Genomic DNA, 113,838 nt, shown 5'->3' on the forward strand with positions numbered 1-113,838 from the left:
GGCCAGATAATACAGCGGTTGTATGCTGCTGTCGGCAAACAGCAGCAGCGACAGCGCCAGGCCACAGTAAGTGGCAATACCACCAATTAATGGCACCGCGCCCTGATGCTGCTTGCGCCCGCGCGGAATATCGACCAGGCCGACCCGGACAGACAGCGGGTACAGCACTAAGATGGCCAGGGCGGAGGCGATAAAGGCGCTAAGGTAAAGCATAGTATGTTCAGGCATTTAGCTATCCTGTTGCTGGTAGTACAGTCGTGATATTCAGCCGGGCGTCAGCTATTACAGGTTATATCTGTGTGCATTATGTTTGTTGCACACTGGTGCTATAAACTAAGTGTTTTTTTTATTAACAACAAGTATTGTACACAGCCGATGCGGCTGTCAGGATGAAATTTACGCGTGCAAAGCCATAATCTTAATCTTCTTATTGTCAGCAATATGGGACCTAAGCCGTCCAGCCCATTTCAGGGTAAGTTTGTTCACAACCAGGTATGGGCGCTGGCCGCGTTAAACCCTGCTTATCATTATATGCGCTGGCACAGTGACTCCCGGCTGAATAAAGTGCTGAAATACCCGGTGTTTCTGCTGGATTTTATCTGGCGTTTTATCCTGAGCCGGCGCCGCTTTGATATTATCCATGTGCACTTTTTTTATCCGACCATCTATTTGGCGCTGCTGTACAAATGGCTGCGTAACAGCCAGGTAAAAATTGTGGTGACCTGTCATGGCAGTGACATTTATAAATACCAGCCGCCGGGCAAGCTATACCGTTGGTGTGCAGCTAAAGTAGATCAGTGGATTTTTGCCAGCAAAGCCCTGGCGCAGCATTTTAGCCTGCCGGTAGCGAAAAAGCAGGTATTGCCGGCGGGCATCAGCGAGCTGTTTCGCCAGACCGACAGGCTAAGTTATCAGGAAAAGAGCATAGATCTGTTGTATGTCGGCAGTTTAGATCAGAATAAAGGCATGGACCGGCTACTGGCACTGTTGCCAGTACTGCACGATAAAAAAGTGGTGGTGGCCGGCAGCGGCCCCTGGCTGGCGCGCTTACAACATGCGGCGCAGCAGTTTCCTAATGTGCTGGTGGTGGGGCCTAAAGATACCGCAGCGCTTAAGCAGCTGTATTGCCAGGCGCGTGGTTTGATCAGCCTGTCGCGCCATGAAGCCTTTGGCCTGGTGATGGCCGAGGCGATGGCGTGCTATACGCCAGTGATCGCTACCGAGACTGACGGCGCACGGGAGCAGGTGCAACATGGCATCAATGGTTTACTGGTCAGCCAACAGGGGGAGGAAACCGAAGTGATAGCCCGGCTTAGCTCGGCATTACAGCAGTTTTTTAGCTTGTCAGAGCAGCAGTATCAATTACTGCAGCAGCAGGGCCGCGCCAGTGCTGAGCAATACCTGCTGGGGCAGGTGGTAACAGAATTACAGCAAGTTTATCAGAGAGTAATGTTATGAGTGATGCCAAAGCGGCAGCCGTAAGTGGGCAGATTGCGCAAGTGAGCGTAGGGCCGGTACAGGTATCCGCCTTTAACGACATGCAGCAGTTGCTGCAGTTTATCGTTGGTGACGACGGCAAGGTGTTTGCCGGCTCTGCCATTGCGATTAACCCGGAAAAAGTGTTAACCGCCATGCGTGAACCCCGCATCAATGAGGTGATCCGCGCCGCCGATATTCGCTACGCCGATGGTATCGGTGTGGTAAAAGTGATGCGAAAACGGCTGAATAAAAAAGTGCAGCGTATTCCCGGCTGCGAGCTGTGGCAGCAACTGATGCTGCGGGCGGCGAAATATCAGGTGCCGGTATTTATTGTCGGCGCTAAGCCTGAGGTAAACCAGCAAACGGCAGCTAAACTGCGCAGCCAGCAGGTGAACCTGGTTGGTGCGGTTGATGGCTATTTTAGCGATGAAGCCGCGCTGATTGCGCAAATTAAACACAGTGGTACCCGTATTGTCAGTGTGGCCATGGGGTCACCCAAGCAGGAGCTGTTAATCCAGCGTATCCGCGCCCAGCATCCGGATTGTTTTTACATGGGCGTGGGCGGTACCTACGATGTGTTTACCGGTAATGTTAAACGGGCGCCGGCACTTTGGTGTAAGCTGAATTTAGAATGGGCCTACCGCTTGTTGTCGCAGCCCAGTCGTATTGGCCGCCAGCTGGGGTTAGCCCGTTATTTGTGGTGGTATTGGACCGGTAAAATTTAATGGCGCAGGTGTGTTGAGATGGCAACTTCTAACTTTCCGCTGATCAGTGTCTACATGCCCACTTATAACCGGGTGCAGATGGCAATTCGGGCGATTGAATCGGTATTAGCACAGGATTACCCTAACCTGGAATTACTGGTGGTAGACGATGCCTCCAGCGACGATACCTGGCAGGTGCTAACGAATAAATACATTAACGACGAGCGTATCCGTTTTTTTCGCCAGAGTAGCGGCCAGGGCGCCTGTGCTGCCCGCAACCGCGCTATTAGCGAAGCGAAAGGTGAGTTTGTTACCGGCATTGACGATGATGACGAGTTTTTACCCAATCGCTTAAGCAGCCTGTACAGCGCCTATGATGATAAATACAGCTGTGTCTGCTCGGGTTATATCTGGGATTACGGCACCGTGCAAAAGCGGCTGTTCGCCACACGGCAGGTGGTGGGGTTGGCAGAATTATTAGATTTACACACACTGTCGAATCAGGCGCTGGTAAAGCGCGACCGGATGCTGGCACTGGGCGGTTTTGATATTAATCTGGCGGCGTTTCAGGACTACGACATGTGGGTGCGCGTGGTACAGGCCTATGGCCCGGCGCTGCGTATTGCTACGCCAAGCTACAAAGTGAATGTCGGCCATGAGCTGGGCCGTATTACCAACTCGCCAAAGCGGCTGGACGCGCATAAGCAGTTTGTAGCCAAGCACCGGGCACAGATGAGCGAGCGTAACTTGCAAAACCAGATGTTTTACCGGCGCAGCATGGAGCAAATTCCGTTTCGCTTTACCGAGCTTATCAGCAGTTGCCGCTATGGTTTGGTGACACTGAAATGGCGTTATTACCTTAAACATAAACTGGGTGTGCTAAGCCGCTGGCGCATTAAGGTATTTAGTAAAGGCCTGACTGGGTTGTTTAAAAAGTAATGCTGGCTACTACCCCGGCAGCGACATCACAGGCGTTATTACAGCCTGTACTCGACTGGCTGTTATGCCGTCTTATTCCCTGGTTTTTACTGGTTGATTGCCTAAACGGTGCCTTGCTGCAAACCCTGGGCAGCAGTTACGGCCTGGCCGCAGGCTATAAACTGCTGCTGTTATCCTTGATGGCGCTGAGCCTAGCCTGGCAACAGCCCAGATTGCTGCTGGCACTGGCCGTTAGCTGGTTGGCGCTGCTGCCAGGCCCTATGCTGCAGTGGCCGGCGTTGCCAATACGCTGGGTGCTGGCCGATGTGCAGTTAACGCTTAAGCTTGTAAGCCCACTGCTGGCACTGGCCTATTTATGTGCACTTAAGCAGCGCAGCCCAGCGCAGGCGGCCAGGCTGTTAAAACACAGCCTGCTAATCAGTAGCCTGGTGCTGCTGGTTAATGCACTGGCCGGTATCGCCGGTTTAGGCTTTACCGCCTATCAGCCGCTGGACGGCGTGGCACAAGCGTTTTTAGGCATTAAAGGCTTTTTTTACTCAACCAATGAGCTCTCTGCCGTGCTGCTGGTGCTGACGGCGGCAATGTTGTGTTTAAGCTGGCAGCATAAGCTGCTTTACGCTTTTGTCAGTGGCTGTGCGCTGCTGTTGGCGCTGTCGCTACTGACCAAAACCGGGCTATTTGGCGTTATGCTGCTGGTACTGTTGGTGCCACTGTTGTTACAGCAACGCCAGTTCTGGCAGGCAAAGCGCAAGCTATTAGGGCTACTGGCGCTGGCGGTATCGCTGGCGCTGCTACTGGCTATTGCCAATGGTGAGGCCTTGCTTAAACTGCTGGGCATATACGATAAACTCAGCTTTGTTTATCAGCAGCGCGGTATCAGCGGCATTTTACTTTCATCCCGGGATTATTACGCCGGGCGCATCTGGCAGCTGAGTAGTGAGCAATACACTATGCCGGAGCGTCTGTTTGGTGTGGGCCAGGGCGGGGTAGCGCTTTACCTGAAAAAGTATTTTGCTGAACTGGATTGGTTTGATCTGCTGGTGTTTTACGGCCTGGCCGGTGTTAGCCTGTTTGGGCTGGTATTTGCGGTGTTTATCCGCCATAGCTGGCGTTTGCGTTATACGGGCGCCGGGCGGGTGCTGTTGCTGCTTAACCTGCTACTGCTAATGGTCTCCAGCCTGGCCGGGCATATTCTCACCTCTGGTATGCTGTGGCTGCCCTGGGCGCTGTGTAATGCATTACTGCTGCAACTTTATCAGGCTGAACATGATGAAAGATCTGCTTGAACCGCTGTTATTCCCACATAATCTGCTGCTGCTGGGCTTATTGGCGGCCTGCATTGGCTACCGTAAAAAGGGCTTGTGGCTATTGCTGGCGTTTTACTATCTGGCCGGCAATACCTGGCTGGCCAATCAGGTACGGCACTGGTACAGCGGTTATGTGGCAACTTATGCCATCACTGCCGACAGCACTACCTTGTTGCTGGGCTGTGGTGGCTCTGCCAGCACTTTGCCGGCCTGTGCCAAGGCCCGGATCGACACCTTGGCAGGCCTGTTGCCAGAGCGCGCCAGTGTACTGATTAGCACAGCACACTGTCAGCCTTATGTTGAATATTTGCTGTCTCAGCAGCGTCAGCTGGCTGTTGATTGCTTTAACGGTGGCGATAACACCTATCAGGAGTTTAACAGCATCAGCGCCCGCGGCCTGAAGCCTGATTATATTCTGACCAGTGATTTTCATGCCTGGCGTGTTAGCCAACTGGTGAAGCAGCATGGTTTGAGCAGCCGGGTTATTGCCAGCAGCAGCCAGACCCTGCGGCCGGTCAATTGCAGTTACAACTGCTTTATTACGGTGAATTTGTCTAACTTTGATTTTTACAGCAAACTGACCGCCGAGTTTAGCAGCTATGCGGTATACCGTTTAACCACCGGCTGGACTGACTGGTATCAGGCGCCAACAAATTAGTTAGCGCCCCTGGCCAGGTTTGGCAGCTGCCCCCAATGCCATGGCTGAGCCAAGCCATTTTTCAATCTGGCCATAGTTGTCATATACTGCCACGGCGCGGGTCAGGTGCCAGATATATTGACCATCTAAACGGCGAAAACGAAACTCTATGTTGTACGGATCGCCGGTTCGCAGGCAGTGTTGCCAATGTGACATTACCCGTTCACGGTCTTCCGGGTGGACTATATCCAGCCAGTTTAGCAGTAGCTCTTCTGTTGGCATGCCGCTAAATGTGGTCATCAGTTGGCTGACAAAGGTTAGCTGGCCATCGCTGGCGGCTGTCCACACTACTATGGGCATACTGTCGGCCCATTGTTGAAACCGCTGCTGCGCCTGTATCAGGCGCATTTCGCTCTGGTGTACGGCATTGCTGTCCTGTAGCACACCCTGCAACAGGGCGTTGTCGTCGGCACAGCAATGGCCGATAATCCGCAACCAGCAGGGGGGCGACTCGTTTGGCAGGCATGGGCACTCGATGTCAAAGGCGGTGTATTGCTCCTGACACGCGGTTAAGGCTTGCTGCAGTGCTGAGCGATAGTCGGGGTGAAATAACTGGCAAAACTGGCTGACAGTAAGTTGCGTATCTGTATTGCCAGCGAGCAGCTTAGCAGCTTGCGGGCTTAGCGTAATCATTTTGCTGTGCGTATCCAGGTACCAGCAGCCAAACCTGGCCAGCTGGCTGGCCAGTTCTAACTGTTGCTGTTGCTGCGTTAAGTTGTCCCGGGTTGCCGATTCGCGCTGTTGTAATTGCATGGCGGAGCGTGTTTGCAGGTAAATCAGTAATAGGCATATGACCGCACCGGCACGGTTAGCCAGCACATAGACTGATGCAAAACCCGCCGGTGCAGCAGGTGACAACCAGTAACCCAGTACTACTGCCGCCACGGCCAGCACAAAGCTGACATTAAGCACCTGGGGCTGGTTGAGCAAACTTGCCAACAATAGCAGCGGCGCGTATAGCACACCATGAGCAAAACCAAGCTGGGTTTGGCTGTCGGCAATAAGGATTAACAGCAACAGTAAGTAAATCAGGTAAGCGGCGTTACTGTTGTCACGAAAATGTTGGATCCAATGACTCATTGCCTGCATCCTGCAACCTGGTGTGGGCTAATTATGGTACAAAGGTTGTAAAGTTGAAAAAAAATGAGGTGTCAGATGTGGAAATTTCTTCAGCTACTGCTGTTATCGGCAGTGTTGTTCCCCGGTTGTGCCAAAGCCGGCAGCCTGCATTGGCACACGCTGGCGCCAATGCCTGTTGCCGTGCAGGAAATTTACCCGGCAGTACATAACGGCAAAATTTATGTCGCCGGTGGCTTAAGTGATGCATTGCCAGAGACAGAGCAGCAAATGACTGACGCCGTGCAGCTTTATGATCCGGCTATGGATCGCTGGGCCATGGCACCGGCACTGCCAGAGCCGCGCCACCATGCTTATTTAGTCTCGGTGGCCAACCAGCTGTTTTTGTTCGGTGGTTTTGTTATTGCCGACGGCGGGCGCTGGAGCGCCAGTAGCGATGTGTTGCTGCTTGACGAAACCGCACAGCAGTGGCGCAAGGTGGCTAAGCTGCCTAAACCGCTGACGGAAACCGTGGCGGTGGTGCTAAACGGCAAAGTACACCTGGCCAGTGGCCGCTCGCCAGCCGGGGCAGAGAATGCGCAGTGGCGCGATCAGGCCGATGTAAACTTGCACTGGCTGTTTGACCCGCAGAGTTTAAGCGTTACGGACGCCGCGCCCTTGCCGCAGGCGTTTAATAGCGCGACCGGTGTGGTATTAGATGGCCAGTTTTATGTTGTCGGTGGCCGCCAGGTCGGCGGGGCTAACCTGGCACTGCTACTGCGCTTTGATGCCGCCACCAACAGCTGGCAGCAGCTTAGCGCTATGCCACAGGCACAGGGCGGGCTGGCGGCGGCCGTGCTGGGTGGCGATCTGCTGGTGTTTGGCGGTGAGTATTTTGACAATGATGGCGGGGTGTACAGCCAGGTGTGGCGATATCAGGTGGCAAAGGATCGCTGGCAACAAACAGGCACTATGCCGCTGCCACGCCATGGCTTAGGCGCCGTAAACCTGAATAACCGGGTTTATGTACTGGGCGGTGCGTCCGTGGTTGGGTTAAAAGCCACCTCTGCCGTGCTTGACGTTGTGACGCAGCCAAACTGATGAGTGCACCTTATGCGGTAATGCCGTGGCTGCTGGGCTTTTTACTGCCGTACCGTCGCCGGGTAATACTGGCGCTGCTGTGCTTATTGCTTGGCTCGCTAAGCTGGCTGGCGTTGGGGCAGGGCGTGCGTTTATTGGTAGATGAGGGCTTTGTTGCCAACAACAGTGCACGGTTAAACCAAATCACGCTGGCCATTTTGCTGCTGTGTGCGCTGACATCACTGGCGGTGTTCTGCCGCTTTTACTTAATGACCTGGCTGGGCGAGCGGGTAAGTGCCGATATCCGTAACCGGGTGTATCAGCATATGCTTAAGCTGTCGCCCACCTTTTACAGCCAAATGCGTACCGGTGAGGTGATCTCGCGTTTTACCGCTGACACTACCTTACTGCAAAGCGTCGTCGGTTCCAGTTTCTCGATGGCACTGCGCTCAGCCGTTACCGCTGTGGGCGGCTTACTGATGATGGCGCTAACCAGCTTTAAAATGACAGCGCTGGTGCTGCTGGCGGTGCCAATGGTGCTGCTGCCGATTATTATGCTTGGGCGTAAGGTGCGAAAATTATCGCGCGCCAGTCAGGATAAGCTGGCCGATGTTGGCGCCTATGTTGATGAAAGCCTGCATGAAATTCACACTGTGCAGGCCTATGGCCACGAAGCGGTTGATAAACAGCAGTTTGCCAGTCGCATCGAGCAGGTAATGCAGGCAGCACGGCAGCGTATTTTTTACCGCGCCTTGTTAATTGCTGCGGTGATGTTGCTCAGCATCAGCGCTATGGTGCTGATTAGCTGGGTGGGTGCCAAAGATGTGATGGCCGGTAGCGTCAGCGCCGGTGAGTTAACCGCCTTTATGTTTTACGCGGTCATGGTGGCCGGCAGCGCCGCCACCATCAGCGAAGTGATTGGCGATATTCAGCGCGCCGCCGGTGCTACTGAGCGGCTGATTGAGCTGGCCAGTGCACCGGTTGATATTGCCTCGCCGGCCACGCCTGCCGCGCTGCCTGCGGCGGTGGCAGGGGCGCTTAGTATCCGCCGGTTAAGTTTTGCCTACCCGCAAGTGGCCGATAAAACGGTATTGCAGCATCTCAGCATGGAGATTGAGCCAGGCGAGCGTATTGCTTTAGTTGGCCCCAGCGGCGGCGGTAAAACCACCTTGTTTCAGTTGCTGCAGCGCTTTTACCAGCCAACCGCAGGGCAGATCTTGCTCGATGGGGTGGATATCAGTACGCTGGATTTAGCCCAGCTACGTGCCCAGTTTGCCTTAGTGCCGCAAGACGCGGTCATTTTTGCTACGTCAGTGCTGGAAAACGTGCGCTATGGCCGGCCGGATGCCAGTGAGCAGGAAGTGATTGACGCCTGTGTTGCGGCGCGGGCTGATGAATTTATCCGCCAGTTTAGCCAGGGGTATGCCACACAACTTGGTGAGCGTGGCGTGCGTTTATCCGGCGGGCAAAAGCAGCGTATCGCTATTGCCCGTGCCATGCTGGCAAACCGGCCACTGCTGTTGTTAGATGAAGCCACCAGTGCGCTGGACGCCATTAGCGAGCAACAGGTACAGCAAGCGCTGGAGCAGTTAATGCAGGGCAAAACCAGCCTGATCATTGCCCATCGTTTAAGCACGGTAATTAATGCCGACCGTATTATGCTGCTGGATCAGGGTAAGTTACTGGCCGTGGGCACGCATCAACAATTGCTGCAGCAAAGCCCGCTATATCAGCAGTTGGCCGAGCTGCAGCTGTTAAGTTAATGGCAAAAAGGTGTTATGAGCATAACCACTAAGGACAAAGAGCTGGACCCGGCGCAGGCAATGCGCTACAGCCGCCAGTTGATGTTGCCGCAGATGGACTTTCGTGGCCAGGAGGTATTGCTGGCCAGCTCAGTGCTGCTAATTGGTCTGGGCGGTTTAGGCTGCGCGGCGGCACCTTACCTGGTGGCCAGTGGCGTGGGTCATATCACCCTGGTTGATGACGATACCATTGACCGTAGCAATTTACAGCGGCAAATACTGTACCGCGAAGCCGATATTGGCCTAAGCAAAGCAGCGCAGGCCGCGGCAAGCTTAAGCCAGCTGAATTCTGATATTGTTATTGAAGCGCGGTGCCAGCGCTTAACGGCTGATGACTTAGCGCAGCTGGTGCCGCAATATTCGCTGGTGCTGGATTGCACTGATAACTTAGTTAGCCGCAATGCGATTAACGCCGCTTGTGTAAAGGCTAAAGTACCGCTGGTATCCGGCGCCGCTATCCGTTTTGAAGGCCAGCTGGCCAGTTTTAGTATGCAGGGCGACAGTGCCTGTTATCACTGTTTAAGCCAGCTGTTTGGCGAGCAGCAACTTAGCTGTATGGAAGCGGGTATTTTAAGCCCGGTAGTGGGTATCGTCGGCGTAATGCAGGCATTGGAGGCGGTAAAAATCCTTGCTGGTGTTGGTACACCCCTGTATGGCAAATTGCAGCTTTTTGATGGTTTAACCAGCCAGTGGCGCCAGTTTAATCTGGCAAAAGATCCCGCATGCAGTGTCTGTGGTTCAGACAACGAATACGGCTGGCAGTACAGCTAAAGGAGGCTGAATAATGAGCGCACATCAACAGCAAATGCAGGCTTTTGCCAAATATAACCGCGAGTTTAATGCCCGGCTGTATCAGCTGGTGGCAGGGTTAAGCGATAGCGAGCGCAAAAACGATCTCGGCGCTTTTTTCGGCTCCATTCACGGTACGCTCAATCATATTCTGCTGGCTGATCGCATCTGGCTTGGCCGCTTTGCCAGCGCCTTTCCTGCGATGGAGTCGTTGCAGCAGGCGCAACTGGTGCAGCAGTTTAGTTCATTAGGCGATGAGCTGTATGCCGACTTTACTGAACTTAGCGCCCAAAGGCTGGCGACCGACAAGGTGATAACGCAGTTTGCCGATGAGCTAACCGCTGTGCAGCTGGCCGGTACCATGAAGTACCACAATTCTCAGGGTAAGTTACGCCAACACCCCACCTGGGTGGCGGTGGCGCATATGTTTAACCATCAAACCCATCACCGCGGCCAGCTAACCACGCTGTTGCACCAGTTGGGGCATGACGTTGGTGTCACCGATTTTGTTGCTTATGTAACTTAAAAGGCGTTGGTAAATATGACGATACAGCCAAAGGTAGTCAGTGCCATTTGCTGTCTGCTATCCCGCTAAAATAGCGCAGTATATTCTGCCATCACTTTTCAGAAGTTTGTTTAATACACCGTCCGCTAATAATTTTAAACCGGCTTGTCGCCTGCGGCAGATCAAAGTTACCCCGGCGAAATGACGTTATACTGGCGCTTCGCACCCTAAGCTAAGCGTAATTACAGAGGTCAAGATGGCGCCGGATACAAACAAGCTGCAGTGGGACCCTAAGTTAATCAGCAAATATAATATTAACGGCCCGCGTTATACCTCTTACCCCACCGCGCTGGCATTAAGCCCTGATTTTGCTCACACACAGATCCAAACCGCCATCGGCCAAAGCTCAAACGCGCTTAGCCTGTATTTGCATATCCCGTTTTGTCATAAGCTTTGTTATTACTGCGGTTGCAATAAGGTGGTGACACGGCATCAGCATAAGGCCGATATTTACCTTGATGCGTTGGCGCAGGAGATGGCGTTGTATGCGCCGCTACTGGACAGTAAACGTATTAATCAGCTGCATTTAGGTGGTGGGACGCCCACCTTTTTAACTGAAGTACAGTTAAGCCGGTTAATGGCGCTGCTGCAGCAACATTTTGCTGTAAATACTGATGCGGAAATCAGTATTGAAATTGACCCGCGCAGTTGCAGTGACGACAAGCTGCGGCATTTGCGTACGCTGGGCTTTAACCGGGTAAGCTTTGGCGTGCAGGATTTAGACGAAAAAGTGCAAATTGCCATTAACCGGCAACAAGACACCGACCTTATCCGCCATCAGGTCGCGCTTAGCCGCGAGCTCGGCTTTAGCTCGATAAACCTGGATCTTATCTATGGTTTGCCATTTCAGCAGAGCGCCAGTTTTGCTGAAACGGTCGAGGAAATTATCCGCCTTACTCCCGACCGGATCTCGTTATTTAGCTATGCGCATATCCCTGAGCGTTTTGCTGCGCAGCGTAAAATTGCCGATAGCAGCCTGCCGGATGCGCCGTTAAAGCTGGAGCTGATGCAGCTGGCCATTAACCGCTTTGTTGCGACCGGCTATCAGTTTATTGGCATGGACCACTTCGCCCGGCCAGGTGACGCCTTAGCCAAAGCCCGGCAAGCCGGTAAGCTGCAGCGTAATTTTCAGGGCTATACCACCGCAGGGCAAGATGCGTTAATTGGCCTGGGGGTGTCCAGCATTAGCCAGGTAAGTGGCGTATTGTGGCAAAACAGTAAAAATTTGCCTGATTATTACAGTGCGATTAGTGCCGGCACACTGCCGGTAGAGCGCGGTTTTAGCTTAAATAGCGACGACAAACTGCGCGCGGCGCTAATCAGTCAGCTTATCTGTCACTTCGAGTTGGATGTTGAAGCCTTTAGCGAGCGCTGGCACATTAATGGCTTCTGGCAATACTTCGCCGAGGCACTAGAGCGCTTGCAGCCGTTTATGGAAGATGGTTTGGTAGAAGTGTATGCCGGGCGCATTAAGGTAACCGAGGCCGGCCGGTTGTGGGTGCGCAGCATCTGCGCCTGTTTTGATGCCTATTTAACCCAGGGCCAGCAACGGTACTCTAAAGTGGTGTAAGCCGGCTGTTAAACACGCTTACACTTTTTTTCTTTCTGAACCGGCAAATGTACGCCATGCTGATAGTTATTTGCGTAGCGTTGATACATGGATAAGGCATCAGCCGGTAAGGGGAGAACAGCATGGCACTTGATACTACAGGCGTAAAACTTGAAGACAGGCCGATAGCCCAGGTCAGGGAAGAAGTAATAGACCAGCTTATTATGAACTACAGCCACGGCGTGATTTCTGAACAAGCCTTTGAGCGTCGGCTGGATATTGCCACCAATTCTGATGAGCATCTGCTGTTGGCAGAACAAGTGGCCGATTTAACCTTATTGCCGGATGCGAAATACCGCGCCATGTGGGCTCAGAGTTTTGCTAAGCCACAGCCTAAAGCAGAGCGCGGTGCAAATGCGGCCGACAGCGACCGGCTGGTGTCGGTGCTAAGCAGTGATGAGCGCAGCGGGCCTTGGCGGGTGCCGCAGCAACTGACCATTATTAATGCGTTGTCATCGGTAGAGCTGGATTTTTCCGACGCCGTATTTGACCAGCCGCAGGTAACACTGTACACCCGCAACTGGCTTGGCAGTATAGATATTAAGGTGCCGGAGCATGTAGCGGTGCTGAGCGATATTAACAATATCGCTTCGTCCAGCAGCAACAGTGTCAGTTCTGACAGGGCGGGGGTAAATAAAACCCACTTTATCCGCATTGAGGGCTATTCGGTTTTAGGCTCGGTGAGCATCAGTGTAAAACGCAGCCTGACAGAACGCTTCACCGACTTTGCTAACTCGGTACGTTCGGCGTTGGGGTTAAAGTAACGCCGGGATTATCGCGGCGTTGTTGATATAACGCCATTTAGCCAGTGTAACAAAGCCTGTGTTAGCTATGTGCTAAATTGGGGGGTGCACAGGCTAGGGTGCCAGTGCAATTACCTGATTGCGGCCTTGCTGTTTTGCCTGATACAGCGCTTTGTCGGCACGGGCAAATACCTCATCGAAGTATTCTTCCCGCGCTGTGCTAAGACAAGCCACACCGATACTGACACTGGTGTTGATGCCTTCTGGTTGCAGCTGTTGCAAGGCTTGGCACAGTTGCTGGGCTTTGTCGTGTGCTGTACTGAGATTGCAATCTGGTAACAACAGCACAAACTCTTCGCCGCCAAAACGCGCCAGGTATTGCTCTGTTGTGCACTGCGCTTGTAGCGCAGTGGCGACACGTTTTAAGACTTTATCACCGGTTTGATGGCCAAACTGATCATTTATCTGTTTAAAGTGATCAATATCCAGTACCAACACAGCCAGTGCCTGTTGCTGGCGGTTAGCCTCGGCAAAACGGCGCTTGGCCAGCTCAGTGAGAAAGTGGCGGTTATACAAGCCGGTCAGGTGGTCTTTCGTCGCCAGCTCCAGCAGCCGCTGCCGTTCGCGCGTTAATTGTTCGATTAAACGGGTGGCAGAGATCAGGTTATTTATCCGGGCAAACAGCTCTTCGTCCAGCACCGGCTTGGAAATATAGTCATTGGCGCCGGATTGCAGCGCCTGAATACGGCGGTGCACGCTCTCCAGGCTGGTAACGGCCAGGATCGGTGTTTGCGCAAAACGGTTGTCGGCGCGCAGCCGCTGAATAAAATCAATACCGGTTTCGTTATCCTGCAGCACGATGTCGGTCATGATCAGTTCGTACTTATTGTTGTCGAGTAACTGCAGTGCCTGTTGGATGGAAAAAGCATGATCCATCTGCAAGCCCAGCCGTTTTAACTTCGCATCTGTGGCTTTGGCAACCGTCAGGCTGTCTTCCAGGTACAGTGCTTTACCGCTGATGTTGTAACGAAATGGTCCCAGCGGAATAAGCGCATGCAGGCTTTCTTCCAGCCGCGGTAAATCATCTTTACGGATGATATCGCTGGCACCGGCCGTCAGTGCAGATGACAGCAGTTCCGGATCCGTCTCTGAGGTCACAATAAAGATCGGTACCTCGCTGTTACGCTGACGCACGTGCTGGCAAAAGTCGATACCGGTAAGATCTGGCAGGTACATGGCAACGCAAATCATCTGGAATTGATGCTGCGTTAAAGCGCGAAAGCCGGCAGTGGCAGAGTCGACAAAGGTAAGTTGAAAGTCATAACTTTCCAGCATTCGGGATAAAATGCGCTGATAAGTGGGGCTGGGTTCAACAATCAGAGCTTGCATGTGCTACTCGCTAATTGCGGTTGTGAGCTTAAGTCTATCGTAAGATAATAGTGTTGTGAAAAAAATGCTGCAAAAGTACCTGTTTTAGCGTGTTGCTGCAAAGTGCAGCGCATAATTCTGTGTAGTAAAAACAGCCGCTGCTGTTAACATCGCGCACCCTGTGCCTGGCAGCTATAGTTAATGCAGTTGTCAGGCAGTACAAGGGAGGCCAGATGTCGCAGCACGCTGATGCTACGCAGAAAAACAATACGGATGACGATGTTCTGCTATTCGCCGCTGACCGTGATGAACCAGAGCAAGCGCTGGCCAGCTGGAAGGTATTAATTGTCGATGATGACACAGAAATACACCAGATCACCCGGCTGGCGCTGCGTGATTTTAATTTTTTACAGCACAAACTTGAGTTTATCAGTGCTTACAGTGCCGCTGAAGCGCGTGAGATATTGGCGCAACATGCTGATATTGCTTTAATTTTGCTGGATGTGGTGATGGAAACCGATGACGCCGGTTTAACCTTAGTGCGCTATATCCGTGAGCAGCTGCATAACGATGTGGTACGCATTATTCTGCGCACCGGCCAGCCTGGTCAGGCACCGGAGCAGCGCGTGGTGCAGGATTACGATATTAACGATTATCGCGCCAAAACCGAGCTTACTGTGCAGCGCCTTAGCACCACAGTGGTGTCGGCACTGCGCGCCTTTGTCGCGATAGAGCAACTGGCGCAGTTAAATGCCAGCTTAGAGCAGCAGGTAACGGCCAGAACGGCTGAGCTTGAAGCCAGTAATCAGCAGTTGCAGCAAACGCTGGCTGAGCTGGAAGCCGGCGAGCGCGCCGGTAAGCAGGTGCAATTTAAAATGCTGCCACCGCCAGAGGCGAGTTTTGGCGCTTATCAGTTTAGCCATGTGCTGTATCCGTCCGAATTTATGAGTGGCGACTTTGTTGACTACTTTGCTGCCGACGAGCACAAAGTGGTGTTTTATATTGCCGATGTGTCGGGCCACGGCGTGGCGTCGGCCTTTGTTACCGTGTACTTAAAACGTTTTATCAGTGCCAACCTGGAGCGTTACCGCCGCGGCAGCTCTGCAATATTGCTCGATCCCGCACAACTGCTGGCGGCGTTAAACCGTGAATTACTGCAGGAAAAAATCGGCAAATATATTGCGCTGTTTTATGCCGTACTGGATACCGAAAACGGCGGGCTAAGCTATGCCAATGCCGGTGCCTTTCCGTGGCCGTTGCTGCATCAGGGGGCGGATGCCCGTTATCTGCCGCTAAAAAGTACACCGGTCGGCATGTTTGATTTTGCCAGCTACACTAACCACAGCCTGCAACTGCAGCGCGATAGCCGCCTGGTGTTAGTGTCTGACGGTATGCTGGATATGCTGCCGCCGGCAGATAATGAGGAAAAACTGCAGTATTTAGTTGGTATTAGCCAGCAGCATACGGCTATCAGCGGCGTGTTACAGGCACTGGCAATAACGCCGGAGCAGCCGCTGCCGGATGATTTAACGATACTGCAGTTAGCCTGTGGTTTGCCGTAAAGGTTACTGTAACGGCAGCCAGGGTTGGCAAACGGGGGAGGTGATATGACACAGCAACAACAACTGCTGTTTGCCTGTATCGAGAACTGCTGCTACTTCAAGCTAAGTGGTGAGCTGCGCTACACCAATGCCAGCGGTATGGATGACCTGGTCGAGCGCTTATTCACCAGCAAGCTGAACTGTCAGCAACTGGTGGTCGATTTAAACGATGTCAGTTTTATGGACAGTACCTATATTGGTTTACTGGCCAGTCTGGCGCGTTTTTGTCAGCAACAGCAGTTGCCGCGGCCAACACTGTTTTCTACCAACAGTGATGTCAATGAGCTGTTGTACAGCCTGTGTCTGGAGCAGGCGTTTGATATCGTGCAGCAAGCGACCTCAGCGGCGGTTGAGCTGTCTGCTGTCAGCGCTCAGCACTACAGCGAGCAGCAGCACGGCCAGATGATCCTGCGCGCCCACCAGGCATTAATCGCGCTGAACGATAAAAATAAAGCTGCTTTTCAGCCGGTGGTAGATTTACTGAAACAGCAGTTAAAGTGACACCGGCAGGTCGTCGCTTGCCAGCTATAGTAAAACCGCTGTTAAGCTCAGTGTACCTATAGTAAGCAGACAGCTATGGCTAATAGCCAAACGGGCGGCGCAAATATGGGGTTAATGACCGCGTTAGACGGTGTTTAGGCTATTTCGCTGTCGAAGAAGCGGTATCCGCCGCGGCCGGCGTTTTTCATCTGGTACATAGCAGCATCGGCTTTCTCCAACAAGTCGGCAAAAGCGGTGCCATGTTTGGGGTAAAGGCTGATGCCGATACTGGCGCCAAGCTGATAAGTTTTACCTTCAACAATATAAGGCTGTTGCAGACAATGCAGAATTTTCTTTGCAATCTCTGCAGCCTGCTGTTGCTGTTCCAGTTGGGTGGCAATCACAACAAACTCGTCACCACCAATACGGGCACAAATGTCGGTGCTGCGCAGGCAGGCTTGCATCCGCTGCGCCACTTGTTGCAGCACCAAATCGCCCACTTTGTGGCCGGCCTGGTCGTTAACCGGCTTAAACTTATCTAAATCAATATAATACAGTGCCAGAAACTGATGTGGCCGGGTGGCCAGTTGCAGTGCCTTGCCAAACAGCGCATCAACATAACGCTTATTGCTCAGGCCGGTAAGCGGATCTTTATATGCCAGCTCCAGCGCTTTGCTTTCTGAGTCGAGTAAACGTTTTTGAAACAGCGACAACACTGCGGCAATTAACGCTGTGTACTGCATCACCACCAGAGCAGTGCCAATAATAAAGGCCACCGTGCGCCAGTCGTGATAAACCATTCTGGAGATGGGTACAAATAGCAGCCAGTGCAGCATTAACAGAGCACAGGTCAGTATAATGGTGAGCTTAATACCACCGTGTAGCGCTACGGTACCGCGTAAAACAGAGATAATAAACAGCAGCAGGCAGCTGGCGTTAAATAATGCCAGGCCGGAACTGTACACTGCAGAAGAGTACTGATAAAAATGCGCGCTTAGCAGCCATAGCTGCATCAATAGCGTCATCAGTAATAAAATACGGGGGCTGAGCACGGTAGCAAAAAAGCGTGCCGCGCCAATCAGTAGCAACAGTTTTTCAGTAATGCTGAGCAGGGCATACAATAGTTTTGCCAGGGCGGCATCATCTGCCTGTACGCTTAGAAATGCCAACCGGGCGACGAAAGCAACGAAAATGGCGGCAGCCCACCAGCCACAGCCCGGGTTAGTGCGCGGCACCCGGCTGGCAAGTAGCAGCAAAATAGAAAACACAAAATAAATTGCGCTTCCGGCGCTGTGAACTATCTGAAACAGCATAAAAACCTGCACTTCCATTTGCGTCTGCCTGCTGGCAACCTTGCCCGTGTGGCTAACGGTTGGTTTACTGCACTGTCAAGCGGTGCTCCGTTTGCTCTGTTGTTAACAATAGCCAGTAGTGGCACAAGTGCAACTATTTTTACTGTCGGCGCAAGGTTTGCAAACTGCCTGTTTACGCGTTAGTGTTTTAGACCAAAAATGGAAATTTAATATGGTCTGAGCTAACTGTGGCGGCGCCGGGCAGATGAACATCTATGCCGGAGCACGCCGAGCATGATGCCTGGCACGATACCACCACCATCGCCCGGCTGGACTGGATCCACTGGAACACCTCGGCCAAACAGGCGAAAACCCGTGCTGAGCGGGTCAGTGATGCCTGCAATATGCTGGCTGAAGGCAAACGGCGGGTGTGTTGTTTTGACCCGTCCGGTTTTTACAGCAAAGCCTTTAGCGCGCCCAAGGCAGCGGACTAACATTAGGTGCCTGCAGGCAGAGTTTAACTAACGCAGTGCAGTTGCTGCCTGGCGGTGGTGGTAATTTGTTGCCGCAACTGCGCCATTAACGGGCTTTCACTTTGCCAGTAGTGCCAGTACAGCGGGGTATCCAGGTGATAGTGTGGCGTTAAATCAACCAGCTGTTTAGTTTGCAGATAGGGCTGCATTTGCAGCTCTGGCAGCAAACCAAAACCCAGTCCGGCCAGGGCTGCGCGTAAAAAACCTTCTGACGAGGGGCATAAATGGGTTTGTTGCGGTGGCTTACCACAGACATCCTGCAGGTACTGATGCTGCAATTGATCATCCTGATTAAACACCAAACACGGCGCCTGCGGCAGTTGTGTCAGCAGTTGCTGATCTAAGCGGTAACGGCGGATAAAATCCGGGCTGGCCACAGCGCGGTAACGCAGCGCCCCCAGCGCCTGCACTTTAGCGCCGTTTACCGGCTGGCTGCTGGCACAGAGGCAGGCCATTACATCGCCCTGTTTCATTCGTTTTAATCCGACCGACTGATCCTCGACGACAAAGTCAAAGCACAGCTGCGGGTAGTGCGGCATTACCAATGCCTGTGGCAACCAGGTCGCCAGTGAGTCGGCATTTACCGCCAGTCTTAGCGTAGTCACGCTGGTCGCCTCCAGCCCCAGTGTGGCTTCCATTTGCCGTACCTGCTGCAAATGGTTCAGCAGCCGTTGCCCGGTCGGCGTCGCCACCGGCGGCGCAGTGCGCAGTAACACCGGCTGGCCGGCAAGGGCTTCAAGCTGCTTAATGCGGTGGCTAACCGCCGACTGTGTCAGACACAATAGTTTTGCTGCCCGCTCAAAACCACCTTGTTCCACCACGGCAGACAGTGCCTGCAATAAATGATAATCAATCATTAATTTTATTCATCTGTACATAAAATAATTCGTTGGATTAATGATAGTGGCAAAGGGTATGGTCTGCACCAGGTTTTATAGGGTGAGTTAGCAGCATGACGTTTTTATTGGGGTTTGGTGTCGGTTTAAGTTTAATCGTTGCCATCGGCGCGCAAAATATCTGGGTGTTAAGCCAAAGCATGGCCGGGGCCAACCGGCTGGTTATTGCTACCGTGTGTATTGTCTGTGACTGCCTGCTGATTGTGCTCGGCGTATTTGCCGTGCAGCAAATGCAGCTATGGGTGCCGCCGCTGGTACCGCTATTAACCTGGCTGGGGGTGGCCTTACTGTTGTGGCTGGCGTGGCAGGCAGCCAGCCGCGCCTGGGCTGGCGGCAAAGGCTTGCAAACCGATACCGGTACTCAGGTAATGAGCAACAGCAAAACCGCGCTAACGGCACTGGCCATTACCTTATTAAACCCGCATGTGTATTTAGATACAGTATTTTTAATCGGCGGCGTAGCAAATCAGCAAGCCGCACCGCTATGGTTTATGGCCGGCGCCTGTATGGCATCGCTGCTGTGGTTTTCCTCACTAACCGCTTTGGCGCCCAAGCTTAAAATCTGGCTTAACTCGGCTAAACGCTGGCAGCTATTTGATAGCGCCATCGCGGTGTTGCTTGGCGGTATCGCGCTTAATCTGGCGCTGCAGTAGCCCAGTGCAGTTCTGCTGATCGGTTTTACCGGCCTCGTTATCAGCTTTATAAAGTGGTGCATAGCAAGGAAATACATTTATTGCTTTTTGCTTGATAGGAAACTAATATGTTTCTTATTGATGCAAAAGCAATATATATAACTACTAATATGGTCTCTATTCTGCAACAAATAAAACAGCGCCGGCTGACACTGGGTTTAAAGCAGAACGATATGCTGCTGCGTGTCGGGGTATCACGTCAGCAGTACCAGCGCCTTGAAGCCAAGGGTAACCCTAGATTGAACACTCTTGAGCTGATAGCGCAGGGGCTAAACAGCGAACTGCTGCTGATCCCAAGAGAAAAGCTCAGTGCAGTAATGGATGTACTGGAACAAGAGCCCTCATTGCAACAATCTGCTAAATCTGCCATGGAAAATGCGCAGAAAAGTCTGGCCGATGACCCATGGCAGGACTTATTGGGAGACAACCAATGAGCAGTGGCCTCGTGGACGAGATAAGTGTTTTAAAGTTAACCTTGCACAACAGGTTAGTGGGCTACCTTGCCGGATTTCAAACTGGTAAAAATATATTGAGTTTTGCCGGGGAATTTAAGCAGGATCCTAATCGCCCTACCTTTAGCCTGATAACCCACCCAGCGTTTCCCAGAGCTGAAAAATTAATGGCTGAATCCTGGTCAAGAAACCAAAGGTTGCACCCTATACTATCCAATCTGCTGCCGGAAGGTGCGTTAAGGGAGTTAATAGCACAAGGGCTTAAAGTGCATGTCGACAACGAATTCCATATTCTTTCCTATTTGGGCGCGGATTTGCCTGGTGCTCTGGTAGCTGAGCCTATGGAACCAGACGACGTGCCGGACACCGTGCTTAGCGTACACCACAACGTCAGAGCCGTTAAATTTAATAAAACTGTAACAGAGAACAAGTTTTCGCTGGCGGGTGTGCAGATGAAGTTTTCCATGAAGGAAAAGGATGGACGCTACAACCTGGCCAAAGGTGATGTGTTGGGAGACTGGATAATCAAAACACCGTCGACCAAACATAAAAATGTACCGCTGAACGAGTACACTGCAATGAAACTTGCAGCACTAATTGGCATCGACATTCCCGACATCAAGCTGGTTGAACTGAATAAACTGGACAACCTTCCGCCGATAAATCTGCCTGATGAAAAGCTGGCCTTTGCGATAAAACGGTTTGATCGCAACGATAATATCCGTATTCACATGGAAGATTTTGCCCAGGTATTAGTGAAGTATCCGCATGAAAAATACCAATCGGCAAACTATGAGCAAATTGGCAAGATTATCTATGATTTTTCCGGAGATGGCCTGGCTGACGCGCAACAATTTGCCAGACGGCTGTTGGGCAATATCCTGCTAGCCAACGGCGATGCGCACCTGAAAAATTGGAGCTTGCTCTATGCTGATCAAGTCACGCCACGGCTGTCACCGGCTTACGACATCGTCACAACCAGTGTATATATTGACGGCGAACGGCACTTTGCCCTTAATTTAGGCAAAACCAAACAATGGTACGACGTTTCGCTGGCAAACTTTCAGTTGTGGGCTGACCGCGCCGGCATCCCATGGCGAGCCATTAAACCTCATCTGGATGATGCAATAGCAAAAGCCAGAAGCCTTTGGCCGGATGCCATCAACGACCTGCCAATGCATGACGATCACAAACGTAAGCTAAAGCAGCACTGGCGCAATTTGACAGAAGATTTTCAGATCAAATGAAATGGCCAGTTGCTCTGCGTCACGCAATGCCAAACGGGGCGCAAGCCTAACAGTATCAGCTTCAGCAATGCGCTGACTGGCGGTATTGTGCTTAAAGTTAGCCCAATGGTGGCAACGGTTTTTACTGGCAGGTAAGTTGTTGAGCAATATATTGACTTCTTCCGCGCAGAGGCCTGAATCACTCAGTATTTCAATATATAAGCTTGTATGTTAACGCTATGAAAAATATTGAAATAAATGGAAAAATAATGACAAAAAGGAATATTGCCAAGAGCATCGCTGCATTTATCGTTTTTTCAGTGATGACGTCATCTGTTTTTGAGCAGCAGGCGTCAGGTGCCAGTGGTGACTACACACTGCTGACAGAAACACTGCACTCTGCCGTGCTCAACGAGAGCCGAACCATTACAGTACAACTTCCCAAAAGCTATGCTTCCACGCCCAACAAAAAGTATCCGGTTATCTATCGGCTTGATGGTAAAGGCAATATCCCGCTTATTACGGCGGTTTTAGAAAAACTGCAAGACGCAAGCGCTGCGCCTGAGGTGATCATTGTTGCAATTGAAAATACCGACAGGATGCGGGATTTGTTTCCAACCGTTAATCAAGAGCCACAGGGCCCGGTCGGTATCGGCGGCGGAGCGCCAAAGTTCTTAACTTTTATAGAAAAAGAACTTATCCCTTTCGTGGACAAAAAATACCGTACGCATAACTTTAAAGTTATTGCCGGGGCGTCTGCCGCTGGCGTATTCGTACTTTATGCTCTGCAAACCAAGCCTGAGCTTTTTCAGGCGCATTTGGCCTACAGTGCCGCAGTTTGGTGGGATCACGGCGCATCGGTAAAAAGCACAAAAGCCTTTATGGCTAACACAAAAAACCTAGACAACTATTTATACATGAACATTGGTGAAGAAAGCGGCTTTATGCGACATCGCTATGACGATTTGCAACACTTCATGTCGTCTAATACGCCCAAGGGCTTAACCTTTATTAGTGAAGAGTTCGCCACTGTGCCACACGGCTTAACATCAGTTGCCGGTATTTTTAACGCCTATCACCAGCTGTTCTTACCGTTGCGTATGCCGCTGCGCGCCTTTACCAGCGACACCCGCTCTATTGCCGATTATTACAACCGGCTGTCGCAGCAATATGGCGAACAAACTTCGCCGCCGGAATGGCTGGTACGCGAGCTGGGTTACCACTTCGTCAATACCGGCAATCTTGAACAAGCTATTAAGCTGTTTGAATACGGCATAACGCTCTATCCCGACAAACCAGATGCTTACAACGGTCTGGCTTATGGCTACGAGCAGGGCGAGCGGTACGAAGAGTCACTCGCACAGGTCAACAAAGCGCTCGCGTTAGCGGCGCAGGGCTATGATGGCTATGACGTTTACCTGGCCCGAAAAGAGCAGTTACTTAAACTATTGGCGCAGTAAACGCCAGATCAGAGCCTGCTTTAGACGCCCTGTAAACAATGTCGCTAATTCACTTATAGCGGCTAAAGCGATTGCAGGGGCAGGTTTAATTTTGTTCTGACCCCCAATAGCTACTGACCCCCAATAGCTACAGTTTACTGGCCGCCAATGAGCAACAGATACAAAAAGATATACAGGCAGGTTTATTAATAGAGGTCGGTAGTGAAAGATAATAGACTTGAAAGAATTCAGCAGATGGCAGAACATTTTCATCAAACGGGCACCATCGATAAAGTCACAATGCGGCAAATCAATGCGCTGACAGAGCAGGCAAAACCGCCGCAAATGAGTGCGGAAGATATCCGGACTTTACGGATACGCGAAGGCATTAGCCAGGGCGTGTTGGCTACCATTCTGAATATGAGCAGTGAAAGTGTGCAGAAGTGGGAGCAGGGTAAATCCAAACCACAAGGTGCGGCCCTGCGTTTATTGTCCATCATCCAGCGCAACGGTGTAAAAGCCGTTATTTAACTGATTAACCATCAAGGCAAACCAGCGTTATCCAGCCAACTAAGATTATGCTATTTAAATGCTTGACCAAGTGTGTTTTTTCGGTAAATTTAACAGCTGGTTTAAGGTTAAATCAGTTCTTTATTTTGTTGTGGTAGGGAATGGTAAAAGCAATACCAGACCCTGGGTGCTCGATAGTACTAAAATGTGTTTAGTCTATTTTCCGTCAAATGCCGTAAGCTGGCTCAATATTAGTTTGGTTGTATCGAATAGTGATTCTGGTGAAGGTAGAACTTCACCTACAACCATTTTCTTAAAATCACCATGATAGGTGACCTCAAGTTGCCCCCAAATAGATTCAAGATCGTAAAATACAATGGCTTGTGCCAGCGGTTGATCGAACCAAGGCACTGAAGTAAAAGTGCGTCGATCACTTTCAATCACTCTAATTGCCATATCTGTAAAGCCATTTGATAGTAAAAATTTCTTCGTAAATTCATCATTTATCAGAAAATGGATATCGTACAAATGACGAATTTTATTGTTTATGTTATTGATATGATTGTCACCATAGGAGGCTTTAATCATTCCCATGATTTTTTCACAGAGCGTTCTGGAGGTGCATAGAACATTCATTTCAAAAGGTTCAAGTGAGTATTGAGCAATTACCTCTTGGCGACCAGTAGATATAAGAAAATCAGCTACATAACTAGAGATCTGCATCATTCTATGAGGTTCAGGATCAGCGAATGCGTTGACCTCAAGTAACAGACTGTTGGTAATTTGGCCTTGTGGTTCAACTGTCTCATCTAGCCTAGGATACTGGAAACGAATCTTGCGGAAATGTGAGTTTTTCGTTGTATCAGGTGATTCAATTTCTTCAAAACATTCTGGCAATATAGTACAAGCTTTTTTGACTTGTCTTCTAACTTGATTTGTAGATAAAGAGTCAGTAAAAACAGCAATATCAACGTCTTCGGAGAATCGAGAGATCAAGCCATACGCTTTGCTTAACGACGTGCCGCCTTTAAAAACAATATTTTTGCTAATATCAGAGTTGGCCAATGCTTTAAGAGCGAGAGTTACCCAGTAATCCTTTTCCACATACGTCATCGGTAAAGAAAGATGTTGCGCAGTAGCACGGATAGCCTCTTCGAAAATCCCTCTATCGTTATGTAATTCCACTAATTTACCTTTATTCTATTTGCTAAATATAAGATGCCAGTGCTTTTTAGCATTTGGCATTTTATATGAATAGGAAAAGTAATATGTGGACGTCGGGTTTAATGACCTATATAGCTTTTCACTAAAATGATGTAAATAATGCTCTAGAAATGTGCCAAGTAACGCTTTTGTTCTTTCGGAATATGCTTCTGTGGCGATGCCTTCCATCTCTTCTATTGAAGATTGAGAAAATTGTTTCAATTTTAAACTCAACTTACTAGAAACGTCGTCTACATTGGCATCAGGAATTCGTTCGATGTTATTCAACACATCTAAAAATTGCAGTAACTCTATATTGCTACTAGTAACACCCTTGTATCGAGCAGGAATAGTAGTTATACGTAACCCTGAAAGATTTGCTTTTTCCTGTTTTGATGTTGCTGTAGCAACGGTTACTTCCGCAGGAACTTGAGTGGTTAATCCCCAACGATAATAGAGAGCAGGTCCTGTGACATAACCAACAGTACGACTTTCACGCTTGGTGAAATATTGGATGACTTCACTTTCCTTAGGAGCCATTGGCCCAAACCGACCAACTTCAGCCTTATAGAAAAGCCCTTTTTTAACTTTGATTAATCCAAGCTTACTGACATTGCGATTTACAGCTTTAACTACCGCATCGCTATGTTCTGCATACACATCAAGATCCTGATAAGAAAACAACTTACCCGGTTTGATATGTTCGATTTCTTTATAAACGGATTTTGCAATAGTCATAGATATCTCCAGATAATGAGATTCTATTCCGATGCACCGGAAAATGTCCAGTTTTTTGAAAAAAAAAAAGACATTTTTGTTGTAAAAGACAGATGGCGCATCAGCGTCGCCTGTTGTAGCTTAGCTAGAATATGCTCTGCTCGCTCAGCGCTGAAGGATGAGACTTGCCATATACTTCAGCTAACTTCGAGCGAGAGACATAGGTGTAAATTTGTGTAGTCTAAATATAAGCGTGCCTCAACATCTCCCACTTCAGCACCTCAGGGGCAGGTTTTGCTTTTTGCCACTCAAAAAAGCAGCACAGAGACGCTGATAACTTCCGTTTAAATGTACCACTAAGACATTAAACAAACATCGCCGCCGGTATACCAAACCGCTTGGATAAAGCGCGGGTACAGCCGGGCGTTAGCGAGCGCTTGCCGCTGAGTATTTCTGATACCAGCGATTTACCACCTATTTCCTGCTGAAAATCACTTTGCATAAGGCCGTGCAGCGTGGCTATGACTTAGAAAAGAATCTTGTGGTATCGTAATTATTGCTAACGTATAGTTAACGCAAATTATCCATTTCAGCAAAGGAACTGTTATGAACCTGGCTCATCAACATGCCGAGAATAAATACCAATCATTCAGAACACATGCCATTGCGGCGGCTCAAGCTGCACTACCACAACACTTTCAGGATTCCGTGTCACTAAGAAATATCGATACCGAAGCGTTGCAACAGGCCAGGATCTGGGAAGCTCGCAGGCAAATTTTGGGAACTCCAGTGCCGTGGTCTTTTGCCAGAAGTTATCCAGCGTGGAGCTCCCGTCACCCGAACAGACTGGATGTTGCCACCTGGAGTAGAACTACACTTTGCGGGCTGGCAATTGGCATTCCAACAAAAACCGGAAAATCAATGCGGCTAGATGTCATAGAAGCCAATCCCGACCAAACACCCTGTTCAGGCCAGGTTTTCACTATTGCGATGACCGCTTTTGAAGCCTATGCTGACGCTATTGGCGCGACACAAATTAAGATTATGCGCCCGTTAAATCAGCGGCTCATTTCGTTGTACCAACAAAAAGGCTTTATTTATCAGAAAAGCAAAGGTAGCAACCCCGAGCATTTGTGGAGATGGTTATGAGTGAAAAAAACTCTGTGAAACCCAGGCCGGTGCATAGTAAACAGCCTGAACCACGCCCTGAACCTGGTACACCAGAATTTGAAGCCTGGCTACTTAAACGTGCCAAAGAACGGGCGGCTGAATATTTTTCGGGTGACTACGATTTGGGTGATGATGAACGCGGCATACTTGCCGGTGGCTATGAGCGTTTACTGATGTCTGATGAGGAGCTTGCTGAAGAAGAAGAAGCTATGGAGCAAGCCCAAAAGCAAGAGCGGCGTAAACACCTTAAACCTGTTAATAAATAACGGCTCTTGATTCTCAAACCTTGGGAGCAGGTTTTAAATTTTGCATTTTATTGCCTGCCTCTTAAATGTGCTTGGAAGCAATTAAACAAACATAGCCGCTGGTATACCAAACCGCTTGGACAATGCCCGGATATGGCCGAGTGTTAGCGAGCGCTTGCCGCTGAGTATTTGTGATACCAGCGATTTACCGCCTATCTCCTGCTGAAAATCACTTTGCGTCAGGCCGTGCTGATCTATCAGTTGCCGCAACATGGCTATGCCCGGGTCTAAATCTTCTATCCGCTGATTTGCATTGCAGTCTGCAAAATTTGGTGTAAGTCCGTGTCAGCGTGTAGACTATTCAAACAAATAATTTGCTGCTGGGGTATTTATGTTACCTGCCACTAAGCTGATTGAATCTGAGGCGCTTTCTCTTCCTGTGTCAGAACGTGCAGAACTGGTTGTGCATCTGCTGAACAGTCTGGAACCCCGCCCAACGGCTGCTCCTGCTCAGGTTGAAAATATCTGGGTGCACGAGGCCAATCGACGTTACCAGTCCTACCTGCACGGAGAGGAGGAGTCTTATTCTGCTGACGAAGTTTTCTCAGAATTACGGACAGATGACGATTTAAGCCAATTTAGTTAATCCAACGCTACCGCTTTTATCTGCGCATAGACTTGCTGCCCAACCTTTAACCCCAATCGCTCTACCGATTGTTTAGTTAGCAGTGCCTGCAGTGGCTGGCCTGCCAGTGTTAGCTGCACCAGGGTTTCGGCCGGGTGGGGGGCGTTGTTAAAGCCGCTGATGCTGACTTGCAACTGATTGCTGACTGAGCTGTCGTTAAGTGGCGTCAGGCTAAGCGCGACATCGCGCGCCTGAATACGTAAGCGGTAGCAAGTGGGGGAGTAGTTAACGCTATCGCTATGTAGCGGTGCCGGTAGTTGCAACTGCTGTTGGCCAAGGCTGAGTTTAAGCAGGTGGTTAGTGCTGCCGTGGCTTTTGGCATGCAATAGCGACATAGCGCCGATAGCGGCTAGTTGTGGTTGTAGCAATTGCTGTTGCAACGGGCCTTGGCTGTGAATGCGACCATGTTGCGTCAGGCTGTGTTACCCTTAATACAGTACTGCAACCACAGGAGAGCTTATGGAAGCCAATCATGTTGAAGTGCGTCATCTGACCCATGAGGATATGACGGCGCTGCGTAAAGCGTCTGAGCAGGTGTATCAGGATGCACCTTTACTTGCCTGGACTGAGCCGGTGGTTAATACGCTGCTGACCAAGTTTCCGGAAGGCCAGCTGTGTGTTTGTGTCGATGGCAAGGTAGTAGGCTGCGCCTTTTCGCTGATTATTGATTACAGCAAATTTGGTGACGAGCATACTTATGATCAAATCGTCACTGGCTTTTCTTTTAAAAACCATGACCCTAACGGTGATGTGCTGTACGGCATAGAAGTGTTTATTCACCCCGATTACCGCGGCCTGCGCCTGGCGCGGCGCTTGTACGATGCCCGCAAAGAGCTGTGCGAAAATCTGAATTTACGCGCCATTATGGCTGGCGGCCGGATGCCGAACTATAACGAATATGCCGACAAAATGAGTGCCAAGCAATATATTGAAAAAGTGAAGGTGCGGGAAATTCATGATCCGGTACTGAGCTTTCAGCTGGCCAATGGTTTTCATGTGCGTAAGTTACTTAAAGGCTATCTGCGCGGTGATACCCAGTCACAGGAATATGCTACCTTGCTGGAGTGGGCCAATATTTACTATACCAAGTCGGTTAAACTGATTAATGCCCCTAAAGCAGAGGTGCGTTTAGGCCTGGTGCAGTGGCAAATGCGCAATATGAAAGATATAAACCAGTTGTTTGCGCAAATGGAGTTTTTTGTTGATGCGGTATCTGATTACAAAAGCGATTTTATTCTGTTTCCTGAACTGTTTGCCGCGCCTTTAATGGAGCATTACAACCATTTAAGCGTGACCGAAAGCATTCGCCAGCTGGCAAAATACACTGAAACCATCCGTGATAAGTTTGTCGAATTTGCCATTGCCTATAACATTAACATCATCACCGGCAGCATGCCGTATCTGATAGATGGCAAGCTGTATAACAGCGGCTTTTTATGTCGCCGCGATGGCAGCTGGGAGCAGTATGACAAAGTACATGTAACCCCGGCAGAAAAACGTAACTGGGCGATGACCGGCGGCAGTAAGGTTGAAGTGTTTGACACCGATTGCGGCAAAATTGGCATTATGATTTGCTACGACGTCGAGTTTCCGGAATACGCCCGGCTGTTGTCCGATCAGGGCATGAATATTTTGTTTGTACCATTTTTAACCGATACGCAAAACGGTTATACCCGGGTGCGCCACTGCGCTATGGCCCGCGCGATAGAAAACGAATGTTATGTTGCTATTGCCGGGGCGGTGGGGAATTTGGCGCGGGTGAATAATATGGATATTCAGTATGCGCAGTCGGCGCTGTTTACGCCATCGGATTTTGCCTTTCCGACCACCGGCATTAAAGCCGAGGCCACGCCTAACTCTGAGATGCTGCTGATTGTTGATGTCGACCTGGATGCGCTAAAAGAGCTGCACACCCATGGCAGTGTTAATACCATGAAAGACCGGCGCCATGATGTGTATCAGTTGTCTTTGGTTAAGCCACTGAAGAAATAGCAGTGCAGCAAGCAAAAGGGCAGCGCTTGTCGCTCAATTTTCGCTTTCATTTGTGCATTAGGCCTGCTTTGCTACTGCTGTGCACCCTTTGCAAGGGGCGTTGGCACCGTTATTACTGCGCCAGCGCGGCAGGCGAACAACCTTACATGCTGAATAAACGAAAGTTAGGTTTCGTTTATTCTAATTTGGTCGTGTCGTTATCTGTCCTATAGTGCAGGGTACAGCGAACAACTACTTAAGACAAAATCGCTAAACACGGTTTTACTGAGTGGGTTGTTAAACAGAGGCAAGCACAGTGCAGCATAATCAGTATTCTGCGCTGTGTGGGGTGGAAATGTTGATTAGATTCTATGTTGCGTTGCAAAAAATCTGCTTAAGTGTTGCCGGCGTTGTTGTCATGACAGTGACCGCTTCGGCAAGCTCTCCACCAGCTTACGAGCGACTGCGGCAAGATGAAAATTGGTCTGCTTGGTGTCGTGACAACCCCGATAGCGAGTACCCATACAAATGTTTGCGTCCGACAAAGGAGAGTTTGCTCAGTGTCGGGGGGGAAGGCCGCTGGCGATATGCGGTCACAAACGGTGCGAATTGGCAGGATGACACCGATGGTAGCGATGGCGCATTCCTGCAACGCTATGTTGTGTTTGCAGACTGGCGTCTTTCGCCTTCTGTTCGAATTTATACCCAGCTGTACAGTGCGCTGTCGGCAGGATTAGAACAGGGTCCATCTCCTTTAGATGAAAACCGGTTGAGTTTTCAACAGGTATTTGTTCAGTTCTCAGATGATGAACGTTGGCAAGTGAGGCTGGGCCGGCAAGAGCTTGCTTTTGGAACAGGCCGTTTAGTTGACGCACGAGAAGGACCAAACGTGCGGCGCCGCTATGACGCGTTACGGCTGACGTCACAGGTTAAATCCTGGCAGATAGACGCTTTCGTTGGCCGCCCGTGGCAAACTTTCCAAGGTAGCTTTGATGACAGATTAGATCATAAGCAGGCTTTTTGGGGTATTTACGCGGTTAACGATGATGATGAGTGGCACAACCTTGACCTTTACTACCTTGGTTATAGAAATGATGAAGCCAATTATTTGCAAGGGAGTGGTGCAGAGCACAGGCACACTTTAGGCACCCGATTGGCGGGAACAAGCGGGGGGCTAACCCTTAATTGGGAACTGGCGTTCCAGTTTGGCCGGTTTAATGAGCAGGATATCAGGGCCTGGACCATTGCTGCAGATACCCGTTTTGCGTTGAAGCGTTACCCATTGACCAGTGTAGGGGTCTCTGCAAATGTTGCCAGCGGCGATAAAAATCCGGACGATAATACCTTGGGGACTTTTAATCCACTGTTTCCCAGAGGGAATTATTTTTCAGAATTAGCGCTCCTTGGTCCGAGAAATTTCTATAACGTTCAACCGTATCTTACTTTTCAACCGCATTCCGCCGTTGAGGTTACCTCTGCCGTCAATTTTTATTGGCGCTTGTCTACTGAGGATGGCGTCTATGGCCCGGGCGGTAATTTATTAAACGTAGACAGTACGTCAGACAGGCGTTACGTGGCGACAGAGTTTTCTCTCAGTACAAAAGTCAGCTTAACGGACGCAACAACATTGTCACTGGTTTATGGCCGCTCTTTTCCTGCGGCTCTGGTGCAACAAACCGGTAACCGGGGGGAGACGGATTATGTGGAGTTTACCGCTAAAGTGCTGTTTTGATTGCAATTAGACTACGGGCCCGTTGGTCTACTTATCGCAAAATCAAGCAATGATAGCGGTTACCCGTATTTCGATACGCATCTCTGGCAACCCTAAAGATTCCACGCCCAGCTGTGTCCATATCGGCGCATGGTTAGGCATGTAGTGGCGATAGAGTTTAGTCATGGTTACATTCACTATTGGCGGGAAGCCACCGACATGATAGGAGTTAACGTGTACAACGTGCTGCCAACTCGCACCGGCAGTGGCCAGTGTACGCTCCACATTGTGGAATGCCTGAGCGATTTCTTCTTCAACCGAGGCTGGTATCTTTAAATCATCATCCCAGCCGCCCTGGCCTGAGGTTTCTACACGATTGCCGATTTTTAAGGCTTGCGAGTAATGTAAAGCTTTCAGCATGGTTTCGCCGTAGCCAGGGGTGACTAATAATGTTGGTTTTTCCATGGTATTTCTCCGTTAGTTGCTTAATTTGGCAGGTTTACAATGCTCAATTTTTTGTGGGAATACGTGCGATAACTTTGATTTCGAAATCAAAGCCGGACAGCCAGGTTACGCCAACTGCAGTCCAGTTTGGGTAGGGGGCCGACGGAAACATCTTTTGTTTTACCGCCATAATTGTATCGAACTGGTGTTGAGGATCGGTATGGAATGTTGTGACATCGACAATATCATTGAGCGTGCACCCTGCAGCACTTAGCGTGGCTTGCAGGTTAGCAAACGCCAATTCAACCTGGCGTTTAAAGTCGGGCTCTGGCTTGCCATCGGGCAGGCTGCCTACTTGCCCTGAGACAAATAGCAAATCGCCGGATTTAATAGCGGCTGAGTAAGCATGTTGCTCGTAAAGAGCATGTCTGCCCTCAGGAGTGATGATTTCACGTTTAGTCATTTTGAAACCTCGGTACATTGATATTTGCAGACTGTGCTATGCGCCGTGCATAAAAATAATTTAATATACACGCCGTATGTATGGTATTTCACATTCGTGTCGTATGTCAATTTAATTTATACGTGTCGTATGTCAAAGTGGGGTTACGATGAATCAACGTTTGAAAACTATGGCTGAGAACCGGGCAAAGCTGATCTTAGCCGCTCGAAAAGCTTTTGCAGAAAAAGGCTATGCAGCCTCATCAATGGATGATTTAACCGCCGATGTTGGCTTGACACGCGGTGCGCTTTATCACAACTTCGGCGACAAACGTGGATTGTTGGCGGCAGTTGTTGAGCAAATTGATTCAGAAATGGCGGCTCATGCTAAAAAAGCCCGGGCAAAGGCGGGTGATGGTTGGCAGGGGCTTCTGGCTGAAGGTGTAGCTTATATCGAGCTTGCTCTTGACCCTGAGGTACAGCGCATAGTGCTGCTGGATGGCCCGGCAGTTTTGGGCGATCCATCACAGTGGCCAAGTCAGAGTAGTTGTCTGGAGTCAACAAAGCTGATTGTTGAAAGGTTAATTGCTGAGGGAACATTAAAACAAATTGATGCTGAAGCTGCGGCGCGTTTGCTCAATGGTGCGGCGCTTAACGCCGCATTGTGGGTTGCAGCAAGTGCAGCCCCGCAGGACGTGCTACCAAAAGCTGTTGCAGCGTTTTCTGCACTGGCGACGGGGCTGCTGAAAGCGCCTGCTTGAGTAAACACAAAGTCTAATAATAAGTGTGTAATTGAATTCATGGGGTGTTTTTAGCCGACGCCCCTGGCACTCCCATGCGGATGATTCGGGAGAAGTTGTGTTTTTCTGCAGCGTCACTTTCTTTGGCACGGGCATTGATATACCCCAGTTCCTGTAATTGTGTATAGCTATACTCAGGTATCAATGCGCCTAAATCGTAAGCATACTCGGCAAAGTGGCCTGATAACACCAGCCGGTAATCCAGCGGGAGCTCAGGTGCTATCTGGCGGGCTAAATCAAACACTATTGTTGTGCAGTTGCTGGTTAAGCTGTTGTAAAAATCAGGTTCAGTGCGCAGCGTCTCAGCAGCCTCTAAGTAGCCCAGAAACAGCGTCCGCAGTTGCTCCGGGTTCATGGTCAGACGATACAGGTAAACGTCTTCATTACGCGCGTTGCTGCGGGTGCGAATGATGTCCTGCTCATCTGCGGCGATGATCACCTGCTCAAACTGGCGAAAAAAGCCGCCGATAGCGGAGAACGACTCATGACGTTCTTTACGTATCTCCATAGAAAAAGCAAGTTGCCGGCCATCGTTAAAACCGAATGAAACCAGCGTATGCGCAATGTGCGGCCCCATCCAGTATGAGAGGATCAGATCGGCAGAAACCAGCTGGTTCAAATTGTAATGGCGGGTTTCCCAGTTAGGTGTGTAATCAGTTTCAGTACGCCAGTCGAAATTACGGACATTATGCAGCGTGATTTGATCACCCTGTATTTCGGCTTGCAGCAGATAAGCAACATCATCGGCCCAATCCCGTTGGTGCGAAGGCGGAATGTTGTACCACCAAACCAGTAACAGCGTGGCCGACAGCGTATAAGCGCCAAGTAAACTGCGGCGGTAGCGTGCTTGATAACGCCAGAAAAGCGTGAAAGCAGAAATTGCACCCAGCAGGCCCCAGACGCCTAATACTATCAAACCAAGAGCGGTAAACTGGCGGGGTAGCTGAAACCACAATGCCAGGCAACCCCAGGCCGTTGCTACGAGCACTATCAGACCAACTACTGTTTGTCCCCATCGCATACACTTTCTCCATTTACCGCGTTTTACTTAGCTTATCCTCTAAGCTTGTTTCCGGCTATCTGCAATTGATATACATAAGTATAGGTTTGGGCTATCAAGGGAACGAGCCCGGCAGCAGGTACTTATCGGGGCTGCGGTATATTTATTCAGCAGGCGGTAGCAAGCTCTGCGCCTTGATAAAGCATAATGCGCCGTGCTGCAATGTTATTCAGTTGGAAGAAATGGTTCCAACCGCTTTTGGTATCGGCGTACTTCCCTCCGTCAGTTCAAGTATCTTTCGGCTTACTGCGGGTGTGTGGATTAGCTCTGCGAGCGTTGCCGCAACATCGTCACGGCGAACCTCAGTATGAATTTGTGCGACACCAAGGCTAATCGTTCCTGTGCCGGGATCGTTTTTCAGGGCGGATGGACGCAAGATAACCCAGTCCAGGTCGCTTTTTGAGAGCGCGATGTCGGCCTGTTTTTTCACCATGATGTAATGTTCGAAGCCTTCATCCATGTGCCTTTCACGCCATGCCTCGGGAAATACCGAAACAAGAAAGAAACGCTTGATGCCTGCCAGCTTGGCCGCCGCGATTGACTTGGTAACGCCTTCGCCGTCAATCGCTTTGGTCATCGCATGACTATCGCCACCAGCGCCTGCGCTGAAAACAATAGTATCACTTCCGCGCATGGCGTCAGCCAACTGCCGTGGCTCAATGCTCACAAGATCGCCTAAGGTGGCTGTTACACCAATGCTATTAAGTGCCTTAGTCTGGTTTGGGCTTCTGTAGAGGCCATTAACTTCATCACCACCTAGCTTAAGGATACGTGCCAGACGAAATCCTATCCCGCCGGTAATTCCAACAATAAAAATCTTCATCTTAGTTTCTCCTTATCAACCCCCTTATTGCCGGCAGTTAAGCACTTGAACGTCAAGCGCGTAACGCCGGACACAGCGCTGGTTAATCAGAACTCTTGCTTAGTCGGACGCAGCACAATTTCATTGATATCGACATCGGCCGGTTGCTCAATGGCAAATGCAATGGCGCGTGCCACTGAACTGGCCGGAATAGCGTCTTTGTAAAAATTCAACACGGTTTCAGCGGCAGTGCCGGAAGTGCTGTATTTAAGATCGCTGTCAACTGCACCAGGCTGAATAGAGGTGACGCGGATTTTCTCGCCGACTTCCTGCCGTAACCCGTCAGAGATGGCCCGAACTGCAAACTTGGTACCCGAATATACAGTGCCGCCGGGTGCGAAAACCTTGATACCGGCTACTGAACTCAGGTTAATAATATGGCCACTCTCTTGTGCAATGAAGCGCGGCAGCACGGCGGCGATGCCATACAATGTGCCTTTAAGGTTTACATCGATCATTGCATCCCACTCGTCGGTATTGACTTCGGCCATGGGGCGGATCGGCATCAAGCCGGCGTTATTGATCAGAACGTCAATCTTGCCAAAATCAGCAACCACAGCGGCCACAGTCGCCTCTACCTGCGCTTTGTTTGTTACGTCAAGCTCATAGGCCCGGCCAGTACCACCACTGGCGTTAATATCGTTAACCACTTCATCAAGTTTAGTTTTACGGCGGGCGGCTACAGCCACTTTTGCGCCGCGGGAAGCAAGAAAGCGTGCAGTTTCAGCGCCCAGGCCAGTGCTGCCGCCGGTGATCAGGATAACTTTGTTTTCAATACCGTTGCTCATAAAATCGCCTTTTCGTAGTGGGGTGATGTTTTGGAATTTATCAATGAGTCATCCTCAAACCCCAGTTGCACGCTACGGTTGCTCGTGGCAGGGGTAGAGGGTGACTGCTGGTAAAAAACACTTATTATTTCGTGCTATTACTTAACTGTGCGATTAACGCCTCAGCGGCAGGTGCTGATGATGCCGGGTTCTGACCAGTGATTAACAGGCCATCGCTAACAACATAAGGAGCCCAATCTTCGCCCTTCAGGAAGATGCCGCCTTTGGCGGTAAAGTCATCTTCAATCAGAAATGGCACCACGTCAGTTAAGCCGACAGCCGCTTCTTCACTGTTGGTAAATCCGGTGACTTTTTTACCTTCAACCAGCGGACGGCCATCAGCTGTCCTGACGTGGCGCAGCACGCCAGGTGCATGACATACCAGAGCAACGGGTTTAGCCGCAGCAAAGAAAGACTGGATCAACGCAATTGAGTGTTTGTCTTCAGCCAGATCCCACAGCGGGCCGTGCCCACCCGGATAGAATACTGTGTCGAAGTCAGCCTGTGACACGCTGTCCAGGCGCACGGTGCTGGCAAGTTGTGCCTGAGCATCAGCATCAGCTTCAAAACGACGGGTCAGTTCGGTCTGAAAGGCCGGCTCGTTACTTTTGGGATCAAGTGGCGGCTGGCCACCTTTAGGTGATGCTAATACGATCTCGGCTCCGGCATCTTTGAAGGTATAGTAGGGAGCAGCCAGCTCTTCAAGCCAAAAGCCTGTTTTGCGGCCGGTATTACCCAGTTGGTCGTGTGAAGTTAAAACCATTAATACTTTCATGTTGTGTCTCCAGTTTGCTAGTTAAGTAGTACATTTATATTAGACCGGTCGTATTTTGATTTGATTCAAAAAAACACTTCAAACGAAGTGATTTTTAAAACCTTTCCCCGGTCAGGTGGAAAGGTTAAGAACCTGGCGAGTTGTCCGCATGGCCGTCTCAAAAGGTTGCTTGGTGCGTACAATTTTCACCATCACACTAGCGCCAAGCCATAACTGATACAGGCTTTGTGCTGTGCTATAGGGATCACCGTCGATTGAAAGTGAACCTTCTTTCATACCTGTTTCAATAGCCCGCGCCAAACGCTCGATAATTCCGGCGGTGCCGCGTTTGAGCGCCAATCGCATTGCTTCTGATAAGTCTGCGACTTCTGCGCCTAGTTTGACCGCAAGGCATTTGCCCTGACAGTCGAAGGAAACCTGGTTATCTTGCCAGTCCTGCCAATAATTCATCAGGCGTTCTGCCATTGTCTGCGCAGGCTGATTGAGTGTCCGGTCAAGCTCGGCAAGATACTCCTCAAAATAGCTTTCCAGCATCGCTTCTCCGAACGCTTCCTTTGAACCAAAGTAATGGTAAAAAGAGCCTTTCGGCACGCCAGCCGTCGCCAGTATTTCATTTAAACCAACACCCGAGAAACCTTTGCCAGCGATAATACGTTGGCCTGTAGCAAGGATGTTTTCACGTACATCAGACATGTTGTGTGTAGCTCCAGCGTTAATGTGCGTTACTTTAACTCAAAATAGACAAGTCGTCTAGTAATTGTTTTAAATAATTTTAACGTCCTGCACAGGCTTAGTTCTATCTGTACTTTAGGGTGAAATCAGTACCTTATTATTGCGGTTAGGTTTAAGAAAAGGTGTAACGAGCAACATTACCGCACCTATAACTACCAGCACCCACAACGATAGATGAAAACTGTCGCCCAGGTCCCGTAAAAATCCAACTAACAAAGGCCCTACGGCGGCCACTATATAACTGGGTAGCATAACAAAAGCACTCCAGGCACCCGCTTCCTCCGGAGTAGAGGCATTATCCAGCGGCAGCGTCATCGCGAGGGTGAAAGCACCGCCTGTGCCAAATGCCGCCAGCGGAACCCATAACATGGGTAAGGTGTTAGGTGCCACGGCTATAGCGAGGCTGCCCAGCAGAGCAATACCGGCACTTACAGCCAAAACTATACGCCGATCTTCGTTTCGGCTGATAAAGCCAAACAGTGGCGTGGCCACCATAAAGCCCAGGGTATAGCCTGCTAAAATCATGCCCGCTGCGGTTGGTGTGTTACCAAGTTCTATATATATCGGCGCAAGCCAGGCGATCATGGCGTAAAACACCAAATTGTTACAAGCAAAAAACAGCGCAATCAGCCAGGCAGTCGGGTTACGTAAAGGCAGACGAGGTGCCACAGACAAGGCTCCGGATGCACGTTTCTGACGCCCGTTACGCTCAATAAACAGCCAGGCACCGATAGCTAACGCAACGGGTAGCACCCAGAATCCGGCAGCCCAACGCCAATTTTCCGCAGCTTCAGCCAAAGGGCCGGTAGAGGCCGCTGCCAGGGTGCTGCCCAGTGCTATGGATGTTGTATAAAGTCCCATAAATATAGCAACTTTGGTCGGAAAACGGGCTTTGACATAACCGGATAGCAAAGTGCCGGCGATAGCAATACCGGCTCCTACGCCGGCAGTTGCGAAGAACAACTGTCCGATTGATCCGACTAAGGTTCTCAAGCCAATCGAAGCGCCCAGCACGAGCAGTGCGGCCAGAATGACACGGTCGCGACCAAAGCGATGAGCGAGCCAGGGCGCGGGTATAGCCAAAGCTCCCATCAGCAAGGTCGGGATACTGGTTAAAAGCGCGGCTTGAATATAGCTTAACCCCAGCTCCTGTATGATTGCCGGTAGTAAGGGGCCAATAGAGACAATACCCGGGCGCAGCGTTAGCGCCACCAGTACAATACATAAAACGGCTATTGCAATAGATGGTCCCTTGGCTTCTTCAAGCAATGGGTTTACCGCCGTTTGGGGTAAGGTTTTGCACTGCACTAACATACTCAAATCTCCAATCAGTTGTGTGCGACACCGGCGTCGCGCTTTCAATTGCCATTGATAAAGCGCGGTTATGCCCGGTGGCTTGTGTTAGTCACGATACGCCGGGTAATCGGTAAGCCCTTGCTCAGCACCACCATAAACAGTGGCGGGATCGACAGAATTCAACGGCCAACCATTGGCTATTCTTGTCGGCAAGTCCGGATTGGCGATAAAGGGGCGGCCAAAGGCCACGAGATCGCCCAGCCCGGAGTCAATCAAGCGCTCTGCGCGCTCTGCGGTATAACGACCGGCGTAGATAATGCAGCCACTGAACGTCTGACGAACCGCACGGCGAAAGGATTCAGGCAGGTCCGGTGCGTTGTCCCAGTCGGCTTCGGCAATGGATAAGTAAGCTACGCCGGCGGCTTCCAATACCTTGATCGCTTCGACGTATGTGGTATGCGGGTCTTCTTCAACCAAGCCAATGTAAACCCGGTCCTGCTCTGTACTGGTAAACAGCGGTGTGAAACGTACCCCCAGACGATCAGCGCCAACGGCGTCCGCTACGGCAGCGACTATCTCGCGCAAAAAGCGCAAACGGTTATGCAGCGAGCCGCCATATTCGTCATCACGCTGGTTGGCGTGGGCCGAGATAAACTGATTAACCAGATAGCCGTTAGCGGCATGAATTTCTACCCCGTCGAAACCGGCTGCAATCGCATTGCGGGCGGCCTGAGCATACTGCGCGACCAACTGCTGGATCTCTGTTACGCTAAGCGCACGCGGCACCGGTGGCTGAACCAGTTCGCCAGTGCCCGGGCCGGTTTGGATAAAGGCTTTGACTTTCTGAGCCTGGATGGCCGAAGGTGCTACCGGAGCTTCGCCGCCGGGTTGCAGCTCGTTGTGTGAAACGCGTCCGACATGCCATAGCTGGGCAAAAATAACGCCGCCTTCGGCATGTACTGCCTCTGTCACTTTACGCCAGCCGTCAATTTGCGCCTGAGTGTAAATACCGGGCGTCCAGGCATAGCCTTGGCCACGCGGCTCGATTTGGGTGCCTTCGCTAACCATAAAGCCGGCGCTGGCGCGTTGACGGTAATAAGTGGCCATCAGTTCGGTGGCAATATCGCCCGGCTGAGCGCTGCGTTGCCTTGTAAGAGGCGGCAGCACGATACGATTTTTTAACGTGTGGCGCCCCAGGTTAATTGAGGTAAAAAGCTTTTGGTGTTTCATGTTCTGTGTCCTATCTATATTGAGTGTGTTAGCTAACCGTTGGGTGCGCGAACGGGAAAAGCGGATACACAGAGGTATCCGCTACGTCATACCAATGATCAGAATGATTTTTTGATCAACAGGGTTTTGGGATTGGTAAACAACAGGCGTCCTTCATGGCCTTGCTCTGTGCCAATACCTGACTGCTTGTGACCACCGAAAGGAATATCCACGCCCTGGGTATGGATTTCGTTCACCCATACCATGCCTGCTTCTACCCGATTCGCGACGGCAACCGCGGCCTTGGTATCACGCCCCCAAACCGAGCCGCCTAAGCCGTAGATAGAGGCGTTGGCACGATTCACAGCGTCGTCGATATCGTCATAAACGATAATTGGGATGATAGGACCGAATTGCTCTTCCTGAACGATTTTGCTGTGCTCTGGCGGGTTGTCGACAACGGTGATCGGGAAGAAGTAGCCAGACTGCGTTTCGTCAATATCACCACCAAATGCAATCTTCTGACCGTTTGCCTTGATGTCGTCAAGGAAGGTTTTTAGCTTGTCAAACTGCATCTGGTTTTGCACTGGCCCCAGACCAACTTCCGGATCAAGACCGTCGCCAACTTTCACTGTTTTGGCGTAGTCAACGAAAGCAGCTACGAAATCGGCATGGAATGAGCGGTGGATGTAAAGCCGCTTAATACCCACACACCACTGGCCCTGGTTACCAAAGGCGCCCCAGAAAAGCTGTGGGATAATGGCTTTGTAGTCTGCATCTGGCAGGACTATTGCTGCATCGTTGCCGCCAAGTTCCAGGGTTACGCGCTTAACGGTTCCGGCCGCCGAACGCAGCACGTGCTTGCCGGTTTCTGTTGAACCGGTGAAGCTAATCTTGGCAATATCCGGGTGGTTAGTCATCTGTGGGCCTAAGTGATCACCACCAGATACGACAGACAGGACACCGGCAGGAAGTACGCTTTGTGCTATCTGACCAAAACGCAAAGCCGTTAACGGCGTATATGGCGTGGGTTTAAGTACAAAGGTGTTACCGGTGATCAGGGCAGGTGCCACTTTCCACAGGGCAAGCAGCACGGGGAAATTCCAGGGTGTGATGCCACCTACAACGCCAAGCGGAACATGGTGCAGCTCAACGACATGCGAGTCGTTTTCTTCAACAATTTCAACCGGAATACGACGAGCCGCAATCTGGCGGATATAGGAGATAGCCTGATCGACTTCTGGCGCAGCCATGCTATTAAGTGGTTTGCCTTGCTCTAAGGTTAACAGGCGAACCAGCTCATCGCGGTGTTGCTGTAATGCGTCAGCATAGCGATCCAAATAGACCTGACGCTCGTCATAGCTGATGGCTGACCACGTTTTAAATGCCGTTTTGGCCGCAGTGATGGCTGCTTCAAGTTGTTCGGCTGAGGCTGCTGGTGCTTTAGCAAACACCTTGCCGGTTGCCGGGTTGATTACATCAAAACTGTCTTTGGCCTCTACCAGCTTGCCAGCGATGCTCAGATAGTAGGGACCATCGAAAATACTGACACTGTGTGATGTTTGTGCTGCTGTGGACATAAATATACTCCTGATTATAGCGTTTTCCGTTTGGTAGCTATCTTCATTGGTAGCCACCTGGCGGGTGATAGGTGTTAACAGCGCCCGACATTGGGCTTGCCTGCGACGGACAGCGCTTCTGGACACATGCAGGGAAACGGGGAATGTTTTGCATTGCGCTAGAATAGACCAGTCGTCTTGGTGTCATCTTAGACCGGTCGTCTATAGTTTGCAACTGATAAATACACGACTAATTAAAAAATTCAGAAATGGCTTTACTGGTGCGCCGTGCTTTTTACGCCATCTTGGTAGCTAAACGGAACTAAAGACGAGTCGACGCCTGACGGGATAACTTGGCGCAAAAGCTTTGGTTAATTAGCTCTTTAGCTCCAGGAAATAATGATAAGCACCTGTGTCTCTTATATACCCTAAAGATTCGTAGAGTTTTTGAGCACTAGTGTTGTCTTTGGCTGTTTCCAACGATAGACCTTTGGCCTGTGTCGCGATAGCGAAAGTTCTTGCCGCATCCATCAGCTTTTTTGCTACCCCTGTACGTCTGGCTTCAATGGCAACGTATAAGTCGTTCAGGATCCATGTACGACAGACTGAAATTGATGAGAAAGCGGGATACAGCTGAGTGAAGCCCACAGCCACACCATGCTCATTTTTGGCTACAAAAATGACGGACTCATTATTTTGTAAGCGCTCTTTCAGAAAAGTACGGGCCTTGTCTAAGTTGTTATTCTGCCCATAGAAAACCCTGTACAAGTTAAAGAGAGGGCTGATTAAGTCCAGATCATCAATGCTTGCTTTTACAATTTGCATATTATAAATGCTCCAAATGAATCGTTATCTGTAACCTAGGCACTTCCCAGCCGTTTCTGGGCTATCCATTGCAGTAGCCTGGTCAGAGTAGTGTCTTCAGGCCACAAAACTGATCAACAGGGCCTCTTAAATAGATACTATTGCTGTTGCAACCACTCTCTGGGGCTGGCGCCGGTTTTACGCCTGAACGCCCGCGCCAGCGCGGATGGGCTTTCGTAGCCCACTTCATCGGCAATCAGCGCTATAGGCCGGCCTTCGCGCAAGCGTTTTTGCGTCAGGCTAACACGCCAGCTTAGCAGGTAGTCGGCCGGGGTTTTACCTACCACTTTATGAAACTGCGCCGCAAAACTGGCGCGCGACATACTGGCGGCGCTGGCTAATTCTGCCACCGACCAGGGCCTGGCGGGTTGATCGTGCATTAGCGTAACCGCGCGGGCCAAGCGTAAATCGGCCAGCCCGGCCATCATACCGGATGACAAGCTGCTACTGGCCATGATATGGCGCAGCAGCTGGATCATCACCAGCTCAAACAGCCGGTTTAACACCGCGTTTTTACCGCAGTTTTGCTCAGCGGCTTCGCTGAATAACCACAATAGGCTGTCGCCCAAAATGGGTAACTCACTAACCGGCAGCAGCATATAGTCAGGTAAGGCGGTGGTTAACGGATTATCCAGGCCGCCGTCGAAACTTAGCGCCGCACTGACCAACTGGGTATTGTCTGTCGCTACCGCACTTAGCTGGTGTTTACAGGGCCTGGGAATAAACAGCAGGCTGGGCTGGCTAATCACAATCTCCTGTTTGGCGATATGCAACCGGGCCTTACCGCTATTAAACAAATGCAGCTTGCCGCTGTGCTCCCGGGTGTCAAAGGCCAGCTCACCACTAAAAGTGCCGGCATAAAAAGTTGTAGCGTGCATGCCAAACTGCGCCAGTAAGGTTGAAAGCCGGTCCATAACCACCTCAATTAGACTATCTGCAGCATAATTTAGACAGTATGGCGCCAAAAGGCAAGGTTAACCGCCTAATATACTGCCAACGCTTACAACTGAGTTGAAGCTAAGTAGTACGCCACTTCAGGCATGACGTTAACCAACGAAAACACTATTAACAGAACAGGAATACATGATGACTAAGTTCAAATTTCGCCACATCGCCGCTGCGGTTGCTACAGCAGCTTTAACATTAAGCAGTGCCGCCTTTGCTGCCGAAAAGCCCACAGTGGTGCTGGTGCATGGCGCCTTTGCTGAATCGTCCAGCTGGAACGGCGTAGCCGCTAACCTGCTGCAACAAGGCTACCCGGTAGTGGCGGTGGCTAACCCGCTGCGCAGTTTAACGGCCGATGCCGACTATGTTGCCAGCCTGGTAAAACAGACCAGCGGCCCGGTGGTATTGGTTGGCCACTCCTACGGTGGCGCGGTGATCAGCAACGCCGTGCAGGACAATACGAATGTTAGCGCCCTGGTCTATGTTGCCGCTTTTGCCCCGGAGCAGGGGGAAACGGTACTGGAATTATCCGGCCGTTACCCGGGCAGCACTTTAGGCCCGACACTGGCGGCACCGGTGCTGTTAAAAGACGGCAGTAAAGACTTATACATCCAGCAGGATAAGTTCGCTGCACAGTTTGCTGCTGATGTACCGGCCGCAGAGGCCGTGCTGATGGCCGCCACCCAGCGCCCGGTTACCGAACTGGCGTTAACTGAGGCCGCCGGCCAGCCCGCCTGGCACACAGTGCCGTCATGGGCCATTTATGGTACCGCCGACAAGAATATTCCGGCGGTAGCAATGAAGTTTATGGCACAGCGGGCTAAAGCGAAAAAAATTGTTGAAGTGCCGGGCGCTTCGCATGTGGTGATGACATCTCACCCGGACAAAGTTGCTGCGCTGATTGTTGAAGCGGCAACCGCTACCAGCAAATAACGGCCATATAAACGGCACACTTAACTGTAACCAAATTAACTGAATTATTGAGGACACCACCATGAAAACATTAAACACTGTGATCACTGCCAGCCTGTTAGCCTTAAGTATCGGCAATGTGTTTGCCGCCGGCTCACCGGGCGTTGAAACTAAAACCCAGGGCTTTTTAACTGCGTTGGCCCAGGGCGGCGGTAAGCCACTGGAGCAGTTATCGGTAGCCGACGCCCGTGCTGTGCTGATAGGTGCTCAGCAAGGTGCGGTTTTGCCGGCAGCTGATGTCAGCGAGAAAATTATCAAGGTAGATGGCCAGAGCATTAAACTGGTGATTGTAAAACCACAAGGCACTAAAGGCACTTTGCCGGCCTTTATGTTCTTCCACGGTGGTGGCTGGGTATTGGGTGATTTTCCCACGCACGAGCGTTTAATCCGTGACTTAGTACAGCGCTCTGGCGCAGTAGCGGTTTACGTTGATTACACCCCGTCACCGGAGGCCAAATACCCCACGGCGATTAACCAGGCCTATGCGGCAACCCAATGGGTGGCAACGCATGGTAAAGAGATTGGCGTGGATGGCAGCCGTTTAGCGGTAGCGGGGAACAGTGTCGGCGGTAATATGGCCGCGGTAGTGGCGTTAAAAGCCAAAGCCGCAGGTACACCAAGGCTGAAATTCCAGTTATTGCTGTGGCCGGTTACCGATGCCAGCTTTAATAACAGCTCGTATCAAACCTATGCCGAGGGCCACTTTTTAACCCGCAATATGATGCAGTGGTTTTGGGATAATTACACCACGTCGCAGGAGCAGCGCAACGACATTTACGCCTCGCCACTGCGCGCCACCACTGAGCAGTTACGGGGATTACCACCGGCGCTTATTCAAACCGCAGAAATGGACGTGCTGCGCGATGAAGGTGAAGCCTATGGCCGTCATCTGAATGCGGCCGGTGTTGCCGTGACGACAGTGCGCTATAACGGCATGATCCACGACTTTGGCTTGCTGAATGTACTAAGCGACGTACCGGCAGTACAGGATGCGTTAGATCAGGCCGGTCGTGAGCTGAAGGACCATCTGAAATAACTGAAACAATACAAATTTGTTTTGACGAAAGGTTGCCACTTTAGTTAGTGCTAAGTGGCAACAAATCACTTTGCTTTAGGTCTGGTAACTACAGCAGTAGTTAAGGTTAAAACTGTAGGCAGCATTCTTTTCGTAATCATAGCCACTGTTTACGGTATGGTTGGCAAATTTGTCTTGTAACCTTTATGATCCAGGTTAAGTGGTTACTGTCGTGAGTCTGACTTAATTTAAGTAACCGCACATAATGTCGTCTAAAGGTTGCTTATGTTGATATCTGAAATTTTGCATGACAAAAATATAACTGATGCCCCCTTGCTGGGAGACCACTTAGCAATGGACTTACTCAATACTGAAGCTCGTAGTGGAGATAAGATAGTTGATTACTGGACTAGTGATGCCGCTGTGCTGAGATGGCTGGGCCAGAATGACATCTTTCCTGCTGCGCAGCAGCGCGCCTTGGCTGATGGTGAGTTACTCTCGCAAGCTAAGGCTTTAAGAGCGCTTGCGCATCAGCTGATTACAGCGTTTAAGCAGCAAAAAACACCGGACATCAGCGAGCTGAATACTTACCTGCATAGCTATGTTAGCGCGCCGCATCTGGCACCTGACAGCGATGGCAAGCTGGAAATAACTCGTCTCTCATGTGGTGACACTGCGGCTTCTATGCTGGGACAGGTTGCCGAAGCGGTGGCTCAGTTGTTGGTTGAAGGTGACGCGACACTGGTTAAGCAATGCGAACACCCGGACTGTATTTTGTGGTTTTATGATCGGACAAAAGCGCATAAACGGCGTTGGTGCAGTATGGCAACCTGTGGCAATCGTTATAAAGCTGCGCAGTTCAGGAAACGAAACAGTGATTAGCCCGAAGCTGTAATGCTGTTGTCAGCCTCTAAAATACCCTTACCTAATAAGTAACCTTTATAACTTTACTTTAGAGGTTATAAAGTTTAAAGTAACCTCTAAATTTTTATTTATATGGTTACGAGGTTGTTTATGCAATCAAAAACAATTCCAGCGATGTTACTTGCCAGCGGCATGGTGAGTGGAGTGGCATTAGCTGATCAGAGCAATAACGCTACTAAGCCGCATGTGCGTTTTAACTATGAGCAAGTAGACAACGTCAATATTTTCTACCGAGAGGTTGGACGTAAAGATTCACCAACAATTCTGATGTTGCACGGCTATGCGGCCTCGTCTTTTATGTGGCGTGATGTCATCGATGCACTAGCTGCTGACTATCATGTTATCGCTTTAGATTTGCCTGCCTTTGGCTTTACAGAGTCTCCGGCAAGAGAAGACTATGAGTACACCTTTGCCAACCTTGCAAATACTGTAGATAAATTTATCAAGCAAAAAGGGCTTAACTCTTTTGCCATTGCAGTTCACGATTACGGTGCCCCCGTCGGCTGGCGCCTGGCGCTGAAAAACCCTGGTAAAGTAACAGCGATCATCTCGCAAAATGGCAATGCTTACGAAGAAGGTTTAGCCGATGGCTGGGGACCGATTAAAAAATACTGGCAAAACCCTTCCAGCGAAAATAGAGCAGCCCTGAGCGACTTCCCGACAGCAGCATCCATTAAATGGCAATACGTGGAAGGGGTACCCGATCTAACCAAAGTTTCTCCGGATGGCTACACCCTGGAAGGACTACACGTATCAAAGCCCGGCATGGCCGATATTCAGTTGGACTTGTTGCTTGATTATAAATCCAACGTAGAGCAGTATCCGCAATATCAGGCATATTTCCGTCAATACCAGCCGCCACTTCTGGCAGTTTGGGGAAAGCACGATCCTTTCTTCTCACCAGAGGGTGCGCAAGCCTGGAAGAGGGATATCCCTAAGGCTGAAATCCACTTTTTTGATACTGGCCACTTTGCATTGGAGACCCACCACTCAGAGATCATTGCGGTGATCAAAGATTTCCTGCAACGCCACGTAAAGTAACTCAATCACGGCGATGGAGCCATTAATCAGGCCCATTCGCCTTTCCCCGCCACTCCTTGTATAATACGCGCCCTTGTTACGCTCAGGTGCTTAATTTATGTCCACTGCTGCTCCCGTTTCCCGCAAGTCTGCCCCTGTAGCACGCATGGCGCCTGAGCGCGATTTATTCTCCTACCCGAAATACTGGGCCGAGTGCTATGGCACGGCACCGTTTTTACCGATGTCACGCGCTGAGATGGATAAACTGGGCTGGGACAGCTGCGATGTGATTCTGGTTGTCGGTGATGCCTATGTAGACCACCCCAGCTTTGGTATGGCGGTAGTCGGGCGCATGTTAGAAGCGCAGGGCTACCGGGTAGGCATTATTGCCCAGCCTAACTGGCACAGCAAAGATGACTTTATGCGCCTGGGCAAGCCCAACCTGTTTTTTGGCGTGTCGGCCGGCAATATGGACTCGATGATTAACCGCTACACCGCCGATAAAAAGCTGCGCCACGACGATGCTTATACGCCGGGCGATGTCGGCGGCAAACGGCCGGACCGCGCGGTTACCGTGTATACCCAGCGCTGTAAAGAAGCGTTTAAAGAGGTGCCGGTGATTATCGGCGGTATAGAGGCCAGTTTGCGCCGTATTGCCCATTATGATTACTGGTCAGAGAAAGTGCGCCGCTCGGTGATTTTTGACGCCAAGGCCGATATCTTAATTTACGGCAATGCTGAGCGCCCGTTGGTAGAAGTGGCACACCGCATTGCTTCGGGTGTGCCGGTAAGTGAGATACAGGATGTGCGCGGCACGGCGGTTATTCGTAAAGAGCCACTGCCGGGCTGGCGCGGGGTGGATTCCACTGCGATAGATAAAATCGGCAAAATTGACCCCATTCCAAACCCCTATGGCGCCGATGATGTGGGTTGCAGCAGCTATTCAGAATTTGCCAAAGCCGGTATCGATTTAACTAAGCCACAAGAGGTTGAAGCCAAGCCGATTTTAGTACAGCCGCCACGACAAAAGCCGTGGGAGCAAACCTATGTGAAGTTACCGGCCTTTGAGCAGGTAAGCGTAAATAAGCCACTGTATGCTCATGCTTCGCGCATTTTGCACCAGGAAACCAACCCCGGCTGCGCCCGCGCCATTATGCAGCGCCATGGCGACCGGCACATTTGGGTGAACCCGCCGGCCTTTCCGCTGAGTACCGAAGAGATGGATTTGGTATTTGGCCTGCCGTATCAGCGTGTGCCGCACCCGGTATATGGCAAGGAAAAAATTCCGGCCTACGAGATGATTAAAACCTCGGTCAATATCATGCGTGGCTGTTTTGGCGGCTGCTCGTTCTGCTCTATTACCGAGCATGAAGGCCGTATTATTCAAAGCCGGTCGAAAGAGTCGATTATGCAGGAGATCAAGGATATTCGCGACAAAGTGCCGGGTTTTACCGGCGTGATATCCGATTTGGGTGGCCCAACGGCCAATATGTACCGCTTAAACTGTAAAAACCCCAAAGCCGAGCAAACCTGCCGCAGGCCATCTTGTGTATACCCGACCATTTGCGAGCATATGGACACCGACCAGAGCCCGACGGTAGAGCTGTACCGCGAGGCACGTAATTTACCCGGCATTAAAAAGGTGCTGGTGGCCTCAGGCGTGCGTTACGATTTAGCGGTAGAAGATCCGAACTATGTGCGCGAGCTGGTGCAGCATCATGTTGGCGGCTATTTAAAAATAGCGCCGGAGCATACCGAAGAAGGCCCGCTATCGAAGATGATGAAGCCGGGCATGGGGGCTTATGACAAGTTTAAAGAAATGTTCGACCGCTTTAGTAAAGAAGCCGGTAAACAGCAGTTTTTAATTCCGTATTTTATTGCCGCCCACCCCGGTACCACTGATATGGATATGATAAACCTGGCGCTGTGGCTGAAAGAGCGTGATTTTAAGCTGGATCAGGTACAAAACTTTTACCCCAGCCCAATGGCGAATGCGACCACCATTTACCATACCGAGATGAACTCGCTGAAAAACATCAATAAAGCCAATACCGAACAGGTGCCGGTACCTAAAGGTGAACGTCAGCGCCGCTTGCACAAAGCCATACTGCGCTACCATGACCCAAAAGGCTGGCCGATGATCCGCGAAGCCCTGGTTAAAATGGGCCTGGCGCATTTAATTGGCCGCACTAAAGGCTGCTTAGTGCCGCCCGAGAGCAAAGACGAGCAGTTTAAAAAGCCGCGCAGCGGTGGCAAACCGGCGCTGAGCCGTCACACCGGTTTAAACCCGGCGGCCAAGGCGACAGCCAAGCACACCGACAAAACCGCTAAAAAGCCATTTAATACCAAGCCTGCTGCAAAAGCAGTCGCCGGCAAACCTCATGGCGCTAAAGCGCCTAAACGGTCTAATGGCTAATGCAGCGGCTGTTTTTCAGCCTTAAATTTATCCCTGAGCAGCAACAGCTGTTGCTGCCTTATCAACAGCAGGCGCTTGATTTGTGTCCGGCGGCTAAAGCCGTTGATGTCGATAATTTGCACTTAACGCTGTTTTTCTTGGGTCAGGTTGATGCAACACAGCAACAGCGGCTGATTAGCGCAGCACAGCAGATTACTATTCCGCCGTTTAGCCTGACACTGGATACGTTAAGCAGTTTTATCAAACCGAAAATTTTGTATCTGGCACCGTCGCAGCAGCCTGATGCACTGTTGCAGTTGCAGCAACAAGTGGCACAGTGTTGTAAGGCCTTGGGCTTTAGTGATATCCATGATAAATACCGGCCGCATATTACCCTGGCGCGGCACGCCGTGTGCGATGCTGCATTGCAGCAGCCGGTGGAGCCATTAACTCTGCTGGTTAGTGAGTTTGCGCTTTATCAGTCGGTGAATATTAACGGTGCAGTGCGATACCTGCCTGAAACTGTGTTTGGTGAAAGGCACTCAGGTACAGCTTAACCTGAGTGTTATTGGTAGTTGTTCAGAAACCGGTTTCAAAGTAAGCCGTTGCTTGTACTGATGTCCAGGTGCCATCGGTATAAAGAACTATGGCTTTACCGACATGTTCCATATAAGGCCGGATTGGTTTGGTGCAATAGGTAGAGCTTGAAGCACAGCCGCTGGCAGCTTCAGACCAGATCACGGATGAAATAGGCTTTGTGGTACCAACCACCCGCCAGATGGCATCATTTGGATTGTTGTCCATGGTATATTCTAAGCTGATACAATAACCTTGTGACCAATTATCATAAGCGGCGGTGTCAACCATACATTCCATTTGTGCTGCCATGGTTGAACCTGATGCCAATAACAAACCTAAAGCAGTAAGTATCTTTTTCATTATATTTTCCTTATTCAATATATTATGTAAACCCTGATTGTTTTGCTTGAAGCCTGTTCAGTCAACAACGGAAATATAATTGCGTCAAATGATAATTTCGTATCATATGTTTATCATTTATTTATCTTTTTGCGCGCTATGGTAGCCAGGTGGCAGTGACGCATTTTTGCGGCAAAGCATGCATGCCGGTAATAAACCGGCGGTATAACAACTCTTTACCAGCACAGACTTAAGCCTTAATCGCTTTGCTGCTATAGTTCATCGGTGATTAACCTTCACCGTCTATACTCGCTTAACAGTTTGCTTTACTGCCCGTTTACAAGGATGGCTTATGTCTGGCTCTTTGTCGTTTTTTCATAGATTGTTTCGAACGCTGTTTGGTGCTATTAGCTGGAGCGCGCCAGCCTGGCTTAAGCGGCTTAAACACTGCGCTAACCAGCAACCGCTAAAGTTTTACAGCGCACTGTTATTGCTGCTGGCGGGCTTAGCCGCACTGACGGGCGGTTATTACTACTACCAACAGCTGCCCAAGCCGTTACAGGTGATTGCCAGTGTAGAAGCACCGCTGATTGGCGATTATGTTGATGATACTGAGCAACCGACACCGTTAACCCTGCGCTTTGCTTACGATACGCCTGACAGTCCCGCACAAAGTATGCCGGCTACGCCATTATCCGCCGCCCGGCTGGATTTAATTGGCGAGGTGATAACGAAAGGCGTTAGCTTAAGCCCGGCACTTGCCGGTAAATGGTCATGGCAGGATGACAATAGCCTAGTTTTTACCCCTGAGCAGGCCTGGCCGGCTGGCACCGCCTATACCGTTAACCTGGATAACACCATTTTTGCGCCTGCCACCAGGCTGGCGCAACGCCAGTACCGCTTTAGCACGAAGGACCTCACCGTAGACATTGAGCAGCTGCGCTTTTATCAACACCCCACCGAGCAAACAACGCGGCAGGTGGTGGCGACACTGAATTTTAGCCACCCGGTACAGCTTGACAGCGTAAAGCGCAACCTATCACTGCTGATGCGCCCCTCTGGTGCTGATGTTAACAGCAAAGGCCAGCCGCTGGGGTTTAACGTAACAGCCGATAACAGTGACCGTCAGTTGTATCTGCAGTCTGATGCGCTGACCTTACCCGCACAAGAGCAATATTTAACCCTGAGCTTAAAGCAAGGCGTGGCTGCCAGTAATGGAAAGGCCAGCACTTCGCAAGCTCTGGAGCAGCAGCTGCTGATCCCCGATAAAAGCAGCTTTTTAAAAGTAGCCGAGCTTAAAACCGATATCGTTAGAAATGAAGCACAGGAGCCCGAGCAGGTGCTGCTGTTAAGCTTTACCGACCGCATTAACCGCACTGAGCTTGGGCAAAAACTGAAGCTGTATCAGCTGCCGAAGCATCCAAGGCGCAGTTCAAACTACTGGGCGCCGGGCGAGGTGACCAGCGCCGTGTTACAGCAGGCCAGCTTATTAAACTATCAGCTGATGCCAACGAGCGAAGCGCACGACAGTGCCTTTAGTATTAAGCTGGATTTACCGCCCGGCCAAAGCCTGTTTGTTAGCCTGCAAAAGGGCATGGCGTCATTTAATGATTTCACCTTAGCCAATGAATACCGCGCCGTGGTGCAGGCACCGCAATACCCGAAAGAAGCCCGCATTAACGGTGAAGGGGCGCTGCTTACGCTAAGCGGCGAGCAAACGCTGCAGCTGTTAAGCCGCGGCGTAAAAGGTGTGCGGGTAAGCTTAAATAAGCTGTTGCCCGGTGAGCTGCAGCATTTTATCAGCCAGAGCGGCGGCGATATCAGTAAGCCGTATTTTTATAACTATGAATTTGATGCCAGCAATATTAGCCACCGCTTCGACAAAACCTTTACCCTGGCCAATAGCCACGCCAAAGCGGCCAATTATCTGGCGCTGCCGTTAAAGCCCTATCTGGCCGAGGCGGGTATGGGCGTGTTCTTTATTGAGCTGACTGAATATGACCCGGCGCGGCCGGATGACACCGGCCAGACGCTGGACAAGCGGGTAGTGCTGGTGACCGACTTAGGCTTATTGGTAAAACACAATAATGATAGCAGCCAGCAGGTATTTGTTATGTCACTGGCCAGCGGCAAACCGCTTGCCGGTGCTAAAGTGGCGCTGCTGGGTAAAAACGGCTTGCCGGTATTAAGCGGCAGTACCGACGAGCGCGGCAGTGTGATGCTGGGTAAAACCAATGGCTTTAACCGCGAGCGCCAGCCGGTGGTGTATCTGGTTAGCCACAGCGCCAACGGCGTCAGCGACAGCAGTTTTATTCCTTATGACAGATACAGCCGGCAGCTGGATTACTCGAAATTTGACACCAGTGGCCGTTATCAGCAGGAGCAAACTGACAAAGCGCTCAGTGCCTATATGTTTAGCGACCGCGGCATTTACCGCCCCGGCGAGCAGGTACAGTTGGCAGCTATTATCCGCCATAACGATTTATCCGCCGCGGCGCAGCAACTGCCACTGAGAATACAGGTGCAGGGCCCGCGCGGCGCCACCTTTTATCAGCAAAACTTTAGTTTATCCGGTCGCGGACTACATAGCTTTAGCCTGGATACCCAGCCCTACAGCGACACCGGTAATTACCATGCCAGTATCAGCCTGCTGGATAAAGACGGCAATGCCAGTCACTACCTGGGCTCGGTCAGCTTTGCGCTGGAAGAGTTTATGCCCGACAGCTTGAAAATTAGCAGCCGCTTTAATCAGGCACTGGCTAATAATGAGCCGGGTTGGCTATCGCCAACCGATTTGGTCGCGCAGGTGCAGTTAGATAACTTATTTGGCACGCCGGCACAGCAGCGCCGCGTCAGTGCGCGCTTTGAGCTTATTCCCAGCCGTTTTAGTTTCAGCCAGTATCCGGATCATATTTTTATTGCGCCGCAGGATGAGAACGCCGAAAAAGCCGGCCGGGTCAGGCAGAGCCTGGATGATCAGCAAACCGACGCCGAAGGCAAAGCCCGCTTTGCGCTGCCACTGGCGCAATACAGCGGTGGCAGCTACCGTTTGCTGTTAACCACCGAAGGCTTTGACGGTGCCGGCGGGCGCAGTGTGCAGCATATCAGCAGCGCCCTGGTGTCACCGCTGAACAGCCTGGTGGGGGTAAGAACCGATGGCGGGCTCAGCTACCTGAAAAAGCAGCAAAGCCGCAGCGTACAGTTTATTGCCATAGATAACCGCCTGGCGCAGGTGGCGCTGGATGATCTTAAGCTAAGCCTGATAGAAAAGCGGCCGCTGTCCAGCCTGGTGAAACAACGCGACGGCACCTATCAGTACCAGAGCATAGTGCAGCAGGTTAAGCTTAATGAAACGCCTTTTAGCATTGCTGCAACGGGCAGCAACTATAGCCTGCCGACTGACACGCCGGGCGATTTTGAGCTGCAGCTGCATCAGGGCCAGCAGCTATTGGGCACGCTGAGCTTTAGCGTGGTGGGCGAAGGTAATATTAACGCCATGCTGGAGAAAAACGCTGCCCTTAGCGTAAAACTGGATAAAACTGACTATAAAGCCGGCGACTGGATAGAGCTTAATATTACCGCGCCGTACACCGGCAGCGGCCTTATCAGCATTGAAAGTGACAAAGTACACGCCTTTAGCTGGTTTAACAGTGACAGCACCAGCAGTATTCAGCGCATTGCGCTGCCCGAAGGCATTGAAGGCAATGCTTATATTAATGTCAGCTTTGTCCGCGCAGCGGACTCAGATGAACTCTTTGTCAGTCCGCTAAGCTATGCAGTCGTGCCGTTTAATATTGACCGCAGCCGCCGCCAGCTGACCATCACGCTTAGCGCGCCTGAAGAGGTGCGGCCGGGTAAAGCCTTTAACGTGCAGTACCAAAGCGGCCAAAGCGCCGATATGCTGTTGTACGGCGTAGACGAGGGCATTTTGCAGGTGGCCGGTTATCAGCTACCCGATCCGTTATCGCATTACCTGCAAAAGCGCGCCTTGCAGGTACGCAGCATGCAAATGCTTGATCTGTTGTTGCCGGAGTTTAGCCTGCTGAAGCGCCAGTTAGCCGGTGTTGGTGGCGATACCGAACGCATGGCGATGGCCAGTATGATGATGGATAAAAACCTCAACCCCTTTGCCCGGCGCGCCGAGCAGCCAGGGGTATTTTGGCTGGGCCGCTTAACGGCAGGCCCTGAGCTTAAAACGGCGCAAGTCAGCCTGCCGGCCAGCTTTAGCGGTAATGTGAAACTGATGGCGGTGGCGGTAAGTGACACGGCGCTGGGCTCTGCGGTAACGGATATCCGCGTGCGCGGCCCCTTTGTGCTAACGCCGGATGTGCTGTTAAGCGCCGCACCGGGGGATGAGTTTGATGTTAGCATCACGGTGGCTAATGGCATTAAAGGCTCTGGCGCCGCTGCGCCGGTAAACGTAAGCCTTAACCTGCCGGCGAACCTGAGCGTTGTCGGGCCTGATAAGGCCACACTGGCCATTAGTGAAGGCAGTGAGCAAAGTGCGCGCTTCCGGTTAAAAGCCGGCCCGGCGCTGGGCAGTGTCGATCTTGGCTTTACGGCGCGGTATCAACAAGGCGGGGTAACTGAAGAGGCCAGCCGCAATGTCAGTATCAGCATTCGTCCGGCCAGCGCCTATCAAACCACATTAACCGCTGGCTATGCCGACAAAGGCCCGCTGAGTATTGACACCCGCTATCCGCTGTATGGCGAATTTGCTCAGCTTAACGTAACGGCATCAAGCAACCCGCTGGTGCTGGCTGAGGCCTTTACCCATTATCTGGCGCAATACCCGCATGGCTGTACCGAGCAGGTGGTATCGCAAGTGTTCCCCTGGATTGGTTTGGTGCAGCAGGACGCTTATCAGGCGCAGTGGCCGGCACTGAATGAAAAATTTGCCGTGCTGGTGCAAAAGCTGGCCGAGCGCCAGCAAAGCGATGGCGGCTTTAGTTTCTGGCCGGGCGGTTATCACAGTGCTGATTTTCCCAGCATTTACGTGATGCACTTTTTACTGGCCGCGCGTGAGCAGGGCCTGGCAGTGCCGGATTATCTGTATCAGCAGGGGCTTGACTATCTGCGCGGCGTGGCGCGGCAAAGTGGCGCTAACCTTTATCAGGCCAGGCTAAGGGCTAATGCCATTTACCTGTTAACCCGCAGCGGCGAAGTGACCACCAATTATCTTACCGCGCTGCACGAGCGGCTGGAAAAGCAGCACCAGCAGGGCTGGCAAGGCGATATTACCGCGGTGTATATGGCGGCCACCTATCAGCTGCTGCAACAACCGGCCCTGGCAAACGGCCTGCTGGCGGGCTACCGGCTGGGCAAGCCCTCGGGTTTGCAAAGCCAGTATCTGGCGCGTATTGCCCAGCCACTGCCAGCTTTTGCCAACCCGGCGTTTCAGTCACAGCTAAGTTTAGATGCGCAGTATGTTTACCTGTTAGCCAGCCATTTTGCCGACAAGGCGCGTGCACTAGATGGCGGGCAAATATTACAGCTGCTGCAGCCGGCCTTTAGTGGCCAGTACAACACCATCGCCAGCGCTTATACGGTACTGGCATTGTCGGCCTATGCCAGGTTAAGCGGCGATGCTGAGCTGACTGCACCGGCGTTTTATCAGCGCCTGGCCGATGGCAGCGAAGTGCCGCTTAGCCCGGCAGATAACCACAGCGCGATGCCTAAAGTTGCCTTTGATCATCAGGCGACGCAGATCCTGCTACAAAGCCAGCAAGCAATGTTTTATGCGCTAAGCGAAGCCGGTTTTGCTAAAACTGCGCCCGAAAAAGCCGTATCGGCTAGCCTTGAGCTGGTGCGCGATTATCTGGACAGCGACGGCAAGGTGGTGACACAGGCCAAGCAAGGTGATGAGCTGACGGTGCGCTTAAGGCTGCGCAGCACCGATGGCCAGTGGCATAACAATATCGCCTTAATTGACTTACTGCCGGCCGGTTTTAGCATAGTGCGCAGCTCAGTAGCGCGGCAAAGCGGGCCCTGGCGTGCCGATTATGTCGATATCCGCGAAGACCGTCTGGTGTATTACGCTAGTTTCGGCAGCCAGATGACTGAGCTTAGCTACCAGGTAAAACTGACGGCGGCCGGTAACTTTACCCTGCCCACGGCGCAGGCGCAGTCGATGTACGATCCGGCGGTGCATGCCAGCACTGCCGCCGGGCGTTTTGTGGTTGACGCCAGATAACCGGCGCTAACGATGTTAAACCGGTTAAGTAAAAAACCGCGCTTACTGGCATTGCTGGTCGCTGTGCCGGCGGCGCTGTTGGCGTTGGTTTTGTTGCTGCTGAGCCTATCGCCCAGGCCAGAGCTGTACAGCGGTTACCGGCAAAGCGGCGCCTATTTTGCCGCCGGCGGCGAGCTGTTAAGCCTGCGTTTGGCGCAGGATCAGCGCTACCGGCTTAAAGTGACACTGGACGATATCGCCCCCACGCTACAACAGGCCACCTTACTGTATGAAGACCGGCGTTTTTACCAGCATGTTGGTGTGGATCTGACGGCCGTCGGTCGTGCCTTCTGGCAAAGCATAGTAAAAAGCGGCCGCCGTCAGGGCGCATCGACCATTACCATGCAGCTGGCGCGGCTGCGCTATGGTTTAAATACCAGTACCTTCGCCGGTAAGCTACAGCAGCTGGTGCTGGCGCTGTATCTGGAATGGCACCTGAGCAAAGCCGATATTTTACAGGGCTATTTTAATTACGCCCCTTATGGCGGCAATATTGAAAGCGCCGCTGCCGCCAGCCTGATCTACTTTGGCAAAGAAGTAAGCCGCCTTAGCCTGCCCGAAGCGCTGGCGCTAAGTGTAATACCACAAAACCCTAACCAGCGCAGCCCGTTAAGTACAACCGGCCGTGAGCAGCTGGAGCGGGCGCGACAGCGTTTAGCTGCGCTTTGGCTGGCGCAGTACGGCCAAGCCGTTGAGGATGCCCGTTTAAGCCTGCCGCTGCACTATTATCAGCGTAGCGATCTCACCAACCAGGCACCGCACTTTGTTACTCAGTTACAGCAGGGCGGCGAGCTACTAACGGCAGATGCCGGCACTGAAGGCCGCTTTTATACCAGTTTGCAGTTACCGTTGCAGCAGGTGTTGGCGCAGCAGGTTAACCGCTATTTGCGCCGCCAGCAGCAAGCCGGTTTTACCAATGCCAGCGCGCTGTTGATAAAGCGCAGCAGCATGCAGGTGCTGGCCTGGCTGGGGTCGGCCGATTTTAACAATGCCGCTATTTTAGGCCAGGTCGATGGCGTGAGCGCTTTGCGCTCGCCAGGCTCGGCGTTAAAGCCCTTTGTCTATGCGCTGGCGCTGCAACAAGGGCTTATTCACCCGCAAAGTCTACTTAGCGATATACCGCGCCGTTATGGCAGCTTTAACCCGGAGAATTTCGACGGCAAGTTTGCCGGCCCGCTGCCGGCAACCGAGGCGCTGATTAACAGCCGCAATGTGCCGGCGGTGCAGTTACAGGCGCAGTTAACCGCGCCGGATTTTTATCACTGGCTAAAACTCGCCGGGGTACACCTGCCAAAAGGGCCCGGGCATTATGGCCTGGCGCTGGTATTGGGCGGCATGGAAATTAGCATGGCGCAGCTGGTGCAGCTGTATGCCACTTTGGGCAATGGCGGAAGCTGGCAGGCGCTGCAGTGGCAGGCCATGCCTGTAGCAAGCAAGAGCCAGGCACTGCTTAGCCCTGAGGCGGCATTTTTAACGCTGGATATGCTGCGTCAGCACCCCAGGCCACAGGCGGGGCTTGTACACAAGTTGGTTGAGCAACTGCCGGTCGCCTGGAAAACCGGCACCTCTTATGCCTTTCGCGATGCCTGGGCTATTGGTTTAACCGGCGACTATGTACTGGCGGTATGGTTGGGTAACTTTGATGGCAGCAGTAACCCTAATCTGGTCGGTTTAACTGCCGCCGGCCCCTTGCTGTTTGAGCTGTTAGCCTTGTTACCGGCAGATAACGACGCCAACAAAGCGCTGTTTACGCCGTCAGGCAAGCTTAATATTCAGCAGGTCGCGCTCTGTAGCCGCAGCGGACAGTTGCCAAATAAATATTGCCCGCACACCACACCCGGCTGGTTTATTCCGGGGGTGTCGCCAATAAAGGTTTCTGACGTGCACCGCGCGGTGCCGGTGTATACCGACAGCGGCCTTAGAGCTTGTCGCCATCAGCCGCCAAAAACTGAGCTTAAGGTGTATGAATTTTGGCCGTCAGATATAGCGCGGGCTTATCAGCAGGCCGGGCTTATGCTGCAAACTGCGCCTGAGTATCAGCAACCCTGTACGTTGCAGCAACTGGCCGGTCAGCCACCGCAGATCCGCACACCTCAGCCGGATCTGATCTATCAGTTGGGCAATACGCCACAGCAGCGGCAAATTGCGCTAAAGGCCAGCTTTGATGGCGGCGTGAGCCGGGCGCACTGGTTTATCGATCAGCGTTATATCGGCGCAGTCAGCCCGGGGGAAACCCTGCTCTGGCCGGCAGAAAGTGGCCAGTTTCAGCTAAGAGTGGTGGATGATTTAGGCGGCGTCGCTACCCAACGCCTGCAGGTGCAGTAAAGCCTTATGTTAACGCGGCAGCTGCGCTAAAATGGCGGTGTTTTTTCTAAGATGTCGGATCTGCCATGTACTGCGCCCATTTTGCGGCTAAACGCTGTCAGTCTTGCCACTGGCTGGACAAACCCTATGCTGAGCAGCTAAGCCTGAAGCAGCAACACCTTACTGCTTTGTTAGCGCCTGCAAACGATGTTGAGCTGCTATCGCCGGTGGCCTCCGCCGAGCAGGGCTTTCGTTATAAAGCCAAAATGGTGGTGCAGGGCAGTGCTGATGCGCCCATATTGGGCATTATCAATGCACAGGGCGAGGCGGTAGACTTAGCCGATTGCCCGCTGTACCCAGCGGCGTTTGCTACTGCCTTTGATCTTTGTAAAGCCTTTATTCGCAAGGCGAAGTTAACACCCTACGATATTAATGCCCGCCGCGGCGAGCTTAAATACCTGCTGCTTAGCCAAAGCCTGCACAGCGGCCGCTTTATGCTGCGTTTGGTGCTGCGCTCGAAAAACTGTCTGGCATCGATTGAAAAACATTTACCCTGGCTGTTGGCGCAGTGGCCTGAACTTGACGTGTGCTCGGTGAATTTGCAGCCCAAGCCGGCCGCGCTTTTAGAAGGCGATGAAGAAATTGTGCTAAGCGTACAGCATCAGCTGGCCGAGCAGCTAAATCAGGTGCCGCTGTATTTAACGCCACAAAGCTTTTTTCAAACCCAGCCGGTGGTGGCGGCCAGCTTATATCAGACCGCCGCACAGTGGGCCACAGAGCTGCAGCAAGAACACACCTTTAGTGAAATTTGGGATTTATTTTGTGGTGTCGGCGGTTTTGGCCTGCATGTGGCAACGCCAGCGCAGCAACTGGTGGGCATCGAAATTGCCTCTAATGCCATTGCCAGTGCCAGCCGCTCGGCAGCAGAGCTGGGGCTTAGCAAAGTAAACTTTCAGGCGCTGGATGCCGGTGCCTTTGCCAATGCCGCGGCCAAAGCGCCGGATCTGCTACTGGTTAACCCGCCACGGCGTGGCCTGGGTGCGACACTGTGCCAGGATATTCAGCGGCTGGCTCCGCGCTGGCTAATGTACTCAAGCTGTAATGCAGCCAGCCTGGCGCAGGATTTGGCCCAGCTGACTGATTATAAGTTACTCAAAGTGCAACTGTTCGATATGCTCGCCCACAGCAGCCACTATGAAGTGCTGACCTTATTACGCCGTAATCATTAGTGGCCACGCAGGTTAGCGATGGCCATCCAGAATACGCACGATTTCTCTGCTGTGTTCAAACAGTTCGATAATAGTGCCTTCAATTTGCACGGTGATAATGCCGTCAGTAGCCGGGCGGCTGATCACTTTGGCGCGGCGGTAATAGTCTTCTGCCAGAAATTGGCCTGGTGCCAGTTTCTTCTGCCAGCCAGGGGGCAAGGGTTCACCTTTGGCCAGTTTTTTTGCCAGGCCCGGTGGTAACGACTTGTCCTGATCCGGTTTTGCCTGTACGGCAAAACTTAAACTCACCATTAAAACACACACCAGGGAAATGAGCGTTTTCATCATTGTCTACTCCGTTTGTTTTCACGGTTTTTAACATAGCTGGCTTAATGCCGGCTTAATTGCCTGCCTTAATTACATGCTGTGCTGCACCACTTGCATCCTGCCAGTCTTGTTATATACTGTATTTGTATACAGTAATTTGGTGGTGTATGTCGGCAATTATCGCGCAATTAACCCGGCGCCAGCTGTTATGGCAGGGCAATAATCAACAAGCCGCTTATCAGGCGTTAAGCTCGGGCTTTGCTGAGCTGGACGCCCGCTTAGGCGGTGGCTTTCCGGCCACTGGCTTAATAGAGCTGCAAACGGATGCGGGCATTGGCGAGCTGCGTGTCATGCTGCCCTATTTAAAACAGCAACAGGCCAGCGGCCGCTTACTGGTACTGATTGCGCCACCGGCTGAGCCTTGTGCTGATATGCTCGCCGCTGCCGGCATTAACCTGGACGCCCTACTGATCATTAGCCCGGCGAATAATAACGCTATGCTATGGGCCGCTGAGCAGTGTCTGCACAGTGGTTGCTGCGCTTCGGTGCTATTGTGGCAGCCGCAGCTAAGCCTGGCGCAGGCCCGGCGTTTACAGCTGGCGGCAGAGCAGGGCGCGGCCAGTTTAATAGTGCTGCGAAAGCCGGCGCAGTATTTAAGCCTGCCGGTAAATTTAAGCCTGGCGTTAACCGCCAAAGCGCAAGGCCTTAGCGTTAAGGTGCTAAAACGTAAAGGTGGCTGGGCCGGCGAGGTAGTCAATATCAGCATGCAGCAGCACTGGCCGGCGCTGTGTTTAGCTGACAGCAGCGCTGCCACCGCGTTAACGGCTGTCGCAGGTTAGCCGCTATGGCGCTGTATTTGTATTTACAGTTGCCATCTTTGCTGGTCGACTGCGTAAGCCCGCTGCCGGCTAAGGTACCGCTGGCAGTAGCCGATGCGCAGCACCGCCTGGTGCAGTTAAACGCAGAAGCCGCCGCGCGTGGTATTACCCTGGGGATGTCGCTAGGCACGGCCGCCGCGCTCTGTGCTGATTTACAGCTGCTGCCGTATCAGACAGAGCGGCAACAGCAGTTGCTGCAAAGTGTGGCGCAGCAGCTGTATCAGCTGACGGCCGATATCGCGCTGGACCCACCAGATGGCCTGTATTTACGCCTTTGTGCCATGTTAAGGCTATACCGTGGCCTTAATGGCTACTGGCAGGTGCTTTATAAGGCACTGCAGGCGCTGGGTTATCGTTATCAGTTTAGTTGTGGCACCACACCACTGGCCGCCAAATGCCTGGCGCGGCAGCAGCTTAACCTGTTAAGTGCCGACAGCACCGGGCTTAGCGCAGCACTAAAACGCAGCCCGCTTGTGGCGAGCGAGCTGAGCCTGCCATTACAGCAGCAGTTAAAACGGTTGGGTATTAATACCTTAGGCCAGCTGCTGGCGCTGGCACCGGCCGAGCTGTCGCGCCGCTTCGAGCCTGAGCTGTTAAGCTATCTGGGCAGGCTAAACGGCGATTTTTATCATGCACTTAATTATATTCAGCCGGCGCCGGGTTTTAGCCGTTATATCGAACTGTTGTACGATATTGCTGACACCCGTGTACTGACTGCTCCACTTAGCAGCCTGCTGCAACAGTTATCCATGCAGCTGAAACAGCGTGATGCACTGTGTTATCAGTTGCAGCTTAGCTTGCATTTTCGCTCTGGCCGGCCCGCCATAGTGTTAGCGGTTGGCTCGGCGCAGGGCGAATATCTGCCAGAGCGCTGGTTAATGCTGTGCCAGCTGCAGTTATGCCGGCTTAAGCTGGCCGAGCCGGTCAGCGGCCTTGAGCTTAACTGCGATGATTTTAAGCCGAGGCAGGCGCAAACCGCGGCCTTATTTGATAACTCAGTGGCTACCCTGTCGCCTTTACAGTTGGTGTCATTGCTTGAAGCCAGGCTGGGGCGTGGAGCTATCAGCAGCCTTAGCCTGCAAAACCAACATTTACCTGAGCTGGCCAGCCGCCGGCAACCGCCGTTATGGACGCAGCAGAGCCAACACCAGAAGCAGCAAAACCAGAGTGGTGGTGGGGCAGCATTGAAGCCTGTTATACCTTTAGCGTTAAGGCCAGCCTTTATTTTGCCCAGCCCCAGGCCATTAACTGAGCCGGTAGAGATCACGTCTGGCCCGGAGCGACTATGCCCAAACGGCTGGCAGCTGGCGGCGCAGCGTGATTATTTTATTGGCCGTAACCGCAAAGGCCAGTGGCTGTGGCTGTACCGCACGGTGTCGCAGCAGTGGTTTGTGCACGGCCTGTTTAGTTAGCCACCGCCATGGCCTACGCAGAGCTGTTTTGTCAAAGCCACTTTAGTTTTTTACAGGGCGCATCCAGCCCGCAGGAGCTGGTGCAGCAAGCCGCTGCGCTGGGGTACAGCGCGCTGGCACTGACCGATGAGTGCTCGGTGGCCGGCGTGGTGCGCGCCTACCGTGAAATTAACGAGCTTAAGCTTAACCTTAAGCTGATTGTCGGCAGTTATTTTCAGCTCGACAGGCTACAGCTGGTGCTGCTGTGCCCGGATAAAACCGCCTACAGTGAGCTGTGCCGTATTATTACCAATGCCCGCCGGCGCAGCAGCAAAGGCCAGTATCAGCTAACGCCATGGGATCTGATGTCGGTGAAACACTGTTTGCTGCTGTGGCTGCCCTCGGGCGAGCCTGACAGCGACCAGCACTGGCTGGCCTGGCTGCAAAAATATCACACTGAGCGCTTGTGGTTAGCGCTGCGGCGTGAGCTTAGCCATAACGAACCGGCTTTTAGCGCTTATTGTCTGGCGCTGGCGGCCCGGCATCAGCTAAGTGTAGTGGCCTGCGGTGCTGTGTTGATGCACAGCCCCGGCCGGCTGGCACTGCAGCACTGTTTAACCGCCATTAAAGCCGGTATGCCGCTGGCACAACTGGGCCGGCAGCTACTGAGTAATGCCGAGCGTGCACTGCGGCCGCTGAGCAAGCTGTCACGCTTATTTACCGCTGAGCAGCTGGCGCAAACGGCATTAATTGCCGCGCGCTGCAGCTTTAATTTGAAAGAGCTGAAATACCAATACCCCAGTGAGCTGGTGCCGGTAGGAGAAACGCCTGCCAGTTATCTGGCAAAGCTGGTGGCCGAGGGCGCGCAGCAGCGCTTTAACCGGCAGGTGCCCACAAAAGTACAGGCGCTGATTGATAAAGAGCTAACACTTATCGCTGAGCTGGGCTACGAGTACTTTTTCCTCACCATTTATGATTTGGTATGCTTTGCCAAAAGCCGCGGTATTTTGTATCAGGGCCGCGGCTCAGCAGCCAATTCGGTGGTGTGTTACTGCTTGTTTATCACCGCTGTTGATCCGGCCAAAGTTGAGGTGCTGTTTGAGCGCTTTTTATCCAAAGAGCGCCGGGAGCCGCCGGATATTGATGTCGATTTTGAGCACGAGCGGCGTGAAGAAGTGATCCAGTATCTGTACCAGAAATACGGCCGCGAGCGGGCGGCACTGGCCGCTACCGTAATTAGCTACCGCTTTAAAAGTGCCTTTCGGGATGTGGGGAAAGCGCTGGGGCTGCCGCTTAATCAGCTGGAGTTTTTGCTAAAGCATATTCAGCGGCGCGACCCTGCTGTTAGCTGGCAGCAGCAGTTAAATAGCCTGGGGCTAAATAGCCATTCGCAGCTCACCCAGCAACTTATCAGCCTGGTGGAGCAGTTACGTGGCTTTCCGCGCCATTTATCGCAGCATGTCGGTGGCTTTGTTATCTCCAGCGGGCCTTTGTACGAACTGGTGCCACTGGAAAACGCCGCTATGGCCGGCCGTACTGTGATCCAGTGGGATAAGGATGATTTAGAAACACTGGAGCTGTTAAAAGTCGATGTGCTGGCGCTTGGCATGTTAACCGCCATTGGTAAGTGTTTTGCGCTGGTAAAACAGCATTTTCAGCAAGAGCTGAGCGTGGCCGGTATTTGTGGCAAGGGCGATGATGCCAGCGTGTACCAGATGATGCAGCAGGCAGACACCATCGGCGTGTTTCAGATTGAATCACGCGCTCAGATGAGCATGCTGCCAAGGCTGAAACCCAACTGTTACTACGATTTAGTGGTGCAAATTGCCATAGTACGGCCTGGCCCGATTCAGGGCGATATGGTGCACCCTTATTTAAAGCGGCGCGATGGTATAGAAGCGGTGAGCTATCCGTCTGAGGCAGTAAAAGGGGTGCTGGGACGCACCCTGGGCGTGCCGATTTTTCAGGAGCAGGTAATAGCACTGGCGATGGTAGCAGCCGGTTTTAGCGGCGGTGAGGCCGACCAGCTACGCCGGGCTATGGCCAGCTGGAAGAAAACCGGCGAGCTGTTGCAGTTTAAACATAAGCTGATTGACGGTATGCAAAGTCGCGGTTATCCGCTTGACTATGCCGGGCGTATTTACCAGCAAATTTGCGGCTTTGGTGAGTATGGTTTTCCCGAGTCGCATTCGGCCAGTTTTGCCGTGCTGGCCTATGTGTCTGCCTGGCTTAAGTATTATTACCCGGCGGCGTTTTGCGCGGCTTTATTAAACAGCCAGCCGATGGGATTTTACTCGCCCTCGCAATTGTTGCAGGATGCGCGCCGCCATGGTGTCACTGTGCTGCCATTGTGTGTTAACCACAGCCAGTGGCTGTATAGCCTTGAGCAGCAGGGCAAAGCTATCCGGCTGGGGTTAAAGCAAATTAAAGGCCTAAGCCAGGCGGGCGCAGAAAGGCTGCTAACTAAGCGCCCGGCTAATGGCTATCGCAGCCTGGCTGAGCTAAAACAATTAGGGCTAAGCCGCGCCGATTTACAGGCGCTGGCCAGTGCCAATGCGCTAAAGGCGTTAAGTGGTGACCGCTATAACAGCCGCTGGCAACTGCTGGATCAGCAGCACAGCCTGCCGCTGTTTGCTGCAGTGACAGAGCCGCAAACCGCTTATCTGGCCCCACCGGACCAGCTGGCCAATGTGCTGGAAGATTACGCCGCCACCGGGCTTAGTCTGGAGCAGCACCCGCTGGCCTTGCTGCGCCGCGCCAATAAATTGCCACGCAGCAAGCAGGTGGCAGAGCTTAGCAGTGTCAGGCACAACAGCCCGGTGCGGCTAAGTGGCCTGGTCACCTTACGCCAGCGGCCCGGTACCGCAGCGGGGGTAACCTTTATGTCACTGGAAGATGAAACCGGTACCGCCAATGTGCTGGTGTGGCTGGCCACTGCTCAGGCGCAGCAGCAGGCGTTTTTAACCTCGACCATTTTGCAGGTCGATGGCATTTTGCAGCGCGAAGGCGAGGTAGTGCATATTATCGCCGGTAAGCTGGTTGACTTATCGCCACTTTTGGCTGAACTTAGTTTAGCCGCGCGGCATTTTCACTGAAGCAAAGGGGCTTGTATGCTAGTTAATCCAGCGCAGAGTCAGGTGTTATTGATTGATATTCAGCAAAAGCTGGCACCGGCTATTTTCGATGGCAAAGCGGTAGAGCAGGCGGCGGCCTGGGTGCTGCAGGTAGCGTTACAGCTGGATATCCCGCTATGGGCCACCGAGCAATACCCGCAGGGGCTTGGGCCGACGGTGCCGGCGTTAGCGGAGTTAATTCCACCCGGGCGGGTGCTGCAGAAAATGCACTTTAGCGCCTTAAGAGAGCCGCTGATTGTCAGTAACCTGGCCTGTACCGAGCGTAAACAGGTGATCGTGCTGGGCACGGAAACCCACGTCTGTGTGCTGCAGTCGGTGCTGGATTTACTGCAACTGGGCTATCAGGTGTTTGTGGTAGTCGAGGCGGTGGGCTCGCGCAGCGAGCAAAATAAGCAGCTGGCGCTTAGCCGTATGCAGCAGTGCGGCGCTTATATTATCAGCAAAGAAATGCTGGCGTTTGAGTGGTTAGAGCGCTGCGGCACCGACACCTTTCGCCAAATTAGCAAAGGCTGGATCCGTTAACCTGCAGCAGCTTTATCAGCCAACAGCCGCTCAAGCAACATGGCCAAACGCACTGCAGCTTGCATCAGGCGCTGTTCCAGCACTGGCTGATACTGCGCCACATAGTCGGCCTCTATCAGCATGCCGGGTTTATAGTCACGATAAATTGCCTGGGTTATTTTGGCCGACTCATTGGCCCAGGCGAGTATGTCTGTTTGTTGCCACTGTGCCTTAAGCGGCTGGCCCTGTTCGCTGTTAAGCAGGTTTAACAGCGCGCCAGCCCTGGCGGCATCGTCTTCATAGCCCAACTGCTGTAGCATGGCAAAATCCCACACCCCGTGCAGGTTATTCGGCTGGCCAAAAAAATACACTGCAGTGCGGTTGCCGCCTAAGTCATCGGCAAAGCTGACATGCAGCGGCTGGTGTAAATCGGCAATAAAGTGGGCTAAAAACAGCAGCGCCTGCCAGTCGTTATGATCTTGCTTAAGGCGCTGTTGCATAGTGTCAATGGCAGACAAAATACAGCCCTGCGCCGGGCAATCTGCCGGTGTCACTTCGTGTTTGTCGCGGGCAAAATTGACAAAGTGCAGCGGCGCACTCCAGTGAAATCCGGGCTGTGAGCGCACCTCATCAGGCCAGACACAAGCGCTGGCAAAATAGGTATAACCGGCCTTGTTGGTTAAGGTGTCCAGTTGCTGGCGGCTGCTGGCGCTAACCAGCTGATACGCCATATCACACACCAGCTGATGGCCTGTAGCACCAAATGCCAGCGCCTGTGCCGGGCTGAGTAGCAGCAGGGTTACCAAAATAAACTTGTGCATTTTTACTCGGCCACCAGTTGATGCACGCTAAAGTCGCCCTGCGGACTTAGTAGCGGGCTAAGCTCGGTGAGTGCTGTGCGCATGGTATCGGCCAGTGTGTAGGGCGGGTTAACCACCAGCATGCCGCTGCCGGTCATGCCAAAACCGCTGCTGTCGGGCAGCGGGCAATATTCAATGCGCAGCATATCTTTAATGCCGGTGCCCACTAAGGCGCTGATAAAAGCTTCTACCGCTGCGCGTTCTATTACCGGGTACCAGATAGCATAAGTGGCTTGCGGAAAACGGCTGTAGGCCAGGCTCAGGCCGTGCACGACATCCTGATATTCGGTTTTCAGCTCGTAGGGTGGGTCTATCAGCACCAGGCCACGCTTATGCAGCGGTGGTAGCATGGCTTTAAAGCCGGCCCAGGCATCCATGTTTTCAATGCGGCTATGGCGGCGGCGTACAAACTGGCTGGCCAGAATAGGGTAGTCGCTTGGGTGCAGCTCGCTGGCCTGGATGCTGTCAGTTGCGCGCAGCATCAGCGCGGCAATTTTTGGTGAGCCGGGGTAAAACGCCAGTTCGCCATCCGGGTTTAATTGCTTTACCAGTTCAATATAATGCTGCAGCACCGGGCTTTGCGCCTGATACTGCCACAGTTTGCCAATACCGGTCTGATACTCGCTGGTTTTTTGCGCCTGTTCACCCAGCAAGCTGTATAAGCCGGCGCCGGCATGGCTGTCGTGGTAGCAAAAGGGTTTATCTTTTTGCAGCAGGTAGTCCAGAATTGCCACCTGCACCAGATGTTTAATAACATCGGCATGGTTGCCGGCATGAAAACTGTGACGGTAACTCAGCATAAAGGGTCCTGTTGCGGCAAATTTAAAGGCCGCCAGCATACTGCGCGAGCAAAAAATTACAAGTGTTGTTGCAATCTGCGCCGCGTATTTTCGCGCGCTCAGCTTAGCCGCTGCTGCCCCGGCACTGCAGCAAGCGGTCAAAGGCCAGCAGCCAGTCGTCATCGGTGTCAAACAGAAAACGTTTATCCGCTAATGTCTGGGTTATTTCTGCAGCAGGGCGTGCCGCGAGCAGCATGGCGGTTAGCTGGTAACGGGCGGCACCGGCGTCGTAGGGGGCCAGCGCGGCGGCGGTGTTAATATCGGCTAAGCCATTGCCGCCCTGGCGAAATTGCGCCATGCCGCGCAGCAGGTAGGCGTCAATTTTAAGCGGAACCCGTGTTACCGGGTTAGCTATCACCCGGCTAAAACTGCTATGCGCAGCCTGCCAGTCACCACGAAACAGTTGCAACAGGCCGCCGGCCATATCGGCAAATTCAGAGTTTTTCGCGGAAATTTTTGGCAAAGATACATAGCCTTCCACGCCCTGACTGCGCAATTTGGTTGGTGCATTATTTAAATGACGGTTGAACTCGAGAAACTGCAAATCGTCACCGGTGTGACCGATCACCTGTGTCGTGTTTAATGCTGCTGTGATTGGCAAGCCTTTTACGGCGCGGAATTTTTTTACCACATCATCATCCAGCACTATACCGGCCATATGATAACGCCGCCGCGGCAGCGGTGTGTACAGGCTGTGCTGTTGGCAGCGCAGCGGCCAAAGTTCGAGATGTTGTTTGCGGTAATCACAGGGCAGGCGGCTATTGCTGCTGCAGCCCGGATAAGCAGCCTGATAACGCGGCAGCAGTACTTCAACCTCTACCACTACGTTGCTGCCAAAGCGTTGCGTGCTGCCCAGCACCACCATTTGTGCCAGCAGTTTTGCCTGCTGCGCAGTGCGAATAGCGACATCTTGTTGCGTCAGGCTCAGGCTGTCGGGGCTCCATTTAATTATGCCGCGGCCAAAATCCAGCTTGTCAGGGTTGTCTGGCCAGGGCGCTTTGCGGCTGGTCTGGGCCAGCTGCAACGACAGCACAGTGCTGACATTGCGCCCCAAAGTGGTATCGCCGCCAAAGGCCGGAAAAAACACCGTGATCTGATCAGGATTCTGCTGTGCCGATACCGGCAGCAGGCTGCAAAGCAGGCAGATAGCGCTAAGCAGTTGCTTCATCTGTTGCACTCCGCTTTCAGCGCCAGAATGCTTTGCTCAATTTTTTGCTCCAGCTCGCCTCCCAGCTGCGGTTGCTGTGTACTAATGGCTTTGGCGCGCTTTAAGGCTTCACTGAGCAGGGCAATAATAGCGGTAAATTTGTTGCACCCGACATCCGGCTGGTTAGCAATGGCATACAAAATGGCTACCGAATGGCTATCGAAGGTGGTGTCAAAATAATTGCCGGTTAGTGGCAGCTCGATATCGATCATTTCCTGCGCCACGGCGGGTTTTAGCTTACCCCAATACAAGGTAGTGCGAATGCTGGGCACATCAGCCTGCACATCGACAACACCGGTCAGCAGTGCCAGGGCGCCGACGTCATGCCAGTAACGCTGGCGCAGCTGTAAATTACCAATCAGTTCCGACGGGCGGCGCAATTGATTATTGTCGCCGGTTACCGGCACAATTCTGATGGCTTTTAGTACCGGTAATGCCTCGCCCAGTGCCAGCTCATCAGACAAACGTGGCATTTTCTCTTCCAGCACGTAACGAAAATCTTCAAACAGTGCCGCCCGCTGCTCTGTGGTGGTTAAACCATACTGAAACAGATGCAGATCCGCGCGCTGCTGTGCAGCGGCTGCCGCAGAACATAACAGTAGCGACAGATAAATTAAGCCGGCGGGCAGGTGCATGTCAGCTCCTGAGAAGACGGTTTTTGTGCAAAAGAGACGCTGTGTAAGCGGATTTTTATCCGGCAGTCTGCGCTCTGACGCAACGAAAACGGCACCAGGCCGCCAGGGCTGATGGTGTCGATAGTGCTGAGTATGATGGCGCGGGTGTCACCACCGTTAACCAGTTTATCGGCAACCTCCAGCCGGATTTGCAGTGGCTGGTACTCGCCGCTGCTGCTAAATTCTGCATGGCTTAGTATGGCGGCGCGGTTGCCCAAATTACTGGCAAATAACTCTACTTGTTTGGTATCACAGCGGGTTAGTGTAAATTGCAAATCTGATGCTTTAGGCGCTAACCTGTCGTAAACAAAGGTAAAGGCCAGTGTACAAATGGGCACCAATGCAATCAGGCCACTGAGTACATTACCGGACAGCCAGCGATACAGCGGATGTTGGTATTCGCCACAGGTGGTGCATTTTTTCGCTGCGACGGGCAGCGAATGTCCGCATACCCGGCAGCTTGTCAGATCATTGCTCAAAGCCTAAGGCCTCAAGTAAGGCTGCGCTTATCTGGCCATCCACTGGCAGATTGTTTTGCTGCTGATAGTCGCTTATCGCCTGTCGGGTGCGCGGGCCGATAATACCGTCTGCCTTACCGGCGTCAAACCCAAGGCTGTTAAGCTTTTCCTGTACCGCGCGGATCAGGTTTTCTGGCCACTGGTTATTATCGGCGGGGCGGTGCAGCAATTCGCCTGCTGACGCCGGAGTGGCAGCGGCAAACGCCAGTATCACAGCAAAAAGACCTTTTAGCAGGCTGCGTTTAGAGTGCGAATGAACAGTTGGCATAGTGCTTCCTCCACAGAATTAAACAAATGTAGGAGCCTGGAGCATTAAATGGTGACATCGGTAAACTGCACACGCCATTGCCTGCTCAGTATAGCCAGCCTTAGCAAGAGTGCCACCGCCACAGCACCTGGCCGGAAAAAGCATAAGTAATGTTGCAAGTGAGCTGGTAAAATCAGCGCCATTATTGATATTTCACCGCGCGGCGGTGTCAGCAGGATATGTTATGTCACAGCACAACAGTAAAAGCGCAAAGGCGGCTAAGCCATTACACAAGCCCTGGGCCAAGGGCGCCAATGCGAAAAACGCCAGGCCGGCAGCTAAACCGCAGGTAAAAACCGGCAGCGTTAAGCCGCAGCGCGCGGTACTGGATGATGAAAGTAAAGTTTATGGTGAAAATGCCTGCCGAGTATTGTTTACCCAACGGCCCGATGCGCTGATCAGGCTCTATGTGTCTGCGCACATGGCCGCGAAATTTGCCGATGTTATGAAATACCTGGCGGCAGCTAAAAAAGCCTATCATATTGTTGATGATGCCGAGCTGGAAAAAGTCGCGGCCAGCCAGCATCACGGTGGCGTGGTGCTGCTGGTTAAGCGTAAGCCTATTCAGACATTAGCCCGGTATTTGCAGCAGGACAGTCGTAAACGGCAAGACTGCCTGCTGGCGTTAGATGGCGTTGGCAACCCACACAATTTAGGTGCAATAACCCGCAGCTGTGCTCACTTTGGTGTTGGTGGCATTATTATGAAACAGCCTGAATTGCTGCAGTCGGGCGCGGCGCTGCGTACTGCTGAGGGCGGTGGCGAGTTTGTTGAGGGCTTAAGCTGCGATAATCTGCCACTGGCATTAAAGCTGTGCAAGGATGCCGGTTATACGCTGATCACCACCTCCAGCCATGGCGGCAGCTCGTTGTATCAAACCAAATTACCCGCCAAGGTGGTGATTGTATTTGGTGAAGAGATGTTTGGCGTGTCGCAAAATGTGGCAAAAAACGCCGATATCGCGCTGCAAATACCAGGCTCCGGCAAGGTTGAGTCGCTGAATGTCAGCGTAGCGGCCAGCCTGATCTTAGGCGAATGGTATCGCCAGCAGCTGTGACTTTTCTGCGATGTCCACGCGACTGCAACAGTTGCGTTTTTGTCAGAACAATATCAGCTAAACCTCACGAAATTCCCTGTTTTGGTGCTGGTTATTCCTGCGCTTGCAGCTAGGCTTTATCTCACTGCCGGGCTGGTGCTGATGTACCGTCTGTAGTAGCTGTGGTAAACAGCCGGCGAAAATGAAGTCGGCGGCAACCGAAAAGCCTTAACAGAGTAGGTACAGCTAACAGGGAGTACTTGTCATGCCAAATCTGGTGCAGGAACTTAACAGTTTAGATTTTAGTGTCTATATCGGTGGCCCTATGCAGGCCGCTGTACAAGCTCAGCATGCCGCGTCTATGTCGCAGGTCAGCTTTATTCAGGCGGTGGGTTTTGAAGAAAATGGTGGCAATAAAACACTGCGCTATGTCGACTTTGAATTTAAAAAGTCGGTCCCTAACCCGCATTTTGGTAAGTCTGCCCAGCAGTTACAGGATGAAGGCTTACCCGCCAATGCCGGGGACAACCAGTTTGATCAGCAAGATGTGGCCATTAAGGTGCCGTTTTTAACCATGCTAACCATACCGGCGCTGCGGATTGAAGAGCTGACAATTGATTTTCATGCCAAGCTTACGTCCACGGAAACGGCGAATGTATCCAGTGAGTTTGCTGCCAGTGCAGAGCTTGGCATCAACTATAAAATCGTCAACTTTAAAGCATCGGCGTCGTATAAGCGCTCGTCTACCCGCGGTGTCAGCGTGGAAAAAACCTACAACCTGGGGGTTAAAGTGACCGCCTTAAATGACGAAATTCCGGCCGGGTTAGACCGCATTCTGACGATGCTTGAAGACAGTATTGTCAGTGCCTGAGTTGTTTTGATGCTGGTAAGGCTGGCAGCGCAAGGCTGTCAGCCGGCTTTTTTACAGGGACATTAAGATGCCGAATTTAAACGAATACTTAGGCAGTATTATCAGCAGTATTACCAATGCCAGAGTGATGGCCGACATTCAGACGGTAAAAGTGGCGGAAGAATATGCCAAACATGACTTACTTAAGCATTTTGCCGTACCGCATATGCGGGTGGGAGATGTTGAGTTGACGATACCGGTAGCGCTGGATGCACTGACAGAAAAAACCGAAACTCAATACCAACCCATTGATAACACGAAATTTAATAGTCTGATGTATAAAGAGCTGACCAACAGTCTGGGGCGTACCAGCCTGCCGTCCAAAGCGTCTAAAGCCCTGCGCGCCGTGCTGGTGGAGCAAACCCATAACCTGGAACAGGCACTGCGGATGCAGCAGGATATGGCACCGGTGACCGAGTACAGCCAGCAAGCGGTAAGGCAGCTGGTGCAGCTGGCCGATGAGTATCAGCTGGTCAGCCGGGAATCTCTGCCTAAGCTTAATATTGAACAGATAACATCGCGGCTGGTGGCGGCGGCAACGCAGGAAATAAAAGTATTAAGCCAGCGCAAAGTGATAGAAAATTTAAATGTGATAGCCGAGTCACATAAATTGCGGGAAGAAAAGCCGGAAAACATTATCTATATCAAACTGAAAATCTCAGAAGATGGCATGGAATGGCAGCAGATGGAAAGCAGTGATGGCCAGATCAGTCGTCGGTTACTGCCGGAATAAGTCTTATGCAAAAATCCATTGTGCATCTGGTGAATGAACTCAGCCGCCTGTTACTGGCGTTTTCGCCTCTGGTCAGCCAGTTTGAACGTAAGCAGCCGCAGGCGTTGGCATCGTTACTAAGCTGGTTGGCTGAAGCCGAGCAATTGCTTAGCAGCTATGGTTTGGTGGCCAGTGCAGAGCTGGCTGGCCAGCGCAGCAAACTGAGTGCGCCGGCACTGAGTAATGAGCATCGCGGCCAGCTGCGTAAGCAACAGCTCAGAGTGGCGGTAGATATTTTGTATCCGCTACAGCAATGTTTGCAGCAGGTTTTGTTACCCTATCAGCAGAAATTACAGCAAAGCACAGATTTAATTCGGCATTTGCTTAGTGTGATAAGCCAAAGTGGTGCGCTAAGCTATAACCCTGCTGCCGGTTTTGACAGCTTTGTGCAGCAATTGTGGCAGCTGATTGGCCAGCATGAGCAGCTAAAGGCGGGGGCGGTACAACTGCGTACTTGGTTGGCGCAGGCAGATATTATGCTGCTGCTGGCACAGGAGACTAACCCGGCGGATTTTCCATAACACCCGGTGGCAGGGTGTTACCAATATACTGAAAACGCGGTAACAGCTCGCCGGCAATTTCAACGTTTTCGGTAAACATGTTAAGTGGCCGTGCCCACAGACCGTAATCGCCGTACAAGGCGCGGTAAATTACCAGCCACTCTTCTGTTTCACTGTGGCGGGCGCAATCAATTACCTGATAATAAGCGCCTTTGTAATGCTGATAATAGCCCGCCTCCAGCGGTGGTTTACTGTTGTTCATACCAGCTCTCAAAAATAATCTTCGCCGACAGGCTGTCTACCTTGTCCTTGGCCAGGTTACGATAGCCCCCTTGCGCAAACAGCATGCTGCGTGCTTCGGTGGTGGTCAGGCGCTCGTCATGCAGTACTACCGGCAGGCCAAAGCGGCCATGCAGGCGGTTGGCAAATTTACGGGTGCGGGCGGTAAACGGCTGCTCAGTGCCGTCCATATTTAGCGGTAAACCGACCAGTAACAACTGCGGCTGCCATTCTTTGATCAACTTTTCTATTAAGGCCCAGTCAGGGGTACCGTCCTGGGCTTTTAACGCGCTTAATAACGAGGCGGTGCCGGTAAGCTCCTGGCCTACCGCCACGCCAATACTTTTGGTGCCGTAATCGAAGGTTAAAATGGTGCGACTCATCAGGCGTGTCCGGCCTCGTTGGTCAGTTGCCACGGCTTAATACCCATTTTGGCGGTGGCGCTTTGCCACTTTTCGGCGTGGGTCAAATCAAAAATAATGCTGCTGTCAGCCGGGATCACTAACCAGGAGTTGTCGGCGATCTCCTGCTCCAACTGGCCGGCCGTCCAACCGGCGTAGCCCAGCGCCAGTATAAACTTGTCCGGTGCGCGCTCGGTGGTTAAATCAAACAGTATGTCTTTTGATGTCGTCACCATCAGCTCGTCACTGAGCGCCATACTGCTGCCATAACCGGCTTTGGCGGTATGCAGCACAAAGCCTCTGTCGTGTTGCACCGGCCCGCCGGCACAGACGTGGGCCTGGGCAGCCGGGCTTTGTGTGTCAAATTCAATTTCCAGTTGTTTTAGTAAATCCGCCACCTTAACTTCCAGCGGATGGTTTATGACTATGCCCATCGCACCTTCTTCATTGTGCTCGCAAATATAGGTGACGCTGCGTTTAAACAGCGGGTCGTCCAGCGCTGGCATAGCAATTAAAAAATGATTCTGAAAATTCTGCATAGTGACCTCGGTACATCTGGGTTGTCACTGGCGGGCTGCCAGCAGCTGTTCAATCTCATCAAATAACATGGCGGTAATACTGATTGGAAACGCCGCTTCAATTTCGCGGATACAGGTTGGGCTGGTAACATTAATTTCGGTCAGCTTGTCACCAATGACATCTAGCCCGACAAACACTAAGCCTTTGGCTTTTAACGTTGGCGCTACCGCATTGGCAATGGCCCAGTCGCTGTCTGACAGGGGGCGGGCCTCGCCGCGGCCACCGGCCGCTAAGTTACCGCGGGTTTCGCCACTGGCCGGAATGCGTGCTAAGCAGTATGGCACAGGTTTGCCGTTTACCACCAAAATACGTTTGTCGCCGTCGCTAATTTGCGGAATAAAGCGCTGCGCCATCGCATAGCGGCTGCCATGCTCAGTGAGGGTTTCAATGATCACGCTGACATTGGCATCATTGGGTTTTAAGCGAAAAATAGAGGCGCCACCCATACCGTCCAGCGGTTTTAAGATCACGTCCTGCTCGGCCTGATAAAAAGCTTTTAGCCTAGCAGGGTCGCGGCTGACCAGGGTTTTCGGCGTAAATTGGCTAAACCAGCTGGTGTACAGCTTTTCGTTAGCATCGCGCAGGCTTTGCGGCTTGTTCACAATTAACGTACCTTCATCTTCAGCCCGCTCTAACATGTAGGTGGCGTAGATGTACTCGGTATCAAACGGCGGATCTTTGCGCATTAAAATGACATTAAGCTCGCTTAACGCTATATCCTGTGTGGCGCCGAACTGATACCAATTAGCCGGATCTTGCTGCACGGTTAACCGCTTGGTGCTGGCTCTGGCCTGGCCTTCCAGCAAGTACAGATCAGCCATTTCCATATAATGTATTTCGTAACCACGTTGCTGCGCCTGCAGCAGCATGGCGAAGCTGGAGTCTTTTTTGATATTGATGGCGCTTATCGGGTCCATCACTATGCCAAGCTTAATCGGTGTTTGCATGCGTTATCCTCAGGCCAGATCGCCAAATTGTAGTTGCAATGCACTGATCGCGGTAAGGGCAGCGGTTTCGGTGCGCAGCACACGTGGCCCCAGCTGAATACCGGTAAAACCGGCGGCTGTGGTTTGCGCCATTTCCTGCTCGCTAAAGCCACCCTCAGGGCCAATTACCAGGCGGATCTGTGTATTGGGTATTAACGTCTTAATGGTGTCTTTTGCCCACGGATGCAAGGTCAGCTTTAATGCTTTTGTTTGCTGCGCCAGCCAGTTATCCAGTGTAATGGCCGGGTGTACAGTCGGCACTCTGCTGCGGCCGCTTTGCTCACAAGCACTGATGGCGATTTTCTGCCACTGCTCGTTGCGTTTAGTCAGCCGCTCGCCGTCCAGCTTAACGCCGCAGCGCTCGGTAAACAGCGGGGTAATTTCCGTTACGCCAAGCTCAACCGCTTTTTGAATGGCAAAATCCATTCTGTCGCCTCGCGATATACCCTGACCTAAGTGAATGCTAAGCGGCGATTCGACCGGGTTGTCGTGTTTGGCCGTGGTGATAACCCAAACCCGTTTTTTATCGCTATTGCTGATGTTGGCGCTGTAGTTAAAACCATCGCCATTAAATAGTTGCAGCTCGCTGCCGTTAGGCATACGCAGCACGCGGCCAACATGGTTGGCGGCATCTTCATCGAGTTGAAATTCGCTATTAAGCGCTATAGCGCCGCTGTGGTAAATCCGGGGAATACGCATAGCTTGATCGCACAAAGAAAACATGTCGCTATGGTAGCAGGCTGCCTGGTTTAGCAACAGAAAAAACAAACCCTGCCTAGGCAGGGTTTGACACAGTAGCATTTGACACAGCAGGGTACTTAGTTAGCCGCAGGGTAGCTGTAGCTTGAACCTAAACCCAGCGGAATATCCAGCGCCCAGAAACCCAGCAGGAAGGCGGTCCATAATACCAGCATCACCACAGAGTAAGGCAGCATCAGCGCGACCAGGGTGCCGATACCGCTGTTTTTCACATACTTCTGGCAGAACACTACTATCAGCGGAAAGTACGGCAGTAAAGGCGTGATGATATTGGTAGATGAATCACCTACGCGGTAAGCTGCTTGGGTTAAGTCGGGTGAAATACCCAGCTCCATCAGCATAGGCACCATAATAGCGCCAATCAGTGCCCATTTGGCTGAGGCAGAGCCTACTACTAAATTGACCAGACCCGACAGGAACACTATGCCAACCAGTGTCATGCCAAGTGGCAGGCCCATTTCTTTTAATGCGTTAGCACCTTTGAGTGCCAGTAATACGCCTAAATTTGACTGGCTAAACGCATATAAAAACAGCGCACAGAAGAACGCCATAACAATGTAGTAGCCCATGCCACTCATGGCATGGCTCATGCCTTTTACCACATCACGATGGTTTTGCACTGAACCTGACACATAGCCATATACAATACCCGGCACCAGGAAGAAGATAAAAATAATACTGACAATAGACTTCATTAACGGCGCAGCGGCAGTAAGCAGTGGGTTGACACCGGGCAATACCTGCTCGGGTTTAGCTGCCCAGGGCGTAACATCTGGTACAACTATGGTCAGCACTAAAATGGCGGTAACCGCCAGCATAGAAAAACCTGCCGCCCTTAAACCACGCACTTCGTTTGGTTTAAGTGCATCCATGGTGACCATTTGCGAGGTGTCGCCATCAACTTTGGTGCCTTTTAAGCGCGGCTCGATCACTTTATCGGTCAGCACCCAACCAATAATCACAATCAGGAAGGTGGAGGCCGTGGTGAAAATGTAGTTATTCAGCGGGTTTACCGTAACGCTCGGGTCTAAAATTTGTGCCGAAGTTTGCGTTAACCCTGCCAGTAACGGATCTAAACTGGACGGTAGGAAAAAGGTTGCCGAGAAGCCACCGGATACACCGGCAAAGGCAGCGGCAATACCCGCCAGCGGATGACGCCCGGCAGCGTAAAATATCACTGCACCTAAGGGCACCACCAACACATAGCCGGCATCTACCGCAACATGACTTAGCACGCCTACAGCAATCAGCACCGGTGTTAACAGCATTTTGGGCGTAACGCTTAAGATTGAGCGTAAGCCGGCGTTAATAAAACCGGTGTATTCTGCTACACCCAGGCCCAGCATGGCGACCAACACTACACCCAAGGGCGGAAAGGTGACAAAGGTATTAACGATGCTGGAGGTAAAGTTGGTCAGTGCTTCACCAGAGAGTAAATTAACAATTTGTATTTGCTGGCCAGAGCGCGGGTCCAGCTCGGTAAACGTGACACCGGAGAGCAGCCAGGAGATAACCCAGACCACAACCATTAATAAAGCAAACAGTACCGCAGGGTCGGGCAGTTTATTACCGACCACCTCAATGGTATTTAGCGCACGGTTAAGCCAGCCGGTTCTTTCGGCAGTGGCAGTTTGTTCAGACATAGTGGTTCCTTTCTTATAGTTTTAAAGCGCTGTGCAAGGCAACACAGGACCCTGGTATTTTTACAACGGCTTATCATACACAAAAAGTGCCGGATGATAAGGCTAAACTGCGGTTTATCCGGTAAGGCGATTAAAATAGCGGCTGAAAAAAAGGAGAGCCGGGCTCTCCTTTTCTGACATCTAACCAGCGTTACTTGGCGTACTGGCGCAGTAACTCGGCTTTGTCGGTTTGCTCCCACGGGAACTCGATACGGCCAAAGTGACCATAAGCTGCCGTTGGCTGATAAATGGGCCGCTCTAACTTTAACATTTCAATTAAGCCGTACGGGCGTAAATCGAAGTGCTCGCGTACCAGTTTAATCAGCTCGTCTTCGGTCAGCTTACTGGTACCAAAGGTTTCCAGGCTGATAGAGGTTGGTTCAGCGACGCCGATAGCATAAGACACCTGCAGCTCACAGCGGTCTGCCAGGCCAGCTGCCACGATATTTTTTGCTACATAACGGGCAGCGTAAGCGGCTGAGCGGTCCACTTTCGATGGATCTTTACCAGAGAAGGCACCACCGCCATGGCGGGCCATACCGCCATAAGTATCAACGATAATTTTACGGCCAGTTAAGCCGCAGTCGCCCATAGGGCCGCCGATAACAAAGCGGCCGGTAGGGTTAATAAAGAATTTGGTTTTGCTGGTTAACCATTCAGCCGGCAGCACTGGTTTAATGATGGTTTCCATTACCGCTTCACGTAAATCAGCCGTGCTGATGGTGTCGCAGTGCTGGGTAGACAGTACTACCGCATCAATGCCCACAGGTTTGCCATCTTCGTAGATAAAGCTTAACTGTGATTTGGCATCCGGGCGTAACCAGGGCAGGGTACCGTCTTTACGCACCTGCGCCTGACGCTGCACCAGGCGGTGTGAATAAGTAATAGGTGCTGGCATTAACACGTCAGTTTCGTTACTGGCGTAACCGAACATCAGGCCCTGATCGCCGGCGCCTTGCTCTTTCGGATCGGCTTTATCTACGCCCTGATTAATGTCAGGTGACTGCTTACCGATGGCATTTAATACCGCACAAGAGTCGGCGTCGAAGCCCATATCGGAGTGGGTATAGCCAATTTCACGTACGGTTTTACGGGTAATTTCTTCAATATCTACCCAGGCTGAGGTAGTAATTTCACCACCGACCAGCACCATACCGGTTTTTACGAAGGTTTCGCACGCAACACGGGCTTTGGGATCTTGTTCCAGGATTGCATCCAGTACGGCGTCTGAAATCTGATCGGCGATTTTATCCGGATGACCTTCCGATACCGACTCAGAGGTAAAAATGTGTTGTGCCATCTGTTGTATTCCAAAAATAAGGTTAATGCAGTTAAGTTCACAGCCAGTAAGTACACCAGCATGAACTCAAAAAAATAGGCGGCTATTCTAGAGAAAGCGTTAACACTTTGCCAGAAAAATCTGCCACCCAGACGTCTTTAATGCTATTTTAACGGCAATAATACGCTAAGCGGCGCGCTTGGATTAGTGGTGGGTAAAATTCTTTTTTTACCACCGATTAAAATTTGCCATCTGGCAGGGGCTCTGGGAAAATAGCGCGCCATGCCGCCTTGAGCAATCAGCTTTTATAATAAGTCGCTTCGCCAAACAGAAGCCGCCTACAGTCAGGAGTGAAGATGCCATCTCGTAAACAACTCGCTAATGCGATCCGTGCGTTAAGTATGGATGCGGTGCAAAAAGCCAAATCAGGACACCCGGGCGCCCCTATGGGCATGGCAGATATTGCCGAAGTGTTATGGCGCGATTTCCTCAAGCACAATCCGCAAGATCCGAGCTGGCCAAACCGCGACCGCTTTATCTTATCTAATGGTCACGGCTCGATGTTGTTATATTCACTATTGCACTTAAGCGGTTATGAGCTGAGCATTGACGATGTAAAGCAGTTCAGGCAGTTGCACTCAAAAACGCCGGGCCACCCGGAGTATGGTTATGCACCGGGCGTAGAAACCACCACAGGCCCACTGGGCCAGGGCATTACCAACGCCGTGGGTATGGCGATTGCTGAAAAAGCACTGGCGGCACAATTTAACCAGCCGGGCTTTGAGATTGTTGACCATCATACCTATGTGTTTTTAGGTGATGGCTGTTTAATGGAAGGCATTTCACACGAAGCGTGCTCGCTGGCTGGCACCCTGGGTCTGGGTAAGTTAATTGCGTTTTGGGATGATAACGGCATTTCCATTGACGGCCATGTTGAAGGCTGGTTTACCGATAATACCCCGGCCCGGTTTGAAGCCTACGGTTGGCATGTCATTAGTAATGTTGATGGCCATGATGCAGCTGCGGTAGAAGCGGCAATTAAACAAGCCAAGGCCGAAACCGGTAAACCCACGCTGATTTGCTGTCGCACTGTAATAGGCTACGGCGCGCCAAATAAAGGTGGCAGCCATGATTGCCACGGTGCACCGCTGGGCGATGCTGAAATCGCTGCCGCCCGTGAGTATTTGCAGTGGCCGCATGCACCTTTTGATATTCCAGCCGATATTTATGCCGACTGGGATGCCAAAGCCAAAGGCGGCGAAGCACAGCAAAGCTGGCAGCAACTGTTTGCCCGTTACAGCGCCGCGCACCCAGAGCTAGCGGCCGAGTTTAGCCGTCGTGTCGCCGGTCAGTTGCCTGAGGGCTGGGCGGTACAATCACAAGCCTATATTGAGCAGCTGCAGGCCAACCCGGCAACGATTGCTACCCGTAAGGCGTCGCAAAATGCCCTGAATGCCTTTGGTCCGCTGTTGCCAGAGTTTATCGGCGGCTCGGCTGATTTAGCCGGCTCTAACCTGACTATCTGGTCGGGCTCTAAACCGCTTACTGCGCAAGATGCCAGCGGTAACTACATTTATTACGGTGTGCGTGAATTTGGTATGTCGGCCATTATGAACGGCATAGCGCTACACGGCGGCTTTGTACCCTACGGTGCGACCTTCTTAATGTTTATGGAATACGCCCGTAATGCGGTGCGTATGGCAGCCTTGATGAAGCAGCGCGTTATCTTTGTTTACACCCACGACTCTATTGGTTTGGGTGAAGATGGCCCAACCCATCAGCCGGTGGAGCAGCTGGCAGCGCTGCGCGCCACGCCAAACTTGATGAACTGGCGTCCTTGTGATCAGGTTGAATCAGCCATTGCCTGGCAGGCCGCGATTGAGCGTACCGAAGGCCCAACCACGCTGATTTTTACCCGGCAAAACCTGGTACAGCAAACGCGCGATGCTAAGCAACTGGCTGACGTGAAACGCGGCGGTTATATCTTACGTGATTGCGCCGGCACGCCAGAGCTTATTTTTATTGCTACCGGTTCAGAGGTTGAGCTGGCCATGCAGGCGGCTACAAAGCTTACGGCAGAGGGTAAAGCGGTGCGGGTGGTATCTATGCCATCAACCGATGTGTTTGAGCAGCAGGATGCCAACTACCGTGAGGCGGTATTGCCCTCTGCTGTGACTAAACGGGTAGCGGTAGAAGCGGGTATTACCGATTGTTGGTATAAATACGTGGGTTTAACCGGCAAAATTATCGGCATGACCAGCTTTGGTGAGTCGGCGCCGGCTGAGCAGTTATTTGAACACTTTGGTATTACGGCCGACAAGGTGCTGCAGGCTGCGCGTGAGCTTCTGGCATAAGGGTTAATCTAATGGGATCAGTTATGGTCCCATTTTTCTATGTGGTGTTATGGCAATCCGACTGGCAATAAATGGCTTTGGCCGTATTGGCCGCAATATACTGCGGGCAATTTATGAAAATGGCTTGCAACACCAGTTGCAGGTGGTGGCAATTAATGAACTGGCCGATGCTAAAGGCGTAACGCACCTGTTAAAGTACGACTCGTCGCACGGCCGTTTTGCCTTTGATGTGAGTGCCTTTGACGGCGGTATCCGGGTTGCCGGTGATGCTATCAGGCTGTTTTGCGAGGCGGATCCGCTGGAGCTGCCGTGGCGTGAGCTGCAGGTGGACATCGTGCTGGAGTGTACCGGTGTATTTCATAGCCGTGAGCATGCTAACTGGCATTTAACTGCCGGTGCGAAGAAAGTGTTGTTTTCCCATCCGGCCGACAGCGATATGGATGCCACTATTATTTATGGCATTAATCAGCAGCTGTTAACGGCGCAGATGTCGGTGGTATCAGCAGGCTCCTGCACCACTAACTGTATCGTACCGGTGATCCAGGTGCTGGATCAGCACTTTGGGGTAGAAAGTGGCACCATCACCACTATTCATGCTTCGATGCACGATCAGCAGGTAATAGATGCTTATCATCCGGATCTGCGCCGTACCCGCGCGGCCAGCCAGTCGATTATTCCGGTGGATACCAAATTAGCGCTGGGTATAGAACGTATTCTGCCAAAATTTGCCGGCCGCTTCGAAGCTATAGCGGTGCGGGTACCTACCTTAAATGTTACCGCGATGGATTTAAGCGTCACGCTGCATCAGGATGTCAGTATTGCGGCCGTTAATCAGGTGCTGGCGCAAGCGCGTCAGGGCGCCTTAAACGGTATTTTAGATTACACCGAAGAGCCGCTGGTATCAGTTGATTTTAACCATGATCCCCACTCTTGCATTGTCGATGGTTCACAAACCCGGGTCAGTCATAAGCGGCTGGTTAAATGTCTGGTCTGGTGCGACAACGAATGGGGTTTTGCTAATCGCATGCTCGATACCGCGCGGGCGATGATGCAACCGAATTTACAACAAGGAGCTTGAAATGTCTGTTATTCGCATGAGCGATCTGGATCTTAACGGCAAACGCGTGCTGATCCGGGAAGATTTAAACGTGCCGGTAAAAAATGGCAAAGTTACCTCAGATGCCCGCTTAAAAGCCGCTATTCCAACCATTGAACTGGCACTGAGCAAGGGGGCCAAAGTGATGGTGATGTCACATTTGGGCCGGCCGGAAGAGGGCGTGTATGACGCTGAAGCCTCATTGCAGCCGGTGGTCGATTATCTGGCCCAGGTATTAAAGGCACCGGTGCGCTTAGCCGCTGATTATCTGGGCGGTATCGACGTTGCGGCTGGTGAAGTGGTGGTATTTGAAAACGTGCGCTTTAACAAAGGCGAGGGCAAAAACGACGATAGCCTGGCGCAAAAGCTGGCCGCGCTGTGCGATGTGTTTGTAATGGATGCTTTTGGTACCGCACACCGCGCTCAGGCCTCAACCCATGGCGTGGCCAAATATGCGCCTGTGGCCTGCGCCGGCCCCTTGCTGGTAGCCGAGCTTGACGCCTTAGCGGCAGCATTAAAGAACCCAAAACGGCCATTGGTGGCTATTGTGGGTGGCTCTAAGGTGTCGACTAAACTTACCGTGCTGGAATCGCTGTCTGGGATTGTTGATCAGTTGATTGTCGGCGGCGGCATCGCTAACACCTTTATTGCGGCAAACGGTAATAATGTGGGTAAATCTTTATATGAGGCCGATTTAATTGCCGAAGCGCAGCGCTTGATGGCGCAGGCCAAAGCGCGTGGCGGCAATATACCGGTGCCAACCGATGTGGTGGTTGGTCAGGCTTTTAGTGAAACCACTCCCGCCACGTTAAAGCCGGTATCAGCCGTTGCCGCTGAGGATATGATTTTTGATATAGGCCCGGATACCACAGCCCAGCTGGTGGAGATCTTAGAAACCGCCGGCACCATCGTCTGGAACGGCCCGGTCGGGGTGTTTGAGTTTGACCAGTTTGCCAAAGGCACAGAAGCGATAGCACAGGCTATAGCGCAAAGCCCGGCATTCTCTATTGCCGGTGGCGGTGATACCCTGGCGGCGATAGATAAGTACAATATTGCTGACAAAGTATCTTATGTCTCAACCGGTGGTGGTGCCTTTTTAGAGTTTTTAGAAGGTAAAACCTTACCGGCAGTGGCTATACTGGAACAGCGTGCTAAAGCATAAAACATAATAATAATGTCATATTACAACTGTACCCTAAAAGATTAAGAGAGGATTTCATGGCCCTTATTTCACTGCGTCAGATGCTGGATCATGCCGCCGAGTTTGGTTACGGCATACCCGCGTTTAACGTCAACAACCTCGAGCAGATGCGCGCTATTATGCTGGCAGCGGATAAAACCGACAGCCCGGTGATAGTGCAGGCTTCTGCTGGTGCGCGTAAATATGCCGGTGCGCCTTTTTTGCGCCACTTAATTCTGGCGGCAGTAGAGGAGTTTCCGCATATTCCGGTGGTGATGCACCAGGATCACGGCACTTCACTGGCTGTGTGTCAGCGTTCTATTGCGCTGGGCTTTTCTTCCGTGATGATGGATGGCTCTTTAGGCGAAGATGGTAAAACGCCGATGGATTATGCCTACAATGCCGATGTAACGCGCAAAGTTGTTGAAATAGCGCACGCTTGTGGTGTCTCGGTTGAGGGCGAGTTAGGGTGTTTAGGCTCGCTGGAAACCGGTGCTGCCGGTGAGGAAGATGGTATCGGCGCTGACTGTATATTAAGCCATGACCAGATGCTGACCGATCCGGAAGAAGCGGCGCAGTTTGTACGCGAGACGCAGGTCGACGCACTGGCGATTGCCTGCGGTACCTCGCATGGCGCTTATAAATTCAGCCGGCCACCGACAGGCGATATTCTGGCGATTGACCGTATCAAGGCCATCCACGAGCGTATTCCGGATACGCACTTGGTTATGCATGGCTCATCATCTGTACCGCAGGACTGGCTGCAAATTATCAATGAATATGGCGGCCAAATTCCTGAAACCTATGGTGTGCCGGTAGAGCAAATTCAGCAGGGTATTAAATACGGTGTGCGTAAAGTCAATATCGATACTGACTTACGTTTGGCCTCCACTGGCGCAATTCGCCGTTATCTGGCGAAGCATCCGGCGGAGTTTGACCCGCGCAAATATTTGCAGGAGTCAGTCAAAGCGATGATGGAAATTTGTATTGCCCGTTATGAGGCATTCAATGCCGCAGGACACGGCAGTAAAATTAAACCCATATCATTGGATGCGATGGTTACTTTATATGCCGCAGGTAAACTGACACCGAATATAAAGTAAGCTAAAAAATTAATGAACTATAACAAATAAATTTTCATTTGTTTAATAGTGCATAAATTGGGTGCAAAACCGTGCAAGGTACCGCGTCAGAGCAGACCTCTGGGCGCCTGAGTTGGCTTGACAAGGGCGTTTTTACCTGTAATGATGCGGACGGTTTACCCTCTAACCGAGGGCCTTTTCTGTCGTTAAGAATGGCTGGGCCCTTACAACTTCAGGTTACGTTAATCAGCAATAATTGGTTGGGAACTATGTTTAACAATAAAATTCGCAAGAGTCTTGTTGCAACAGCTCTGGCCGGTACCTTCGCGTTATCTGCGAACGTTCTGGCAACAGATTTAAAAGCGTTGCAGCAGGAAGGTAGTCAGATCCAACGCGCAGCAGTGCAGTCTCAGGAAAAAATCAACACTATTTATGAACAGTCACAGGAATTACTGGGCGAGTACCGCCAGGTTGTTGACCAGACTGAGAACCTGAAAGTTTATAACGACTTTTTAGCAACGCTGGTTGCCGATCAGCAGCGCCAGATCAATTCAATTCAGCGTCAGATTAACGGCCTGGAAGATACCCGTAAAGGTACAGTGCCGCTGATGTTCCGGATGATTGATGCATTAGAGCAGTTCGTAAAGGCAGACATCCCTCTGCGTACCGAGCGTCGTTTAGAGCGCGTTGAGCGCCTGCGTGAACTGATGGGCCGTTCAGATGTGCAGTTATCTGAGCAATACCGTCAAATCCTTGAAGCATACAGCATTGAAGTGGGCTACGGCTCAGAGCTGGCTGCATTCCAGGGCAACTTACCGCTGAACGGTCAGGACATCACGGTTGAGTATGTGCATGTTGGTCGTCTGTCTTTAATGGCACTGGCGCTTGATGGCAGTGCTGGCTGGGTGTGGAACAAGCAAACCTCGAGCTGGGATGAGTTACCAGGTTCATACCTGACCTCAGTAGGCCAGTTCATCAAGATGGCGCGTCGTGAAGCCACGCTTGAGATGGATCGCGTACCACTTATCGCAGCGGAGTAAGAACAGATGAAACAAGTATTTAAATCAATGTTAATTGCCGCAGCGGTAACATTATCCGCTGGTGTTGCTTTTAACGCAGCCGCCAACACTGAAAAGCTAGATCAGCTGTTAGAGCAACTGAAAAAAGAACGTACAGTAGAAGGCCGTATTAACCAGGAACGCGAGCGTGCGTTCTTAGCTGACCGCGCTGACAAACAAGCATTATTAAACACCGCTAAGCGCCAGTACTCAGAAGAGGAAGCTCGCGGTAAACGTTTACAAAAAGAATATGCTGACAATGACATTTTAATTGGTCAGAAGCAGCAAGAGTTAGAAAGTGCCTTAGGTACTATGGGTGAGTTGTTTGGTGTAGTACGCCAGTCAGCTAACCAATCTATTGGTACTATCACCGGCTCTATCGTCAGTGCCCAGTACCCAGGTCGTGACGTACCACTGCGCTCTGTTGCTTCTGCGACTGAATTACCAACGCTGACAGAAATGGAAGAGTTGTGGATGGCGCTGCTGACCGAAATGACCGAGTCAGGCAAAGTGGCTCAGTTTGACGCTGAAGTTGTGAAACTGGATGGTGGTGTTGAGACTAAACGTATTACCCGTTTCGGTACTTTCCACCTGACAACGGAATCTGAGTACCTGATCATTAACAACGACACTGACCAAATCCAACCACTGGGCCGTCAGCCACAGTCAAAAATTCATAACTCAGTGGCGGCGTATCACAACGCTAACAACGGTGAGATCACTGGTATTTACCTTGACCCAACCAAAGGCAACAGCTTACTGCGGTTAAACCAGCAGCGTTCTACTCTGTTTGAATACTATCAAGCGGGTGGCGAAGTAGGTTACATTATCACTGCGGTATTCTTTATCGGTTTACTGATTGCGCTTGAACGTATCCTTGTATTGTCTGCTGTTGGCGGTAAGATCCGTGCTCAGCTTAAAAACCTGGCTAACCCGTCAGATTCAAACCCATTGGGCCGTATTCTGCGTGTTTATCATGAGAACAAAACTGCTGATGCAGAAAACCTGGAGCTTAAACTGGATGAAGCCATTCTGCGCGAGACACCAAAAGTGGAACGTGGCATTGGGTTAATCAAGCTGTTCTCTGCGGTAGCACCGTTACTGGGTCTGTTAGGTACTGTTATCGGTATGATCCTGACATTCCAGCAAATTACGCTGTACGGTACTGGTGACCCGAAACTGATGGCAGGCTCTATCTCTCTGGCGCTGGTAACAACAGCTCAGGGTCTGGTTGCAGCTATCCCGTTACTGTTTGTTCACTCTATTGTATCGTCAAAAGCAAAATCAATTTTGCATGTGTTAGATGAGCAGGCTGCCGGCATTATTGCTGCGCACGCGGAGCAGGAGAAAGCCTAATGATACTCCAGCTAGTAGAGCTGTGGGAATCTGTTCAGGATTTTATCCATACCGGTGGCAACGTCTTGTACGTTGTCGCCCTGGTACTCTTCGTCATGTGGTTTTTGATGATAGAGCGCTACTGGTTTCTGAAAACGGAATATCCAAAAATGAAAAAGGATATTATAGCCCGTTGGGACGCCAGAGCTGATACCACGTCATGGTATGCGCATAAGATCCGTGATTGTTGGATTTCCGAGGCTTCAGATAAATTAGATCAGCGGATGCTGCTGATTAAAACCCTGGTTGCACTGTGCCCGCTGGTAGGCTTGTTGGGAACCGTAACTGGTATGATTGCTGTATTCGATATTATGGCGACACAAGGTACTGGTAACCCAAGAACCATGGCGACAGGTATCTCTATGGCGACTATTCCGACGATGTCTGGTTTGGTTGCGGCGATATCAGGTGTATTTTTCAGTGCGCGGTTAGACGTACAGGTGAAGCGAGAGAAAGCAAGCCTGGCTGACAGTCTGCCGCATCATTAAAGAGAGTTTTTTATGGCACGCAAACGTATTCGCGAAGCTGAAACGGCAGAGATCGATATCACGCCGATGATGGATATCGTATTCATCATGCTGATCTTCTTCATCGTTACGACTTCTTTCGTGAAAGAGGCCGGTATTGATGTAAACAAACCCGAAGCTGCACAAGCTCAGAAGAAACCCAGTGCAACTATCTTTATCGCTATCCGTGCAAACGGTGAGATTTGGATGGATAAACGTACGGTAGACGTTGAGCGGGTGTCTGCAAACATTGAACGGCTACGTGCCGAATCACCAACCGATACGATCATCATTCAGGCTGATAAAGAAGCTAAGCATGGTATCGTGATGGAAGTTATGGATCAGATTAAAGCAGCTGACCCATCGCTGGTGATCAGTGTGGCCGGGGAGACTAAGTAATTATGGTACGTTTCCTGACATCGTTAATAATCGGTGCGGTGGTAACGTTTCTGTTGTTTTTAATGATGGCTACTTTGCTGCAATCCAGTGGAAAGCGTGAAGTAAAAGAGCAAGAGCGTATTGTTATCGAGATCAACACTACGCCGCCAGACTCAGAAACGCAGACGCGGCGTCCGCCACCGCCACCGCCGCCACCACCGCCAGCTCAGCCGCCTAAAGCGCCTCAACCTGAGCCTGACAATGTAAATGCTGCTGGTGCTATCGGCTTTAATATGCCGGGACTGGAGTTAGGTGCAGGTGCAGGTGGCCTTGGTGACCCATCCAGCATGATGCGCGATGGTGATGCAACGCCAATAGTGCGGATTGAACCGCGCTATCCGGTGCAGGCCGCACGTGATGGTTTACAAGGCTGGGTAAAGCTGCGTTTCAGCATTATGGAAGACGGTAGTGTGGACGAGGTTGAAGTGATTGAAGCTGAACCACGCCGCGTGTTTGATCGTGAAGCCATTCGTGCACTTCGTCGCTGGAAATACAGCCCGAAAGTTGTTGATGGTAAGCCGATGAAACAGACTGGCCAGCAAGTACAACTAGACTTCACTCTCGACATGGCCGGAGGTTAAGATGAAAAAGTTGACAAAACTTACCTCAGCTTTAATGGTGATGACGGCTTTAGGCGTATGTTCCGCACCTGTATTCGCAGCGGTTCAGCCAAACATGGCCAAGGTGGAAGAGCGTAAAGCGCGGAAAACCCAAATCGTTGGCGAGCGCGTTGGTAAGGTGTTAGTAAAAGCCTTTGAGTTATACAACGAAGATAAAGTGAACGAAGCTATAGCAGCCTTGTTGGATGTGAGTTCAAGTAACGAATTTGATACCGCTACATTAAATCGTTTCTTAGGTAATCTATATGCCACTAAGGACGAAAAACAAGCTATCAAATATCTGACGCTCGCTGTGAAGCCTGATGTGCTGACGTTTGCTGACCAGGCGTCTTCGATGAAGTTGCTGGCGGACATGTTACTGCAGGATAAGCAGTATCAGAAAGCGATTAAAGCCTATGAAGACTGGATTATGTTCACTGGTGAGCAAAATTCAGACGCTTATATGCGTATAGCCAACGCGTACTGGTTGATGACTCAGTACGACAAAGTGCTTTCTCCGGCTGATGATGCTATTCGGTTCGCAGCAAAACCAATAGAAGGTCCTTATCAGCTTAAAATGGCTGCGCTTTATGAGCTTAAGCGTTATAAAGAGCTGGTAGCAGTGGTGGAAACCATGGTGCAGTTATTCCCGGAGAATAAGCAGTTCTGGGTATATTTGGGCAACTTCTACACCTTAACCGAAGAGTACGGCAAGGCATTAGCGACACTGCAAATGGCTTACTCACAAGGTTATCTGGAGAAGGACTCAGAAGTAAGGATGTTAGCGCAAATGTACGCTAACAATAATATTCCTTACAAAGCGGCTGTGACGATGGAAAAGCATATGAAGAGCGGTTTGGTGAAGAAAGATAAAACCAACCTGAACTTCATTGCTTCAAATTTCCAGTCTGCGCGTGAGTTTGCCAAAGCAGCAGATTACTATGGTGAGTTGGCTAAATTGACCAACGACGCCGATGCTTATCGTCGTCAAGGTTCTGCTTATTCAGCAATCCAAAAGTACAATGAAGCCATAGCCGCTTACGACAAAGCGCTGTCATTAAATGTCGATAAGCCATCTAGTGTTTATATGAGCCTGGTAGATGCTTATTTCTATCAGAAGAAATATAAAGAAGCTTATGCAGCGTTAATGAATGCGAAAAAAGATCCTGCTATGTCCCGTCAGGTGCGTAGTTGGGAGTCGTATATCAGAGACAAAGCCAAACAAAAGGGCATCAGCCTGTAATGAAAAACCCCACTTCGGTGGGGTTTTTTGTCGATTTTAATCATCGGGCTTAGAGGTAAGTTGTTACCTTTTATCGCTCAGCGAAACTAAGCCATTTGGGTATCGGGTTAAACTTCCGTTTCAGTATTACGCAAATCGTGTAAGCGATACTTATCAATCAGGGCATACAGTGTCGGCCGGGTAATACCCAGGCTGTCGGCCGTTTTTGATAAATTGCCATTGGCCAGAGTGTAGGCGTGGCGGATAGCTTGTGTTTCTGCCAGCTCGCGTACTTTTCTGAGGGTGTCGGTTTTAATCTGTTGGCTGGCCAGTCCCAGGTCTTCTGCACTTATATATTTGCTGTCGGCCAAAATGACCGCTGATTTTAGTTTGTTTTGCAATTCACGAATATTGCCTGGCCATGGATACGCCAACATAGCTTGTAGCGCATTGTCACTGAAACCTTGTACCTGAGTATTAAACTCCTGGTTAAACCTATGCAGCAAGGCTTTGGCTATTACAGCAATATCATGCCCGCGCTCACGCAGGGGAGGGATGGTTAAGGTGATTTCGCTAATGCGATAGTACAGGTCTTCACGAAAGCTTTGCTGAGCAACCATATCGGCAAGATTACGGTGGGTGGCGCAGATCACTCTGACATCTACTTCAAGCTCCTGGCGTCCACCAACGCGCTCAATAACCCTTTCCTGTAAAAAGCGTAACATTTTTGCCTGCAGGCTAAGCGGCATATCGCCTATTTCATCCAGTAACAGGGTGCCACCATTGGCGCACTCTATTTTGCCCAGTGTGGTTTTGTTGGCGCCGGTAAAAGCGCCTTTTTCATAGCCAAACAGTTCACTTTCCAATAGGTTTTCGGGTATTGATGCACAGTTAATGGCCACAAAGGGTTTTTTATTACGCGGACTTTGCCGGTGAATAGCACGGGCAAATACCTCTTTACCCGTGCCGCTTTCGCCAAGCAACAACGTTGTGATCTCGGTAGGCGCTATTTTTTCCACTGTGCGGCAGGCTTTTAAAATGGCCTCGCTGTTACCGATAATATCGTTACTGACCATACCGGCGCTTTTCAGCGCCCGATTCTCGGCTTCAAGTTCGCTTATTTTAAAAGCCCGCGCCAATATTATGCTTAACACATTGACATCAATTGGTTTTTGATAGTAGTCATAAGCGCCGAGCGCTATGGCTTTTAAGGCATGTTCGTTGTCAGTGTTACCGGTGAGTACGATCACTTTGCACTCTGGCTGTGTGGCCAAAATATCGTTTAAACAGGCCAGCCCTTCGCTGGCGTTAGCAGCATCGGGGGGTAAACCTAGATCCAGTGTGACAACCGCAGGTTCATAGCGGCGCAGCTGGCTCATCGCAGAGGCTCTGTCGGCAGCAAACACCAGTTCGTAGTCTGGTAAACTCCATTTCAGTTGTTTTTGAATGCCAATGTCATCTTCAATGACTAATACTGTCTTCATGCAACAATCCTTGTAATTATCTTATGGCCCGCTGCTAGTTTAACGGAAGCATAAGGCTAAAGGTAGTTCCGACACCTTGTTCACTCTTTACCAGCAGTTGCCCCTGATGCTGCTGTGCAAAGTGTAGCGCATCATAAGCACCAACGCCCATGCCAGAGTTGCCTTTTGTCGAGTCAAAGGGTTTAAACAGACGTTGCTGGATAAATTGCTCTGACATACCGCAGCCGGTATCGCTGATACTAATGCAAAGGTTACTTTGCCCGAGCGTAAGGCGAACGGTAATGGTACCGTCATTAGCAGTGGCGTGCTGGGCATTGTCGATTAAATGGTACAGCACACTGGCAAGACGCTCCTTATCGATAGACAGCTGTACGTCCTGCTCTGCGATGAGTAATGGTAACGGCTGTTTCGCCGCGCAGCGCTGCGTGATGACTTGCTCTATCAAGTTGCGTACGCTAAAGGTGCTGGCCATTGAGGTGGTGGTACGTTTGTTACTGAGCTGATCCAGCATATGCCCAAGCCGCTGCTGCATGGCCGCGAGCGTGTCGAAGGTATCGGCAATAAACTCGGGGTTATCCTTGTGGCGCTGGCTATTGGTCAGGATCAAATCGATTTGCGCTTTCACGTTTTTCAGATCATGTACAACAAAGGCCGACATCCGGCTGAAGGCAGCGAACTGTGCATTTTCACTTAAGGTTTTGCTGGCTTGCATCAGCATCAGATAACTGGAGATCTGCTCGGTAACGAGCATCAGATAATCCCTAAGCTCCCAGTTCAGTTTTTGCTTGTCTACCTCGGGTGCGTTCATCAGGCATAAACCCCAAAGCTCTCCTTCAGAGTGTATCGGCAAGATTAACTGGATATCGACACTGGCCAAATCTTGCTGGGCACTGGCGAAAGGATCCTTGGGATCAGACAAGTCCACCAGCCAATGTTGCTGAGCGTAACGCGCTGCATAACGGTTTATCAGCGTCATTTCATCAACTGATAAGCTGCTGCGCCCGCTACAGGAAAGTAGCCGCGCCGGTGTGGTATGACTTAGCCGCACCAGGCAGCCCCGGCTATAACCTATGGCATTTAACCAGGCTTGTAACAGCGTATCGTATTGCTCGGCGCTGCTTAAATCGACCTGGCGTAAATGCCGGGTGAGTTCCAGCCATTTTTGCCGGTAATCAAATTTATTAGCGAAGAAGTGCTTTTCAATAAAGACGCGGAAATGTCTGCGCACAGTGCCGGAGAACAGCATAAGCGCCAGCATGGCAAACCCCAGAGCTAAAAACGTGGTTTGCAGCAGGTTTGACCAGGTGCCGCCAACATAACGCAGGTAAAAGCCTACTATGGATATTAAACACAGATATAGGCCTGAGGCCAGCACCAGCGAGCTTTGCAGTACGATATCGCGGCTAACATAAACGCTGATGCCCCAGGCCTGAATACGGCGTACGGCAACGATGGCTATCGGTATCATTGCAGTATAAACATAACCGCGGGCGGCCCATAACTGGTTATCGACCTGACCGAACAGTGCAGACTCCGCCAGCAATACAAAATCGAACAATAATGGCACACTTAAACTTAATATCAGCGGTTTGTATTGCCAGCGGTTACCTGCCGCTTTGCGGTACATTGCTTCCAGTAAGGCCAGTTGTAGCACCCCAAGCACCAGACTGCCGGTAAATATCAGGTTGGCCGTTAACCAGGATGAGGTGCAAAGCATAAACCACAGCAAAAGCGTCAGGCTGAGTAACCAGACCGTGCGGGAGCTGAAAAATTGCGGCAGGCTTTGGCTTTTTGCGCTAAGTGCAGAGAGCAGAAATAGCAGCAGCAAATAGCTGCGGCCGAGTTCAAGACCTAAGGATGTCAGGGTAGAGTAAGGTACAATTTGGTTAAGGCTATAATACAACGCCCAGGCTAAACCTCCCAGTGCCCAACTGAGCAGTAACAAACGGGGCAGGTTTTTTACCCGGGTAACCAGGATCAGCAGAAAAAAGACAAAATACGCCAGTGCAGCCAGCATAAAGCCAATTTTATCTACAGCAAGTTGGGTCAGCAGATCCATAGCAGTGTTACCGTCCAGACAGCATTTTTAAGGTGGATTATTGCAACAGCGGCAGTAAAAAGCGCACAGGGATAGCATAGCTAATGGCACTGGGATCGCTAAGCACGGCTTCACGGGTAGATTTGACGTATACCTTGTTAATAACACCGATAACGTCGCCAGTTTGCGCATTATACAGCGGGCTACCGCTGTTACCCGGGTAAGCTGTGGCGTCTAACTGATACACCAGATAAGGCTGCTGCAGCCGGCGCAGTGCCGCAGCTTGCAGCTGGCCAGAGTTATCCGCCGGTATGGCAATAGGGGTTAATGCCGAGATGATGCCGCGGTGTGTGGCCGGGTATAAGCCCAGCACAGCCGTAATAGGAAAGCCGGTAAAAGCAATGGCAGTGCCTTCGGCCTGAAGCTCGGCAGAGCCCAGCGTTAAGGCTGGCAGACGTTCTTTAATCGTCAGCACGGCCAGATCATAGGCTGCTTCATGGCGACTGCTGATAATAGGGTGTACTTTAACCTGGTCTGCACTGCCGGAGAGCACCACATACTGCTCATTTTTATCGTTATTTAATCGTGGTGCAATGACATGGTAATTGGTGGCAATTTTGCTGCCATCTGCAACCGCAAAGCCAGTACCAATTAAACGGATCCGGGGCGCGCCAAGTGGGTTATGAATACCAATGGCGACTACAGAGGGTTTAACCTTAGCAATGGTATCAGGCAGGCTGGCAAGCCCAGGTAACGGCCAGCACAGCAGCAAGGCAAGACAATACCAAACACGATACATAAGCCAGACATTCCTTATCTACATTCTTGTGTTCTGGCATCATCTTAGCCCAGATTGGCACAAATAGCTGCATCAATCTCTGGCAGAACACGCAATATGTCCCATACTAACAAAGTGATGTAAATGCTAAGGACAGAGCCCGTATGCCGTTTCAAACCAACGCACAGATAGTGCCTATTTTTTCTGGCGGTGGTACCCGCTTAAGTTGTTATATCGGCATCTTGCAAGCGCTGAATGATATGGGGTTTCGTTTTAATCATCTGGTAGGCGTGTCTGGCGGCAGTATCGTTGCATCCTTGTATGCTGCAGGCTGGAGTTTACCTGACATTAAAGCCCTGGCGCTACAAACCGATTTTCGTCAGTTCTGGAGTTTCTCTTTTACCTCACTGCTGCGCAGCGGTGGTTTATGTAATGGCAACCGGCTGGAGCTATGGCTGGACAAGCAATTACAGGGCGCGACGTTTGACAGCCTGAATTATGATTTGCACGTATTAGCCACCGATATTAATGGTGGCGGGCCTGTGGTGTTTAATAAAAGCCTGACACCTAAACTTAAAGTATCAAAGGCAGTGCGCTTCTCTATGTCAATTCCGCTGTTTTTTTCCTTTCAGGCGTTTGAGAATCATATTATGACCGACGGTGTGATCTTGTCTGAAGATGCGTTGCACCATGACTGGTCGGGTGCCGGGTTACCGCTGATTTGCTTTCGGCTAAAAAGTGATGCTGAAGCCAGGCCTTTGCAGCCGCGCCGTTACTTTCCGCTGGTTTCTTATCTGATTATGCTGACCCGCACCTTTATGAGTGCAGTGTCGCGCGAGTACGTGCATGCTGAGCACTGGCACAACACCATAGTGGTGAACACCGGGGCAGTGTCATCAGTCGATTTTGCCATGAACAGCGAGCAAAAGCAGATGTTGTATGATGCCGGCTATAACACCGCCAGCCAGATAGTTCCGCTTAAATTGGCCCAGCTGTTTGCGGCTAAACCGCAGGGGGCCCAGGCATAAAAAAAGCCACTTTCCAGTGGCTTTATCGGACGCGAACCAGCTTTAAGCTTTGCCGCGACGGATAATTTCCTGCGCCATCAGATCGGCAACAACGCTGGTCGGTTGCTGTTCAGCATCCGCGCGTTGGAACAGGTTTAGCAGTGTATCGTAAATGGCCATCACTTTTGCCGTTGACTCAGCCTCAGAGTAACCTTGTGGCCGCATTTCAAAGGCAACATTGATAATACCACCGGCGTTAATCACATAATCCGGTGCATATAAAATGCCTTTTTGCCGCAGCACTTCACCATGGCGCGCTTCTTTTAACTGGTTATTAGCACAGCCGGCGATAATACGCACTTTAAGCTGGCTAATAGTGTTGTCGTTTAGTGTTGCGCCCAGCGCGCAAGGTGCATAAATATCGGCATCGACGCGGTAAATATCATCCAGTCCTACGGCGACAGCAGCAAACTGCTCAACGGCGCGCTTAACGGCATCCTGGTTAATATCGGTCACGATTAATTTAGCGCCATCGCGGTGTAAATGTTCACACAAATAGAAACCAACACTGCCAAGGCCCTGTACCGCCACCGTTTTACCACGTAAATCATCGCTGCCAAACTGGTGTTTAGCGGCGGCTTTAATGCCACGGTATGTACCCAGCGCAGTAAAAGGTGCCGGATTGCCGCTTTTACCTTCTAAGCCGGCGACAAAAGGTGTCTCTTTGTTGACGATCATGATATCGCCGGTGGTAATGTTGACATCCTCTGCGCTGTAATAGCTACCAGATAACCGGTGAACCATACGGCCAAAAGCACGGAACAGTGCTTCAGATTTAATGCTTTTGGCATCGCCGATAATCACCGACTTACCACCACCCAGCGGTAAGCCCGCCATGGCATTCTTATAGGTCATACCGCGTGACAAGCGCAGCACATCATTAATAGCGTCTTCATCAGAGGCGTAATTCCATAAACGGCAACCGCCAACCGCCGGGCCTAAGGCGGTACTGTGTACCGCAATAATGGCTTTTAAACCGGTTTCTGCATCACTGCAGAACACCACTTGCTCATGATTATCGAATTCAGAATGATTAAATACTGCCACGACTGATTTCTCCGTATATTGGCCGCCAAATGGGGCGCACGTCTGTCTGGTAACTGGCGGCTTAATGCCTGCTTTTGCGCGGCGCAATGTAACATTTCAGCCTGGCTTACACCAGAATTCAGCAAAAATAATGCCTGGTCAGGCCAGTGAATTGTCGACAATCTGTCAAGGCGCTTGATTGTCGGCGGTGAGTCACCTAAAGTAGCGCAAACATTAATGCAGGAACCAAAACTGATGAGTGAGCAGTTAACTCAGCAACAAACGGAACAAGCCAGAGCCGAGTGGGTGCGGGCGCAGTTTCAAAAAGCCAATGAACATTTAGCCAGTAAAGGCATCATACCGGATAATGTTGCAGTAAATGACAGCCGTTATTTGCCGCCTTATCTGGCGGTGTGGAAACTAAATACCAAAGATAAGCAGACCTTTTGGGTAATTAGCGGTGATTTGCCGACCGATCACTTGCCATTGTCAGCGGCAAAAGATGCGCGAGAAGCGGTGCGGGCCTTTTCGCTAAATTGGCAGCTTAAAGCACAGCAAATTATTGCCGCTGCCACAATGGATAAAACTCAACAAGACTTTGCTAACTTATTGATTGGCCGCGCTCAGGGCTTATATGAGATGTTTGAAAAAGATGAGCTATGGCGCAGCAGTCAGTTGGCCTAACTGTAGCTTAATCTTTACAAAAGAAAAAAACCGCAATTAATGCGGTTTTTTTTATGTTCACCAATAACAGCAAAACTTACTCGCTAAAGTACCAGTAGCCCTGATTAATTAAGCTGGTTAACAGCATGGTGCGCTCGGCTGAGCTGCAAAAATGCTGATTTTGCATCTGATCTAGTTCGGTAAAATCGCACAGCAACCGGGCGGTGGTTAGCTCAGAGGGCGGCAGTCTGATTTCGTCGCCATTGATAAACAACAAGATGTCGCTACTGTCATCCTGTTGGAAATAACAGCAGCGTAAGCCGCCAACACGGCTTAGCACTGAGCCTTCCTCCAGGTATTCTGCAATTTCATCACTGCCGTAGTGTGGCTCGGGCTCATTTAAATCCAGCTCGTGTTTGGCGCGGGTAATAAGGCCGCCAAACCAGTGTGGCAGCAGGCTGTTATCTGACACCAGTTGCAGCAGTAACTGCTGCACTTTGGTTAAATCCTGCGCTGAGATAGCGCCGACTGACTGCACCTGCTGTCGCCCGGCGTCAGTGAAGCGGCTGCCGGTGAGGTCATGGTCAAGCAGATAATCAGCTAAGCCGGTGAGTAAGTCTTTTTGCGCTGGTGCGCGAAAACCCACCGAATAATTCAGGCTGTTCTCCAGGCTGGTGCCTTCATGTGGGCAACCCGGTGGAATATACAAGATGTCACCCGGCTCGGTAATCACATCAATACAGGCGTTAAATGGGCTTACCTGCAGCAAACGCGGATGTGGGCAAAGCTGTTGTAAGCTGTTATCAGGCATGCCAACGCGCCAGTGACGCTTGCCTTCGCCCTGAATAATAAACACATCGTACTGATCCAGGTGCGGGCCCACGCCACCGCCAGCGGTAGAGAAACTGACCATTAAATCATCAATACGCCAGTTGGGGATAAAACGAAACGGATCGAGTAAAGTCGCCGCCGGCGGATGCCAGTGATCGACCGCCTGCACCAGCAGGGTCCAGTTTTGCTCGCCAAAGGCGGCAAAGTCTTCAAAGGGGCCGCTTTGCATGTCCCACTGCTGATTGATATTACTCACTACCCGTGACTCTACGTTTTCGTCCAGCGCCAGGCCAGCCAGCTCATCGGCCGTTAACGGATCCTGAAACTGCTTAAAGCCACCTTTGAGCAGCACAGGTTTTTGCTGCCAGTAGTCGCGCAAAAACTCTGCAATGCTCAGGCTGCCAAAGTCTAATTGATACATAGTCCGTCCTCAGAAAAAAGGCGCTGTTGAGGCGCCTTAGGGTCGTTAGCCAAGTGTGCTGGTGATCTCAACTGCCGCACCGATGTAATTGGCCGGTGTCAGTTGTTTCAGCTGCTGCTTTACTGGCTCTGGCAGTTCAAGCTTGTCAATAAACAGATGTAAGTCGGCTTTGGTAATGCGCTTACCACGGGTCAGCTCTTTTAGCTTTTCATACGGCTGCTCAATGCCGTATTTTCGCATCACCGTTTGCACCGGCTCGGCTAACAGCTCCCAGTTTGCATCCAGCTCAGCCAGCAGGTTGGCGGCGTTTACTTCAAGCTTACTAATACCTTTTAACGTTGCCTGATAGGCAATCAGGGTATAACCAAAGCCCATGCCTAAATTGCGTAGAACCGTCGAGTCGGTCAGATCGCGCTGCCAGCGCGATACCGGTAGCTTGGCCGATAAATGGTTAAACAGTGCATTGGCAATACCGAGGTTACCCTCAGAGTTTTCAAAATCAATCGGGTTAACTTTATGCGGCATGGTGGATGAGCCAATTTCACCAGCGATGGTGCGCTGTTTAAAGTGCCCCAGTGCGATATAGCCCCAAACGTCGCGGTCAAAATCCAGCAATATCGTATTAAAACGCGCCACAGCATCAAACAGCTCGGCAATATAGTCGTGCGGCTCAATCTGGGTGGTAAAGGCATTCCAACTGAGGCCCAGGCTGGTGACAAACTGCTCTGACAACTGGTGCCAGTTCAGCTCGGGATAGGCTGACAGGTGGGCATTGTAGTTGCCTACAGCACCGTTTAGCTTACCGAGGATCTCCACAGCGGCTATCTGGTCACGCTGGCGCTTCAGGCGCATATACACGTTTGCCATTTCTTTGCCCATAGTCGTGGGCGAGGCTGGCTGGCCATGGGTGCGCGCCATCATCGGCACCTGTTTTAGCTCCTGCGCCAGGTGTTTAATCGCCTCTAACAGGGCGTCGCACTGGGGCAGTAACACATCACGGCGCGCCTCGGTTAACATCAGGCCATGTGACAGGTTATTAATGTCTTCTGAGGTACAGGCGAAGTGAATAAACTCGCTGATGGCGGCAAGCTCGCTGTTGGCGGCCACTTTTTCTTTTAACAGATACTCGACAGCTTTAACGTCATGGTTGGTGGTACGCTCAATCTCTTTGACCCGTTCGGCGTCAGCCAGGCTGAAATTGTCGACAATATCGTTTAGCAGCTGATTTGCGCCGGCCGATAAGGCCGGTACTTCAGCGATGCCAGCTGTGGCGGCCAGTTGCTGTAACCAGCGCACCTCTACCATCACCCGGTATTTTATCAGGCCAAACTCACTGAAATAGTTACGTAATTCAGTGGTTTTGCTGCCATAGCGCCCGTCTACGGGGGAGATGGCGGTAAGGGCATTCAGTTGCATACAGGCTCCTATAAGCTTGATGAGGGTAGTTGTGCCAGCATTTGCCGGGCTTGTTCTACCAGCTTGCGACGTTTAAAAATAAAGTTAAGACGGCTACCACCGGCCTGGCGCCATAGCACTGCGGCGCGCACAGCAGAGAGCAGCAAGGCGCGCACCTTGTGTTGTACGGCCGGTTGTTTTAAAAGCTCTGGCTGGCCGTAAATCTGAATACGGCCACCTAAACTGCTGATGCAGTCTGAGTAGATATCGGCCAGGTTAGCCAGCATATTGTCATCCAGCACGCTAAAGTGCTGCAGTTGCCGTTGCAGGTGTTGCAGTTTGTCGCCCAGTCGTGCCAGGTTGGCCGGCGTTTTGGCCAGCCGGCGCTCCAGCGCCAGTACACCCACGATATAACGGGTCAGCTCAACATCTTTTTGTGGCTTATCACCCAGCTGGTCAACAATCAGCTTAAACCCCTCACGCAGGTTAGCGGCGTCGTCACCGTATATTTGCAGTGGTCGCTCAGCGTCAATCACGGCAACACTTTGCAGTATCAGGCTGAGGGCTTCTTTATCCAGCTCGCTGCTGCGCGCGACCTGTTGCACCAATCTTAGCGCCTGACACAGTGCGGCCAGCGCAATAATTTGCGTCGAAAGTGAGTATTGCATTTTAGTTTATCGCCTGGTCAATAATGCCGCCGCCCAGACAGACGTCGCCAAGGTAAAATACCGCTGACTGGCCCGGCGTAACCGCTTTTTGCGGGCTGTCAAACTGCACATTCAGGCTGCCATCGGCCTGAGGGATCACTAAGCAGGGGATGTCCTGCTGGCGGTAACGGGTTTTTACACTGCAGCGCAGCGGGGCCGTTGGGCCTTGGCGATCAGTCCAGTGCAACTGGCTGGCCATTAAGCCAGTTGACAGTAAGCTTGGGTGGTCATGGCCTTGCGCAACAATAAGCTGGTTAGTATCAAGGTTTTTACCCACCACATACCAGGGCTCGTCAGAGCCATCGCGCAGGCCGCCAATACCCAAGCCTTTGCGCTGGCCAAGGGTGTGGTACATCAGGCCTTCATGACGGCCGATGACCTCGCCATCTACACTGACAATATCACCCGGCTGGGCCGGCAGATATTGCTGCAGAAAATCTTTAAATTTACGCTCACCGATAAAACATATGCCGGTGCTGTCTTTTTTGTCGTGGGTAATCAGCCCTTGCTGCTCTGCAATAGCGCGCACCAACGGTTTTTCCAACTCGCCAACCGGGAACAGCGTTTGGGCCACATGCTCTTCGCCCAGGGTGTACAGAAAATAACTTTGATCTTTGTTGTTATCCAGGCCGCGCAGTAACTGCCAGTGGCCATTGTCAAAGCGGCGGCGCACATAGTGGCCGGTGGCAATATAGTCAGCGCCTAAGGCTTCGGCGGCAAACTCTAAAAAGGCTTTAAACTTGATTTCTTTGTTGCACATGATATCCGGGTTGGGTGTGCGTCCGGCTTTATATTCTGCCAGAAAATATTCAAACACATTGTCCCAATATTCGGCCGCAAAGTTGACTTTGTGCAGCACTATCCCCAGCTTATCGCATACGGCCTGAGCATCAGCCATATCCTCTGCCGCTGCGCAATATTCGTCATTGTCGTCTTCTTCCCAGTTTTTCATAAACAGGCCTTCTACCTGATAGCCTTGCTGCAGCAGCAAGTAGGCAGAAACAGAAGAGTCGACACCACCGGACATACCGACGATGACTTTCTTATTGCTGTTGGCTGATGGCTCAACCAGTTTTGGCTCGGACATAGGCTTCATTATCACAACAGAATCACAACAAAAAACGAGGCGCGGATTATACATGAAATTTATCGCCAGCGCATGTTATCGCGCCGGTTTAAGTACTTAGCGTACCGGCTGGATCAGTGCCAAGGGTAAACGTACACCCTGCAGGTATAAGTCTATCGCATCGCTAACCAGGGCGCTGCGAAGCGGTAACGCTTGCTCAGCCAGCTGCTGTGCGCTTAACCAGTGCAGCGCCAGAATATCACTATCCTGTGGCTGATACTGTGCAGGTAATGACACCGGCTCAAACACAAAATTGATACGCACATAACGATGGTTATTGGCCGCTTGTAACTGCGAAATACCCAACCAGGCGCAAGGTTCAAGCGCCAGGCCTGTTTCTTCAAACAGCTCACGTTTTACCGCGCTGAGTAAATCTTCATCCTGCTCGACATGGCCGGCCGGCTGATTCAACACGCGCTGGCCGGTGACTTTGTCGGTTTCTTCTACCAGCAAAAACTTTTGTTCAAACTGCACTATGGCAGCAACGGTAAGGTGTAACTGTGCTCTGCTCATTCACCAAGGCCTTTAGTTATTATATCGTCTGCTGTCAGCGCCACACTGCGATACTCGCCCGGTGCTAAATCGGCCAGTTGCCAGGGGCCGATAGCCACGCGTACCAAACGCAGGGTGGGAAAACCAACAGCGGCGGTCATCCGTCTTACCTGACGGTTACGGCCTTCGGTAATGGTCAGACTGATCCAACTGGTCGGAATAGCAGCGCGGTAACGTACCGGTGGGGTGCGTGGCCAGAGGGTTGGTGCATCGATACGGCATGCGGTCGCGGGTAGCGTCGGGCCATCGTTGAGCATTACACCGTCGCATAGTTGTTGCAATGCTGTATCGGTAATGTCTCCCTCCAGCTGAACCCAGTAAGTTTTGGCCATTTTATGCCTGGGATCGCTGATAAGATGCTGGGTTTTACCGCAGTTGGTTAGCAGCAATAAGCCCTCACTGTCACGATCGAGCCGGCCGGCCGCATAAACGTCGGCTACCTTAATAAAATCGGCCAGGGTGGCGCGCTTTGGGCTGCTGTTGTCGGTAAATTGGCACAAGACGTCAAACGGCTTATTAAACAGCAGCAATATCGGCGGCTCGACCTTAGTCGCATTGCGTTTTTTCGCTGTTGCGCTAGCGTGTGGTTTGGCTTTATTGCGGGCAGTTTTCACGGGCAGTTATCTCGGTAAATGTCAGGGTGGCTTGGGCATAACATACTGTCAGTATTAGTGAACAGCTCAGCGTCTGACAGCGTAAAATACCAACTGTCAGTGCAACTGGCCCGAGCAGCGCGTTGCCTATTTTATTGATTGTCATGCTGCTATACTAGCGCCGCTTTGCAACAAATGCGTTTTAAACACCAGCATCAGCAGGGTGCAGGTAGGCGCTGGGCCGCTGTGCTATGAAGCGTTCAGTGCGTCGCGAACACATTACAGGAACTAACATGTCACAAGAAATTGCAAAAATCATTTACACCGAAACAGATGAAGCGCCCGCGCTGGCGACCTACTCACTGCTGCCTATTATTCAGGCGTTTTCTGCTGCTGCCGGTATCGCAGTAGAAACCCGTGATATTTCTTTATCTGGCCGCATTATTGCCAACTTTGCCGATTTTCTAAAGCCAGAGCAGCGTATCGGTGATGCGTTAACCGAGCTTGGCCAGCTGGCAAATCAGCCAGAGGCAAACATTATCAAACTGCCAAATATCAGTGCGTCTATTCCGCAGTTAAAAGCGGCGATTAAAGAGCTGCAGCAGCAGGGCTATGCACTGCCAGATTACCCGGCTGAGCCAAAAACTGAGCAAGAGCGCGATGTTAAAGCGCGTTATGACAAGATTAAAGGCAGTGCGGTAAACCCGGTGCTGCGTGAGGGCAACTCAGACCGTCGGGCACCTGCTTCGGTTAAGCAATACGCGAAGAAAAACCCGCATAGCATGGGAGCCTGGTCGGCACAGTCAAAATCACACGTGGCGCATATGAGCCAGGGCGATTTTTATGGCAGTGAGCAGTCAACCACTTTCGCCAGTGCCGATACGCTGAAAATTCAGCTGGTCGCCACCGATGGCTCAGTGTCGGTATTAAAAGACAAAGTCGCAGTGCAGGCCGGTGAGGTGGTGGATGCCGCTACGATGAGCAAACAAGCCCTGCGCGCCTTTTATCAGCAGGAAATTGCTGCTGCCAAGCAGCAGGATGTGCTGTTATCGCTGCATTTAAAAGCCACCATGATGAAGGTATCAGACCCTATCATGTTTGGTCATGCGGTAGTGGAGTTCTTCAAGCCGGTATTTGATAAGCATGCTGCACTGTTTAACGAGTTAGGCGTGGATGTCAATAACGGTGCCGGCGACTTGTTTGCGAAAGTGGCCAGCCTGCCACAAGCACAACAGGATGCAGTGATGGCAGACATCAAAGCCTGTTATGCTGCCCAGCCTGCATTAGCGATGGTGAACTCTGACAAAGGTATCACTAACCTGCATGTACCCAGCGATGTGATTATCGATGCGTCTATGCCGGCGATGATCCGCAGTTCAGGCCAGATGTGGGGCCCGGATGGCAAGCTTAAAGATACCAAAGCGATGATCCCGGATCGCTGCTATGCCGGCGTGTATCAGGAAACCATTGATTTTTGTAAAAAGAACGGGGCCTTTGACCCGCGCACTATGGGCTCGGTGCCTAACGTGGGCCTGATGGCACAAAAAGCTGAAGAGTACGGCTCACATGATAAAACCTTTGAAATTGCTGCCGATGGCAAAGTTCAGGTGCTAAACAGCAAAGGTGATGTAGTGTTTGAGCACAACGTAGCACAAGGCGATATCTGGCGTATGTGCCAGGTGAAAGATGCGCCTATTCGTGACTGGGTAAAACTGGCCGTGAACCGTGCCCGCTTAAGCAACACGCCAGCGGTATTCTGGCTGGACAGCGAGCGCGCGCACGATGCGCAGCTGATTAGCAAAGTGCAGCAGTACTTAAAAGATCACGACACTGCCGGTTTGGACATTCAGATCCTGTCGCCGGTCGAAGCGACACGCCTGTCACTGCAGCGTATGAAGCAAGGGCTGGATACTATTTCTGTTACCGGTAACGTACTGCGTGACTACTTAACCGATCTGTTCCCAATCTTAGAGCTGGGTACCAGTGCTAAGATGCTGTCAGTAGTGCCTTTGATGAATGGCGGCGGTCTGTTTGAAACCGGTGCTGGCGGCTCTGCTCCTAAGCATGTTGAGCAGTTTATCGAAGAAAACTATCTGCGCTGGGATTCTCTGGGCGAGTTTTTAGCGCTGGCGGCCTCACTGGAGCATTTAAGCCAGGTAACCGGTAATGCTAAGGCTAAAGTGCTGGCAGATGCCTTAGATGCGGCAACCGCCAAGTTCCTTGATAATGATAAATCACCACGGCGTAAACTGGGTGAGTTGGATAACCGCGGCAGCCATTTTTACCTGGCGCTGTACTGGGCAGAGGCACTGGCAGCGCAAACGGCTGACGCTGAACTGCAGGCGCGTTTTGCCAAACTGGCCAAAACGCTGCAACAGCAGGAAGCCACTATTGTCGCAGAGCTAAATGGTGCCCAGGGTAAAGCGGTAGACATCGGTGGTTACTACCGGCCAAACCCTGAACTGGCCGCGAAAGCCATGCGGCCAAGCCAGACCTTTAACCAGGCACTGGCTAACGCCTAATGGGTTGATTACCCCCGGTAAAAGCAAAAGCAGGCGAGAGCCTGCTTTTTTATCTTCATATATGCTCTACGCTGAGCGAATATTTATTCTGTCAGATCACCGGGCACTTTAATATTCACAGCGTGTAAGCCTTTGGGGCCTTCAGACAGATCAAATTCAACATCCTGTCCGGCCTTTAGCGTGCGGTATCCGTCCATGCTAATGGTTGAATAATGAGCAAAGATATCTTCATCACGACCATCTTCACGAATAAATCCAAATCCTTTGGCATTATTGAACCATTTTACTTTACCGGTAGCCATACAACTTACTTCCTTCTCTAAGTTAGCTAAATTCTGTATTCTTAGTCTCAATGTCGGGATTGTTTGTTGATCCCAACAACTAATGTAGATAATTTGAGCACACAGTCAAGTTATTTGCATAATTAAACTAAAAATTTACCAATAATTAACCTAAAGCTCCTTTGATGGAATACGCAGGCGTGGCTATAGTTTATGAGCGGCAATAAAGAAAGCAACGTACAACAGGGTGGGTTAGAAGAGCTGACACGGCAACGTGTCGCTCCGCCGCCGATGTATAAAGTGGTACTGCATAATGACGATTACACCCCGATGGATTTCGTTATCGATGTGTTAAGCCGGTTTTTTAATATGCAGTACGAACAAGCGACGGAAGTAATGTTAAAAGTGCATTACGAGGGCAAAGGGGTATGTGGCGTCTTTACCGCTGAAATAGCGGAAACCAAAGTGCAGCAGGTGATGCAGTATGCCAAAGAGCACCAACACCCGCTGCTGTGTACCATGGAGCGCGCTTAAGGTCAGTCCTGGCATGATTCTGGTGTCGTTACTCAGGTGGATTAGGAGTGGTGTATGTTAAATAAAGATCTTGAGTTAACTCTGAATTTGGCTTTCAGGTTTGCGCGCGAGCGTCGTCATGAATACATGACGGTAGAACATTTACTGCTGGCGCTATTAGATAACCCTGCCGCCGGTGAAGCACTGCGCTCCTGCGGTGCTAACATTGAAAAGCTGCGCCAGGAGCTGGCCAGTTTTATCGACTCTACCACACCAGTACTGCCTGAGGGCGAGCTGGAGCGGGATACCCAGCCCACCCTAGGGTTTCAGCGGGTACTGCAGCGGGCAGTATTTCATGTGCAGTCCTCTGGCAAGTCTGAAGTGACCGGCGCCAATGTGTTGGTTGCCATTTTCAGTGAGCAGGAATCACAAGCGGTGTATTTGCTGAAGAAAATTGATATTACCCGCTTAGATGTGGTGAATTTTATCTCGCACGGCGTTACCAAAACCGAGAAGCTCGACCAGCACGATGAGCATGCACAGGAAGAGGGTGCTGATACAGTTAGCGATGACAGCAAATATTTAGAAAACTTTACCGCTAACTTAAACTTACAGGCAAAAAATGGCCAGATAGATCCGCTTATCGGCCGCGAGCATGAGGTTGAACGGGCAATACAAGTATTGTGCCGGCGCAAAAAAAATAACCCGCTGCTGGTGGGTGAAGCCGGCGTGGGTAAAACCGCCATTGCTGAAGGGTTAGCCTACCGTATTGTGCACAACGAAGTGCCGGAAGTGATTGCCAATGCCACCATCTACTCGTTAGATATGGGTGCCTTGCTGGCGGGTACCAAATATCGCGGCGACTTTGAAAAACGCTTGAAATCGTTACTTAAAGAGCTGGAGCGGGAAAAAGACGCCATTTTATTTATCGATGAAATTCATACCGTGATTGGCGCCGGTGCGGCATCGGGCGGTGTTATGGATGCCAGTAATTTGATTAAACCGCTGCTGTCCAGTGGCCGCTTGCGCTGCATGGGGTCGACCACCTATCAGGAGTTTAAGAGTATCTTTGAAAAAGATACCGCGCTGGTGCGCCGCTTTCAGAAGATTGATGTGGCAGAGCCCAGTGTCGAAGATACCACCCGTATTCTGCTCGGGTTAAAAGAGCGCTACGAGCAGCACCACAATGTACGTTATACACAAAAAGCCATTCGGGCGGCGGCTGAGCTGTCCGCTAAATACATTAACGAGCGGCATTTGCCGGATAAAGCGATTGATGTGATTGACGAAGCTGGCGCCAGCCAGCGCTTATTGCCAAGCTCTAAGCGCAAGAAAGTGATCAACGTGCCGGAAATTGAGCATGTGATTGCCAAAATGGCACGTATTCCGGAAAAGTCGGTATCGGCTTCCGATAAAGATGTGCTGGCTAACTTAGATCGTAATTTAAAACTGGTGGTGTTTGGTCAGGACGAGCCTATTGAGGTGCTGACAGCGGCTATCCGCTTGTCGCGCTCAGGCCTTGGCAGCGAAGAGAAACCTATCGGTAACTTCCTGTTTGCCGGCCCTACCGGTGTGGGTAAAACGGAAGTGACGAAGCAGCTGGCCAAAGCGCTGGGCGTTGAGCTGTTGCGGTTTGATATGTCTGAGTATATGGAGCGCCATGCCATTAGCCGCTTAATTGGTGCACCACCGGGCTACGTGGGTTTTGAACAGGGCGGTTTGTTAACCGACGCCGTGTCGAAACACCCATATTCTGTGGTGCTGTTGGATGAAATTGAAAAAGCCCACAGCGACATTTACAACATACTGCTGCAGGTGATGGATCACGGCACTTTAACGGATAATAACGGCCGCAAAATTGATTTTCGTAACGTGGTGCTGGTGATGACGACCAACGCCGGTGTGCAGGAAACCATTCGTAAATCGATTGGCTTTAAGCAGCAAGACCACAGCCACGATGCGATGGCGGAAATTAACCGTACCTTTAGTCCGGAGTTTCGTAACCGGCTGGATGGCATTATTTGGTTTAAACACTTATCTGCTGAAATCATTTTGCAAATTGTCGATAAATTTATCTGCGATTTACAGGTGCAACTGGATAAGAAACAGGTATCGCTGGAACTGAGCAGTGCAGCCCGGCAGTGGCTGGCTGATAAAGGCTACGACCATGCGATGGGCGCACGACCAATGGCCAGAGTAATTCAGGAGCAGCTGAAAAAGCCATTGGCAAACGAGATCCTGTTTGGCCGGCTGGTAAATGGCGGTGATGTCAGTGTCGATCTGCAAGACGGCGCTTTGAGCTTTGACTACCATACCGCCGAGGAAGCGGCGCTGGCTGATTAGTAAAAAGGTACCGACGAGCGGCGATAGCGTACCAAAGCAACAAACCCGGCTAAGGCCGGGTTTGTTTTTAAAGCTGATAATGCTGCCGGCTTAACGCTGGCGGAACACGATACGGCCTTTGGTTAAGTCGTATGGTGTTAACTCTACGGTTACCTTATCGCCGGTTAAAATACGGATATAGTTTTTGCGCATTTTACCTGAAATATGAGCGATAACGACATGGCCGTTTTCCAGTTCAACTTTGAACATGGTATTTGGCAGGGTATCCAAAATGGTACCTTGCATTTCAATTACGTCTTCCTTCGCCATTCAGCGCACTTGCCTCTTAAATTTGGGTGAACCAGAAAAAACTGCGCAGATTGTGCCGAAATCGCCAGCATAAGTAAAGCGACAAGCGCTTTTTTAGCCAAATGAGCGCCATTGTCCCTGAATAAATCGCTGTTGTGGCAAAAATGCGGCCTTATAGGCCATTTTCTGACAGGCATCAATTTGATAGCCCAGATACAGCCACTTTTTCTGCCGCTGCATTGCCGCTTGTAGCAGAAACAAAATGGCCAGTATGCCGGGAGAAAACTGGCTAACAGCGGGCTGATAAAAGGTATAAACAGCCGATAACGCATCGGTGGTTTCATCAACTATTGTTACGGCAACCAGCTCGCCCTGATAAAACTGCTTTAGCAAGCGCACGGCTAACCAGGAGCAGTTCAGCATGCCCTCAAGCTGCTCTGGCGCAGGCGGGAACATACTGCCATCGGCATGTTTATGGCGGATATAATCGGCAAACAAAGGGTAATAATCGCCGGCAGTATCGTTATCCAGCTGATAACGCCAGCCCAGGCGTGATGCTTTGTTCAGTAAACGGCGCTGACTGGCGCTGGGCGCAAAATGCTCTGGCGCTATACGCACGGACTGACAGGCCTGACAACTGGGGCAATGTGGTGTGTACACCTGCTCAGCACTGCGGCGAAAGTTCAGCTGAAGTAACTGCTGGTATAAGCTGGCATCGAGCGGCTGTTCGGGTAGTAAAAAGACTAACTGCTCTTGCTGACTGGGTAGATAACTGCAGGGCATCGCTGCGGTGAGGCCAAAACGTAGCTCAGTCATACTCATTTTCCAGCGTGAAAAACCGCGGCTGCCAAAAATCGGCTGGCAGGCGTTGCCCGCGCTGCGCAGTCAACAGGGTCAGGTATTGCTGGCGTGATATCGGCTGTACGCCCAGCTGCAATAAAAAAGGGTTGGGCATCTGGCAATCTATCCAGCCCGCAGCTGCTTGCTGTAGCAAGGTTTGCAGTGCCACCAGCGCCAGCTTGGCGGTATCGGGCAGGCGGTTAAACATCGATTCACCACAAAACAAGCCGCCTATTTGTACACCGTACAAGCCACCGACCAGTTTGTCCTGTTGCCACACTTCGATACTGTGGGCGTGGCCGTGCTGGTGTAGCGCCAGGTAAGCCTGCTGCATGGCCGGTAAAATCCAGGTGCCTGGTTGTTTGGCTCTGGGGGCCGCACACTGGCTTATTACCTGAGCAAAGGCTCGGTTAACACTAAAGCGTAACTGATAACGGCGCAGCTGTTTTTTCAGCGTGCGGCTAAGTGTCAGGCTGTCCGGGGCAAATACGGCGCGGGTAGACGGGCTCCACCACAACAGTGGGTCACCGTCGCTAAACCAGGGGAAAATACCCTGCCGATAGGCACTTAACAAGCGCGGCACTGATAAATCGCCGCCCATCGCCAAAAGGCCGTCAGGTTCACTCAGTGCACGATGTAGCGGTGGAAAGCTGACATCGTGCGCGCTGAGTTCAGGCAAATAAATGGCCACAACCGGCCTTATTTACTTAACGCGTCCAGGTAGCGCTCGGCATCCAGTGCAGCCATGCAGCCGGTGCCTGCTGAGGTAATAGCCTGGCGGTAAATATGATCAGACACATCACCGGCAGCAAATACGCCCTCGATGCTGGTTTGGGTGGCATTACCTTCAGTGCCACTTTGCACTTTTAAATAACCACCGTTCATCTCCAGCTGGCCAGCGAAGATGTCGGTATTGGGTTTGTGGCCGATAGCAATAAATACACCCTGTAAGGCTAATTCTTTGTTGGCTTCGCCTTTGGTCGATTTCAAGCGCACGCCGGTCACGCCCATTTCATCGCCTATTACCTCTTCCAGCTCGCAGTGGGTATGTAGCACGATATTGCCACTGGCCACTTTGGCCATCAGGCGGTCGACCAGAATTTTCTCAGCCTTAAAGCTGTCACGCCGGTGCACTAAGTGCACTTCGGTGGCGATGTTCGACAGATAAAGCGCTTCTTCAACCGCAGTGTTACCGCCACCGATTACGGCCACTTTCTGGTTACGGTAAAAAAAGCCGTCACAGGTGGCACAGGCTGATACACCGCGGCCACTGAATGCTTGTTCAGATGGCAGGCCCAGATACTTAGCAGAAGCACCGGTACAAATAATCAGCGCATCACAGCTGTAAGTACCATTGTCGCCGGTTAGCATAAAAGGACGCTGCTTCAGGTTAACAGTGTGAATATGGTCAAACACGATTTCGGTATTAAAGGTTTCGGCGTGCACACGCATCCGATCCATTAATGCCGGGCCGGTCAACCCATGCGCATCGCCAGGCCAGTTTTCTACTTCAGTGGTCGTGGTTAACTGACCACCTTGCTGCATACCGGTGATCAGCACCGGGTTTAAATTCGCACGGGCAGCATAAACGGCAGCGGTATAGCCAGCCGGGCCTGAACCTAAAATAAGCAGGCGGCTGTGTTTAACATCAGACATGTCTTTCTCCGGGACAACATAATTAAAATAGCTAATGCGGGCGATTCTAAAAGAATGCAACTGCAAGCGAAAGTGTCAGCGCAGATTTAATCCTCCGTGCACTGTAAAGCATTATGCTCTGTGCTATGTTTAGCCCGTATTGACCATTTTTCGCGATAACTTTTTCGGCAACTTTAAGTAGCGTAAAAGTTACTGCAACTCCTTCCGATTGACAGAGGTTAGCTTGCACTGGCGCAACAGGTTTTATTTTTTTGCTCTGCTCATGGTGGTGGTAGCTGGCAGCATCAACAGTCTGGCCGCAGCGCAGCAGCGCTTTAGCCGGCTGGGCGTTGACGATGGCTTGCCCAACGCCACTATTTACAGTGTTAAGCAGGATAGCAACGGCTTTTTATGGCTGGGTTCAACCAATTCCGGTTTATTACGCTTTGATGGTTATCGCTTTGTCGAATTTGCCGTGTTAACAGAGGCTGAGCTGGCCATACAGCAAACGCCGGACGTCGGTGTGGTACTGATTGATGCCCAAGATAACATCTGGGCCGGCACCTGGGGCCTGGGTTTGTCGAAGCTGGTGCCAGGCAGCAGCGCGCCGCTGAGGTACACGCAGGCGCAGGGGCTGGCAGGTAATTATATTCAAAGCCTGTTGCAAGATAAGCAAGGGCGGATTTGGGTTGGTACCACCACCGGGCTTAGCCGGATCAATACCGATGGCAGTATTACGCTGATAGGCCAGGCGCAGCAGCAACAACAACTGGCCGCTCAGCGCATCTGGAGCCTGGAGCAGGGGGTTGACGGCCAGATCTGGATCGGTACTTCAGCCGGCTTACATCACTGGCACGACAATAGCGGGCTGAGCGAGGTTATCGAGCTGGTACCGGGGGCGGATAGCCTAAACCGTGGTAATGAGATCCGTGCCCTTAAGCAAGTGGGAGTAACGCTGTGGATCGGCAGCCGGCAGGGGGTGTTTCAGTACTCTGGTGCAGCACAACGCTTTATTGCGCAGCCACTTACGGCACCAGATCAGCATGAGCCGGTGGTTAATGTGCTGCAGCACAGTGCTGATGGCAAGACGCTACTGATTGGCAGTTACACTGGTCTGTATCAGTTGGCGCTTGACAGCCTGAGCAACGACGCCCCGGCACCCTTTGCTCTGGTCAGTTCGCAGCTTAGTCATGTTAACGTGCGCAGTATTTTGTATGACCGTTCAGGCGTGCTTTGGCTTGGTACCCGCGAAAGTGGCTTGTTTCGTAATCGGGTGTCCAGTGCGGCCTTTAGTGACGCGCGAGAACTTTCTGCTGAGCTGGCCAACGCACAGCCGTTTTCCGTCACCGCTATTCTGAACACTTCAGCCACATTGTGGCTGGGCAGTACCGACATGTTGTATCGCATCAACCGCGCTGACGGTCAGCTGCAACGCTTTACTACCGGTAGCCGGGTTAATGCCATGGCGCAGTCGGCTGAGGGGCTGATTTATATTGCCACTGACAACGGTTTACTGCAATACGATAAGGCAGCAGCGCAACTTACCGAGCTCACCTTACCCTTTGAGTTGGCACAGGTATCAAACCGTAATGTAAGAGACATCAAGATTGCCGCTGATGGTACCCTGTATCTTGGCCTGTGGGGTGAGGGTGTTATTGTCTGGCACCCGATGCGTGGCACAGTCAAACATTGGTTATCGCGTTTATCTGAGCAGAGTGCCGGCAATGCGGTGCAGCAGTTATTTCTTGGCAGTGAACAGCAGCTGTGGGTCGCTACCCGCTACAGCGGCTTGTATCAGATTGATATACCGAGCCAGCAGGTTCGACAGCACAGCCCGACAGTGACAGGGAGAGGGGCCGTGGCAATTACACACAGCAATGTGCTCTGTGTCAGTGAACACCGGCGGATACTGGCCGTGTGTAGCCGTGATGAGGTATTGCTACAGGATCTGGATACCGGCCAGCAACAGCGGTTAACCGGCGAGCAGGGTTTACCTGGCCATACGGTGCTGGGTGTGCTGCAGCAGGATGAGCGGCTATGGGTGATGACGGCGGCTGGTTTGGCGCTGCGCAATAACGACAGTGAGCGTTTTGTGCTGTATAACAGCGCGGACGGCATGCTGGCATCAGAGTTAAACCTGCATGCGGTTGCTGCTAATCAGCAGCAGCTGTATTTTGGCAGCATAGCCGGCTTGGTGGTACTTAAGCCAGCGTTGTTACAGGC

At 51.4% G+C, this 113,838-nt stretch carries 110 protein-coding genes (2 of these 110 only partly in view); 58 read left to right on the forward strand and 52 right to left on the reverse strand.

Features of this window, described 5'->3' with window-relative positions:
- Positions 1-228, reverse strand: the start of a protein-coding gene (wecA, locus tag RNAN_RS01860) for a UDP-N-acetylglucosamine--undecaprenyl-phosphate N-acetylglucosaminephosphotransferase (protein WP_008218190.1). Its footprint begins 849 nt before the window's first position; 228 of the gene's 1,077 nt are visible here — the first part of the coding sequence; it begins with the start codon at positions 226-228; its stop codon lies beyond the left edge, outside the window.
- 174 nt (positions 229-402) lie between these two features.
- Between wecA and RNAN_RS01865 the strand changes: the two genes are divergently transcribed.
- From RNAN_RS01865 to RNAN_RS01885, 5 genes are read left to right on the forward strand one after another with little or no spacing between them, the layout of a single operon-like run.
- Positions 403-1,458 carry a glycosyltransferase family 4 protein gene (locus RNAN_RS01865; protein WP_008218192.1) on the forward strand — a complete coding sequence of 352 codons (1,056 nt, stop codon included), beginning with the start codon at positions 403-405 and terminating at the stop codon, positions 1,456-1,458.
- Positions 1,455-2,204, forward strand: a complete 750-nt coding sequence (locus RNAN_RS01870; RefSeq protein WP_008218194.1) for a WecB/TagA/CpsF family glycosyltransferase — start codon at positions 1,455-1,457, stop codon at positions 2,202-2,204. Before RNAN_RS01865 ends, RNAN_RS01870 begins: the two co-directional genes overlap by 4 nt.
- An 18-nt stretch (positions 2,205-2,222) precedes the next feature.
- Positions 2,223-3,122: a glycosyltransferase gene (locus tag RNAN_RS01875; protein ID WP_008218196.1), complete on the forward strand. Its 900-nt coding sequence runs from the start codon at positions 2,223-2,225 to the stop codon at positions 3,120-3,122.
- A complete protein-coding gene (locus RNAN_RS01880; RefSeq protein WP_008218198.1) occupies positions 3,122-4,408 on the forward strand; it encodes an O-antigen ligase family protein in 1,287 nt (428 codons plus the stop codon). The genes RNAN_RS01875 and RNAN_RS01880 overlap by 1 nt, the downstream gene beginning before the upstream one ends.
- Positions 4,389-5,087: a hypothetical protein gene (locus RNAN_RS01885; RefSeq protein ID WP_237739876.1), complete on the forward strand. Its 699-nt coding sequence runs from the start codon at positions 4,389-4,391 to the stop codon at positions 5,085-5,087. The genes RNAN_RS01880 and RNAN_RS01885 overlap by 20 nt, the downstream gene beginning before the upstream one ends.
- Here the strand turns inward: RNAN_RS01885 and RNAN_RS01890 are convergent, their stop codons facing one another.
- The gene (locus RNAN_RS01890; RefSeq protein ID WP_040551451.1) at positions 5,088-6,206 is read right to left on the reverse strand and encodes a PAS domain-containing protein; all 1,119 of its coding nucleotides are present in this window, start codon (positions 6,204-6,206) and stop codon (positions 5,088-5,090) included.
- Positions 6,207-6,281: 75 nt separating this feature from the next.
- On the opposite strand from RNAN_RS01890, the gene RNAN_RS01895 reads away from it, so the two are divergent.
- The 6 genes from RNAN_RS01895 (at position 6,282) to RNAN_RS01920 (ending at position 12,791) form a co-directional block, all read left to right on the forward strand.
- Positions 6,282-7,283 carry a Kelch repeat-containing protein gene (locus RNAN_RS01895; protein WP_008218203.1) on the forward strand — a complete coding sequence of 334 codons (1,002 nt, stop codon included), beginning with the start codon at positions 6,282-6,284 and terminating at the stop codon, positions 7,281-7,283.
- Positions 7,283-9,025: an ABC transporter transmembrane domain-containing protein gene (locus RNAN_RS01900; RefSeq protein ID WP_008218205.1), complete on the forward strand. Its 1,743-nt coding sequence runs from the start codon at positions 7,283-7,285 to the stop codon at positions 9,023-9,025. The genes RNAN_RS01895 and RNAN_RS01900 overlap by 1 nt, the downstream gene beginning before the upstream one ends.
- Positions 9,026-9,040: 15 nt before the next feature.
- Positions 9,041-9,835 (forward strand): molybdopterin-synthase adenylyltransferase MoeB, encoded by a 795-nt coding sequence (moeB, locus tag RNAN_RS01905; protein ID WP_008218207.1) that lies wholly within the window; start codon positions 9,041-9,043, stop codon positions 9,833-9,835.
- 13 nt (positions 9,836-9,848) lie between these two features.
- Positions 9,849-10,379, forward strand: a complete 531-nt coding sequence (locus RNAN_RS01910; RefSeq protein WP_008218212.1) for a DinB family protein — start codon at positions 9,849-9,851, stop codon at positions 10,377-10,379.
- Between the two features lie 235 nt (positions 10,380-10,614).
- On the forward strand, positions 10,615-11,988 hold the full coding sequence (hemN, locus tag RNAN_RS01915; protein WP_008218221.1) for an oxygen-independent coproporphyrinogen III oxidase: 1,374 nt from the start codon (positions 10,615-10,617) through the stop codon (positions 11,986-11,988).
- A 122-nt stretch (positions 11,989-12,110) separates the two neighbouring features.
- Complete coding sequence (locus tag RNAN_RS01920) at positions 12,111-12,791, forward strand: LiaF domain-containing protein (RefSeq protein WP_008218222.1); 681 nt, start codon at positions 12,111-12,113, stop codon at positions 12,789-12,791.
- A 93-nt stretch (positions 12,792-12,884) separates the two neighbouring features.
- On the opposite strand, the gene RNAN_RS01925 is transcribed toward RNAN_RS01920, so the two are convergent.
- Complete coding sequence (locus tag RNAN_RS01925) at positions 12,885-14,159, reverse strand: GGDEF domain-containing response regulator (protein WP_008218223.1); 1,275 nt, start codon at positions 14,157-14,159, stop codon at positions 12,885-12,887.
- A gap of 212 nt (positions 14,160-14,371) precedes the next feature.
- On the opposite strand from RNAN_RS01925, the gene RNAN_RS01930 reads away from it, so the two are divergent.
- A complete protein-coding gene (locus tag RNAN_RS01930) occupies positions 14,372-15,700 on the forward strand; it encodes a PP2C family protein-serine/threonine phosphatase (RefSeq protein WP_008218226.1) in 1,329 nt (442 codons plus the stop codon).
- 45 nt (positions 15,701-15,745) lie between these two features.
- Entirely contained in the window at positions 15,746-16,240 is a 495-nt protein-coding gene (locus RNAN_RS01935; RefSeq protein WP_008218228.1) for an STAS domain-containing protein, read from the forward strand.
- Between the two features lie 134 nt (positions 16,241-16,374).
- Here RNAN_RS01935 and RNAN_RS01940 read toward each other — a convergent pair whose 3' ends face one another.
- Positions 16,375-17,550 carry a GGDEF domain-containing protein gene (locus tag RNAN_RS01940; RefSeq protein WP_008218230.1) on the reverse strand — a complete coding sequence of 392 codons (1,176 nt, stop codon included), beginning with the start codon at positions 17,548-17,550 and terminating at the stop codon, positions 16,375-16,377.
- A gap of 236 nt (positions 17,551-17,786) precedes the next feature.
- On the opposite strand from RNAN_RS01940, the gene RNAN_RS01945 reads away from it, so the two are divergent.
- On the forward strand, positions 17,787-18,005 hold the full coding sequence (locus RNAN_RS01945; RefSeq protein ID WP_008218232.1) for a YdeI/OmpD-associated family protein: 219 nt from the start codon (positions 17,787-17,789) through the stop codon (positions 18,003-18,005).
- A 23-nt stretch (positions 18,006-18,028) separates the two neighbouring features.
- On the opposite strand, the gene RNAN_RS01950 is transcribed toward RNAN_RS01945, so the two are convergent.
- Positions 18,029-18,901 (reverse strand): LysR family transcriptional regulator ArgP, encoded by an 873-nt coding sequence (locus RNAN_RS01950; protein ID WP_008218233.1) that lies wholly within the window; start codon positions 18,899-18,901, stop codon positions 18,029-18,031.
- A 95-nt stretch (positions 18,902-18,996) separates the two neighbouring features.
- Here RNAN_RS01950 and RNAN_RS01955 point away from each other — a divergent pair, with 95 nt between their 5' ends.
- The 5 genes from RNAN_RS01955 (at position 18,997) to RNAN_RS01975 (ending at position 23,280) form a co-directional block, all read left to right on the forward strand.
- Complete coding sequence (locus tag RNAN_RS01955; RefSeq protein WP_008218234.1) at positions 18,997-19,593, forward strand: LysE/ArgO family amino acid transporter; 597 nt, start codon at positions 18,997-18,999, stop codon at positions 19,591-19,593.
- Positions 19,594-19,700: 107 nt separating this feature from the next.
- Complete coding sequence (locus RNAN_RS01960; RefSeq protein WP_008218236.1) at positions 19,701-20,066, forward strand: helix-turn-helix domain-containing protein; 366 nt, start codon at positions 19,701-19,703, stop codon at positions 20,064-20,066.
- The gene (locus RNAN_RS01965; protein ID WP_081502257.1) at positions 20,063-21,331 is read left to right on the forward strand and encodes a type II toxin-antitoxin system HipA family toxin; all 1,269 of its coding nucleotides are present in this window, start codon (positions 20,063-20,065) and stop codon (positions 21,329-21,331) included. Before RNAN_RS01960 ends, RNAN_RS01965 begins: the two co-directional genes overlap by 4 nt.
- 218 nt (positions 21,332-21,549) lie before the next feature.
- Positions 21,550-22,770 carry an alpha/beta hydrolase-fold protein gene (locus RNAN_RS01970; RefSeq protein WP_008218244.1) on the forward strand — a complete coding sequence of 407 codons (1,221 nt, stop codon included), beginning with the start codon at positions 21,550-21,552 and terminating at the stop codon, positions 22,768-22,770.
- Positions 22,771-23,004: 234 nt separating this feature from the next.
- Complete coding sequence (locus RNAN_RS01975; RefSeq protein ID WP_008218247.1) at positions 23,005-23,280, forward strand: helix-turn-helix domain-containing protein; 276 nt, start codon at positions 23,005-23,007, stop codon at positions 23,278-23,280.
- 195 nt (positions 23,281-23,475) lie between these two features.
- On the opposite strand, the gene RNAN_RS01980 is transcribed toward RNAN_RS01975, so the two are convergent.
- From RNAN_RS01980 to RNAN_RS18825, 3 genes are all read right to left on the reverse strand, one after another.
- The gene (locus tag RNAN_RS01980) at positions 23,476-24,444 is read right to left on the reverse strand and encodes a nucleotidyl transferase AbiEii/AbiGii toxin family protein (RefSeq protein ID WP_008218249.1); all 969 of its coding nucleotides are present in this window, start codon (positions 24,442-24,444) and stop codon (positions 23,476-23,478) included.
- Positions 24,445-24,459: 15 nt separating this feature from the next.
- Positions 24,460-25,200, reverse strand: a complete 741-nt coding sequence (locus RNAN_RS01985; protein ID WP_008218251.1) for a DUF6088 family protein — start codon at positions 25,198-25,200, stop codon at positions 24,460-24,462.
- Positions 25,201-25,543: 343 nt separating this feature from the next.
- On the reverse strand, positions 25,544-25,681 hold the full coding sequence (locus tag RNAN_RS18825; protein WP_008218253.1) for a hypothetical protein: 138 nt from the start codon (positions 25,679-25,681) through the stop codon (positions 25,544-25,546).
- A gap of 104 nt (positions 25,682-25,785) precedes the next feature.
- Between RNAN_RS18825 and RNAN_RS01995 the strand changes: the two genes are divergently transcribed.
- Both RNAN_RS01995 and RNAN_RS02000 read left to right on the forward strand, forming a co-directional pair.
- Complete coding sequence (locus RNAN_RS01995) at positions 25,786-26,328, forward strand: hypothetical protein (RefSeq protein WP_040551457.1); 543 nt, start codon at positions 25,786-25,788, stop codon at positions 26,326-26,328.
- A complete protein-coding gene (locus RNAN_RS02000; RefSeq protein ID WP_008218256.1) occupies positions 26,325-26,615 on the forward strand; it encodes a hypothetical protein in 291 nt (96 codons plus the stop codon). Before RNAN_RS01995 ends, RNAN_RS02000 begins: the two co-directional genes overlap by 4 nt.
- An 81-nt stretch (positions 26,616-26,696) precedes the next feature.
- Here the strand turns inward: RNAN_RS02000 and RNAN_RS18830 are convergent, their stop codons facing one another.
- Complete coding sequence (locus tag RNAN_RS18830) at positions 26,697-26,867, reverse strand: helix-turn-helix domain-containing protein (protein ID WP_008218258.1); 171 nt, start codon at positions 26,865-26,867, stop codon at positions 26,697-26,699.
- A 118-nt stretch (positions 26,868-26,985) separates the two neighbouring features.
- Between RNAN_RS18830 and RNAN_RS02010 the strand changes: the two genes are divergently transcribed.
- Positions 26,986-27,240, forward strand: coding sequence for an addiction module protein (locus tag RNAN_RS02010; RefSeq protein ID WP_040551458.1), 255 nt, complete (start codon positions 26,986-26,988; stop codon positions 27,238-27,240).
- On the opposite strand, the gene RNAN_RS02015 is transcribed toward RNAN_RS02010, so the two are convergent.
- Positions 27,237-27,659 (reverse strand): TOBE domain-containing protein, encoded by a 423-nt coding sequence (locus RNAN_RS02015; RefSeq protein ID WP_008218260.1) that lies wholly within the window; start codon positions 27,657-27,659, stop codon positions 27,237-27,239. The genes RNAN_RS02010 and RNAN_RS02015 overlap by 4 nt on opposite strands.
- Before the next feature lie 79 nt (positions 27,660-27,738).
- On the opposite strand from RNAN_RS02015, the gene RNAN_RS02020 reads away from it, so the two are divergent.
- Positions 27,739-29,271, forward strand: a complete 1,533-nt coding sequence (locus RNAN_RS02020) for a carbon-nitrogen hydrolase family protein (protein WP_008218263.1) — start codon at positions 27,739-27,741, stop codon at positions 29,269-29,271.
- Positions 29,272-29,566: 295 nt separating this feature from the next.
- Positions 29,567-30,982, forward strand: a complete 1,416-nt coding sequence (locus RNAN_RS18590) for an alginate export family protein (RefSeq protein WP_008218265.1) — start codon at positions 29,567-29,569, stop codon at positions 30,980-30,982.
- Positions 30,983-31,024: 42 nt separating this feature from the next.
- Here RNAN_RS18590 and RNAN_RS02030 read toward each other — a convergent pair whose 3' ends face one another.
- Both RNAN_RS02030 and RNAN_RS02035 read right to left on the reverse strand, forming a co-directional pair.
- On the reverse strand, positions 31,025-31,426 hold the full coding sequence (locus tag RNAN_RS02030) for a RidA family protein (RefSeq protein ID WP_008218267.1): 402 nt from the start codon (positions 31,424-31,426) through the stop codon (positions 31,025-31,027).
- A gap of 43 nt (positions 31,427-31,469) precedes the next feature.
- On the reverse strand, positions 31,470-31,868 hold the full coding sequence (locus tag RNAN_RS02035; RefSeq protein ID WP_008218268.1) for a RidA family protein: 399 nt from the start codon (positions 31,866-31,868) through the stop codon (positions 31,470-31,472).
- Positions 31,869-32,016: 148 nt separating this feature from the next.
- Here RNAN_RS02035 and RNAN_RS02040 point away from each other — a divergent pair, with 148 nt between their 5' ends.
- Positions 32,017-32,607: a TetR/AcrR family transcriptional regulator gene (locus RNAN_RS02040; RefSeq protein ID WP_008218269.1), complete on the forward strand. Its 591-nt coding sequence runs from the start codon at positions 32,017-32,019 to the stop codon at positions 32,605-32,607.
- A 37-nt stretch (positions 32,608-32,644) separates the two neighbouring features.
- On the opposite strand, the gene RNAN_RS02045 is transcribed toward RNAN_RS02040, so the two are convergent.
- The 10 genes from RNAN_RS02045 to RNAN_RS02090 all read right to left on the reverse strand — a co-directional run bounded on the left by RNAN_RS02045 (position 32,645) and on the right by RNAN_RS02090 (position 42,744).
- Positions 32,645-33,667, reverse strand: coding sequence for an Lnb N-terminal periplasmic domain-containing protein (locus RNAN_RS02045; protein ID WP_008218271.1), 1,023 nt, complete (start codon positions 33,665-33,667; stop codon positions 32,645-32,647).
- Positions 33,668-33,875: 208 nt separating this feature from the next.
- Entirely contained in the window at positions 33,876-34,529 is a 654-nt protein-coding gene (locus tag RNAN_RS02050; RefSeq protein WP_008218273.1) for an NAD(P)H-binding protein, read from the reverse strand.
- Between the two features lie 86 nt (positions 34,530-34,615).
- Positions 34,616-35,356, reverse strand: coding sequence for an SDR family oxidoreductase (locus tag RNAN_RS02055; protein ID WP_008218274.1), 741 nt, complete (start codon positions 35,354-35,356; stop codon positions 34,616-34,618).
- A 124-nt stretch (positions 35,357-35,480) separates the two neighbouring features.
- A complete protein-coding gene (locus tag RNAN_RS02060; protein WP_008218276.1) occupies positions 35,481-36,170 on the reverse strand; it encodes a type 1 glutamine amidotransferase domain-containing protein in 690 nt (229 codons plus the stop codon).
- 111 nt (positions 36,171-36,281) lie between these two features.
- Positions 36,282-36,863 carry a TetR/AcrR family transcriptional regulator gene (locus RNAN_RS02065; RefSeq protein ID WP_008218278.1) on the reverse strand — a complete coding sequence of 194 codons (582 nt, stop codon included), beginning with the start codon at positions 36,861-36,863 and terminating at the stop codon, positions 36,282-36,284.
- Between the two features lie 114 nt (positions 36,864-36,977).
- Positions 36,978-38,216: an MFS transporter gene (locus tag RNAN_RS02070; protein ID WP_008218281.1), complete on the reverse strand. Its 1,239-nt coding sequence runs from the start codon at positions 38,214-38,216 to the stop codon at positions 36,978-36,980.
- Between the two features lie 87 nt (positions 38,217-38,303).
- A complete protein-coding gene (locus RNAN_RS02075) occupies positions 38,304-39,428 on the reverse strand; it encodes an alkene reductase (protein ID WP_008218284.1) in 1,125 nt (374 codons plus the stop codon).
- A gap of 98 nt (positions 39,429-39,526) precedes the next feature.
- A complete protein-coding gene (locus RNAN_RS02080) occupies positions 39,527-40,987 on the reverse strand; it encodes an aldehyde dehydrogenase family protein (protein WP_008218286.1) in 1,461 nt (486 codons plus the stop codon).
- A 354-nt stretch (positions 40,988-41,341) separates the two neighbouring features.
- Positions 41,342-41,791 (reverse strand): GNAT family N-acetyltransferase, encoded by a 450-nt coding sequence (locus RNAN_RS02085; RefSeq protein WP_008218287.1) that lies wholly within the window; start codon positions 41,789-41,791, stop codon positions 41,342-41,344.
- A gap of 137 nt (positions 41,792-41,928) precedes the next feature.
- Positions 41,929-42,744: an AraC family transcriptional regulator gene (locus RNAN_RS02090; protein WP_008218288.1), complete on the reverse strand. Its 816-nt coding sequence runs from the start codon at positions 42,742-42,744 to the stop codon at positions 41,929-41,931.
- 172 nt (positions 42,745-42,916) lie between these two features.
- On the opposite strand from RNAN_RS02090, the gene RNAN_RS02095 reads away from it, so the two are divergent.
- The 6 genes from RNAN_RS02095 to thpR all read left to right on the forward strand — a co-directional run bounded on the left by RNAN_RS02095 (position 42,917) and on the right by thpR (position 49,658).
- Complete coding sequence (locus RNAN_RS02095) at positions 42,917-43,708, forward strand: alpha/beta fold hydrolase (protein ID WP_008218289.1); 792 nt, start codon at positions 42,917-42,919, stop codon at positions 43,706-43,708.
- Between the two features lie 61 nt (positions 43,709-43,769).
- Entirely contained in the window at positions 43,770-44,783 is a 1,014-nt protein-coding gene (locus RNAN_RS02100; protein ID WP_008218290.1) for an alpha/beta hydrolase, read from the forward strand.
- A 264-nt stretch (positions 44,784-45,047) separates the two neighbouring features.
- Entirely contained in the window at positions 45,048-45,644 is a 597-nt protein-coding gene (locus tag RNAN_RS02105; protein ID WP_008218291.1) for a CGNR zinc finger domain-containing protein, read from the forward strand.
- Positions 45,645-45,776: 132 nt separating this feature from the next.
- A complete protein-coding gene (locus RNAN_RS02110) occupies positions 45,777-46,727 on the forward strand; it encodes an alpha/beta fold hydrolase (RefSeq protein ID WP_008218292.1) in 951 nt (316 codons plus the stop codon).
- Between the two features lie 145 nt (positions 46,728-46,872).
- Positions 46,873-49,122, forward strand: a complete 2,250-nt coding sequence (locus RNAN_RS02115) for a YgiQ family radical SAM protein (RefSeq protein ID WP_008218295.1) — start codon at positions 46,873-46,875, stop codon at positions 49,120-49,122.
- The gene (gene thpR / locus RNAN_RS02120; protein WP_008218296.1) at positions 49,122-49,658 is read left to right on the forward strand and encodes an RNA 2',3'-cyclic phosphodiesterase; all 537 of its coding nucleotides are present in this window, start codon (positions 49,122-49,124) and stop codon (positions 49,656-49,658) included. The genes RNAN_RS02115 and thpR overlap by 1 nt, the downstream gene beginning before the upstream one ends.
- Before the next feature lie 22 nt (positions 49,659-49,680).
- Here thpR and RNAN_RS02125 read toward each other — a convergent pair whose 3' ends face one another.
- Positions 49,681-50,040 carry a lysozyme inhibitor LprI family protein gene (locus RNAN_RS02125; RefSeq protein ID WP_008218299.1) on the reverse strand — a complete coding sequence of 120 codons (360 nt, stop codon included), beginning with the start codon at positions 50,038-50,040 and terminating at the stop codon, positions 49,681-49,683.
- A 331-nt stretch (positions 50,041-50,371) separates the two neighbouring features.
- Between RNAN_RS02125 and RNAN_RS02130 the strand changes: the two genes are divergently transcribed.
- The 3 genes from RNAN_RS02130 to rlmC all read left to right on the forward strand — a co-directional run bounded on the left by RNAN_RS02130 (position 50,372) and on the right by rlmC (position 59,784).
- Complete coding sequence (locus RNAN_RS02130) at positions 50,372-56,212, forward strand: alpha-2-macroglobulin (protein ID WP_008218300.1); 5,841 nt, start codon at positions 50,372-50,374, stop codon at positions 56,210-56,212.
- Positions 56,213-56,224: 12 nt separating this feature from the next.
- Entirely contained in the window at positions 56,225-58,576 is a 2,352-nt protein-coding gene (pbpC, locus tag RNAN_RS02135; protein ID WP_008218302.1) for a penicillin-binding protein 1C, read from the forward strand.
- 65 nt (positions 58,577-58,641) lie between these two features.
- Entirely contained in the window at positions 58,642-59,784 is a 1,143-nt protein-coding gene (rlmC, locus tag RNAN_RS02140) for a 23S rRNA (uracil(747)-C(5))-methyltransferase RlmC (protein WP_008218304.1), read from the forward strand.
- Positions 59,785-59,796: 12 nt separating this feature from the next.
- Here the strand turns inward: rlmC and RNAN_RS02145 are convergent, their stop codons facing one another.
- Positions 59,797-60,111 carry a hypothetical protein gene (locus RNAN_RS02145; RefSeq protein WP_008218305.1) on the reverse strand — a complete coding sequence of 105 codons (315 nt, stop codon included), beginning with the start codon at positions 60,109-60,111 and terminating at the stop codon, positions 59,797-59,799.
- Positions 60,112-60,257: 146 nt separating this feature from the next.
- Here RNAN_RS02145 and imuA point away from each other — a divergent pair, with 146 nt between their 5' ends.
- The 4 genes from imuA to RNAN_RS02165 are packed head-to-tail and all read left to right on the forward strand — an operon-like array spanning position 60,258 to position 66,015.
- Positions 60,258-60,929, forward strand: a complete 672-nt coding sequence (gene imuA / locus RNAN_RS02150; RefSeq protein WP_008218306.1) for a translesion DNA synthesis-associated protein ImuA — start codon at positions 60,258-60,260, stop codon at positions 60,927-60,929.
- A 5-nt stretch (positions 60,930-60,934) separates the two neighbouring features.
- Complete coding sequence (locus RNAN_RS02155) at positions 60,935-62,380, forward strand: Y-family DNA polymerase (protein WP_008218309.1); 1,446 nt, start codon at positions 60,935-60,937, stop codon at positions 62,378-62,380.
- Positions 62,381-62,388: 8 nt separating this feature from the next.
- Entirely contained in the window at positions 62,389-65,454 is a 3,066-nt protein-coding gene (locus RNAN_RS02160) for an error-prone DNA polymerase (protein WP_008218312.1), read from the forward strand.
- Positions 65,455-65,469: 15 nt separating this feature from the next.
- Complete coding sequence (locus RNAN_RS02165; protein ID WP_008218315.1) at positions 65,470-66,015, forward strand: hydrolase; 546 nt, start codon at positions 65,470-65,472, stop codon at positions 66,013-66,015.
- On the opposite strand, the gene RNAN_RS02170 is transcribed toward RNAN_RS02165, so the two are convergent.
- The 6 genes from RNAN_RS02170 to RNAN_RS02195 form a co-directional block, all read right to left on the reverse strand.
- The gene (locus tag RNAN_RS02170; RefSeq protein ID WP_008218317.1) at positions 66,012-66,815 is read right to left on the reverse strand and encodes a S1/P1 nuclease; all 804 of its coding nucleotides are present in this window, start codon (positions 66,813-66,815) and stop codon (positions 66,012-66,014) included. The two genes, RNAN_RS02165 and RNAN_RS02170, sit on opposite strands and share 4 nt — an antisense overlap.
- Positions 66,816-66,817: 2 nt before the next feature.
- Complete coding sequence (locus RNAN_RS02175) at positions 66,818-67,654, reverse strand: 23S rRNA (adenine(2030)-N(6))-methyltransferase RlmJ (protein WP_040551523.1); 837 nt, start codon at positions 67,652-67,654, stop codon at positions 66,818-66,820.
- A gap of 103 nt (positions 67,655-67,757) precedes the next feature.
- Positions 67,758-68,861, reverse strand: a complete 1,104-nt coding sequence (locus RNAN_RS02180) for a tetratricopeptide repeat protein (protein ID WP_008218321.1) — start codon at positions 68,859-68,861, stop codon at positions 67,758-67,760.
- Positions 68,858-69,535 (reverse strand): hypothetical protein, encoded by a 678-nt coding sequence (locus RNAN_RS02185; protein WP_008218323.1) that lies wholly within the window; start codon positions 69,533-69,535, stop codon positions 68,858-68,860. The genes RNAN_RS02180 and RNAN_RS02185 overlap by 4 nt, the downstream gene beginning before the upstream one ends.
- Complete coding sequence (locus tag RNAN_RS02190) at positions 69,514-70,053, reverse strand: hypothetical protein (protein WP_008218326.1); 540 nt, start codon at positions 70,051-70,053, stop codon at positions 69,514-69,516. Before RNAN_RS02190 ends, RNAN_RS02185 begins: the two co-directional genes overlap by 22 nt.
- Positions 70,043-70,360 carry a peptidoglycan-binding domain-containing protein gene (locus RNAN_RS02195; protein WP_008218329.1) on the reverse strand — a complete coding sequence of 106 codons (318 nt, stop codon included), beginning with the start codon at positions 70,358-70,360 and terminating at the stop codon, positions 70,043-70,045. The genes RNAN_RS02190 and RNAN_RS02195 overlap by 11 nt, the downstream gene beginning before the upstream one ends.
- 223 nt (positions 70,361-70,583) lie before the next feature.
- On the opposite strand from RNAN_RS02195, the gene RNAN_RS02200 reads away from it, so the two are divergent.
- The 4 genes from RNAN_RS02200 (at position 70,584) to RNAN_RS02215 (ending at position 73,638) form a co-directional block, all read left to right on the forward strand.
- Positions 70,584-71,456: a tRNA/rRNA methyltransferase gene (locus RNAN_RS02200; RefSeq protein ID WP_008218334.1), complete on the forward strand. Its 873-nt coding sequence runs from the start codon at positions 70,584-70,586 to the stop codon at positions 71,454-71,456.
- A 244-nt stretch (positions 71,457-71,700) separates the two neighbouring features.
- Positions 71,701-72,306 (forward strand): DUF2589 domain-containing protein, encoded by a 606-nt coding sequence (locus tag RNAN_RS02205; protein ID WP_008218338.1) that lies wholly within the window; start codon positions 71,701-71,703, stop codon positions 72,304-72,306.
- Between the two features lie 67 nt (positions 72,307-72,373).
- Complete coding sequence (locus RNAN_RS02210) at positions 72,374-73,078, forward strand: hypothetical protein (protein ID WP_008218339.1); 705 nt, start codon at positions 72,374-72,376, stop codon at positions 73,076-73,078.
- Positions 73,079-73,083: 5 nt separating this feature from the next.
- The gene (locus RNAN_RS02215) at positions 73,084-73,638 is read left to right on the forward strand and encodes a hypothetical protein (RefSeq protein WP_008218340.1); all 555 of its coding nucleotides are present in this window, start codon (positions 73,084-73,086) and stop codon (positions 73,636-73,638) included.
- Here the strand turns inward: RNAN_RS02215 and RNAN_RS02220 are convergent.
- The 7 genes from RNAN_RS02220 to metK form a co-directional block, all read right to left on the reverse strand.
- Positions 73,616-73,879 (reverse strand): DUF1653 domain-containing protein, encoded by a 264-nt coding sequence (locus RNAN_RS02220; protein ID WP_008218342.1) that lies wholly within the window; start codon positions 73,877-73,879, stop codon positions 73,616-73,618. The genes RNAN_RS02215 and RNAN_RS02220 overlap by 23 nt on opposite strands.
- On the reverse strand, positions 73,866-74,279 hold the full coding sequence (gene ruvX, locus RNAN_RS02225) for a Holliday junction resolvase RuvX (protein WP_008218344.1): 414 nt from the start codon (positions 74,277-74,279) through the stop codon (positions 73,866-73,868). Before ruvX ends, RNAN_RS02220 begins: the two co-directional genes overlap by 14 nt.
- Positions 74,279-74,836 (reverse strand): YqgE/AlgH family protein, encoded by a 558-nt coding sequence (locus RNAN_RS02230; RefSeq protein WP_008218346.1) that lies wholly within the window; start codon positions 74,834-74,836, stop codon positions 74,279-74,281. Before RNAN_RS02230 ends, ruvX begins: the two co-directional genes overlap by 1 nt.
- 24 nt (positions 74,837-74,860) lie before the next feature.
- Positions 74,861-75,823 (reverse strand): glutathione synthase, encoded by a 963-nt coding sequence (gene gshB, locus RNAN_RS02235; RefSeq protein ID WP_008218349.1) that lies wholly within the window; start codon positions 75,821-75,823, stop codon positions 74,861-74,863.
- Positions 75,824-75,832: 9 nt separating this feature from the next.
- Positions 75,833-76,561 (reverse strand): 16S rRNA (uracil(1498)-N(3))-methyltransferase, encoded by a 729-nt coding sequence (gene rsmE, locus RNAN_RS02240; RefSeq protein ID WP_148275632.1) that lies wholly within the window; start codon positions 76,559-76,561, stop codon positions 75,833-75,835.
- Positions 76,562-76,680: 119 nt separating this feature from the next.
- Positions 76,681-78,264, reverse strand: a complete 1,584-nt coding sequence (locus RNAN_RS02245; RefSeq protein ID WP_008218353.1) for an AbgT family transporter — start codon at positions 78,262-78,264, stop codon at positions 76,681-76,683.
- 190 nt (positions 78,265-78,454) lie between these two features.
- Positions 78,455-79,603: a methionine adenosyltransferase gene (gene metK / locus RNAN_RS02250; RefSeq protein WP_008218354.1), complete on the reverse strand. Its 1,149-nt coding sequence runs from the start codon at positions 79,601-79,603 to the stop codon at positions 78,455-78,457.
- Positions 79,604-79,938: 335 nt separating this feature from the next.
- On the opposite strand from metK, the gene tkt reads away from it, so the two are divergent.
- The 10 genes from tkt (at position 79,939) to RNAN_RS02300 (ending at position 90,533) form a co-directional block, all read left to right on the forward strand.
- The gene (gene tkt / locus RNAN_RS02255; protein WP_008218356.1) at positions 79,939-81,936 is read left to right on the forward strand and encodes a transketolase; all 1,998 of its coding nucleotides are present in this window, start codon (positions 79,939-79,941) and stop codon (positions 81,934-81,936) included.
- Positions 81,937-81,985: 49 nt separating this feature from the next.
- Entirely contained in the window at positions 81,986-83,014 is a 1,029-nt protein-coding gene (gene epd / locus RNAN_RS02260; RefSeq protein WP_008218358.1) for an erythrose-4-phosphate dehydrogenase, read from the forward strand.
- 1 nt (position 83,015) lies between these two features.
- Positions 83,016-84,194 carry a phosphoglycerate kinase gene (locus RNAN_RS02265; RefSeq protein WP_008218360.1) on the forward strand — a complete coding sequence of 393 codons (1,179 nt, stop codon included), beginning with the start codon at positions 83,016-83,018 and terminating at the stop codon, positions 84,192-84,194.
- A gap of 56 nt (positions 84,195-84,250) precedes the next feature.
- Complete coding sequence (gene fba / locus RNAN_RS02270) at positions 84,251-85,315, forward strand: class II fructose-bisphosphate aldolase (protein WP_008218362.1); 1,065 nt, start codon at positions 84,251-84,253, stop codon at positions 85,313-85,315.
- 248 nt (positions 85,316-85,563) lie between these two features.
- On the forward strand, positions 85,564-86,334 hold the full coding sequence (locus RNAN_RS02275) for a DUF3450 domain-containing protein (RefSeq protein ID WP_008218364.1): 771 nt from the start codon (positions 85,564-85,566) through the stop codon (positions 86,332-86,334).
- 6 nt (positions 86,335-86,340) lie between these two features.
- Entirely contained in the window at positions 86,341-87,708 is a 1,368-nt protein-coding gene (locus RNAN_RS02280) for a MotA/TolQ/ExbB proton channel family protein (RefSeq protein WP_008218367.1), read from the forward strand.
- Positions 87,708-88,235 (forward strand): MotA/TolQ/ExbB proton channel family protein, encoded by a 528-nt coding sequence (locus RNAN_RS02285; protein WP_237739877.1) that lies wholly within the window; start codon positions 87,708-87,710, stop codon positions 88,233-88,235. The genes RNAN_RS02280 and RNAN_RS02285 overlap by 1 nt, the downstream gene beginning before the upstream one ends.
- Before the next feature lie 12 nt (positions 88,236-88,247).
- Positions 88,248-88,652, forward strand: a complete 405-nt coding sequence (locus tag RNAN_RS02290) for an ExbD/TolR family protein (protein WP_008218371.1) — start codon at positions 88,248-88,250, stop codon at positions 88,650-88,652.
- A gap of 2 nt (positions 88,653-88,654) precedes the next feature.
- Positions 88,655-89,272 carry an energy transducer TonB gene (locus tag RNAN_RS02295; protein WP_008218373.1) on the forward strand — a complete coding sequence of 206 codons (618 nt, stop codon included), beginning with the start codon at positions 88,655-88,657 and terminating at the stop codon, positions 89,270-89,272.
- Between the two features lies 1 nt (position 89,273).
- On the forward strand, positions 89,274-90,533 hold the full coding sequence (locus tag RNAN_RS02300) for a tetratricopeptide repeat protein (RefSeq protein ID WP_008218374.1): 1,260 nt from the start codon (positions 89,274-89,276) through the stop codon (positions 90,531-90,533).
- Positions 90,534-90,640: 107 nt separating this feature from the next.
- Here the strand turns inward: RNAN_RS02300 and prsR are convergent, their stop codons facing one another.
- The 3 genes from prsR to RNAN_RS02315 are packed head-to-tail and all read right to left on the reverse strand — an operon-like array spanning position 90,641 to position 94,833.
- Positions 90,641-91,996 carry a PEP-CTERM-box response regulator transcription factor gene (prsR, locus tag RNAN_RS02305; protein ID WP_008218376.1) on the reverse strand — a complete coding sequence of 452 codons (1,356 nt, stop codon included), beginning with the start codon at positions 91,994-91,996 and terminating at the stop codon, positions 90,641-90,643.
- 34 nt (positions 91,997-92,030) lie between these two features.
- Positions 92,031-94,055 carry an XrtA/PEP-CTERM system histidine kinase PrsK gene (gene prsK / locus RNAN_RS02310; protein WP_008218378.1) on the reverse strand — a complete coding sequence of 675 codons (2,025 nt, stop codon included), beginning with the start codon at positions 94,053-94,055 and terminating at the stop codon, positions 92,031-92,033.
- Positions 94,056-94,092: 37 nt separating this feature from the next.
- The gene (locus tag RNAN_RS02315) at positions 94,093-94,833 is read right to left on the reverse strand and encodes a S1 family peptidase (protein ID WP_008218382.1); all 741 of its coding nucleotides are present in this window, start codon (positions 94,831-94,833) and stop codon (positions 94,093-94,095) included.
- A gap of 143 nt (positions 94,834-94,976) precedes the next feature.
- Between RNAN_RS02315 and RNAN_RS02320 the strand changes: the two genes are divergently transcribed.
- On the forward strand, positions 94,977-95,840 hold the full coding sequence (locus RNAN_RS02320; RefSeq protein WP_008218383.1) for a patatin-like phospholipase family protein: 864 nt from the start codon (positions 94,977-94,979) through the stop codon (positions 95,838-95,840).
- 42 nt (positions 95,841-95,882) lie between these two features.
- On the opposite strand, the gene RNAN_RS02325 is transcribed toward RNAN_RS02320, so the two are convergent.
- A complete protein-coding gene (locus RNAN_RS02325) occupies positions 95,883-96,926 on the reverse strand; it encodes a Leu/Phe/Val dehydrogenase (protein WP_008218385.1) in 1,044 nt (347 codons plus the stop codon).
- 234 nt (positions 96,927-97,160) lie between these two features.
- Between RNAN_RS02325 and RNAN_RS02330 the strand changes: the two genes are divergently transcribed.
- The gene (locus tag RNAN_RS02330; protein WP_040551529.1) at positions 97,161-97,589 is read left to right on the forward strand and encodes a DUF4826 family protein; all 429 of its coding nucleotides are present in this window, start codon (positions 97,161-97,163) and stop codon (positions 97,587-97,589) included.
- A 76-nt stretch (positions 97,590-97,665) separates the two neighbouring features.
- Here RNAN_RS02330 and RNAN_RS02335 read toward each other — a convergent pair whose 3' ends face one another.
- The 6 genes from RNAN_RS02335 to RNAN_RS02360 all read right to left on the reverse strand — a co-directional run bounded on the left by RNAN_RS02335 (position 97,666) and on the right by RNAN_RS02360 (position 103,214).
- Complete coding sequence (locus RNAN_RS02335; protein ID WP_008218388.1) at positions 97,666-98,820, reverse strand: ribosomal protein uL16 3-hydroxylase; 1,155 nt, start codon at positions 98,818-98,820, stop codon at positions 97,666-97,668.
- Positions 98,821-98,865: 45 nt separating this feature from the next.
- On the reverse strand, positions 98,866-100,236 hold the full coding sequence (gene purB / locus RNAN_RS02340) for an adenylosuccinate lyase (RefSeq protein ID WP_008218389.1): 1,371 nt from the start codon (positions 100,234-100,236) through the stop codon (positions 98,866-98,868).
- Positions 100,237-100,244: 8 nt separating this feature from the next.
- Positions 100,245-100,883, reverse strand: a complete 639-nt coding sequence (hflD, locus tag RNAN_RS02345) for a high frequency lysogenization protein HflD (protein WP_008218390.1) — start codon at positions 100,881-100,883, stop codon at positions 100,245-100,247.
- Between the two features lies 1 nt (position 100,884).
- Entirely contained in the window at positions 100,885-102,018 is a 1,134-nt protein-coding gene (gene mnmA, locus RNAN_RS02350) for a tRNA 2-thiouridine(34) synthase MnmA (protein ID WP_008218391.1), read from the reverse strand.
- Positions 102,019-102,105: 87 nt separating this feature from the next.
- The gene (locus tag RNAN_RS02355; RefSeq protein WP_008218392.1) at positions 102,106-102,561 is read right to left on the reverse strand and encodes an NUDIX domain-containing protein; all 456 of its coding nucleotides are present in this window, start codon (positions 102,559-102,561) and stop codon (positions 102,106-102,108) included.
- Positions 102,558-103,214 carry a pseudouridine synthase gene (locus RNAN_RS02360; protein ID WP_008218393.1) on the reverse strand — a complete coding sequence of 219 codons (657 nt, stop codon included), beginning with the start codon at positions 103,212-103,214 and terminating at the stop codon, positions 102,558-102,560. The genes RNAN_RS02355 and RNAN_RS02360 overlap by 4 nt, the downstream gene beginning before the upstream one ends.
- A 272-nt stretch (positions 103,215-103,486) precedes the next feature.
- Between RNAN_RS02360 and RNAN_RS02365 the strand changes: the two genes are divergently transcribed.
- Positions 103,487-105,715 carry an NADP-dependent isocitrate dehydrogenase gene (locus tag RNAN_RS02365; protein WP_008218395.1) on the forward strand — a complete coding sequence of 743 codons (2,229 nt, stop codon included), beginning with the start codon at positions 103,487-103,489 and terminating at the stop codon, positions 105,713-105,715.
- 83 nt (positions 105,716-105,798) lie between these two features.
- On the opposite strand, the gene cspD is transcribed toward RNAN_RS02365, so the two are convergent.
- Complete coding sequence (gene cspD, locus RNAN_RS02370) at positions 105,799-106,017, reverse strand: cold shock domain-containing protein CspD (RefSeq protein WP_008218396.1); 219 nt, start codon at positions 106,015-106,017, stop codon at positions 105,799-105,801.
- A 192-nt stretch (positions 106,018-106,209) separates the two neighbouring features.
- On the opposite strand from cspD, the gene clpS reads away from it, so the two are divergent.
- Positions 106,210-106,530, forward strand: coding sequence for an ATP-dependent Clp protease adapter ClpS (gene clpS, locus RNAN_RS02375; RefSeq protein WP_008218397.1), 321 nt, complete (start codon positions 106,210-106,212; stop codon positions 106,528-106,530).
- 54 nt (positions 106,531-106,584) lie between these two features.
- Entirely contained in the window at positions 106,585-108,852 is a 2,268-nt protein-coding gene (clpA, locus tag RNAN_RS02380; protein ID WP_008218398.1) for an ATP-dependent Clp protease ATP-binding subunit ClpA, read from the forward strand.
- A gap of 90 nt (positions 108,853-108,942) precedes the next feature.
- On the opposite strand, the gene infA is transcribed toward clpA, so the two are convergent.
- The 4 genes from infA to trxB all read right to left on the reverse strand — a co-directional run bounded on the left by infA (position 108,943) and on the right by trxB (position 111,636).
- The gene (infA, locus tag RNAN_RS02385) at positions 108,943-109,161 is read right to left on the reverse strand and encodes a translation initiation factor IF-1 (RefSeq protein WP_008610216.1); all 219 of its coding nucleotides are present in this window, start codon (positions 109,159-109,161) and stop codon (positions 108,943-108,945) included.
- Positions 109,162-109,254: 93 nt separating this feature from the next.
- On the reverse strand, positions 109,255-109,956 hold the full coding sequence (locus RNAN_RS02390) for an arginyltransferase (protein ID WP_008218403.1): 702 nt from the start codon (positions 109,954-109,956) through the stop codon (positions 109,255-109,257).
- Positions 109,949-110,671, reverse strand: a complete 723-nt coding sequence (aat, locus tag RNAN_RS02395; RefSeq protein ID WP_008218406.1) for a leucyl/phenylalanyl-tRNA--protein transferase — start codon at positions 110,669-110,671, stop codon at positions 109,949-109,951. Before aat ends, RNAN_RS02390 begins: the two co-directional genes overlap by 8 nt.
- An 8-nt stretch (positions 110,672-110,679) precedes the next feature.
- Positions 110,680-111,636, reverse strand: coding sequence for a thioredoxin-disulfide reductase (gene trxB / locus RNAN_RS02400; RefSeq protein WP_008218408.1), 957 nt, complete (start codon positions 111,634-111,636; stop codon positions 110,680-110,682).
- 262 nt (positions 111,637-111,898) lie between these two features.
- Between trxB and RNAN_RS02405 the strand changes: the two genes are divergently transcribed.
- On the forward strand, positions 111,899-113,838 hold the 5' portion of the coding sequence (locus RNAN_RS02405) for a sensor histidine kinase (protein WP_008218410.1). It continues 1,348 nt past the right edge of the window; 1,940 of the gene's 3,288 nt are visible here — the first part of the coding sequence; the start codon lies at positions 111,899-111,901; the stop codon falls past the right edge of the window.

The sequence above is a fragment of the Rheinheimera nanhaiensis E407-8 genome, from assembly GCF_000296695.1.
Taxonomy (GTDB): Bacteria; Pseudomonadota; Gammaproteobacteria; order Enterobacterales; family Alteromonadaceae; genus Alishewanella; species Alishewanella nanhaiensis.

What these genes read in the sequence shown, in the direction of transcription:
- RNAN_RS02070 (WP_008218281.1), bottom strand. Translation starts at nt 38,216, where the DNA reads ATGTTAGTGCAGTGCAAAACCTTACCCCAAACGGCGGTAAACCCATTG.
- RNAN_RS02355 (WP_008218392.1), bottom strand. Translation starts at nt 102,561, where the DNA reads ATGAGCAGAGCACAGTTACACCTTACCGTTGCTGCCATAGTGCAGTTT.
- RNAN_RS02210 (WP_008218339.1), top strand. Translation starts at nt 72,374, where the DNA reads ATGCCGAATTTAAACGAATACTTAGGCAGTATTATCAGCAGTATTACC.
- RNAN_RS02090 (WP_008218288.1), bottom strand. Translation starts at nt 42,744, where the DNA reads ATGGACCGGCTTTCAACCTTACTGGCGCAGTTTGGCATGCACGCTACA.
- RNAN_RS01970 (WP_008218244.1), top strand. Translation starts at nt 21,550, where the DNA reads ATGAAAAATATTGAAATAAATGGAAAAATAATGACAAAAAGGAATATT.
- RNAN_RS02095 (WP_008218289.1), top strand. Translation starts at nt 42,917, where the DNA reads ATGACTAAGTTCAAATTTCGCCACATCGCCGCTGCGGTTGCTACAGCA.
- prsK (WP_008218378.1), bottom strand. Translation starts at nt 94,055, where the DNA reads ATGGATCTGCTGACCCAACTTGCTGTAGATAAAATTGGCTTTATGCTG.
- RNAN_RS01965 (WP_081502257.1), top strand. Translation starts at nt 20,063, where the DNA reads ATGAGCAGTGGCCTCGTGGACGAGATAAGTGTTTTAAAGTTAACCTTG.
- epd (WP_008218358.1), top strand. Translation starts at nt 81,986, where the DNA reads ATGGCAATCCGACTGGCAATAAATGGCTTTGGCCGTATTGGCCGCAAT.
- metK (WP_008218354.1), bottom strand. Translation starts at nt 79,603, where the DNA reads ATGGCACAACACATTTTTACCTCTGAGTCGGTATCGGAAGGTCATCCG.
- RNAN_RS02320 (WP_008218383.1), top strand. Translation starts at nt 94,977, where the DNA reads ATGCCGTTTCAAACCAACGCACAGATAGTGCCTATTTTTTCTGGCGGT.
- gshB (WP_008218349.1), bottom strand. Translation starts at nt 75,823, where the DNA reads ATGCAAACACCGATTAAGCTTGGCATAGTGATGGACCCGATAAGCGCC.
- RNAN_RS02275 (WP_008218364.1), top strand. Translation starts at nt 85,564, where the DNA reads ATGTTTAACAATAAAATTCGCAAGAGTCTTGTTGCAACAGCTCTGGCC.
- RNAN_RS02295 (WP_008218373.1), top strand. Translation starts at nt 88,655, where the DNA reads ATGGTACGTTTCCTGACATCGTTAATAATCGGTGCGGTGGTAACGTTT.
- RNAN_RS02145 (WP_008218305.1), bottom strand. Translation starts at nt 60,111, where the DNA reads ATGATGAAAACGCTCATTTCCCTGGTGTGTGTTTTAATGGTGAGTTTA.
- hflD (WP_008218390.1), bottom strand. Translation starts at nt 100,883, where the DNA reads ATGCAATACTCACTTTCGACGCAAATTATTGCGCTGGCCGCACTGTGT.
- fba (WP_008218362.1), top strand. Translation starts at nt 84,251, where the DNA reads ATGGCCCTTATTTCACTGCGTCAGATGCTGGATCATGCCGCCGAGTTT.
- rsmE (WP_148275632.1), bottom strand. Translation starts at nt 76,561, where the DNA reads ATGCGTATTCCCCGGATTTACCACAGCGGCGCTATAGCGCTTAATAGC.
- RNAN_RS02300 (WP_008218374.1), top strand. Translation starts at nt 89,274, where the DNA reads ATGAAAAAGTTGACAAAACTTACCTCAGCTTTAATGGTGATGACGGCT.
- RNAN_RS02220 (WP_008218342.1), bottom strand. Translation starts at nt 73,879, where the DNA reads ATGAACAACAGTAAACCACCGCTGGAGGCGGGCTATTATCAGCATTAC.
- RNAN_RS02280 (WP_008218367.1), top strand. Translation starts at nt 86,341, where the DNA reads ATGAAACAAGTATTTAAATCAATGTTAATTGCCGCAGCGGTAACATTA.
- RNAN_RS01885 (WP_237739876.1), top strand. Translation starts at nt 4,389, where the DNA reads ATGATGAAAGATCTGCTTGAACCGCTGTTATTCCCACATAATCTGCTG.
- RNAN_RS02065 (WP_008218278.1), bottom strand. Translation starts at nt 36,863, where the DNA reads ATGTCTGATGTACGTGAAAACATCCTTGCTACAGGCCAACGTATTATC.
- RNAN_RS02390 (WP_008218403.1), bottom strand. Translation starts at nt 109,956, where the DNA reads ATGACTGAGCTACGTTTTGGCCTCACCGCAGCGATGCCCTGCAGTTAT.
- RNAN_RS18830 (WP_008218258.1), bottom strand. Translation starts at nt 26,867, where the DNA reads ATGTTGCGGCAACTGATAGATCAGCACGGCCTGACGCAAAGTGATTTT.
- RNAN_RS02050 (WP_008218273.1), bottom strand. Translation starts at nt 34,529, where the DNA reads ATGAAGATTTTTATTGTTGGAATTACCGGCGGGATAGGATTTCGTCTG.
- RNAN_RS02105 (WP_008218291.1), top strand. Translation starts at nt 45,048, where the DNA reads ATGTTGATATCTGAAATTTTGCATGACAAAAATATAACTGATGCCCCC.
- RNAN_RS02245 (WP_008218353.1), bottom strand. Translation starts at nt 78,264, where the DNA reads ATGTCTGAACAAACTGCCACTGCCGAAAGAACCGGCTGGCTTAACCGT.
- RNAN_RS02185 (WP_008218323.1), bottom strand. Translation starts at nt 69,535, where the DNA reads ATGCACCTGCCCGCCGGCTTAATTTATCTGTCGCTACTGTTATGTTCT.
- RNAN_RS01975 (WP_008218247.1), top strand. Translation starts at nt 23,005, where the DNA reads ATGGCAGAACATTTTCATCAAACGGGCACCATCGATAAAGTCACAATG.
- RNAN_RS01950 (WP_008218233.1), bottom strand. Translation starts at nt 18,901, where the DNA reads ATGATTGATTATCATTTATTGCAGGCACTGTCTGCCGTGGTGGAACAA.
- moeB (WP_008218207.1), top strand. Translation starts at nt 9,041, where the DNA reads ATGAGCATAACCACTAAGGACAAAGAGCTGGACCCGGCGCAGGCAATG.
- RNAN_RS18825 (WP_008218253.1), bottom strand. Translation starts at nt 25,681, where the DNA reads ATGCAAAGTGATTTTCAGCAGGAAATAGGTGGTAAATCGCTGGTATCA.
- tkt (WP_008218356.1), top strand. Translation starts at nt 79,939, where the DNA reads ATGCCATCTCGTAAACAACTCGCTAATGCGATCCGTGCGTTAAGTATG.
- RNAN_RS02110 (WP_008218292.1), top strand. Translation starts at nt 45,777, where the DNA reads ATGCAATCAAAAACAATTCCAGCGATGTTACTTGCCAGCGGCATGGTG.
- RNAN_RS02170 (WP_008218317.1), bottom strand. Translation starts at nt 66,815, where the DNA reads ATGCACAAGTTTATTTTGGTAACCCTGCTGCTACTCAGCCCGGCACAG.
- RNAN_RS02085 (WP_008218287.1), bottom strand. Translation starts at nt 41,791, where the DNA reads ATGCAAATTGTAAAAGCAAGCATTGATGATCTGGACTTAATCAGCCCT.
- RNAN_RS02200 (WP_008218334.1), top strand. Translation starts at nt 70,584, where the DNA reads ATGTCACAGCACAACAGTAAAAGCGCAAAGGCGGCTAAGCCATTACAC.
- clpA (WP_008218398.1), top strand. Translation starts at nt 106,585, where the DNA reads ATGTTAAATAAAGATCTTGAGTTAACTCTGAATTTGGCTTTCAGGTTT.
- RNAN_RS02290 (WP_008218371.1), top strand. Translation starts at nt 88,248, where the DNA reads ATGGCACGCAAACGTATTCGCGAAGCTGAAACGGCAGAGATCGATATC.
- RNAN_RS02285 (WP_237739877.1), top strand. Translation starts at nt 87,708, where the DNA reads ATGATACTCCAGCTAGTAGAGCTGTGGGAATCTGTTCAGGATTTTATC.
- RNAN_RS02045 (WP_008218271.1), bottom strand. Translation starts at nt 33,667, where the DNA reads ATGCGATGGGGACAAACAGTAGTTGGTCTGATAGTGCTCGTAGCAACG.
- prsR (WP_008218376.1), bottom strand. Translation starts at nt 91,996, where the DNA reads ATGAAGACAGTATTAGTCATTGAAGATGACATTGGCATTCAAAAACAA.
- RNAN_RS02230 (WP_008218346.1), bottom strand. Translation starts at nt 74,836, where the DNA reads ATGCAGAATTTTCAGAATCATTTTTTAATTGCTATGCCAGCGCTGGAC.
- RNAN_RS02335 (WP_008218388.1), bottom strand. Translation starts at nt 98,820, where the DNA reads ATGTATCAATTAGACTTTGGCAGCCTGAGCATTGCAGAGTTTTTGCGC.
- RNAN_RS02155 (WP_008218309.1), top strand. Translation starts at nt 60,935, where the DNA reads ATGGCGCTGTATTTGTATTTACAGTTGCCATCTTTGCTGGTCGACTGC.
- RNAN_RS02160 (WP_008218312.1), top strand. Translation starts at nt 62,389, where the DNA reads ATGGCCTACGCAGAGCTGTTTTGTCAAAGCCACTTTAGTTTTTTACAG.
- imuA (WP_008218306.1), top strand. Translation starts at nt 60,258, where the DNA reads ATGTCGGCAATTATCGCGCAATTAACCCGGCGCCAGCTGTTATGGCAG.
- RNAN_RS02125 (WP_008218299.1), bottom strand. Translation starts at nt 50,040, where the DNA reads ATGAAAAAGATACTTACTGCTTTAGGTTTGTTATTGGCATCAGGTTCA.
- RNAN_RS02180 (WP_008218321.1), bottom strand. Translation starts at nt 68,861, where the DNA reads ATGAAGCAACTGCTTAGCGCTATCTGCCTGCTTTGCAGCCTGCTGCCG.
- RNAN_RS02030 (WP_008218267.1), bottom strand. Translation starts at nt 31,426, where the DNA reads ATGGAAAAACCAACATTATTAGTCACCCCTGGCTACGGCGAAACCATG.
- hemN (WP_008218221.1), top strand. Translation starts at nt 10,615, where the DNA reads ATGGCGCCGGATACAAACAAGCTGCAGTGGGACCCTAAGTTAATCAGC.
- RNAN_RS01920 (WP_008218222.1), top strand. Translation starts at nt 12,111, where the DNA reads ATGGCACTTGATACTACAGGCGTAAAACTTGAAGACAGGCCGATAGCC.
- ruvX (WP_008218344.1), bottom strand. Translation starts at nt 74,279, where the DNA reads ATGAGTCGCACCATTTTAACCTTCGATTACGGCACCAAAAGTATTGGC.
- RNAN_RS02060 (WP_008218276.1), bottom strand. Translation starts at nt 36,170, where the DNA reads ATGAAAGTATTAATGGTTTTAACTTCACACGACCAACTGGGTAATACC.
- RNAN_RS02000 (WP_008218256.1), top strand. Translation starts at nt 26,325, where the DNA reads ATGAGTGAAAAAAACTCTGTGAAACCCAGGCCGGTGCATAGTAAACAG.
- RNAN_RS01925 (WP_008218223.1), bottom strand. Translation starts at nt 14,159, where the DNA reads ATGCAAGCTCTGATTGTTGAACCCAGCCCCACTTATCAGCGCATTTTA.
- RNAN_RS01880 (WP_008218198.1), top strand. Translation starts at nt 3,122, where the DNA reads ATGCTGGCTACTACCCCGGCAGCGACATCACAGGCGTTATTACAGCCT.
- RNAN_RS02055 (WP_008218274.1), bottom strand. Translation starts at nt 35,356, where the DNA reads ATGAGCAACGGTATTGAAAACAAAGTTATCCTGATCACCGGCGGCAGC.
- RNAN_RS02010 (WP_040551458.1), top strand. Translation starts at nt 26,986, where the DNA reads ATGTTACCTGCCACTAAGCTGATTGAATCTGAGGCGCTTTCTCTTCCT.
- RNAN_RS01985 (WP_008218251.1), bottom strand. Translation starts at nt 25,200, where the DNA reads ATGACTATTGCAAAATCCGTTTATAAAGAAATCGAACATATCAAACCG.
- RNAN_RS01870 (WP_008218194.1), top strand. Translation starts at nt 1,455, where the DNA reads ATGAGTGATGCCAAAGCGGCAGCCGTAAGTGGGCAGATTGCGCAAGTG.
- RNAN_RS02175 (WP_040551523.1), bottom strand. Translation starts at nt 67,654, where the DNA reads ATGCTGAGTTACCGTCACAGTTTTCATGCCGGCAACCATGCCGATGTT.
- RNAN_RS01995 (WP_040551457.1), top strand. Translation starts at nt 25,786, where the DNA reads ATGAACCTGGCTCATCAACATGCCGAGAATAAATACCAATCATTCAGA.
- RNAN_RS02215 (WP_008218340.1), top strand. Translation starts at nt 73,084, where the DNA reads ATGCAAAAATCCATTGTGCATCTGGTGAATGAACTCAGCCGCCTGTTA.
- purB (WP_008218389.1), bottom strand. Translation starts at nt 100,236, where the DNA reads ATGCAACTGAATGCCCTTACCGCCATCTCCCCCGTAGACGGGCGCTAT.
- trxB (WP_008218408.1), bottom strand. Translation starts at nt 111,636, where the DNA reads ATGTCTGATGTTAAACACAGCCGCCTGCTTATTTTAGGTTCAGGCCCG.
- rlmC (WP_008218304.1), top strand. Translation starts at nt 58,642, where the DNA reads ATGTACTGCGCCCATTTTGCGGCTAAACGCTGTCAGTCTTGCCACTGG.
- thpR (WP_008218296.1), top strand. Translation starts at nt 49,122, where the DNA reads ATGCAGCGGCTGTTTTTCAGCCTTAAATTTATCCCTGAGCAGCAACAG.
- RNAN_RS02315 (WP_008218382.1), bottom strand. Translation starts at nt 94,833, where the DNA reads ATGTATCGTGTTTGGTATTGTCTTGCCTTGCTGCTGTGCTGGCCGTTA.
- RNAN_RS02165 (WP_008218315.1), top strand. Translation starts at nt 65,470, where the DNA reads ATGCTAGTTAATCCAGCGCAGAGTCAGGTGTTATTGATTGATATTCAG.
- RNAN_RS02075 (WP_008218284.1), bottom strand. Translation starts at nt 39,428, where the DNA reads ATGAAACACCAAAAGCTTTTTACCTCAATTAACCTGGGGCGCCACACG.
- RNAN_RS02195 (WP_008218329.1), bottom strand. Translation starts at nt 70,360, where the DNA reads ATGCCAACTGTTCATTCGCACTCTAAACGCAGCCTGCTAAAAGGTCTT.
- RNAN_RS02040 (WP_008218269.1), top strand. Translation starts at nt 32,017, where the DNA reads ATGAATCAACGTTTGAAAACTATGGCTGAGAACCGGGCAAAGCTGATC.
- RNAN_RS02205 (WP_008218338.1), top strand. Translation starts at nt 71,701, where the DNA reads ATGCCAAATCTGGTGCAGGAACTTAACAGTTTAGATTTTAGTGTCTAT.
- RNAN_RS01890 (WP_040551451.1), bottom strand. Translation starts at nt 6,206, where the DNA reads ATGAGTCATTGGATCCAACATTTTCGTGACAACAGTAACGCCGCTTAC.
- RNAN_RS01875 (WP_008218196.1), top strand. Translation starts at nt 2,223, where the DNA reads ATGGCAACTTCTAACTTTCCGCTGATCAGTGTCTACATGCCCACTTAT.
- RNAN_RS02020 (WP_008218263.1), top strand. Translation starts at nt 27,739, where the DNA reads ATGGAAGCCAATCATGTTGAAGTGCGTCATCTGACCCATGAGGATATG.
- cspD (WP_008218396.1), bottom strand. Translation starts at nt 106,017, where the DNA reads ATGGCTACCGGTAAAGTAAAATGGTTCAATAATGCCAAAGGATTTGGA.
- RNAN_RS01895 (WP_008218203.1), top strand. Translation starts at nt 6,282, where the DNA reads ATGTGGAAATTTCTTCAGCTACTGCTGTTATCGGCAGTGTTGTTCCCC.
- RNAN_RS02265 (WP_008218360.1), top strand. Translation starts at nt 83,016, where the DNA reads ATGTCTGTTATTCGCATGAGCGATCTGGATCTTAACGGCAAACGCGTG.
- RNAN_RS02115 (WP_008218295.1), top strand. Translation starts at nt 46,873, where the DNA reads ATGGCGCCTGAGCGCGATTTATTCTCCTACCCGAAATACTGGGCCGAG.
- RNAN_RS01940 (WP_008218230.1), bottom strand. Translation starts at nt 17,550, where the DNA reads ATGGAAGTGCAGGTTTTTATGCTGTTTCAGATAGTTCACAGCGCCGGA.
- RNAN_RS01960 (WP_008218236.1), top strand. Translation starts at nt 19,701, where the DNA reads ATGTTTCTTATTGATGCAAAAGCAATATATATAACTACTAATATGGTC.
- clpS (WP_008218397.1), top strand. Translation starts at nt 106,210, where the DNA reads ATGAGCGGCAATAAAGAAAGCAACGTACAACAGGGTGGGTTAGAAGAG.
- RNAN_RS02365 (WP_008218395.1), top strand. Translation starts at nt 103,487, where the DNA reads ATGTCACAAGAAATTGCAAAAATCATTTACACCGAAACAGATGAAGCG.
- RNAN_RS01910 (WP_008218212.1), top strand. Translation starts at nt 9,849, where the DNA reads ATGAGCGCACATCAACAGCAAATGCAGGCTTTTGCCAAATATAACCGC.
- RNAN_RS02330 (WP_040551529.1), top strand. Translation starts at nt 97,161, where the DNA reads ATGAGTGAGCAGTTAACTCAGCAACAAACGGAACAAGCCAGAGCCGAG.
- RNAN_RS01955 (WP_008218234.1), top strand. Translation starts at nt 18,997, where the DNA reads ATGACGTTTTTATTGGGGTTTGGTGTCGGTTTAAGTTTAATCGTTGCC.
- RNAN_RS02080 (WP_008218286.1), bottom strand. Translation starts at nt 40,987, where the DNA reads ATGTCCACAGCAGCACAAACATCACACAGTGTCAGTATTTTCGATGGT.
- mnmA (WP_008218391.1), bottom strand. Translation starts at nt 102,018, where the DNA reads ATGAAGCCTATGTCCGAGCCAAAACTGGTTGAGCCATCAGCCAACAGC.
- RNAN_RS01900 (WP_008218205.1), top strand. Translation starts at nt 7,283, where the DNA reads ATGAGTGCACCTTATGCGGTAATGCCGTGGCTGCTGGGCTTTTTACTG.
- RNAN_RS02130 (WP_008218300.1), top strand. Translation starts at nt 50,372, where the DNA reads ATGTCTGGCTCTTTGTCGTTTTTTCATAGATTGTTTCGAACGCTGTTT.
- RNAN_RS01930 (WP_008218226.1), top strand. Translation starts at nt 14,372, where the DNA reads ATGTCGCAGCACGCTGATGCTACGCAGAAAAACAATACGGATGACGAT.
- RNAN_RS01935 (WP_008218228.1), top strand. Translation starts at nt 15,746, where the DNA reads ATGACACAGCAACAACAACTGCTGTTTGCCTGTATCGAGAACTGCTGC.
- RNAN_RS01945 (WP_008218232.1), top strand. Translation starts at nt 17,787, where the DNA reads ATGCCGGAGCACGCCGAGCATGATGCCTGGCACGATACCACCACCATC.
- RNAN_RS02035 (WP_008218268.1), bottom strand. Translation starts at nt 31,868, where the DNA reads ATGACTAAACGTGAAATCATCACTCCTGAGGGCAGACATGCTCTTTAC.
- infA (WP_008610216.1), bottom strand. Translation starts at nt 109,161, where the DNA reads ATGGCGAAGGAAGACGTAATTGAAATGCAAGGTACCATTTTGGATACC.
- RNAN_RS02100 (WP_008218290.1), top strand. Translation starts at nt 43,770, where the DNA reads ATGAAAACATTAAACACTGTGATCACTGCCAGCCTGTTAGCCTTAAGT.
- pbpC (WP_008218302.1), top strand. Translation starts at nt 56,225, where the DNA reads ATGTTAAACCGGTTAAGTAAAAAACCGCGCTTACTGGCATTGCTGGTC.